At 68.0% G+C, this 115,343-nt stretch carries 85 protein-coding genes and 3 pseudogenes (2 of these 88 running past the window's edge); 52 read left to right on the forward strand and 36 right to left on the reverse strand.

The features are described 5' to 3' along the window. From ACZYVJ_RS01125 to ACZYVJ_RS01140, 4 genes are all read left to right on the forward strand, one after another. On the forward strand, nt 1-21,339 hold the 3' portion of the coding sequence (locus ACZYVJ_RS01125) for a non-ribosomal peptide synthase/polyketide synthase (protein ID WP_463829311.1). The gene continues 9,948 nt to the left of window position 1, outside the view; only the last 21,339 of its 31,287 coding nucleotides appear in the window; its start codon lies off the left edge, out of view; the stop codon is at nt 21,337-21,339. Between the two features lie 156 nt (nt 21,340-21,495). Continuing rightward, nucleotides 21,496-23,301 (forward strand): N-acetylglutaminylglutamine amidotransferase, encoded by a 1,806-nt coding sequence (locus tag ACZYVJ_RS01130; RefSeq protein ID WP_463829312.1) that lies wholly within the window; start codon nt 21,496-21,498, stop codon nt 23,299-23,301. Further along, the gene (ngg, locus tag ACZYVJ_RS01135) at nt 23,298-25,088 is read left to right on the forward strand and encodes an N-acetylglutaminylglutamine synthetase (RefSeq protein ID WP_463829313.1); all 1,791 of its coding nucleotides are present in this window, start codon (nt 23,298-23,300) and stop codon (nt 25,086-25,088) included. The genes ACZYVJ_RS01130 and ngg overlap by 4 nt, the downstream gene beginning before the upstream one ends. 93 nt (nt 25,089-25,181) lie before the next feature. Next, nucleotides 25,182-26,666 (forward strand): MFS transporter, encoded by a 1,485-nt coding sequence (locus tag ACZYVJ_RS01140; protein ID WP_463829314.1) that lies wholly within the window; start codon nt 25,182-25,184, stop codon nt 26,664-26,666. A 10-nt stretch (nt 26,667-26,676) separates the two neighbouring features. Here ACZYVJ_RS01140 and ACZYVJ_RS01145 read toward each other — a convergent pair whose 3' ends face one another. The 6 genes from ACZYVJ_RS01145 to ACZYVJ_RS01170 form a co-directional block, all read right to left on the reverse strand. Then, the gene (locus tag ACZYVJ_RS01145) at nt 26,677-28,176 is read right to left on the reverse strand and encodes a serine/threonine-protein kinase (protein ID WP_463829315.1); all 1,500 of its coding nucleotides are present in this window, start codon (nt 28,174-28,176) and stop codon (nt 26,677-26,679) included. Between the two features lie 93 nt (nt 28,177-28,269). Beyond that, nucleotides 28,270-30,072 (reverse strand): serine/threonine protein kinase PknE, encoded by a 1,803-nt coding sequence (locus ACZYVJ_RS01150; protein ID WP_463829316.1) that lies wholly within the window; start codon nt 30,070-30,072, stop codon nt 28,270-28,272. A gap of 171 nt (nt 30,073-30,243) precedes the next feature. Beyond that, nucleotides 30,244-30,585, reverse strand: a complete 342-nt coding sequence (locus tag ACZYVJ_RS01155; protein ID WP_064880396.1) for a hypothetical protein — start codon at nt 30,583-30,585, stop codon at nt 30,244-30,246. Between the two features lie 166 nt (nt 30,586-30,751). Continuing rightward, nucleotides 30,752-31,468: a pyrimidine reductase family protein gene (locus ACZYVJ_RS01160; RefSeq protein WP_463829317.1), complete on the reverse strand. Its 717-nt coding sequence runs from the start codon at nt 31,466-31,468 to the stop codon at nt 30,752-30,754. Nucleotides 31,469-31,471: 3 nt separating this feature from the next. Next, nucleotides 31,472-31,969 carry a flavin reductase family protein gene (locus ACZYVJ_RS01165; protein ID WP_463829318.1) on the reverse strand — a complete coding sequence of 166 codons (498 nt, stop codon included), beginning with the start codon at nt 31,967-31,969 and terminating at the stop codon, nt 31,472-31,474. 93 nt (nt 31,970-32,062) lie between these two features. Continuing rightward, the gene (locus ACZYVJ_RS01170; protein WP_463832784.1) at nt 32,063-33,343 is read right to left on the reverse strand and encodes an APC family permease; all 1,281 of its coding nucleotides are present in this window, start codon (nt 33,341-33,343) and stop codon (nt 32,063-32,065) included. Nucleotides 33,344-33,452: 109 nt separating this feature from the next. Between ACZYVJ_RS01170 and ACZYVJ_RS01175 the strand changes: the two genes are divergently transcribed. Both ACZYVJ_RS01175 and ACZYVJ_RS01180 read left to right on the forward strand, forming a co-directional pair. Beyond that, nucleotides 33,453-34,199: an arsenate reductase/protein-tyrosine-phosphatase family protein gene (locus ACZYVJ_RS01175; protein WP_463829319.1), complete on the forward strand. Its 747-nt coding sequence runs from the start codon at nt 33,453-33,455 to the stop codon at nt 34,197-34,199. Next, nucleotides 34,199-35,671 (forward strand): annotated as a pseudogene (locus ACZYVJ_RS01180) (multicopper oxidase family protein); the annotation flags it as partial. The gene ACZYVJ_RS01175 and the pseudogene ACZYVJ_RS01180, both read left to right, overlap by 1 nt. Nucleotides 35,672-35,685: 14 nt before the next feature. Here ACZYVJ_RS01180 and ACZYVJ_RS01185 read toward each other — a convergent pair. Next, on the reverse strand, nt 35,686-36,810 hold the full coding sequence (locus ACZYVJ_RS01185) for an FAD-dependent oxidoreductase (RefSeq protein ID WP_463829320.1): 1,125 nt from the start codon (nt 36,808-36,810) through the stop codon (nt 35,686-35,688). A gap of 68 nt (nt 36,811-36,878) precedes the next feature. Here ACZYVJ_RS01185 and ACZYVJ_RS01190 point away from each other — a divergent pair, with 68 nt between their 5' ends. Then, nucleotides 36,879-37,769 (forward strand): hypothetical protein, encoded by an 891-nt coding sequence (locus ACZYVJ_RS01190; RefSeq protein ID WP_463829321.1) that lies wholly within the window; start codon nt 36,879-36,881, stop codon nt 37,767-37,769. Here ACZYVJ_RS01190 and ACZYVJ_RS01195 read toward each other — a convergent pair. Further along, on the reverse strand, nt 37,766-38,683 hold the full coding sequence (locus ACZYVJ_RS01195) for a TIGR03619 family F420-dependent LLM class oxidoreductase (protein WP_463829322.1): 918 nt from the start codon (nt 38,681-38,683) through the stop codon (nt 37,766-37,768). The two genes, ACZYVJ_RS01190 and ACZYVJ_RS01195, sit on opposite strands and share 4 nt — an antisense overlap. A gap of 62 nt (nt 38,684-38,745) precedes the next feature. On the opposite strand from ACZYVJ_RS01195, the gene ACZYVJ_RS01200 reads away from it, so the two are divergent. Both ACZYVJ_RS01200 and ACZYVJ_RS01205 read left to right on the forward strand, forming a co-directional pair. Next, on the forward strand, nt 38,746-39,435 hold the full coding sequence (locus ACZYVJ_RS01200; protein ID WP_463829323.1) for a PadR family transcriptional regulator: 690 nt from the start codon (nt 38,746-38,748) through the stop codon (nt 39,433-39,435). 162 nt (nt 39,436-39,597) lie between these two features. Continuing rightward, the gene (locus tag ACZYVJ_RS01205) at nt 39,598-40,980 is read left to right on the forward strand and encodes an HNH endonuclease signature motif containing protein (protein WP_463829324.1); all 1,383 of its coding nucleotides are present in this window, start codon (nt 39,598-39,600) and stop codon (nt 40,978-40,980) included. Nucleotides 40,981-41,053: 73 nt separating this feature from the next. Here the strand turns inward: ACZYVJ_RS01205 and ACZYVJ_RS01210 are convergent, their stop codons facing one another. Then, nucleotides 41,054-42,793: a 3-ketosteroid-delta-1-dehydrogenase gene (locus tag ACZYVJ_RS01210; protein WP_463829325.1), complete on the reverse strand. Its 1,740-nt coding sequence runs from the start codon at nt 42,791-42,793 to the stop codon at nt 41,054-41,056. Between the two features lie 101 nt (nt 42,794-42,894). Between ACZYVJ_RS01210 and ACZYVJ_RS01215 the strand changes: the two genes are divergently transcribed. After that, entirely contained in the window at nt 42,895-44,019 is a 1,125-nt protein-coding gene (locus ACZYVJ_RS01215) for a Rieske 2Fe-2S domain-containing protein (RefSeq protein ID WP_463829326.1), read from the forward strand. Further along, nucleotides 44,019-44,321 (forward strand): ferredoxin, encoded by a 303-nt coding sequence (locus ACZYVJ_RS01220; protein ID WP_463829327.1) that lies wholly within the window; start codon nt 44,019-44,021, stop codon nt 44,319-44,321. Before ACZYVJ_RS01215 ends, ACZYVJ_RS01220 begins: the two co-directional genes overlap by 1 nt. A 20-nt stretch (nt 44,322-44,341) precedes the next feature. Here the strand turns inward: ACZYVJ_RS01220 and ACZYVJ_RS01225 are convergent, their stop codons facing one another. The 8 genes from ACZYVJ_RS01225 to ACZYVJ_RS01260 form a co-directional block, all read right to left on the reverse strand. Next, nucleotides 44,342-44,665 (reverse strand): DUF732 domain-containing protein, encoded by a 324-nt coding sequence (locus ACZYVJ_RS01225; protein WP_463829328.1) that lies wholly within the window; start codon nt 44,663-44,665, stop codon nt 44,342-44,344. A gap of 315 nt (nt 44,666-44,980) precedes the next feature. Further along, on the reverse strand, nt 44,981-45,586 hold the full coding sequence (locus tag ACZYVJ_RS01230; protein ID WP_463829329.1) for a PaaI family thioesterase: 606 nt from the start codon (nt 45,584-45,586) through the stop codon (nt 44,981-44,983). Between the two features lie 124 nt (nt 45,587-45,710). Continuing rightward, nucleotides 45,711-46,787 (reverse strand): hypothetical protein, encoded by a 1,077-nt coding sequence (locus ACZYVJ_RS01235; protein WP_463829330.1) that lies wholly within the window; start codon nt 46,785-46,787, stop codon nt 45,711-45,713. 116 nt (nt 46,788-46,903) lie between these two features. Further along, complete coding sequence (locus ACZYVJ_RS01240) at nt 46,904-47,341, reverse strand: nuclear transport factor 2 family protein (protein ID WP_463829331.1); 438 nt, start codon at nt 47,339-47,341, stop codon at nt 46,904-46,906. 45 nt (nt 47,342-47,386) lie between these two features. Then, nucleotides 47,387-48,328 (reverse strand): alpha/beta hydrolase, encoded by a 942-nt coding sequence (locus ACZYVJ_RS01245; protein ID WP_463829332.1) that lies wholly within the window; start codon nt 48,326-48,328, stop codon nt 47,387-47,389. Next, nucleotides 48,325-49,197, reverse strand: a complete 873-nt coding sequence (locus ACZYVJ_RS01250; RefSeq protein ID WP_463829333.1) for an SDR family NAD(P)-dependent oxidoreductase — start codon at nt 49,195-49,197, stop codon at nt 48,325-48,327. Before ACZYVJ_RS01250 ends, ACZYVJ_RS01245 begins: the two co-directional genes overlap by 4 nt. 3 nt (nt 49,198-49,200) lie before the next feature. Beyond that, nucleotides 49,201-49,680, reverse strand: coding sequence for a nuclear transport factor 2 family protein (locus tag ACZYVJ_RS01255; protein ID WP_463829334.1), 480 nt, complete (start codon nt 49,678-49,680; stop codon nt 49,201-49,203). 86 nt (nt 49,681-49,766) lie between these two features. Continuing rightward, nucleotides 49,767-51,365, reverse strand: coding sequence for an acyl-CoA synthetase (locus ACZYVJ_RS01260; protein WP_463832785.1), 1,599 nt, complete (start codon nt 51,363-51,365; stop codon nt 49,767-49,769). Between the two features lie 102 nt (nt 51,366-51,467). On the opposite strand from ACZYVJ_RS01260, the gene ACZYVJ_RS01265 reads away from it, so the two are divergent. Both ACZYVJ_RS01265 and ACZYVJ_RS01270 read left to right on the forward strand, forming a co-directional pair. Beyond that, nucleotides 51,468-53,396 carry a flavin-containing monooxygenase gene (locus ACZYVJ_RS01265; RefSeq protein ID WP_463829335.1) on the forward strand — a complete coding sequence of 643 codons (1,929 nt, stop codon included), beginning with the start codon at nt 51,468-51,470 and terminating at the stop codon, nt 53,394-53,396. Beyond that, complete coding sequence (locus ACZYVJ_RS01270; protein ID WP_463829336.1) at nt 53,393-54,280, forward strand: SDR family NAD(P)-dependent oxidoreductase; 888 nt, start codon at nt 53,393-53,395, stop codon at nt 54,278-54,280. The genes ACZYVJ_RS01265 and ACZYVJ_RS01270 overlap by 4 nt, the downstream gene beginning before the upstream one ends. A 6-nt stretch (nt 54,281-54,286) precedes the next feature. Here the strand turns inward: ACZYVJ_RS01270 and ACZYVJ_RS01275 are convergent, their stop codons facing one another. The 7 genes from ACZYVJ_RS01275 to ACZYVJ_RS01305 all read right to left on the reverse strand — a co-directional run bounded on the left by ACZYVJ_RS01275 (nt 54,287) and on the right by ACZYVJ_RS01305 (nt 60,291). Next, entirely contained in the window at nt 54,287-54,910 is a 624-nt protein-coding gene (locus tag ACZYVJ_RS01275; RefSeq protein WP_463829337.1) for a Dabb family protein, read from the reverse strand. Then, nucleotides 54,903-55,250, reverse strand: a complete 348-nt coding sequence (locus ACZYVJ_RS01280) for a hypothetical protein (RefSeq protein ID WP_463829338.1) — start codon at nt 55,248-55,250, stop codon at nt 54,903-54,905. The genes ACZYVJ_RS01275 and ACZYVJ_RS01280 overlap by 8 nt, the downstream gene beginning before the upstream one ends. A gap of 131 nt (nt 55,251-55,381) precedes the next feature. Beyond that, nucleotides 55,382-56,200: an IclR family transcriptional regulator gene (locus ACZYVJ_RS01285; protein ID WP_463829339.1), complete on the reverse strand. Its 819-nt coding sequence runs from the start codon at nt 56,198-56,200 to the stop codon at nt 55,382-55,384. Nucleotides 56,201-56,341: 141 nt separating this feature from the next. Continuing rightward, nucleotides 56,342-57,808, reverse strand: a complete 1,467-nt coding sequence (locus ACZYVJ_RS01290; RefSeq protein ID WP_463829340.1) for an FAD-dependent oxidoreductase — start codon at nt 57,806-57,808, stop codon at nt 56,342-56,344. Continuing rightward, nucleotides 57,805-58,725 (reverse strand): biphenyl-2,3-diol 1,2-dioxygenase, encoded by a 921-nt coding sequence (bphC, locus tag ACZYVJ_RS01295; protein WP_463829341.1) that lies wholly within the window; start codon nt 58,723-58,725, stop codon nt 57,805-57,807. The genes ACZYVJ_RS01290 and bphC overlap by 4 nt, the downstream gene beginning before the upstream one ends. Before the next feature lie 12 nt (nt 58,726-58,737). Next, on the reverse strand, nt 58,738-59,922 hold the full coding sequence (locus ACZYVJ_RS01300) for an acyl-CoA dehydrogenase family protein (RefSeq protein WP_463829342.1): 1,185 nt from the start codon (nt 59,920-59,922) through the stop codon (nt 58,738-58,740). A 90-nt stretch (nt 59,923-60,012) separates the two neighbouring features. After that, nucleotides 60,013-60,291, reverse strand: coding sequence for a 2Fe-2S iron-sulfur cluster-binding protein (locus ACZYVJ_RS01305; RefSeq protein ID WP_463829343.1), 279 nt, complete (start codon nt 60,289-60,291; stop codon nt 60,013-60,015). A gap of 130 nt (nt 60,292-60,421) precedes the next feature. Between ACZYVJ_RS01305 and ACZYVJ_RS01310 the strand changes: the two genes are divergently transcribed. The 4 genes from ACZYVJ_RS01310 to ACZYVJ_RS01325 are packed head-to-tail and all read left to right on the forward strand — an operon-like array spanning nt 60,422 to nt 64,173. After that, nucleotides 60,422-62,032 (forward strand): flavin-containing monooxygenase, encoded by a 1,611-nt coding sequence (locus tag ACZYVJ_RS01310; RefSeq protein ID WP_463829344.1) that lies wholly within the window; start codon nt 60,422-60,424, stop codon nt 62,030-62,032. Continuing rightward, nucleotides 62,029-62,844, forward strand: coding sequence for a mycofactocin-coupled SDR family oxidoreductase (locus tag ACZYVJ_RS01315; RefSeq protein WP_463829345.1), 816 nt, complete (start codon nt 62,029-62,031; stop codon nt 62,842-62,844). The genes ACZYVJ_RS01310 and ACZYVJ_RS01315 overlap by 4 nt, the downstream gene beginning before the upstream one ends. Continuing rightward, the gene (locus ACZYVJ_RS01320; RefSeq protein ID WP_463829346.1) at nt 62,841-63,686 is read left to right on the forward strand and encodes a mycofactocin-coupled SDR family oxidoreductase; all 846 of its coding nucleotides are present in this window, start codon (nt 62,841-62,843) and stop codon (nt 63,684-63,686) included. Before ACZYVJ_RS01315 ends, ACZYVJ_RS01320 begins: the two co-directional genes overlap by 4 nt. A gap of 10 nt (nt 63,687-63,696) precedes the next feature. Then, on the forward strand, nt 63,697-64,173 hold the full coding sequence (locus ACZYVJ_RS01325) for a nuclear transport factor 2 family protein (RefSeq protein ID WP_463829347.1): 477 nt from the start codon (nt 63,697-63,699) through the stop codon (nt 64,171-64,173). 13 nt (nt 64,174-64,186) lie between these two features. Here the strand turns inward: ACZYVJ_RS01325 and ACZYVJ_RS01330 are convergent, their stop codons facing one another. The 3 genes from ACZYVJ_RS01330 to ACZYVJ_RS01340 form a co-directional block, all read right to left on the reverse strand. Continuing rightward, the gene (locus tag ACZYVJ_RS01330; RefSeq protein WP_463829348.1) at nt 64,187-65,068 is read right to left on the reverse strand and encodes an alpha/beta fold hydrolase; all 882 of its coding nucleotides are present in this window, start codon (nt 65,066-65,068) and stop codon (nt 64,187-64,189) included. Between the two features lie 60 nt (nt 65,069-65,128). Continuing rightward, complete coding sequence (locus ACZYVJ_RS01335; protein WP_463829349.1) at nt 65,129-66,520, reverse strand: WS/DGAT/MGAT family O-acyltransferase; 1,392 nt, start codon at nt 66,518-66,520, stop codon at nt 65,129-65,131. Nucleotides 66,521-67,005: 485 nt separating this feature from the next. Further along, entirely contained in the window at nt 67,006-67,458 is a 453-nt protein-coding gene (locus tag ACZYVJ_RS01340; protein WP_463832786.1) for a nuclear transport factor 2 family protein, read from the reverse strand. Nucleotides 67,459-67,757: 299 nt separating this feature from the next. On the opposite strand from ACZYVJ_RS01340, the gene mbp1 reads away from it, so the two are divergent. From mbp1 to ACZYVJ_RS01365, 5 genes are all read left to right on the forward strand, one after another. Further along, entirely contained in the window at nt 67,758-67,991 is a 234-nt protein-coding gene (gene mbp1, locus ACZYVJ_RS01345; protein WP_463829350.1) for a microaggregate-binding protein 1, read from the forward strand. Between the two features lie 95 nt (nt 67,992-68,086). After that, nucleotides 68,087-68,512 (forward strand): TIGR03618 family F420-dependent PPOX class oxidoreductase, encoded by a 426-nt coding sequence (locus ACZYVJ_RS01350; protein WP_463829351.1) that lies wholly within the window; start codon nt 68,087-68,089, stop codon nt 68,510-68,512. A 51-nt stretch (nt 68,513-68,563) separates the two neighbouring features. Then, the gene (locus tag ACZYVJ_RS01355; protein WP_463829352.1) at nt 68,564-70,810 is read left to right on the forward strand and encodes a molybdopterin-dependent oxidoreductase; all 2,247 of its coding nucleotides are present in this window, start codon (nt 68,564-68,566) and stop codon (nt 70,808-70,810) included. Between the two features lie 174 nt (nt 70,811-70,984). Beyond that, nucleotides 70,985-72,088 (forward strand): type III polyketide synthase, encoded by a 1,104-nt coding sequence (locus tag ACZYVJ_RS01360; protein ID WP_463829354.1) that lies wholly within the window; start codon nt 70,985-70,987, stop codon nt 72,086-72,088. A 14-nt stretch (nt 72,089-72,102) separates the two neighbouring features. Next, nucleotides 72,103-72,606: an isoprenylcysteine carboxyl methyltransferase family protein gene (locus ACZYVJ_RS01365; protein ID WP_463832787.1), complete on the forward strand. Its 504-nt coding sequence runs from the start codon at nt 72,103-72,105 to the stop codon at nt 72,604-72,606. Here ACZYVJ_RS01365 and ACZYVJ_RS01370 read toward each other — a convergent pair whose 3' ends face one another. Next, nucleotides 72,607-73,452: an SDR family NAD(P)-dependent oxidoreductase gene (locus tag ACZYVJ_RS01370; RefSeq protein WP_463829355.1), complete on the reverse strand. Its 846-nt coding sequence runs from the start codon at nt 73,450-73,452 to the stop codon at nt 72,607-72,609. 207 nt (nt 73,453-73,659) lie between these two features. Between ACZYVJ_RS01370 and ACZYVJ_RS01375 the strand changes: the two genes are divergently transcribed. Both ACZYVJ_RS01375 and ACZYVJ_RS01380 read left to right on the forward strand, forming a co-directional pair. After that, nucleotides 73,660-74,703, forward strand: coding sequence for an alpha/beta hydrolase (locus ACZYVJ_RS01375; protein ID WP_463829356.1), 1,044 nt, complete (start codon nt 73,660-73,662; stop codon nt 74,701-74,703). A gap of 160 nt (nt 74,704-74,863) precedes the next feature. Next, a complete protein-coding gene (locus tag ACZYVJ_RS01380; protein ID WP_463829357.1) occupies nt 74,864-77,518 on the forward strand; it encodes an FHA domain-containing protein in 2,655 nt (884 codons plus the stop codon). A gap of 11 nt (nt 77,519-77,529) precedes the next feature. Here ACZYVJ_RS01380 and ACZYVJ_RS01385 read toward each other — a convergent pair whose 3' ends face one another. Beyond that, on the reverse strand, nt 77,530-77,694 hold the full coding sequence (locus tag ACZYVJ_RS01385; protein ID WP_167540309.1) for a hypothetical protein: 165 nt from the start codon (nt 77,692-77,694) through the stop codon (nt 77,530-77,532). Between the two features lie 254 nt (nt 77,695-77,948). Here ACZYVJ_RS01385 and ACZYVJ_RS01390 point away from each other — a divergent pair, with 254 nt between their 5' ends. The 9 genes from ACZYVJ_RS01390 to fadD1 are packed head-to-tail and all read left to right on the forward strand — an operon-like array spanning nt 77,949 to nt 87,046. Beyond that, nucleotides 77,949-79,127 (forward strand): acyl-CoA dehydrogenase family protein, encoded by a 1,179-nt coding sequence (locus ACZYVJ_RS01390; protein ID WP_463829358.1) that lies wholly within the window; start codon nt 77,949-77,951, stop codon nt 79,125-79,127. A 23-nt stretch (nt 79,128-79,150) separates the two neighbouring features. After that, nucleotides 79,151-80,269 (forward strand): acyl-CoA dehydrogenase family protein, encoded by a 1,119-nt coding sequence (locus ACZYVJ_RS01395; RefSeq protein ID WP_463829359.1) that lies wholly within the window; start codon nt 79,151-79,153, stop codon nt 80,267-80,269. Continuing rightward, entirely contained in the window at nt 80,266-80,766 is a 501-nt protein-coding gene (locus ACZYVJ_RS01400; RefSeq protein ID WP_463829360.1) for a MaoC family dehydratase, read from the forward strand. Before ACZYVJ_RS01395 ends, ACZYVJ_RS01400 begins: the two co-directional genes overlap by 4 nt. 9 nt (nt 80,767-80,775) lie before the next feature. After that, on the forward strand, nt 80,776-81,222 hold the full coding sequence (locus tag ACZYVJ_RS01405; protein WP_463829362.1) for a MaoC/PaaZ C-terminal domain-containing protein: 447 nt from the start codon (nt 80,776-80,778) through the stop codon (nt 81,220-81,222). Beyond that, nucleotides 81,219-82,421, forward strand: coding sequence for a thiolase family protein (locus ACZYVJ_RS01410; protein ID WP_463829363.1), 1,203 nt, complete (start codon nt 81,219-81,221; stop codon nt 82,419-82,421). Before ACZYVJ_RS01405 ends, ACZYVJ_RS01410 begins: the two co-directional genes overlap by 4 nt. Nucleotides 82,422-82,423: 2 nt before the next feature. After that, entirely contained in the window at nt 82,424-82,825 is a 402-nt protein-coding gene (locus tag ACZYVJ_RS01415) for a Zn-ribbon domain-containing OB-fold protein (RefSeq protein WP_463829364.1), read from the forward strand. After that, complete coding sequence (locus ACZYVJ_RS01420; protein ID WP_463829365.1) at nt 82,822-83,814, forward strand: alpha/beta hydrolase; 993 nt, start codon at nt 82,822-82,824, stop codon at nt 83,812-83,814. The genes ACZYVJ_RS01415 and ACZYVJ_RS01420 overlap by 4 nt, the downstream gene beginning before the upstream one ends. Next, nucleotides 83,811-85,406 (forward strand): flavin-containing monooxygenase, encoded by a 1,596-nt coding sequence (locus ACZYVJ_RS01425; RefSeq protein ID WP_463829366.1) that lies wholly within the window; start codon nt 83,811-83,813, stop codon nt 85,404-85,406. The genes ACZYVJ_RS01420 and ACZYVJ_RS01425 overlap by 4 nt, the downstream gene beginning before the upstream one ends. A 23-nt stretch (nt 85,407-85,429) precedes the next feature. Then, nucleotides 85,430-87,046, forward strand: a complete 1,617-nt coding sequence (fadD1, locus tag ACZYVJ_RS01430; RefSeq protein ID WP_463829367.1) for a fatty-acid--CoA ligase FadD1 — start codon at nt 85,430-85,432, stop codon at nt 87,044-87,046. A 14-nt stretch (nt 87,047-87,060) separates the two neighbouring features. Here fadD1 and ACZYVJ_RS01435 read toward each other — a convergent pair whose 3' ends face one another. Then, entirely contained in the window at nt 87,061-87,924 is an 864-nt protein-coding gene (locus ACZYVJ_RS01435; RefSeq protein ID WP_463832788.1) for a DMT family transporter, read from the reverse strand. 244 nt (nt 87,925-88,168) lie between these two features. On the opposite strand from ACZYVJ_RS01435, the gene ACZYVJ_RS01440 reads away from it, so the two are divergent. From ACZYVJ_RS01440 to ACZYVJ_RS01485, 10 genes are all read left to right on the forward strand, one after another. After that, the gene (locus tag ACZYVJ_RS01440; protein ID WP_463829368.1) at nt 88,169-89,266 is read left to right on the forward strand and encodes a ferredoxin reductase; all 1,098 of its coding nucleotides are present in this window, start codon (nt 88,169-88,171) and stop codon (nt 89,264-89,266) included. 16 nt (nt 89,267-89,282) lie between these two features. After that, nucleotides 89,283-90,689, forward strand: coding sequence for a fatty acid desaturase family protein (locus ACZYVJ_RS01445; protein WP_463829369.1), 1,407 nt, complete (start codon nt 89,283-89,285; stop codon nt 90,687-90,689). A 132-nt stretch (nt 90,690-90,821) separates the two neighbouring features. Further along, nucleotides 90,822-92,186, forward strand: coding sequence for a molybdopterin-dependent oxidoreductase (locus ACZYVJ_RS01450; RefSeq protein WP_463832789.1), 1,365 nt, complete (start codon nt 90,822-90,824; stop codon nt 92,184-92,186). Beyond that, nucleotides 92,179-92,655: a hypothetical protein gene (locus ACZYVJ_RS01455; protein ID WP_463829370.1), complete on the forward strand. Its 477-nt coding sequence runs from the start codon at nt 92,179-92,181 to the stop codon at nt 92,653-92,655. Before ACZYVJ_RS01450 ends, ACZYVJ_RS01455 begins: the two co-directional genes overlap by 8 nt. 245 nt (nt 92,656-92,900) lie before the next feature. Continuing rightward, nucleotides 92,901-93,197: a hypothetical protein gene (locus tag ACZYVJ_RS01460; RefSeq protein ID WP_463829371.1), complete on the forward strand. Its 297-nt coding sequence runs from the start codon at nt 92,901-92,903 to the stop codon at nt 93,195-93,197. 36 nt (nt 93,198-93,233) lie between these two features. Continuing rightward, nucleotides 93,234-94,856, forward strand: a complete 1,623-nt coding sequence (locus ACZYVJ_RS01465) for a class I adenylate-forming enzyme family protein (protein ID WP_463829372.1) — start codon at nt 93,234-93,236, stop codon at nt 94,854-94,856. Next, nucleotides 94,843-95,616 carry a class II aldolase/adducin family protein gene (locus tag ACZYVJ_RS01470; protein ID WP_463829373.1) on the forward strand — a complete coding sequence of 258 codons (774 nt, stop codon included), beginning with the start codon at nt 94,843-94,845 and terminating at the stop codon, nt 95,614-95,616. Before ACZYVJ_RS01465 ends, ACZYVJ_RS01470 begins: the two co-directional genes overlap by 14 nt. A 15-nt stretch (nt 95,617-95,631) precedes the next feature. Beyond that, nucleotides 95,632-96,900, forward strand: a complete 1,269-nt coding sequence (locus tag ACZYVJ_RS01475) for an amidohydrolase family protein (RefSeq protein WP_463829374.1) — start codon at nt 95,632-95,634, stop codon at nt 96,898-96,900. A 128-nt stretch (nt 96,901-97,028) separates the two neighbouring features. After that, nucleotides 97,029-98,210, forward strand: coding sequence for a serine/threonine-protein kinase (locus ACZYVJ_RS01480; protein WP_463829375.1), 1,182 nt, complete (start codon nt 97,029-97,031; stop codon nt 98,208-98,210). 58 nt (nt 98,211-98,268) lie between these two features. Next, a complete protein-coding gene (locus ACZYVJ_RS01485; protein ID WP_463829376.1) occupies nt 98,269-99,087 on the forward strand; it encodes a class I SAM-dependent methyltransferase in 819 nt (272 codons plus the stop codon). A gap of 8 nt (nt 99,088-99,095) precedes the next feature. On the opposite strand, the gene ACZYVJ_RS01490 is transcribed toward ACZYVJ_RS01485, so the two are convergent. Next, a complete protein-coding gene (locus tag ACZYVJ_RS01490) occupies nt 99,096-100,115 on the reverse strand; it encodes an NAD(P)H-dependent flavin oxidoreductase (protein WP_463829377.1) in 1,020 nt (339 codons plus the stop codon). A gap of 83 nt (nt 100,116-100,198) precedes the next feature. Between ACZYVJ_RS01490 and ACZYVJ_RS01495 the strand changes: the two genes are divergently transcribed. Then, nucleotides 100,199-101,800 (forward strand): arylsulfatase, encoded by a 1,602-nt coding sequence (locus ACZYVJ_RS01495; protein ID WP_463829378.1) that lies wholly within the window; start codon nt 100,199-100,201, stop codon nt 101,798-101,800. A gap of 26 nt (nt 101,801-101,826) precedes the next feature. Here ACZYVJ_RS01495 and ACZYVJ_RS01500 read toward each other — a convergent pair whose 3' ends face one another. Further along, nucleotides 101,827-102,492, reverse strand: a complete 666-nt coding sequence (locus tag ACZYVJ_RS01500) for a class I SAM-dependent methyltransferase (protein ID WP_463829379.1) — start codon at nt 102,490-102,492, stop codon at nt 101,827-101,829. A 157-nt stretch (nt 102,493-102,649) separates the two neighbouring features. On the opposite strand from ACZYVJ_RS01500, the pseudogene ACZYVJ_RS01505 reads away from it, so the two are divergent. Next, a pseudogene (locus tag ACZYVJ_RS01505) lies at nt 102,650-103,649 on the forward strand (Gfo/Idh/MocA family protein). Here the strand turns inward: ACZYVJ_RS01505 and ACZYVJ_RS01510 are convergent. Beyond that, a pseudogene (locus ACZYVJ_RS01510) lies at nt 103,637-104,477 on the reverse strand (sugar phosphate isomerase/epimerase family protein). The pseudogenes ACZYVJ_RS01505 and ACZYVJ_RS01510 overlap by 13 nt on opposite strands. Then, nucleotides 104,474-105,094, reverse strand: coding sequence for a SecDF P1 head subdomain-containing protein (locus ACZYVJ_RS01515; protein WP_463829380.1), 621 nt, complete (start codon nt 105,092-105,094; stop codon nt 104,474-104,476). The pseudogene ACZYVJ_RS01510 and the gene ACZYVJ_RS01515 overlap by 4 nt, the downstream one beginning before the upstream one ends. A 219-nt stretch (nt 105,095-105,313) precedes the next feature. On the opposite strand from ACZYVJ_RS01515, the gene ACZYVJ_RS01520 reads away from it, so the two are divergent. The 7 genes from ACZYVJ_RS01520 to ACZYVJ_RS01550 all read left to right on the forward strand — a co-directional run bounded on the left by ACZYVJ_RS01520 (nt 105,314) and on the right by ACZYVJ_RS01550 (nt 113,707). Next, entirely contained in the window at nt 105,314-105,997 is a 684-nt protein-coding gene (locus tag ACZYVJ_RS01520) for a TetR/AcrR family transcriptional regulator (protein WP_463829381.1), read from the forward strand. 250 nt (nt 105,998-106,247) lie between these two features. Further along, nucleotides 106,248-107,450 (forward strand): cytochrome P450, encoded by a 1,203-nt coding sequence (locus ACZYVJ_RS01525; RefSeq protein WP_463829382.1) that lies wholly within the window; start codon nt 106,248-106,250, stop codon nt 107,448-107,450. Next, a complete protein-coding gene (locus tag ACZYVJ_RS01530; protein WP_463829383.1) occupies nt 107,450-108,286 on the forward strand; it encodes a mycofactocin-coupled SDR family oxidoreductase in 837 nt (278 codons plus the stop codon). Before ACZYVJ_RS01525 ends, ACZYVJ_RS01530 begins: the two co-directional genes overlap by 1 nt. Nucleotides 108,287-108,315: 29 nt before the next feature. Beyond that, on the forward strand, nt 108,316-109,284 hold the full coding sequence (locus tag ACZYVJ_RS01535; RefSeq protein ID WP_463829384.1) for an enoyl-CoA hydratase/isomerase family protein: 969 nt from the start codon (nt 108,316-108,318) through the stop codon (nt 109,282-109,284). A gap of 19 nt (nt 109,285-109,303) precedes the next feature. Next, entirely contained in the window at nt 109,304-111,652 is a 2,349-nt protein-coding gene (locus ACZYVJ_RS01540; RefSeq protein ID WP_463829385.1) for a CaiB/BaiF CoA transferase family protein, read from the forward strand. Beyond that, complete coding sequence (locus tag ACZYVJ_RS01545; protein ID WP_463829386.1) at nt 111,649-112,410, forward strand: SDR family NAD(P)-dependent oxidoreductase; 762 nt, start codon at nt 111,649-111,651, stop codon at nt 112,408-112,410. Before ACZYVJ_RS01540 ends, ACZYVJ_RS01545 begins: the two co-directional genes overlap by 4 nt. A 19-nt stretch (nt 112,411-112,429) precedes the next feature. Beyond that, nucleotides 112,430-113,707 (forward strand): hypothetical protein, encoded by a 1,278-nt coding sequence (locus ACZYVJ_RS01550; RefSeq protein ID WP_463832790.1) that lies wholly within the window; start codon nt 112,430-112,432, stop codon nt 113,705-113,707. On the opposite strand, the gene ACZYVJ_RS01555 is transcribed toward ACZYVJ_RS01550, so the two are convergent. Both ACZYVJ_RS01555 and ACZYVJ_RS01560 read right to left on the reverse strand, forming a co-directional pair. Then, entirely contained in the window at nt 113,704-115,065 is a 1,362-nt protein-coding gene (locus ACZYVJ_RS01555; protein WP_463829387.1) for an HNH endonuclease signature motif containing protein, read from the reverse strand. The two genes, ACZYVJ_RS01550 and ACZYVJ_RS01555, sit on opposite strands and share 4 nt — an antisense overlap. Before the next feature lie 75 nt (nt 115,066-115,140). Further along, a protein-coding gene (locus ACZYVJ_RS01560) for a M24 family metallopeptidase (protein ID WP_463829388.1) crosses the window boundary here: on the reverse strand, nt 115,141-115,343 show its end. It continues 919 nt past the right edge of the window; 203 of the gene's 1,122 nt are visible here — the last part of the coding sequence; its start codon lies beyond the right edge, outside the window; it ends in the stop codon at nt 115,141-115,143.

A 115,343-nucleotide genomic window follows, 5' to 3' on the forward strand; every position in this document is an offset into this window, starting at 1 on the left:
CCGATGCCGGTGCACACCAACACCGCTCGCATGGACCTGACATTCTCGCTGGCCGAACGATTCACCGAATCCGGCCAGCGCGCCGGCATCGCCGTCACGGCCGAATACCGCACCGACGTGTTCAACGCGGACACCGTCCAGGCGATGATCGAACGGCTACAGCGGCTCTTGACCGCGGTCACGGCCGAGCCCGAGCGGCGGTTGTCCTCGGTGGATCTGCTGGATACGAGCGAGCACGCCCGGCTGGCGAAGTGGGGCAACGAGGCCATCCTGGCCGAGCCGATGGAACCGGTGACGATCGCGGGGTTGTTCGCCGCGCAGGTGTCCCGCACCCCGGATGCGGTGGCGCTGACGTTCGAGGACCGGTCGATGACGTACCGCGAGCTCGACGAGGCCGCCAGCCGATTGGCGCACTTGCTCGCCGCGCGCGGAGCCGGCCCGGGAGGGTTTGTCGCCCTGCTGTTTTCGCGTTCGGCCGAGGCGATCGTGTCGATCCTGGCGGTGCTCAAGTCCGGGGCGGCGTACCTGCCGATCGACCCCGCCCTGCCGACCGCGCGCGTCGAGTTCATGCTCACCGATGCCGCGCCGATGGCCGCGATCACCACCGCGGATCTGGCCGGCAGGTTCGACGGCTTCGACCTGATCGTCATCGATGTGGCCGACCCGGCGGTCGCGGCCCAACCCAGCACCGCGCCGCCCGTCCCGGCTCCCACCGACCTGGCGCACATCATCTACACCTCCGGCACCACCGGTGTCCCCAAAGGCGTTGCGGTGACCCAACACAACGTCGCCCAGCTGTTCGACGACCTGCGCCTGGGTTTCGCCCTGTCGGCCGAGCAGGTGTGGACGCAGTTTCACTCCTATGCCTTTGACTTCTCGGTGTGGGAGATCTGGGGGGCGCTGCTGCACGGCGGGCGGCTCGTCGTGGTGCCCGATGCGGTGTCGCGTTCGCCCGAAGAGTTCCACACCCTGCTGGTCCGCGAGGGCGTCACGGTGCTGACGCAAACGCCCTCGGCCGTGGGACTGCTGCCCACCGACGGTCTGGACGCGACGTCGTTGGTGATCGGCGCGGAGCCCTGCCCGCCCGAGCTGGTCGACCGCTGGGCGCCGGGCCGGGTGATGGTCAACGTCTACGGACCGACTGAGACCACCATGTGGGCCTGCAAGAGCACGCCGCTGACCGCCGGGCGGGGCACACCGCCGATCGGCGCGCCGGTGACGCGGGCGGCGTTCTTCGTCCTGGACGAGTGGCTGCGCCCGGTGCCCGCCGGCGTGGTGGGCGAGCTGTATCTGGCCGGTCAAGGTGTCGGTGTGGGGTACTGGCGCCGCCCCGGGCTGACCGCGTCGCGGTTCATGGCCTGCCCGTTCGGCGCACCCGGCACCCGGATGTACCGCACCGGCGACCTGGTGTGCTGGGACCCCGACGGACAGCTTCGCTACTTCGGTCGCGCCGACGAGCAGGTCAAGGTCCGCGGCTATCGCATCGAGCTCGGTGAAATTCAGGCCGCGCTGTCCGCGCTCGACGGCGTCGAGCAGGCCGTCGTGGTCGCCCGTGAGGACCGGCCCGGCGACAAGCGCCTGGTGGGTTATGTCACCGGGTCGGCGGACCCGGGCACTGCGCGCGCGGCGCTGGCCGAGCGGCTGCCGGCCTACATGGTCCCGGCCGCGGTGGTGGTGCTCGACGCGCTGCCCGTGACGGTCAACGGCAAGCTCGACGCCCGCGCCCTGCCGGTGCCCGATTATCGAGCGGTCGACCACTACCGCGCGCCGAGCACCGCCGTCGAGGAAATCCTGGCCGGCATCTACGCCCAGGTCCTCAATCTCGAACGCGTCGGCGTCGACGACTCGTTCTTCGACCTGGGTGGCGATTCGCTGTCCACCATGCGCCTGGTCACCGCGATCAATGCCGCGCTACAAAGCGACCTTCCGGTGCGCGTCGTCTTCGAGGCGCCCACCGTCGCGCAGCTGGCACCGCGCGTCGCGGAGAGTGCGGGCGGCCTGGAGCCGCTGGTGGCCGGTGAGCGGCCGGCGGTGGTCCCGTTGTCGTTCGCACAGAACCGGTTGTGGTTCATCGACCAATTCCAGGGCCCCTCACCGCTGTACAACATGGCGGCGGCGTTGCGGCTGCGCGGGCGGCTCGACACCGACGCCCTGGGCGCGGCCCTGGCCGACGTGGTGGGCCGCCACGAAAGCCTGCGCACCCTGTTCCCGGCGCACGAGGGAACTCCCCAGCAGGTGGTGGTGCCCGTCGAGCGCGCCGAATTCGGCTGGGACGTCGTCGACGCCACCGCATGGCCGGCCGGCCGGCTGGACGACGCGATCAAGGCGGCGACCCGCTACACATTCGACCTGGCGGCCGAAATCCCCATCCGGGCGCAACTTTTCGCCATTGCCGAAAACGAACATGTGCTGGTGATCGTGGTGCACCACATCGCCGCGGACGGTTTGTCGCTCACGCCGCTGGGCGCCGACCTGAGCGTGGCCTACACCAGCCGATGCGCCGGACAGGCCCCCGGCTGGGCCGAATTATCGGTGCAGTACATCGATTACACGCTGTGGCAGCGGAGCCAATTCGGTGACCTCGACGACAGCACCAGCCGCATCGGCACCCAGCTGGCCTACTGGGAGCAGGCGCTGGCCGGAATACCCGAACGGCTGCAGTTGCCCACTGATCGGCCCTACCCGCCGGTGGCCGATCAGCGCGGCGACAGTGTGGTCGTGGACTGGCCGGCGGAGTTGCAGGAGCAGGTGCGCCGACTGGCCCGCGAGCACAACGCGACCAGCTTCATGGTGGTGCAGGCCGCCCTGGCGGTGCTGTTGTCCAAGATCGGCGCGAGTTCCGATGTGGCGGTGGGCTTCCCGATCGGCGGGCGACGTGACCCCGCCCTCGACCAGCTGGTCGGGTTCTTCGTCAACACGCTGGTGCTGCGGGTCGACCTGGCCGGCGACCCCAGCTTCGCCGAACTGCTGGAGCGCGTACAGGCGCGCAGCCTGGCGGCGTTCGAGCACCAGGACGTGCCGTTCGAGGTGCTGGTGGAGCGGGTCAACCCGACGCGGAGCCTGACGCACCACCCGCTGGTTCAGGTGATGCTGGCCTGGCAGAACTTCGCCGGGCACGACGACCCGGCCGCCGGCCTGGCGCTGGGCGACCTCGAGGTCACGTCCGTGCCGGTGGAGGATCAGTCGGCCCGCATGGATCTGGTGTTCTCACTCTCCGAGCGCTGGAACGCCGCCGGCGAGGCTGCCGGCATCGGTGGCCGGGTCGAATTCCGTACCGACGTGTTCGATGCGGTCACCATCGAGACGCTGATCGCGCGGTTGCAGCGGGTGTTGACGGCGATGACCGCCGATCCCACCCACCTGCTGTCGTCGGTGGACCTGCTCGACGAGGCCGAGCACGCCCGCCTGAAAGAGCTTGGCAACACCGGCGTTCTGGCCGGCCCGGGAAGCGCACCCGCGTCGGTGCCCGAACTGTTCGCCGGCCACGTCGCCGCCGCGCCGGACGCCGTCGCGCTGGTATGCAAGGGCCTGTCGGTGACCTACCGCGAGCTCGACGAGGCGTCGAACCGGTTGGCGCATTGCCTCGCGGAGCACGGCGCCGGTCCGGGACGGACTGTGGCGCTGCTGTTTTCGCGGTCGGCGGAGGCGATCGCGTCGATCCTGGCGGTGCTCAAGACCGGGGCGGCCTACCTGCCGATCGATCCCTCCTCGCCGGACACTCGGATCAACTTCATGCTCAGTGACGCCAAGCCCGTCGTCGCGGTCACCACCGCCGACCTGGCCGGGCGGTTCGACGGATACGGCCTGACCGTCATCGACGTCGACGATCGACGCATCGACACCCGGCCCGAAACGGGGCTGCCGCTGCCGCCGTCGGACGGTGTCGCCTACCTGATCTACACCTCGGGCACCACCGGTGTCCCCAAAGGCGTTGCCATCACTCACCGCAACGTGACCCAGCTGCTGGGATCGCTGGACGCCGGCCTGCCGGCCGCGGGGGTGTGGTCGCAAAGCCACTCGCTGGCGTTCGACGTCTCCGTGTGGGAGATCTTCGGCGCGTTGCTGCGCGGCGGCCGACTGGTCGTGGTGCCCGAATCCGTCGCGCGTTCACCGCAAGACCTGCACGACGTCCTGGTCGCCGAGGAAGTCAGCGTGCTGACCCAGACCCCGTCGGCGGTGGCGATGCTCTCGCCCGAGGGTCTGGAGTCGGTGTCGCTGGTGATGGCCGGTGAGGCCTGCCCCGCCGAGGTGGTGGACCGGTGGGCACCCGGACGGGTGATGGTCAACGCCTACGGGCCGACCGAGACCACCATGTGTGTGGCCATCAGCGCGCCCCTGGCGCCGGGCTCGGCCGCCAACGGGCCGGTGCCGATCGGGTCCCCGGTGCCGGGGGCGGCGCTGTTCGTGCTCGACGAGTCGTTGCGGCCGGTGCCTCCCGGCGTCGTCGGGGAGCTGTACGTCGCCGGATCCGGTGTGGCCGCGGGCTATGTCGGCCGGCCCGGCCTGACCGCCTCGCGGTTCGTGGCCTGCCCGTTCGGCGGAGCCGGCATCCGCATGTACCGCACCGGCGACCTGGTGCGCTGGAACGCCGACGGCCAACTGCAGTACTTCGGGCGCGCCGACGAGCAGGTCAAGGTTCGCGGCTACCGCATCGAACTCGGTGAAATCCAGTCCGCGCTGGCCGGACTCGACGGCGTCGACCAGGCCGTCGTCATCGCCCGCGAAGACCGCCCCGGTGACAAGCGCCTGGTCGGCTACATCACCGGCAGCGCCGACGCGGCCGTCGCGCGCACCGCGCTGTCCGAACGGCTACCCGCCTACATGGTCCCGGCCGCGATGATGGCGCTCGATGCACTTCCGTTGACCGCCAACGGCAAACTCGACACCCGCGCCCTGCCGGCACCCGAATACACCGCCGGTGAATACCGCGCGCCAGAAACCCCGACCGAAGAGATCCTGGCCGGCATCTACGCCGAGATCCTCGACGTCGAACGGGTCGGCGTCGACGACTCCTTCTTCGACCTCGGCGGCGACAGTATTTCCGCCATGCGCTTGATCGCCGCGATCAACGCGAGCCTGGACGCCGGCCTCGCGGTGCGCGTCGTGTTCGAGGCGCCCACGGTGGCCCAGCTGGCGCCCCGGATCGGTGAGGGCGGAACCGGACTGGACCCGCTGACGGCCGGTGAGCGGCCCGCGGTCGTCCCGCTGTCGTTCGCGCAGAACCGGTTGTGGTTCCTCGATCAATTGCAAGGCCCCTCACCGGTTTACAACATGGCGGCAGCGCTGCGCCTGGACGGTCAACTCGATGCCGACGCGCTCGGTGCGGCGCTGCGCGACGTGGTGGCCCGCCACGAGAGCCTGCGCACCCTGTTCGCGGCCCCCGAGGGGACCCCGCAGCAGGTGGTAATCCCCGCGGACAAGGCCGATTTCGGCTGGGAGGTCGTCGATGCCGGCGGCTGGTCGGCAGACCATCTGGAAGAGGCCATCGGTGACACGGCCCGCTACACCTTCGACCTGTCGGCCCAAATCCCGTTGCGGGCAGAGCTTTTCCGGCTCCGCGGCGACCAGCATGTGCTGGTGGCCGTGGTACATCACATCGCCGCCGACGGCATGTCCATCACCCCGCTGGTGCGCGACCTGGGGGTGGCGTATGCCAGCCGGGCCGCCGGGCGCGGCCCCGACTGGGCGCCGCTGCCGGTGCAGTACGTCGACTACACGCTGTGGCAACGCGCGCAATTCGGCGATCTGGACGACGGCAACAGCCGCATCGCGGCCCAGCTGGCCTACTGGGAAGACGCCCTGACCGGGATGCCCGAGCGGGTGCAGGTGCCTACCGACCGGCCCTACCCGCTGGTGGCGGACCAGCGCGGCGCCACCGTCGAAATCGACTGGCCGACCGAGCTGCAGCGGCGCGTCGGCGAAGTGGCGCGACAGCACAACGCCACCAGTTTCATGGTCGTCCAGACCGCGCTGACGGTGCTGCTGTCCAAGCTGGGCGCCAACCCCGATGTGGCCGTCGGCTTCCCGATCGCAGGCCGGCGCGATCCCGCGCTCGACGAGCTGGTGGGCTTCTTCGTCAACACCCTGGTGTTGCGCGTCGACGTCGCCGGCGACCCGACCTTCGCCGAGGTGCTGTCGCAGGTGCGCCAGCGGAGCCTGTCCGCCTACGAGCACCAGGACGTGCCGTTCGAGTTGCTGGTGGAACGGCTCAACCCGACCCGCAGCCTGACGCATCACCCGCTGGTGCAGGTGATGCTGGCCTGGCAGAACTTCGCCGGGCACGACAGCGGTCCCGCCGCCGGGCTGTCCCTGGGCGACGTCGACGTCACGCCGATCCCGGTGGAAACCCAGACCGCCCGCATGGACCTGACCTTCTCGCTGGGCGAGCGCTGGACCGACGGCGGCGAGCCCGACGGCATCGGCGGCACTGTCGAATTCCGCACCGACGTCTTCGACGCGGCCAGCATCAAGGCGCTGATCGACCGGTTGCAGCGCGTGCTGCTCGCGATGATTACCGATCCCGGACAGGCGGTGTCGTCGGTCGACCTGCTCGACGACGCCGAACACTCCCGGCTCGACCAGATCGGCAACCGAGCCGCGCTGACCGGATCGGCGTCCCAAACCGATTCCGTCCCAGCGCTGTTCGCCGCCCAGGCGGCCCGCACCCCGGATGCCGTCGCACTGGTCTGCGGGGGCCGTTCGCTGACCTACCGCGAGCTGGACGAGGCGTCGAACCGGCTGGCGCACAGCCTGACGGCGCTCGGCGCCGGTCCGGGACAGATTGTGGCGGTGCTGTTTTCGCGGTCGACCGAGGCGATCGTGTCGATCCTGGCGGTGCTCAAGTCCGGGGCGGCCTACCTGCCGATCGACCCGTCGCTACCCGAGTCCCGGATCGGATTCGTGCTCGGCGACGCCGCCCCGATCGCCGCGATCACCACCGCGGAGCGACGTGACCGGTTCGACGGCCACGACGTCGACGTCATCGACGTCAACGACCCCGCCATCGACAGCCAGCCCACGACCGCGTTGCCTGCGCCGAGGCCGGAGAACCTCGCCTACCTGATCTACACCTCCGGCACCACCGGTGTCCCCAAAGGCGTTGCCGTCACGCATCGCAACGTCACCCAGCTGCTGACGTCCGGAGACTCGGGACTGCCGCGCACCGGCGTGTGGTCGCAATGGCATTCGCTGGCCTTCGACGTCTCGGTGTGGGAGATCTTCGGCGGCCTGCTGCACGGCGGCCGACTGGTCGTGGTGCCCGAATCGGTCGCACGCTCACCCGAAGACCTGCACGCGCTGCTGGTGGCCGAACAGGTCAGCGTGCTCAGCCAGACCCCGTCCGCGGCCGGAGCGCTCTCGCCCACGGGGCTGGAGTCGGTCACGCTGGTGGTGGCCGGCGAGGCCTGCCCGTCCGAACTGGTGGACCGGTGGGCGCCGGGCCGGGCGATGATCAACGCCTACGGCCCCACCGAGGCCACGGTCTACGCCGCCATCAGCGCGCCGCTGGAGGCGGGATCACCGGGCGTGGTGCCGATCGGTTCCCCGGTGCCGGGCGCGGCGTCGTTCGTTCTCGACGAATGGCTACGGCCGGTGCCTCCCGGCGTGGTCGGCGAGCTGTACGTGGCAGGCGCCGGCGTGGCCAGCGGCTACTGGCGACGGGCCGGCCTGACCGCGTCGCGTTTCGTGGCCTGCCCGTTCGGCGAGGCCGGCGCGCGCATGTACCGCACCGGCGACCTGGTGCGCTGGCGCGCGGACGGGCAGCTGGACTACCTGGGCCGCGCCGACGAGCAGGTCAAGATCCGCGGCTACCGCATCGAACTCGGTGAGGTGCGGGCGGCGCTGGCGTGGGTGGACGGCGTCGAGCAGGCGGTCGTGGTGGCCCGCGAGGACCGCCCCGGTGATAAGCGCCTCGTCGGGTATGTGACCGGCACCGCCGACCCGGCCGCGGTGCGTGCCGCGCTGGCCGAGCGGCTGCCGGGCTACATGATCCCGACGGCCGTGGTGGTGATGCAGGCCCTGCCGCTCACCCCAAACGGCAAGCTCGACACCCGCGCGCTGCCCGCGCCGGACTATCAGGACGCCGACCGGTATCGCGCCCCCGACAACGCGATCGAAGAAATCCTGGCTGGAATCTACGCGCAGGTGCTCGGCCTCGAGCGCGTCGGCGCCGACGACTCCTTCTTCGACCTTGGTGGCGACAGCATTTCGTCGATGCAGGTGGTCACGCGGGCCCGCGCCGCCGGCCTGGTGTGCAAGACGCGCGACATCTTCGTCGAGCAGACGGTGGCCCGGCTGGCCCGGGTGGCCGAAGTCCTCGACGCCGAATCCGCCGTCGCCGACGACGGGCTCGGGCCGGTGCAGGCCACCCCGATCATCCGATGGCTGCAGGACGTGGAAAGCGTTGGCGGCCACATCGATCAGTTCAACCAGGCCATGCTGGTGCAGGCGCCCGCCACGGTCACCGAGGCCGACGTCGTCACGGTGCTGCAGGCCCTGCTGGATCGCCACGCGATGCTGCGGCTGCACGTCGACAAGGACGTCGCCACCGGCTGGTCGCTGACGGTGCCCGAGCACGGCTCGGTGGACGCGCGCGCGTGCCTGCACGCGGTGGACGAACTGTCCGACGGGGCGGTCATCGAGGCGCGGTCGCGGCTGAACCCGGCCGCCGGCGTGATGCTCAGCGCGGTGTGGGCGCGCGCCACCCGCCAATTGGTGGTGATCGTTCACCACCTGGCCGTCGACGGCGTGTCCTGGCGAATCCTGTTGCAGGACTTGAATATCGCCTGGGCTCAGCATCACAGCGGGCAGCCCGTGACGCTGCCCATGGCGGGCACCTCGTTCGCCCGGTGGTCGTCGCAGCTGGCCGAACGCGCGCACCACCCGGAGGTGGTGGCTCAGGCCGACACCTGGAAGCGGGTGGCTGCAACGCCCGCGGCGTTGCCCGCGGTGCGTCCAGACGTGGACACGTTCGCCACGGCCGGACACCTCTCCATGGAGCTCGACGCCGAGACCACCGGCGCGCTGCTCGGTGACGTGCCGGCGGCGTTCCACGCCGGCGTGCAAGACATTCTGCTGATCGCGTTCGGGCTGGCGTGCACCGAATTCGCCGGCGATTCCGGCGCGCCGATCGGCATCGACGTCGAAGGCCACGGGCGGCACGAGGAGCTGGGCCGCGACGTCGACCTGTCCCACACCGTGGGCTGGTTCACCACCAAATATCCGGTTTCCCTTGCGGTGCACGGTGTTTCGTGGTCTCAGATCGCTTCCGGCGGCGCCGCGCTGGGCGCCGTCCTCAAAGACGCCAAGGAACAGCTGCGCGCCCTGCCGGATCCGCTGAGCTACGGATTGCTGCGCTACCTGAACACCGACATCGACCTGGACGCCCCGGAGCCGCCGATCGGCTTCAACTACCTGGGACGCCAGGGTGGCTTAGGGACCGGAAGAGCCGGGCTCACCGACATGTGGCGGCCGGACCCGGACGGCTGGTCGGTCACCCGCGCGGCGACCGCGATCCCGATGCCGCTGATGCACACCGTCGAGCTGAACGCGGTCACCGTCGACGCCGAGGGCGGCCCGCGGCTGCACGCCAACTGGACCTGGGCGCCGTCGGCGCTGAACGACGAGCAGGTGACCCGCTTGGGCCGGTTGTGGTTCGAGGCCCTGGCCGGCATCTGCGCCCACGTGCGTTCCGGTGGCGGCGGCCTGACGCCGTCGGACATCGCGCCGGCCCGCCTGAGCCAACAGCAGATCGATCAGCTTGCGCGGCAACACCACATCGCCGACGTGCTGGCGCTGACCCCGGTCCAGCAGGGACTGCTCTTCCACGCCAACATCGCGCAGGCGACCGAGGACCTCTACGCGGGACAGCTGGACATCAGCATCACCGGCCCGCTCGACCCAGACCGGCTGCGCGACGCGGTGCAGACGATGATCGGCCGCCATCCCAACCTGGTGGCCCGGTTCTGCGACCAGTACGACGAGCCCGTCCAGATCATCCCGGCCGACCCGGCAGCGTCCTGGCAGTACCTGGAGCTGGACGACGCCGCCGACGCCGACGGCCGGGTCCAGCGCCTGTGCGCCGCCGAGCGCGCCGCGGTCTGCGGCGATCTCGCCGACCAGCCCACTTTCCGGGTGACGCTGGTCCGCACCGCACCGGACCGCTACCGGCTGGTGCTGACCAATCACCACATCGTGCTCGACGGCTGGTCGATGCCGATCCTGCTGGGGGAGATCTTCGCCGGCTACTACGGCCAGCGCCTTCCGGCGGCTGCGCCCTATCGCGGCTTCGTCGACTGGCTGGCCGAGCGTGACGTCGACGCGGCCCGCGCGGCGTGGGCCGAGGTGTTCGCCGGCTTCGACGCCCCGACGCTGGTCGGTCCGCAGGACCGCACGGAGCTCGGACAGCAAAGCGTCGAGTCGTTCTCGTTGCCGGCCGAGCTGAGCCAGGCCATCACCGACCTGGCCCGCTCCTGCCACACCACCGTGAACACCGTGCTGCAGGCCGCCTTTGCGCAGTTGCTGTGCGGTCTGACCGGCCAGGGCGACGTCGTTTTCGGCACCACCGTGTCGGGCCGTCCCGCCGAGGTCGTCGGTGCGGACACCATGGTGGGCCTGCTCATCAACACCGTGCCGGTGCGGGCGAACATCACCGCGACCACCACCACCGCCGAGCTGCTCGACCAACTGCAGGGCGCCTACAACCACACGCTGGACCATCAGCACTTGGCGCTCAACGAGATTCACCGCATCACCGGCCAGGACCGGCTGTTCGACACCCTGTTCGCCTACGAGAACTATCCGATCGACGCCAGCGCCTTGTCGGCCGACCAGGAGCTGGCCGTCACCGACATCACCAGCCGGGAATCCACCCACTACCCGCTGACGGTGCAGGCCCAGCCCGGCAAGGAACTGCGCCTGCAGGTCGAATACGACACCGACGTCTTCGACGCGGCGCGAATCGCAACGCTGATCGGGCGGCTGCGACGGCTGCTGGTCGTCATGACCACCGACCCGGCGCGGCGCTTGTCCTCGATCGACGTGCTCGACGACGCCGAACACGACCGGCTGGACGCCTGGGGCGACCGGGCCGTACTGGCACAGCCCGGCACGGCGGTGTCCATCCCGGCGTTGTTCGCCGCGCAGGCGGCGCGCAGCCCGCGGGCCGCGGCGGTGACCTTCGAAGGCCGGTCCATGCCGTACCGGGAGCTCGACGAGAAGTCGAACCGGTTGGCACACTTGCTGATCGAGCGTGGGGTGGGCCCTGGCGAGGTCGTGGCCCTGCTGTTCGGAAAGTCGGCCGACGCCATCGTGGCGATCCTGGCGGTGCTGAAAACCGGGGCGGCCTACCTGCCGATCGACCCGGCGCTGCCGGCGGCCCGCATCGACTTCATGCTCACCGACATCGCGCCGATGGCCGCAATCACCGTCGCCGCGCTGGCGGACAGGCTGGACGCCCACGACCTGATCGTCGTCGACGTCAACGACCGCGCCGTGGCCCGCCGGCCCCGCACGGCCCTGCCGGCGCCGGCACCCGAAAACGTCGCCCACATCATCTACACGTCGGGCACCACCGGTGTGCCCAAGGGAGTGGCGGTCAGCCACCACAACGTGACCCGGCTGTTCGAGGCGCGGGCCGTCGGCGTCGAGCTGTCGGCGGATCAGGTCTGGACCCAGTTCCACTCGTACGCCTTCGACTTCTCGGTGTGGGAGATCTGGGGTGCGCTGCTGCACGGCGGGCGGCTCGTCGTGGTGCCCGATTCGGTGGCTCGCTCGCCCATGGAGTTCCACGCGCTGCTGGTCGCGGAGAAGGTCACCGTCTTGAGTCAGACCCCGTCGGCGGTGCGCATGCTGTCGCCGCAGGGCCTGGAGTCGGTGGCGCTGGTGATCGGCGCCGAGCCCTGCCCGCCCGAGCTCGTGGACCGCTGGGCGCCCGGGCGAACGATGCTCAACGTCTACGGCCCGACCGAGGCCACCATCTTCTCGTCGATGAGCACGCCTCTGGCAGCGGGCTCAGGGGCGCCGCCGATCGGCTCCTCGGTTCCCGGGGCGGCGTTGTTCGTCCTGGACGAGTGGCTGCGACCGGCGGCGGCCGGCGTGGTCGGCGAGCTGTATGTCGCCGGTCGCGGCGTCGGGTACGGCTATGTGCGCCGGCCCGGGCTGACCGCGACGCGGTTCGTGCCCTGCCCGTTCGGCGAACCCGGATCGCGCATGTATCGCACCGGGGACCTGGTGTGCTGGGGCCTCGACGGGCAGCTGCAATACCTGGGCCGCGCCGACGAGCAGGTCAAGATCCGCGGTTACCGCATCGAGGTCGGCGAGGTGCGTTCGGCCCTGGCCGCGCTCGACGGTGTGGACCAGGCGGTCGTCATCGCGCGCGAGGACCGGCCCGGTGACAAGCGCTTGGTCGGCTACATCACCGGCGGCGCCGATCCCGTCGAGGCCCGCGCGCAGCTGGCCGAGCGGCTGCCCGGCTACATGGTCCCGGTGGCGGTGGTGGTGCTCGACGCGCTGCCGATGACCCTCAACGGCAAGCTCGACGTCCGCGCCCTGCCGGCACCCGAATACTCCGCGGCCGGGTATCGCTCGCCGACCACCCCCACCGAGGAGATCCTGGCCGGCATCTACGCCCACGTGCTGGGTGTCGAGCCGCCTCAATTTGTCGGCGTCGACGACTCCTTCTTCGACCTCGGCGGGGACAGCATCTCCGCGATGCGGGTGATCGCGGCCGTCAACAGCGCCATGGACGTCGGCGTGCCGGTGCGCGTCATCTTCGAGTCGCCCACGATCGCCCAGCTGGCACCGCGCATCGGCGAGGACACCGGCCGGCTGGACCCGCTGGTGGCGGGGGAGCGTCCGGCGGTGGTCCCGCTGTCGTTCGCGCAGAGCCGGCTGTGGTTCCTCGACCAGCTGCAGGGACCGTCCCCGGTGTACAACATGGCGGCGGCGCTGCGGATGCACGGACGCCTGGACGTCGCGGCGCTGGGAGCGGCGCTCGCCGACGTGGTGGCCCGGCACGAGAGCCTGCGCACGGTGTTCGCCGCGACCGACGACACGCCGCAGCAGGTGGTGATCCCGGTCGAGCAAGCCGATCTGAGCTGGCGGACAGTGAACGCCCGCGGCTGGTCGGCGAGCCGGCTGCGCGAGGCCATCGATGCCGCAGCCCGCGAGACCTTCGACCTGGCCACCCAGATCCCGTTGCGCGCCTCGCTGTTCCGCGTCGACGACGACGAGCATGTGCTGGTCGCGGTGGTCCACCACATCGCGGCGGACGGCTGGTCGCTGCGGCCGCTGGTGCGCGACCTGGGCATGGCGTACGCCCGCCGGTGCGCCGGGCGCGCCCCCGACTGGGAGCCGCTGGCCGTGCAGTACGTCGACTACACGCTGTGGCAGCGCGCCCAGTTCGGCGAGCTCGCCGACAGCGGCAGCCGCATCGCCGGGCAGCTGGCCTACTGGCAGGACGCGCTGGCCGGTATGCCGGAGCGGTTGGCGCTGCCCACCGACCGGCCCTACCCACCGATCGCCGACCAGCGCGGTGCGGCCGTCGAGGTGGACTGGCCGGCGGACCTGCAGCAGCAGGTTGCGGGGTTGGCCCGCGAGTACAACTCCACCAGCTTCATGGTGGTGCAGGCCGCCCTGGCGGTGCTGCTGGCCAAGATCAGCGCCAGCACCGACGTCGCGGTCGGCTTCCCGATCGCAGGCCGGCGCGACCCCGCGCTCGAGGACCTGGTCGGCTTCTTCGTCAACACCCTGGTGCTGCGGGTCGACCTGACCGGCGATCCGAGCTTCACCGAGCTGTTGACCCGGGTGCGCGCGCGCAGCCTGGAGGCCTTCGAGCACCAGGACGTGCCGTTCGAGGTGCTGGTCGAGCGGGTCAACCCGACCCGGAGCCTGACGCATCACCCGCTGGTGCAGGTGATGCTGGCCTGGCAGAACTTCGCCGGGCAGGACAGCGAACCGGGCGCCGGGCTGGCACTGGGCGACGTGCAGGTCACGTCGATACCGCTGGACACCCAGGTCGCCCGCATGGATCTGGTGTTCTCGCTGGCCGAGCGCTGGGCCGAGGACAACGAGCCCGCCGGAATCGGCGGGCGGGTGGAGTTCCGCACCGACGTGTTCGACGCGGAGACCATCCGGACGCTGATCGGGCGCCTGCAACGCGTCCTGGAGGCGATGACGGCCGATCCCACCCGCGCGCTGTCGACGGTCGATCTGCTCGACCGGCGTGAGCACGCCCGCCTGGACGCCCTCGGCAACCGGGCGGCGCTGACCGCGCCCCCCGCTGTGGACGCGTCGATTCCGGCGTTGTTCGCCGAGCAGGTGGCGCGCACCCCGGACGCGGTGGCGCTGCGCTGCGACGGCCGCTCGTGGACCTATCGCGAACTCGACGAGGCCGCCAACCGGCTGGCCCGCCGCCTGGCCGGGCTGGGCGTCGGCCGCGGCGAGCGGGTCGCGCTGCTGTTCGGGCGTTCGGCCGAGGCGATCGTGGCGATCCTCGCCGTGCTCAAGGCCGGGGCCGCCTACCTGCCGATCGACCCGGGGCTGCCGGACGAGCGGATCGGGTTCATGCTCGACGACGCCGCGCCGATGGTCGCGATCAGCACCGCCGAGCTGGCCGGGCGGCTATACGGCCACCATGTCGTCGTCATCGACGTGAACGACCCGGCCGTCGACGCCCAGCCGTCGACCCCGTTGCCGGCGCCGAGCGCCGACGACATCGCCTACCTGATCTACACCTCCGGCACCACCGGTGTCCCCAAAGGCGTTGCCGTCGCGCACCGCAACGTCGCGCAGCTGCTGGCGTCGGGGGAGTCCGGCCTGCCGCGCGAGGGCGTCTGGTCGCAATGGCACTCGCTGGCCTTCGACGTCTCGGTCTGGGAGATCTTCGGCGCGCTGCTGCAGGGCGGGCGCCTGGTGGTCATCCCCGACTCCGTGGTCCGGTCACCGGACGACTTCCACGCGTTGCTGGTCGCCGAAGAGGTCACCGTGATCAGCCAGACCCCGTCCGCGGCCGATGTGCTGTCGCCTGAGGGGCTCGAGTCCGCCGCACTGGTGGTCGCCGGTGAGGCCTGCCCCACCGAGCTGGTCGACCGGTGGGCCCCCGGCCGCGTGATGATCAACGCCTACGGCCCCACCGAGGCGACGGTGTACGCCGCGGTCAGCGCGCCGCTGCAAGCCGGATCGCCCACTAACGCGCCAGTGCCCATCGGCTCGCCGGTGCCCGGGGCGGCCGTGTTCGTCCTGGACGAATCCCTGCGGCCGGTGCCGCACGGCGTGGTCGGCGAGCTGTATGTGGCCGGCGGCGGCGTCGCGGTCGGTTACTGGCGCCGCGCCGAGCTGACCGCGTCGCGCTTCGTGGCGTGCCCGTTCGGGGCGCCCGGGTCGCGCATGTACCGCACCGGCGACCTGGTGCGCTGGGGCGCCGACGGCCAGCTGCAGTATCTGGGCCGCGCCGACGAGCAGGTCAAGATTCGCGGCTACCGCATCGAACTCGGCGAGGTGCGCTCGGCACTGTCCGCGCTGGACGGCGTGGAGCAGGGCGTGGTCATCGCCCGCGAGGACCGGCCCGGCGATAAGCGCCTGGTCGGCTACGTCACGGGGGGAGCGGACCCGGTCGAGATCCGCACCCGGCTGGCCGATCATCTGCCGGGCTATATGGTTCCGGCCGCGATCGTGACGCTCGACGCGCTGCCGCTGACGGCCAACGGCAAGCTCGACGTGCGGGCCCTGCCGGCGCCCGAGTACCGCGACGTCGACCGGTATCGCGCACCAGGCACCCCCGTCGAGGAGACCCTGGCGGGCATCTACGCCCAGGTGCTGGGCGTAGAGCGGGTCGGCATCGACGACTCCTTCTTCGACCTGGGTGGCGACAGCATCTCGTCCATGCAGGTGGTGACCCGCGCGCGGGTAGCCGGTCTAGCGCTGCGCACGCGCGACATCTTCACCGAGCAGACGGTGGCCCGGCTGGCGCGGGTGGCCGGCGCGACCGACGGTGAGTACGGCGCGGCCGACGAGGGCGTCGGCGACATCGCCGCCACTCCGATCATTCACTGGCTGCGCAGCGTCGACGGCCCGGTCGATCAGTTCAACCAGACGATGGTGCTGGCCGCACCCGCCGGCGTCACCGAGGCCGACGTGGTGACGGTGTTGCAGGCCCTGCTGGACCGGCACGCCATGCTGCGGTTGCGCGTCGACGAGGACGCCGGCGCATGGTCCCTGCAGGTGCCCGAGCCGGGATCGGTCGACGCGGCCCAGCGCGTGCACGCCGTCGACGAGATGTCCGACGCGGCGATCATCGAGGCGCGGTCACGGTTGAATCCCGCCGCCGGGGTGATGCTCAGCGCACTGTGGGTGTCCTCCACTCGCGAGCTGGTGCTGATCGTTCATCACCTGGCCGTGGACGGTGTGTCCTGGCGCGTGCTGCTGGAAGACCTCAACGTCGCCTGGGGTCAGCACCACCACGGGCAACCGATCGCGCTGCCGGCCGGCGGAACGTCGTTCGCCCGCTGGGCCACGCTGCTCGCCGAGCACGCGTCGTCGCCGGCGGTGGTCGCGCAGGCCGACGCCTGGCGGCAGGTCGCCGCGACGCCGCCCGCCCTGCCGGCGGTGCGGCCCGAGGTCGACACCTACAAGACCGCCGAGAACATGTCGGTCACGCTGGACGCGAAGACCACCCGCACGCTGCTCGGCGAGGCGCCGGCCGCATTCCACGCCGGCATCAACGACATTTTGCTCGTCGGGTTCGCGCTGGCCTGGGGCGAGTTCCTGGGCCCCCACCTTGCTGTCGGCTCGCCGATCGGCATCGACGTCGAGGGCCACGGCCGCCACGAAGAGCTGGCCGCTGGGGTGGACCTGTCCCGCACCGTGGGCTGGTTCACCACCAAATACCCGGTGGCACTGAACGTCGGCGGGCTGTCCTGGTCGCAGGTGACGGCCGGCGCGCCGATCCTGGGTGCCGTGGTCAAGGACGCCAAGGAACAACTGCGCGCGCTACCGGATCCGTTGAGCTACGGACTGCTGCGCTACCTGAACGCCGACGTGGACCTGGACGGCCCCGACCCGACCATCGGGTTCAACTATCTGGGCAGGTTGGGCGGCGCGGCCGCCGAGCTCTCCGACGAGCTGTGGCGGATCAGCCCGGACGGCTCGGCGGCCACCGCCACCAGCACCGCGGTGCCGATGCCGCTGATGCACACCGTGGACCTCAACGCCGGCACCATGGACACCGCGGACGGCCCCCAGCTGCACGCCAACTGGACGTGGGCGGCCACGGCGCTGGACCGCGAGCAGGTCGCCCGGCTGAGCCGGTTGTGGTTCGAGGCCCTGGGCGGCATCTGCGCGCACGTGCGCCACGGCGGCGGCGGCCTGACCCCGTCGGACATCGTCCCGGCCCGGCTGGACCAGCAGCAGATCGACGAGCTCGAGCGGCGGCGGCGGATCGCCGACGTGCTGCCGCTGACCCCGCTGCAGGAGGGGCTGCTCTTCCACGCGAACACCACGCGGGGCAACGACGACCACCTGTACGTCGTGCAGCTGGATCTCACCCTGACCGGCCCGCTGGACGGGGACCGGCTGCGCGACGCGATGCACACCGTGGTCGGCCGGCACCCGCACCTGGTGGCCCGATTCTGCGACCAGTTCGACGAGCCAATCCAGATCATCCCGGCGAATCCCGCGATGGCGTGGCGGTACCTCGAGTTCCAGCCCAACGGCAGCGAGCCCGAAGGGAAGATCCAGCGGCTGTGCGCCTCCGAGCGCGCCGCGGTCTACGACCTGGCCGACCAGCCGGCCGTCCGCGCGGCGCTGGTTCGCACGGGCGACGACCGGCACCGGCTGATCCTCACCATCCACCACATCGTGCTCGACGGTTGGTCGGTGCCGATCCTGCTGAACGAGACGTTCGCCTGCTACACGGGGCAGCGGCTGCCGGCGCCCGCGCCGTATCGCAGGTTCATCTCCTGGCTGGCCGACCGCGACCTCGACGCCGCGCGCGCGGCGTGGGCTGAGGTGCTGGCCGGCTTCGACACCCCGACGCTGGTCGGGCCGCCGCAGCAGCTGGAGTTCGGCGCCCGCGGCGTGCGATCGTTCGCGCTGTCCGAGGACACCACCCGGGCGCTCGGCGAGCTGGCCCGCTCCAGCCACACCACGATCAGCACCGTGCTGCAGGCCGCGTGGGCGCAGCTGCTGGCCTGGCTGACCGGCCAGCACGACGTCGCCTTCGGTACCACGGTGTCGGGCCGGCCGGCCGAGGTCGTCGGCGCCGAATCGATGGTAGGTCTGATGATCAACACCGTCCCGGTGCGCGCCGACATGACGGCGGCGACCACCACGACCGAGCTGCTCGGCCAGCTGCAGCGCGGTCACGCCGAGACGCTCGACCATCAGCACCTGTCGCTGAGCGAGATGCACCGGATCACCGGTCACGAGAGGCTCTTCGACACCCTGTTCGCCTACGAGAACTATCCGCTGGACACCTCGGCGATGGCGGTCGACCACGAACTGGCGATCGCCGGCGTCAACATGTTCGAGCGCAACCACTATCCGCTGACGATGCAGGCCGCGCTGTCCGGCCAGGAACTGGGCCTGCGGGTGGAATACGACACCGGCGTCTTCGACACGCCGACCGTCGAGGCGCTCGGCGACCGGCTGGAGCGGGTGCTGCTGGCGATGACCGCCGATCCGGACCGGCCGCTGTCGGCGGTGGACCTGCTCGACGCGCCGGAGCACGCCCGCCTGGACGAGATCGGTAACCGCGCGGTGCTGGCCCGGCCGCTGCCCGCGCTGCCGTCGATTCCCGCGCTGTTCGAGGCCCAGGTCGCGGACCGGCCCGACGCGGTGGCGATCAACTGGGGTGGCACGTCGATGACCTACCGCGAGGTCGACGAGGCCGCCAACCGGCTGGCACACCTGCTCGCCGACCAGGGCGCGGGCCCGGGAGAGTCTGTGGCGCTGCTGTTTTCGCGGTCGGCGCGGGCGATCGTGGCGATCCTGGCGGTGCTCAAGACCGGGGCCGCCTACCTGCCGATCGACCCGGCGGCGCCCGGCACCCGGATCCGCTTCATGCTCGACGACGCCGCACCGATCGCCGCCCTCACCACGGCGGGCCTGCGGTCGCGGCTGAACGCGTCGCACCTGGCGGTCATCGACATCGAGGACCCCCGGATCGAGGACCAGGCAGGCACGCCGCTGCCGGCACCCCCGGCTGACGGCATCGCCTACGTCATCTACACCTCGGGCACCACCGGTGTTCCCAAGGGTGTCGCCATCACCCACCGCAACGTGACCCAGCTGCTGGAGTCCCTGGACGCGGGCCTGCCGCGGGTCGGCGTGTGGACGCAGAGCCACTCGTACGCCTTCGACGTCTCGGTCTGGGAGATCTTCGGCGCGCTGCTGCGCGGCGGGCGGCTGGTCGTGGTGCCCGAGTCGGTGGCGCGCTCGCCGAAGGACTTCCACGCGCTGCTGGTCGACGCGGGGGTCACCGTGCTGACCCAGACCCCGTCGGCGGTGGCGATGCTGTCGCCGGAGGGGCTGGATTCGATGTCGCTGGCAGTGGTCGGCGAGGCCTGCCCGGCCGAGGTGGTGGACCGGTGGGCGCCGGGGCGCGGGATGATCAACGCCTACGGCCCGACCGAGACGACCATGTGCGTGGCGATCAGCGCCCCGCTGACGCGCGGATCCGGGACGCCGCCGATCGGGTCGCCGGTGGACGGCGCGGCCCTGTTCGTGCTCGACCCGTGGCTGCGGCCGGTGCCCGCGGGTGTGGTCGGCGAGTTGTATGTGGCCGGCGACGGCGTGGCCGCCGGCTATGTCGGGCGGGCCGGGCTGACCGCGTCGCGGTTCGTGGCGTGCCCGTTCGGGGCGCCGGGAACGCGCATGTATCGCACCGGGGACCTGGTCTGCTGGGGCGCCGACGGGCAGCTGCAGTACTCCGGGCGCGCCGACGAGCAGGTCAAGATCCGCGGCTACCGCATCGAACTCGGCGAGGTCCAGGCCGCGCTGGCCGCACTCGGCGACGTCGAGCGGGCCGTGGTGATCGCCCGCGAGGACCAGCCCGGCGTCAAGCGACTGGTCGGCTACATCACCGGAACCGCCGACCCGGGCGAGGCGCGCACCGCGCTGGCTGGGCGGCTGCCGGTCTACATGGTTCCGGCCGCGGTGGTAGCGCTCGACAGTCTCCCGTTGACGCCCAACGGCAAACTCGACACCCGAGCGCTACCGGCGGCGCAGTACAGCGGCAGCGGGTACCGGGCCCCGTCCACGGCCACCGAGCAGGCCCTGGCGGACATCTACGCCCGCGTGCTCGGTGCCGACCTGGTGGGGGTCGACGACTCCTTCTTCGAGCTGGGCGGCGACAGCATCTCGGCGATGCGCGTGGTCGCCGCGATCAATGCCGGCCTGGGCGTTGACCTGGCGGTACGCACCTTGTTCGACGCGCCCACCGTCAAGGCGTTGAGCCAGCGGCTACAGGCCGAGGCGACGGGCGCCGACGAGGTGGTTCCCGTGCAGGTCCTGAAGCACGGGTCCGGCGTGCCGCTGTTCTGCATCCACCCGGCGGGCGGGGTGAGCTGGCCGTACCACGTTCTCGGGAAGTATGTGGACGGCGCAATCCTCGGCATCCAGCAAATCCCGCAGGCCGACCAGGCCGCTCCGCGGTCCATCCGCGAACTGGCCGAGATGCACGCCGACCGGATCCAGGAGGTCCATCCCGACGGGCCGTACAACATCCTGGGCTGGTCGTTCGGCGGTGTCGTCGCCCACGAGATCGCCATCGAGCTGCAGCGCCGCCGCTGCGTGATCGGGCGCCTGATCCTGCTCGACGCACAACCCAGCATCGACGACGGCATCGCCCTGCCCGAGCACGCGCTGAGCGAGCGGCAGGTGCTCGACGACGTCCTGCGGGCCTACAACATCAGCACCGATGCGCACACCGGCCCGCCCAGCGATGAGCAGTTGGCGGAGCTGCTGCGCGAGTCGGGGGTCGCCGACCTCTCCCGGCACCAACAGCTCGTCGATTTGCTGGCCGGGAATCTCAACGACAACATCGAGCTGTACCGGCTGCATGAACCGAGGCTGTTCGATGGTGACCTCAGCGTCTTCTCCGCGGTGCGGGATCAAAACGATCGTGGTTCGCGGCTGGCCCGATCCTGGGAGCCGTATGCCTCGGGTGACGTCCTGACGTTCGCGGTGGACTGCACCCACAACGAGATGCTGACCGCCGACTCGGTCGAGTTGTACGGCGAACAGCTGCGGCGTCTGGTCCGCGCGGAGCGGCGTCGCGAACTGGCCCCGCATGAACGGTTCACCGCGGCATCCGGCGACGACGAGCCGCCCACCACGACATGAACGTTCTCGCCGACTGGCGGCGACCGTGCGATCCAGTTCACACAACCGTCGATCACGGTGATCACAGCGCGTTGATCGCCGCCGTACGTGGCCCGTTGCAGCGGTTTTGGTGGATCTCACGCGCGCTTCGAATCGGACAACGGTAGGGTCGAAGGCGTGTGCGGAGTCACCGGGGAGGTACGACTCGATGGGCAGGCGCCCGATGTAGCGGCCGTCTCAGCGATGGCCGCGGTGCTGACACCACGGGGTCCGGATGCGGGCGGCGCCTGGTCACAGGGCCGCGTCGCGCTTGGCCATCGTCGCCTCAAAATCATTGACCTCACCGAAGCCGGCGCCCAGCCGATGGTCGACTCGGAGCTGGGTCTGTCGCTGGCGTGGAACGGCTGCATCTACAACTACAAGGAGTTGCGGCAGGAGCTCAGCGGGTACGGCTACCGCTTCTTCTCGCACAGCGACACCGAGGTTCTGATCAAGGCCTACCACCGGTGGGGTGACGACTTCGTCAGCCATCTGTTCGGCATGTTCGCCTTCGCCATCGTCGAACGCGACAGCGGGCGGGTGCTGCTCGGCCGGGACCGGCTCGGCATCAAGCCGCTGTATCTGACCGAGGACAACCACCGCGTCCGGTTCGCCTCGACGTTGCCGGCCCTGCTGGCCGGCGGCGGCGTGGACACCCGGATCGACCCGGTCGCGCTGCACCATTACATGAGCTTCCACTCGGTGGTGCCCGCGCCGCACACCATCCTTCGGGGGGTCCGCAAGGTGCCGCCCGCGTCGCTGGTGGCCATCGAGCCCGATGGCAGGCGCACCGTCACCACCTACTGGGCGCCCGACTTCTCCCGCCACTCGGACCGCGCCGACTGGTCGGAGCGCGACTGGGAAGACGCCGTGCTGTCCACGCTGCGGCTGGCGGTCAAGCGCCGCCTGGTCGCCGACGTGCCGGTCGGTTGCCTGCTGTCCGGGGGCGTGGATTCCAGCCTGATCGTGGGCCTGCTCGCCGAGGCCGGTCAGCACGGGCTGTCGACCTTCTCCATCGGCTTCGAGTCGGCCGGCGGCGTCAAGGGCGACGAGTTCCAGTACTCCGACATCGTGGCCGAGCGCTTCGAGACCGACCATCACCAGATTCGCATCGAGTCCGACCGGATGCTGCCCGCGCTGGACGGTGCCATCGGCGCGATGAGCGAGCCGATGGTCAGCCACGACTGCGTCGCCTTCTACCTGCTCAGCCAGGAAGTGGCGCGGCACGTGAAGGTCGTGCAGTCTGGCCAGGGCGCCGACGAGGTGTTCGCCGGCTACCACTGGTACCCGCCGATGGGAGAGGCGGCCGCGGCGACCCTGGACGGTGCCGTTGCCCAATACCGCGGCGCGTTCTTCGACCGCGACGACGCCGGGGTCGGCGCGCTGGTCGGATCGGGCATCGTCGCGGCCGGCGATCCCAGCCTTCGATTCGTCACCGAGCACTTCGCGCAGGCCGGCGCCGAAACCGGAATCGACCGTGCGCTGCGCCTCGACACGACCGTGATGCTGATCGACGACCCGGTGAAGCGGGTCGACAACATGACGATGGCGTGGGGTCTGGAGGGCCGAGTGCCGTTCCTCGACCACGAGCTGGTCGAGCTGGCGGCCACCTGCCCGCCGGAACTCAAGATCGCGCACGAAGGCAAGGGCGTCCTGAAACAGGCTGCGCGACGGGTGATTCCGTCGGAGGTCATCGACCGCCCCAAGGGCTACTTCCCGGTCCCGGCGCTGACCCACCTCGAGGGCCAGTACCTCGACATGGTCCGCGACGCTCTCTACGCGCCCACCGCCAAGGAGCGCGGCCTGTTCAACACCGACGCGGTCGACGCGCTGCTGGCCAACCCGAACGGCAAACTGACCCCGCTGCGGGGTAACGAGCTCTGGCAGATCGCCCTGCTCGAGCTCTGGTTGCAGCGTCACGGTGTAACGGGCCCGGTTGCATGACCATGGTCGATCAGTCGGGCGACCACACCGAGGCGATCACGCTCGGTCTGCATGACGCCTCGCCGCAAGAGCTGGTCGACGCGATGGCCAAGGACGTCGAGCTCGAATTGGGTTGGGGCCGGCTGATTTTCGGGCAGACCTTCGCCAATTCCCAGGAACTGGTCGAGGCGCTGCGCCGCGAGGGGCCCGGGCGTCGCGACATCTGCATCTACGCCCGCGAGTCTCACGTGGTGGTCGCCGAGGCGCCCACCGAGCTGTTCATCGACCCCAGCCACACCTACCGGCTGCGTTTCACCCCCAAGACGACGAACCTGGCGCCGTCGCCGCTGGGCGTGACGGTGCGCACGCTGAACGACCCGATCGATGCCGACGCAATGAACCGCGTCTACGTGCGCTGCGGCATGGTCCCGGCCGGCGTCGACGTGATCTGGGACAACCATCAGCACGTGCCGGCGGTGAAGTATCTGCTCGCGGTGCGCGACGAGGACGGGGCCGTGGTCGGCACCGTCACCGGCGTCGACCACGAGTTGCTGTTCAACGACCCGGAAGAGGGGTCGAGCCTGTGGACGCTGGCCGTCGATCCGGCCGCCGGGCTGCCCGGCGTCGGCGGCGCCCTGACCAAGGCGCTGGCCGAGCACTTCCGCAGCGCGGGCCGCGCCTACATGGACCTGTCGGTGGCGCACGACAACGCGGCCGCCATCGGCCTCTACGAGAAGCTGGGTTTCCGTCGCGTCCCGGTGCTGGCGATCAAGCGCAAGAACGCGATCAACGAGCCGCTGTTCACCCCGCCGCCCGAGACGATCGACGACCTCAACCCCTACGCCCGGATCATCGCCGACGAAGCGCTGCGCCGCGGGATCTGGGTCGAGGTGCTCGACGCCGAGACGGGCGAGATGCGCCTGACCCACGGCGGCCGAAGCGTCGTCACTCGGGAATCGCTGTCCGAGTACACCTCCGCGGTGGCCATGTGCCGCTGCGACGACAAGCGGCTGACGCGTCGCCTGGTCTCCGAGGCGGGCATCACCGTGCCCCGCGCCCGGCTGGCCACGTTCGACGAGGGTGACTTCGCCTTTCTCAAGGAGGTCGGAGAGGTCGTCGTCAAACCGACGCGTGGCGAGCAGGGCAAGGGCATCACCGTCGGGGTCCTCCCGGACAACGGACCCGACGACCTCAGCTCCGCGCTGGCGCGGGCCCGGCAGCAATACCAGGACGTGCTGATCGAGCAGCGGGTGACGGGCGACGATCTGCGGCTGGTGGTGATCGACGGCCGCGTCGTCGCCGCCGCGGTGCGGATGCCCCCTGAGGTCATCGGCACGGGGGAGCACAGCGTGCGGGATCTGATCGCGGCCGAGAGCCGCAGGCGTTCGGCGGCCACCGGCGGCGAATCCCGCATCCCGCTCGACGACCTCACCGAGTCGACGATCGCCGAGGCCGGCTGGAAGCTGGATGACGTGCTGCCGCAGGGGACTCGGCTGCGGGTGCGGCGCACCGCCAACCTGCATCAGGGCGGCACCATCCATGACGTCACCGCGCAGGTGAACAGCGAACTGTGCCGCGTCGCGGTGACGGCGGCCGAAGCGATCGGCATCCCGGTGACCGGCATCGACCTGCTGGTGCCCGATGTCACCGGCGCGGAGTACGCCTTCATCGAGGCCAACGAGCGCCCGGGGCTGGCCAACCACGAGCCCCAGCCCACGGCGGCGGCCTTCATCGACTTCCTCTTTCCCGGCCACCCCGGCCAGCCGCAGGCCTGGACTCCCGAAGAGTCCCGGTCCGATCGTGACTGACGCCGACGGGCGCCGCACCGGTTCGATGCCCCGCTGAGGGCTAGCGACGGGTGCTGAGTGGGTAAATCTCTGTCAAACCCGAACGGAGACCGCATGAGTGCGAGCGCGCAAACCAAGACCATCTCGACGCATGTTCCGGCGCGGCTGGACCGGCTGCCATGGTCGCGGTTTCACTGGCGCGTCGTCGTCGGCCTGGGTGGGGTGTGGGTGCTCGACGGGCTCGAGGTCACCATGGTGGGCAACGTCTCGGCCCGGCTGATGGAGCACAACAGCGGCATCTCGCTCAACGCGGCCCAGATCGGCATGGCGGCCGCGATTTACATCGCGGGAGCGTGTTCGGGGGCGCTGTTCTTCGGCCACCTGACCGACCGTTTCGGCCGGCGCAACCTGTTCATCATCACGCTGGCGATCTATCTGGTGGCCACCGTCGCCACCGCGTTCGCGTTCGCCCCGTGGTATTTCTTCCTGACCCGTTTCTTCACCGGCTCCGGCATCGGCGGCGAATACGCCGCCATCAATTCGGCGATCGACGAGTTGATCCCGGCGCGGGTACGCGGTCGCGTCGACCTGGTGATCAACGGAACCTATTGGCTGGGTTCGGCCGCCGGGGCGGGCGGCGCGCTGGTCCTGTTGAACACGTCGAACTTCCCGCCCAACGTCGGCTGGCGCCTCGCCTTCGGAATCGGCGCCATCCTCGGCATTTTCGTGCTGCTGGTGCGGCGTAACGTCCCGGAGAGCCCGCGCTGGCTGTTCATCCACGGCCGCGACGAGGAGGCGGAGCAGATCGTCGGCGATATCGAAGAGGCGGTCCAGCAGGAGACCGGCCAACCGCTGCCCGAACCGCAGGGCAAGCCGCTGCGGATCCGCCAGCGCACGGCGATTTCCTTCCGGGAGATCGCCGCGGTCGCGTTCAAGCTCTATCCCCGTCGCGCGGTCCTCGGGCTGGCGCTGTTCATCGGTCAGGCGTTTCTCTACAACGGCGTCACGTTCAACCTCGGCACGCTGCTCAGCCAGTTCTACGCCGTGCCGTCGGGCATGGTGCCGGTGTTCTTCGTACTGTGGGCGCTCAGTAATTTCGCCGGCCCGCTGCTGCTCGGGCACCTGTTCGACACCGTCGGCCGCAAGCCGATGATCACGCTGACCTATATCGGTTCCGGTGTCGCGGTGGTGGTGCTGGCGATCGTGTTCCTCACCCAGGCCGGCGGCGTCTGGGCCTTCATCGGCGTGCTCATCGTCGCTTTCTTCCTGGCGTCCGCGGGCGCCAGCGCGGCGTACCTGACCGTCAGCGAGATCTTCCCGATGGAGACCAGGGCGCTGGCGATCGCGTTCTTCTACGCGATGGGCACGGCGATCGGCGGCATCACCGGGCCGCTGCTGTTCGGTCAGCTGATCAACTCCGGCATGCGCACCGAGGTCGTCTGGTCATTCCTCATCGGGGCGGTCGTGATGGCCGCGGCCGGCCTGGTCGAGCTGTGGCTCGGGATCGCCGCCGAACAGCGCCCGCTCGAAGAGCTGGCATTGCCCTTGACCGTGGAAGACGCCGAACGCCAAGAGGATTCCGAGCCGGTAACGGACTAGGCCGGACGGGTCAGCCGTACGCGTCCCACCAGGTGTGCAGGTCTTCGACGGTGGCCGGGTCGCCGGTGACATCGCTGAGCATGAGCCTCGAATCGTTGGACCAGATCACGTTCGGGTGGTTGTTGTAGCTGCCGCACGCGATCAGGCCGGCCATGTCGTTGGGGGTCTCGTCGTAGTGCCAGCTGACGGGTGAGCGTCCCTCGCCGGGGCAGTTCACCAGGCTGACGTTGCCGACGTCGTCGTCGAAGGCCTTCTTCAGCCGGTCGGACGTCGGAAACAGCCCGTAGGTGGCCCGGGCCGGGCCGCCTGGCTGGGTGTTCTGTCCGCAGGTCACCATGGCCACCGCGTGCACCCAGATGCTGCCCGACTCGGGAGTGGCCGGCGTGCAGGTGCCCGGCAGGTAGCCCGGCGGGAGCAGACTGATCAGTCGCTCCTGGTCGCCGCTGGGCGCGGCGGTGGACGGCGGTGCGGTCTTGCCCGAACTTGTCCGGTGCTGCGGCTGGCTGGTCGGTTTGAGCACCAGCCAGACGCCGACGGTGCAGATCGCGGCGGCGACGACGGCCGCGGCGGCCACCACCGGCCAGCGGGTGCGCCGGCGCCGCGGCGGCCCGGGTGGGCTGATCGGGACCTCGGTGTTGCTGCGCTCCAGGATCGTCGCGGCGCGTTCGCGTTCCGGGCTGGTCAGTGCCTTGTGCGCGGCGTCGGCCAGGGCACCGGCGGTGGGGTAGCGCTCGCTCGGGTCTTTGGCCATCCCCGCAGCGATCACCGCGTCGAATGCGTGGCTCACGCCGGCGCCGTGCGCGCTGGGTTTGGGGATGGGGTGCATCATGTGCGCGGTGACCAGGACGGCCGTGCTGTCGGCGGCATACGGCGGCGCCCCGGTCAGGCATTCGTAGAGCACGCATGCCAGCGCGTACACGTCGGCGCGGGAAGTCACCTCGTCACTCGAAAAGCGTTCGGGTGCCATGTATTTCAAGGTTCCGACCGCGGTGCCCAGTTGGGTGAGTTTCTCGTCGGTCTTGGCGCTGGCGATACCGAAGTCGACCAGGTACGCGAAGTCGTCGCCGGTGATCAGGATGTTCTGCGGTTTGACGTCACGATGTGTCACCCCGGCGGCGTGGGCCGCGTCCAGGGCCGACGCGACCTGGTGGATGATGGCCACCGCGCGCGGCGCGGGCAGCGGCCCCTCCCGTTCGAGCAAGCTGTCCAGGTCGACGCCTTCGATGAGGCGCATCTCCACAAACAGCTGGCCGTCGATCTCGCCGTAGTCGTGGATCGGCACCACATGCGGCTCCAGCAGCCGGCCGGTGATGCGGGCTTCGCGCTCCATTCGCTTGCGGAACACGGGATCCTGGCTGAATGTGTGCGACATCAGCTTCAGCGCGACGGTCCACTGCTTGACGGTGTGCTCGGCCTCGTAGACCTCGCCCATTCCGCCGCGGCCGAGCAGCCGGCCGAGACGGTACGGGCCGAACATCGTCCCCGACCGCGACCCCTGCGCGTCGCTCATCGCTGACTCCAATCAACTCGCCGCAGGAAACGTACAACATCGCGGTGTGCGGCGATCGCGGCTCGCCCGCCCGGCGGCCCGGTGGGCCGCTTGCTATCCGGCGAGTTTCGTCAGCCAGGCCGGATTCTGGTAGTTCACCGCGGTCGTGCCGTCCCACACGAAGGGGGTGGAATTGGCGTTGTCCGCCGACAGGGTCGAGTAGCCGTTCGCCGCTTTCGCCTTGGCTGTGCCGATGTCGTCGCCGGACTTGATACAGGCGACGACGGCGGCGTCGGCCCCGACCGTCTTGGCCAATTGCGCGAGCTCGCCATCGGTGCGGTCTTCGGCGGCGCCCTCTTGCGGCTGAAAGTTGCTGGCAAACAAGCCGGAATAGAAGTCGACGTAGGCCTTGGGGTCGTTCTGCGCGGCGACGCAGTAGGTGGCCGCCACCGCGCGCGTCGAGTAGTCCTGGCTGTGCGACTTGTCGTCGAGAAAGTTGAGCAGGTGATAGCGCACGGCGAGTTTCTTGTTGTTCACGGCGCTGTCGATGTCGGCGGCGTTCGACCTGATGAAGCTGCCACACGGCGGGCAGATGGGTTCGTTGAAGACGTCGATCGTGGTCTGGGCCGCCGAACTGCCCACGAACACACCGTCATCGATGACCCGCAACGCGACGGCATCCGGCGGTGGCGGAGGCGGGGTCGGGGCGGACCGAGTCTTCGATTCCCAGGGGCGGACGACGCCGAGGATCACCCCGATGAGCGCCATCGTGAGGGTGGCGGCGACACCGACCCACAGCCAGGGCTTGCGGCTGCCCCGCGGCGGTTGCCCCCAGGGCGGCGTCGCACCGGCGTTCGTCCAGACCGGCGGGCCGCCCCACGCGGTGGGCTGCAGCCCCGGTGCGCCGGCAGTCAGGGGTTGCCCGGCGGCCGACCGCGCGGGCCAGGCGCCGACGGGCGGTGGTGCCGGCGCGGCGACGGGCGTCCCGGCCGCGAACCCGGCGGCCGGCTGGCCGGCGAATGCGGCCGGTGGCGTTGCCATTTGGCTGCGTTCCAAGATGTCGGTGGCCCGATCCTGATCGGGTGCGGCCAGCGCGCCGTAGGCGGCCGCCGACAGGTCACCACAGGTGAGGAAGCGGTCCGCCGGGTCCTTGGCCATGCCGCTGGCGATGACCCCGTCGAAGGCGGCCGGGATGCTGGGCCGGGTCGCGCTCGGTCGCGGGATCGGCTGGTGCACGTGCGCGCCCATCACGCTGAGCTGGTCGCCGGTGTAGGGCGGCGAACCGGTCAGGCATTCGTACAGCACGCAGGCCAGCGCGTAGATGTCGGCCTTCGCGGTTATCTCGGAATCGCCGAACCGCTCCGGGGCCATGTATTTGGCGGTGCCCACGGTGGTTCCGAATTGCGTGAGTTTTTCGTCGGAGGTGGCGCTGGCGATGCCGAAGTCGACAAGGTAGGCGAAGTCGTCGGCGCTCACCAGAATGTTTTCCGGCTTCACGTCGCGGTGCAGGATCCCGGCGGCGTGCGCGGCGTCGAGTGCCGAACCGATCTGGCGGACAACCGCGATCGCCCGCGGCGGGGAGATCGGCCCGTAACGCTTCAGCATGCTGGCCAGGTCTTTGCCGTCGATCAGCCGCATGTCCACGTACAGCTGGCCGTCGATCTCGCCGAAGTCGTGGATGGGCACGACGTGCGGTTCGTGCAGCCGTCCGGCGGTGCGGGCCTCACGCTGCATCCGCGACCGGAAGACCGGGTCGTTGGACAGGGTGCGCGACATCAGCTTCAGGGCCACGATGCGCTCGCGGACCGTGTCCTCGGCCTCGTACACGTCGCCCATGCCGCCGCGACCGACCAACCGCCGCAGCCGATACGGCCCGAATTGCGTACCCTCCCGCGAATCCGCCGTCGCATCACCCATCGAACACTCCTCACCCGCCAGCCGTGCGCCGCAAACCGGCTGCCGGCGCAGGCACCGGGCCGGCGACTGCGCCGAATCCGCGTATGCGGTGGCATGCAGGCATAAGGCTAAGGTTTTCACGACCGCGGGGCACGGCGAACAGCGAAAGCCAGCTAATTCGAGGGTGCGGATTTAACGGTTGTCGTCGTCACCGGTGGCGCGTTCGGTGAGCCCCTCTCGGGACAGCGCCCGGACGAATCCGTAGGCCTGCATCCCGGCCGGTCCGGGATTGTCGAAGATCCATTCGTTGATTTTTTCCAGCGCGTTGGCCAGGTCGTCGCGCTTGACCCGCACCAGATAGGTCTTTCGGTCGTCGTCCGGATCCTCGATTGAGTCGGCGACCGCGACGGGATTCTTGAACGCGTAGGCGATCCCGTGCACCGCATCGTGGTTCAGCGCCCATTGAATTTCACTGGGGCGCAGTCGGTTCACCGCCAGATTACGGTAGTCATGGTCGTGGTCTGAACTGCTCACCGGGCCGGTGATCCTATTCTGTGTGCATCGAGGAAGTGGACAATTCGATGTCGCGAGAAGCGATTCGATCGGGTTTCACGCCGCGCATTTTCATCATAGGAAGACGCGCCGTCGGCTGCATGTTGAGCGCTTTTGCGCACCCGGATTCCGGCGAGCCCCGCGCGGCTCAGCGGCGATATTTCAAAAATAGATAGCCGTCGCAGACCAACGCGTGCTCGAGTTGCATGGTGACCGGGGCTTGTAGCCGCGCCGGGTGTGTCCGGTAGCCCACCGGCTGGCTCGCGGCCAGCTTCGGGGCGAGGGTCACGCAGATCTCGGTGACGGCATCGGCTTCCACCAGCTCGTCGAGCAGCGTCGGTCCGCCCTCGCACAGGATGCGGTGCATGCCCAGCTCACGCAGCATGGCGACCGCGCGGGAGACGTCCACCGAGTCCTCCCCGGCGACCATGACGTGTTGGCGATCGTCGTCGGGGTCGTGTCGTGCCGCGGTTCGCGCGCAGGTGAGCAGGATCGGCGGCTGGTTCGGATTGCTGAACAGCCGGGACGGTAGTTCACCGCTGCTGCTCACCACGGCGACCGGGGGTGGTTCGGCCCGCCCTTCGTGGTGCCGTCTGGCGCGCGCCGCGTCGCTCAGCTTTACCGGGCCATAGTTTTCCGCACGGGCCGTGCCGGCGCCGACCAGCACGACGTCGGCGAGGCCGCGCAGAATGTTCAACAGCCGCTGATCGGTGGGGCATGACAGCGGACCGGCGCGACCATTGAACGCGGCGGCGCCGTCGGCGCTGAAGATCATGTTGGCGCGCACGCCATCCGGGGGATCGGCGTAGAACGGAGCGAGTTCGATGATGCTGGGGACGGCACTGATCCGGGGCGACTCGCTCACGCGCTAGGCCTCATGGCCGGGTTCCAGCTCGCGCACGTCGCCGAAGGACACCCAGGTTTCCAGTTCCCGTGGCGGGCTGCCGTCCACCGGTGCCAGCAGGTGCCCGACGTGGTCGCCCAGCGAGAAGCGTTCCAGGATCTCCCCGACGAACCAGGCGGCGGCGTCGTCGAGGATGGGCAGCTGTTCGGGACCGGGGTGCCAGGAACATCGGTCGAACTTGTCGACCTTGTCGCTGGTCTGGCTGCCGAAGAGTTCGACCACGTCCAGGTGGTCATGGTCGAACACGTGCACGGCCAGGTGGGAGGCGTCGTGGGCGATGCGGAAGGTGTGGTTGCGCCGGGACAGACCGACCAGGAACCGGGGCGGATGGATGCTGGTCTGACTGGCAAAACCCACCAGGCAGCCGGCCGGGGTGCCGTCGGCCTGCGTGGTGACGACGAACATCGGATAGTTCAGCAGCGCCACCAGCTTGTCGAATGCTTCGGTTTCCGGGTCGGACATCCGGTCAGTCTTCCCCGTCCGGCCCGTGGGGAATCGCGTTGCCGCGGATTGGCCGGTGGCGGGCCGCGACCGATCCCGGTGAATTCGCCGACATCAGGTGCGATTCCGGTTGCGTCGCAACCTCATCGAGACAGCGAAGCGCCGAACCAGGTAGGCGGCGACGCCGATGCCCAGCACCAACACACCGGAAAGTACGGACCACGACGGCATCGCGAGAGCCAGCACCACGCAGCCCAGCAGCCCGATCACTGGAATGGCGCGGTGTGGGCGTCCCGCGTCGGGGCCGAGGGTGAACGCGGAGGCGTTGGCGACGGCGTAGTAGATCAGCACGGCAAAGGAGGAAAACCCGATCGCGTCGCGAAGGTCGGTGGTGGCGGCCAGTATCGCGACGACGACGCCGATCAGCAGCTCCGCGCGGTGGGGCACCCGGAACCGTGGGTGCACGGCGGCCAGGGTATGGGGGAGATGGCCGTCGCGTGCCATGGCCAACGTGGTGCGCGAGACGCCGAGGATCAGCGTGAGCAGGGAGCCGACCGCCGCCACCACCGCGCCCACCCGCACGACGGGGACCAGCCAGCCGGCCCCCGCGGCGCGAGCCGTCTCGACGAGCGGGGCTGCAGTCTGGGCGAGGCCGCCCGGCCCCAGCACCGACAGCGCGGCCACCGCCACCAGCGCGTAGACGGCCAGGGTGATGGTGAGCGCCAGCGGTATCGCCCGTGGAATGGTGCGCGACGGGTCGCGTACCTCCTCGCCCAGCGTCGCGATGCGCGCGTAGCCCGCGAAGGCGAAGAACAGCAGACCCGCGGCCTGGATGACACCGCCGGCGGTTGCGCCGGTCGGGCGGAAATGATCGGTGCCTGCCGCCGCGGAGGTGAACGCGGCGACGACGACCGCGGCGAGCACCGCCAGCACCGCGGCGACGATGATGCGGGTCAGCCAGGCCGACTTCTGCACGCCGCCGTAGTTCACCGCGGTGAGCGCGACAACCGCGGCGACGGCCACCGCATGCCCATGCGCCGGCCATGCATAGACGCCGACGGTCAAGGCCATCGCCGCGCACGACGCGGTCTTGCCGACGACAAAGCCCCACCCGGCCAGGTATCCCCAGAAGTCTCCCAACCGTTCTCGGCCGTAGACGTAGGTGCCGCCCGAGGCGGGGTAGCGCGCTGCCAGCCGCGCGGAAGAGGTTGCGTTGCAGTAGGCCACCACCGCGGCCAACGCCAGGCCCAGTAGCAGTCCCGAGCCTGCGGCACGCGCGGCGGCCCCCAGCGCCGCGAAGATACCGGCGCCGATCATCGACCCCAGCCCGATCACCACCGCATCGAAAACGCCGAGGCTCCGGCGCAATTCACCGTCGGCGGGCGGGGTGCTGATCGGGGTGCTTCCGAACACTCGGTCTCCTCGAAGTCGGAGAAATGGTCACGCCTGTGCACCTCGGGCAACGTCTAACCTATCAAATTGATTTGATGTATTGTGCGGAAGCATGGCGGCGGCCGATCGAGCGGACGTTCCAGCGCTGATGCAACTGGCGTCGCACCCACTGCGGTGGGCGCTGCTGACCGAACTGGCATCCGGGGACCGCCGGGTGCGGGAATTGGCTGCCGCCGTCGGCGAGCCGCAGAACCTGGTCTCGTATCACTTGCGGCTGCTGCGTTCGGCCGGACTCGTCGATGCGCGACGCAGTAGCTTTGATGGGCGCGACACCTATTACTGGTTGAACCTGACGAAGTGCGCCAAGGCATTTCGTGAGGCCGCAGGCGCTCTGCATCCGGCGTTGGCACCCGGGCCCTCGACCAAGGCCGCGCCGCGGGCGGTGTTGTTTTTGTGCACCGGCAACAGCGCGCGATCACCCATGGCCGCGGCGCTGCTCGAGAAACGCGGCCGGGGCCGCATTCGGACGGCAAGCGCGGGCAGCCATCCGAAGTCCGAGCTCCATGTCAACGCCATCCGGGTGATGCGCGACGAATACGGCATCGACCTCAGCGGCACCCGGCCCCAATCCCTGGCCGCGGTTTCCCGACGCCGCTTCGACTGCGTGATCACGCTGTGTGACAAAGTGCGCGAATACGCGCGCGAACACGATTTGGCGACCACGATGCACTGGAGCCTGCCCGATCCGTCGGCCACGGGCGCCGGCTACCCGCAATTTCGGCGCGTGGCAGGCGAATTGAGCCGGCGCGTCGACTTCTTCGTCCCCGATCCGAGCGCCCCGACCGGCGGGCGCTGGTGATGGCGCTCAACCGGCGCCAATTCGGCAAGTGGGCGGGCGTCGCGCTGACCGCCGCGGCGGGAAGCGGCGGTGCCGGGGTCGCGTGTACGCACCCCTCGCCCCAGGGCCCACCAGGCGGCAAGGCCGACTACACGCTGCGGATCGGCACGGGCAAGGTCGAGCTGGCCCCGGACCGGGTCGTGTCGACCCTGACGTACAACGGTCAATTTCCCGGCCCGCTGCTGCGGTTCACGGAGGGTCGGCGCGCCTGGGTCGATGTCTTCAACGACACCAATTCACCGGAGCAATTGCATTGGCACGGCCAGCATGTCGGCGTCGACGTCGACGGCGCCGCCGAAGAGGGCACCCCCGACATACCCGCACACGGCATGCGCAGGATTTCCTTCGTCCCCGGCCCGGCGGGCCTTCGCTTCTACCACACCCACGTCGTCCCGCGCGCCGATCTGTCGCGCGGCCAGTACAGCGGCTTGGTGGGCCCGGTCTACATCGAGCCCGCGCACGACGCCGGTGCATACGATCAGGAAATCTTCCTGACGCTCAAGGAGTTTGAGCCCGCCTTCAGTCGCGGGGGCGACATGGCCAGTGACTTTCTGGCCGGTGAGCAGGATCAAGACCTCAGGGACAGAGGCGAGTCCGCGATGGCCGCCTCGTTGGGCCGCGGCGAGTCACCCGGCAACGAGGTCGGCTACGGGGCGTTCGCGATCAACGGGCGCATGCTGGGTCACGGCGATCCCATCCGCGTGCAGGCCGGTCAGCGGGTATTGCTCCACGTTCTCAACGGCAGCGCCACCGAGACACGCAGTTTGGCCCTGCCCGGACACACCTTCACCATCATCGCGCTGGACGGCAACCCGGTGCCCACGCGGGCCGCCGTGCCGGTGTTGTGGCTCGGCGCGGGCGAACGAATCTCGGCCATTGTCGGCATGACCAATCCTGGCGTCTGGGTGCTGGGCGATCTGTCTGACGACGACCGCGGCCACGGAATGGGCGTCGTCGTCGAATATTCCGGGCGCGGTGGGGATCCGCAATGGGCAGCGCCCCCGCCCTTCACGTGGGATTACCGGCTGTTCGGCACACCCCGGCGGACCGACGTTTCACCGCCCGACCGCACCATCGACATGTTGATCGAGAAACGCAACGCCGCCGACAACGGTTTCAATGTCTGGACCATCAATGGCGCGCCTTTTGCGATGGACACCAACAAGCCCGTGCTGCGAATCGAGCGTGGCAAGCGTTATCGGTTGCGGTTCCGCAACGCCAGCGACGACCTGCACCCCATGCACCTGCACCGGCACACGTTCGAGATCACCCGGTTCGCCGGGACACCGACCGCCGGAGTACGCAAGGACGTCGCCATGCTCGGCGGCTACCAGAGCATGGAGGTCGATTTCGTAGCCGACCAACCCGGCCTTTCGCTGCTGCACTGCCATCAACAGATCCACATGGATTACGGGCTCATGCTGCTGCTCGACTGCAGTTGGGCCCCTCACCCCAGCGGATCGTTCTGGCGCACCCCCCGATACATGCCCCAACGCACGATCCATGGCATCACCACGCGCTCGACCGACCAGGACGGGAAGCGGAAGGCATGGCCGGTGGGCAGGAAGACCTCCAGCCCGTTGGGCTGTATACCCACCAGCGAGCCCCACCGCCGCGTCGGCGCCCGGTAGGTGCGCAGCGGCCGGCCGCCGAAGTCGGCGAGGACGTTGCGCGCCACCAGGGCGTCGCCACGGTTACGGGCGGAGCTGCGCAACGGGTCGGTCGCCGCGACGTCGCCGACCGCGAACACGCCCCGGTGGCCGGGCACCCGCAGCTCCGGCGTGACGCGCACGAACCCGCGCTCGTCGAGCAGTTCCGGGGGCAGCCATTCGGTGTTGGGCCGCACCCGACCGATCGCCCACAACACGGCATCGGCGTCGGCCGGGGGTTGTCCGGTGCTCCAGTGGACCGGTCCGCTGGTCAGTTCGTCGCCCGCGAACCCGTCGGTCACCACCGCGCGGTGTCCGGGGTGCAGTCCGACGCCCAGCCGGGTCAGCCGGCCGCGGATCCGCTGCCAGATCCGTGGATGGTGTCCCTCGAGGGCGGAGTCGCCGGGGAAGTACAGGTCGATCCGCTTGGCCGGCCACGTGGTTGCCATGTTGAGCGCGCTGCTCACCGCCGCGGCCCCGCCGCCCACCACGACCACCGACGCGGCGGCGGCCAGCCGGTCGTGCGCGGCGTGCAGGCCCGCGCCGATCTCGGCGGCCGACTGCAAGGTCGGCTGGCGCCAAAAGCCGTTGCTGACCCCGGTCGAGATAACCAGCGCGTCATACGGTTCGGTGACGGCCGCGCCGTCTTCGCTTCTGCCGAAGAGGGTCTGGGCAGCCAGGTCCACCCCGGTCAGCGTCGCCTGGACGATGCGAACGCCGTCGAGGCGACGGAAGCGGTCGAACGGAATCCAGTAATCGCGTGCCCAATCGTGCGGACGTGAGAGCCGGACGCCGAGTTCCTGGCCGCTCACCAGCGCCGGTTTGGCCGAGATCCCGACGACATCGGCATGCCGGGTCAGCCGGATCGCCGCGAGGACGCCCGCGTCCCCGAGCCCGGCGACGATGACACGCTTATGGTTCATGGCGCTATCCTGCCCTGCGTACATTGCGAGCGAGCCGTTGACCGATCCGAGAGCGAGGGGGCCGTCAGTTGATCGTCTCGCGCAGAGTCGCCAGCCCGGAGCGGCTGGAGGAGTCCGATGCGTCGACGCATCCGCGGGTGAGCGCTGCGCTGCGCACCGCGGTGCGCGCGTCGGCCCCTCGTCCCGCCGCTGCCCGGCGCGCCGCCAGGGACTTCGATAAGCCCCTGATTCCGGCGGTCATCGCCGAGATCCGGTGGTCGTTCACCCGGCCGCGCACCTGGCTGATGGGCGTGGTGGCCAACGTGATCTTCGCCGCCGGCTGGTTGCTGGTGCAGCCGCTGACTCCGGTGGGCCGTCACCCCGATTGGGTGATCCTGGTCGGCACCTACTTCTCCTCGTGGGTCCTCGCCGACGTCACCACCACCAACTCCCTGGGCGCCGACCATTACCGCATCCTGCGAGGGTTATCGGACGGGGTGCCATTCTGGCGAATCCTGTTGATCAAGAACCTCGCCCTGCTCGCGATCGTCGGGCTGCCCACCCTGGCCGCCGCGGTCGCGTTGACGCTGTGGCTGGAAACGCCGGCGCGGCTTGGCATTACGATCCCCACCGTCGCGGTGCCCATCGTGTCCTGGCTGGGTGTCGGCAACTTCATCTCGGTGCTGCACCCGGTCAGTGTCGAGCCACTGGTCCGGCGCTGGCGTCAGCGCGGCGACCTGCGCCGCACCCGCAGCTGGGTGCTGGCCCTGACATTGCCCTATGCGCTGTACTACGTGGCCGACCCGATGAACGGTGTGGAGCACCGCGTGTTGTGGCAGCAGGCGCCGGCAATGATCTGGCCGGTGTTCGGGCGCGACACCAAGAGTTTCGTCCACCTCGCCATCGCCATGAGCGTATGGGTCGCGGGCAGCATCGCCGCGGTGTATTGGGTGCGTCGGCGCGGATTGCAGATCCGCTAGGACACCTGGGGTTTGATCTCCTCGATGACCCATTGCGCGTAATCGAGGTATTCGTCCACGCCGGCCACGGCGGGGACGGGAACCGCGGTCACAGTCACGCCCTGCTCGGCGAGCCAGTTCAACCGGTCGACGATCTGCGCGGCGGCCATCCCCGGCCGGTCGCTCGCGCGGCGGGCGACGTGTCCTTCGCCGACCCGATTGGTGCCCAGCCCGTGCATCACCTCGAATTCCCGGCCGTCGTAGGCGGGCTGGGACTTGATGTAGTCGAGTTTCTCGGCGATCTGTTCTGGTTGTGTGAGGAACGGCCACCACCCGGACCCGAAGGTGGCCGCCCTGCGCAGGGCGGCGTCGGCGTCCCCGCCGATCCAGATCGGAAGATGGGGCTTTTGCACGGGTTTCGGCTCGAAGGCGATGTCGGCGAACGACACGTAGCGGCCTTCGAATCGGGGCGTGTCACTGGTCCACAATTCGACGATGGCGGCCAGATACTCGTCGGCGATGCGGCCCCGCTCGTTAAAAGGAACCCCGAGCAGCTCGAACTCGCGGGCCAGCCACCCCACTCCGAACGTCACCATCATCCGGCCGCCGCTCATCCAGTCCGCGGTGGCCAGCGCTTTGGCCACCACGATGGGGTGCTGCAGCGGCAGGATGGTGACACAGGAGTTGATGACCACCCGCTCGGTGGCCCCGGCGATGAAGGCCTGCGCGGTCGTCGAGTGCAGATAGTGCGACCCGGACAACTCGACGTGGTCGGTGGGGATGACGAGATGCTCGGGCACCGCGATCATGTCGTAGCCCCACCGGTCGGCGCATTGCATCATGCGTCGCTGTTCGGGCCCGGTGACGGCCGCCTCCCAGGGCTGCGTAATCGCCTTGAGGCGCAGCAGGTGCGGAACGGGGAAGGCGAATTTCATGGGCGTCCCAGCCAGCGGTCCATGTCCTTCAATCTAGGGGTCGGTGTTGTTAACCTGGCGACATGGACTCCGAAACGGACCCTGCCAGCCAAAAGCTGACCAACGCGGCGCTCGCCGCCACCAGCTGGGCGCTGCTGGGCATGATGTCCTACGAAGAGGAAGTCTCGGGCTACGACCTCAAGAAATGGATCGACTGGAGCGTCGAGCTCTACTACTGGAGCCCGTCCTACAGCCAGATCTACACCGAGCTGAAGAAGCTGGAATCGCTGGGACTGGTGACCTCGCGCGTCGAGCGCGACGAGGGTACCCGCAGCCGCCGGCTGTACAAGATCACCCCGGCCGGGATGGACGCCGTCACCGAGTGGACCAACCACGCGCCCGTGGACCCGCCCGTGCTCAAGCACAGTGTGCTGCTGCGCGTTACGTTCGGGCACCTCAGTAACCCGAGTCGGCTCAAGGAATTGCTGCAGGAGCATGTGGCGTCTTCGGAGGCCAAGCACCGCAAGGCCGTCGAGGACGCCGAGGGAGCCGAGGCAGAACCCGCGTGGGCGTACTCGGTGCTCGCGCTGCGTTGGGCGGCCAAGTATTACGCCGCCGAGCGCGAATTCGCGCTGGAGATGATCAAGGAGATCGACGAGGCCGACGCCATCCTGCAGAGCGCCGCGAAGGGTGGCTTCGGCAAGCCTCGGCCCACGCCCGGTTACTGGCGTGAGGTCGAGAAGCAGGTTCAGGCCAAGCGGGACGCCGACTAGTTCTGCCGGTGGCGACGGGTCTCGCCTGTGCCTGGGGCCGGCCGGCCCTACCCGGACGGGATTACAGATACCGAAAACGGATACCGAAATCCCGTGTGTCACTTGTGTTTCAGGTGTCCCTGGCGGGCGTTTTTTGTCGGTGGGCGCGGCTAGGTTGGCGGTGTGGGTGCAGCTGATGAGCAGGATGTCGATGCAGTGTTCGACGCGCTCGATGCCGCCTGGGATCGCGTGTGCGCGCTCAACGTCGACGCTTTGAATCCGCGCCAACAGCTGGCGGTGCTGCAGCGCTGTGAAAAGCAGCGCCGGCGCATCCCCGCCGTCGAGCATCCGGCGATCAATTCCCTTGCCCGCCAGGCACCGTCGCTCGAACTCGGCGGCACAGTGGTCCATGCGCTCGCCGAGGCCACGCTGATCAGCCGCTCGGAAGCGTCCCGGCGCATCAAGGAGGCGCGGGACCTCGGTGCGCGGCACGGCCTGACCGGCGAACCCGTCGCGCCAGTCCTGGCCGCCACCGCAGCCAGACAGCGGGCGGGAGAGCTCGGGGCCGGCCAGGTGTCGGTGATCCGGAAGTTCTGCCACCAGTTGCCCGGCTGGATCGACGCGCCCACCCGCGAGCAGGCCGAGGCCAAACTCGCCACGGAGGGAACCCGGTATCGGCCCGAGCAACTCGGCAAGCTGGCCGACGTTCTGGCCGACTGTCTTAACCCCGATGGCACCTTCACCGACGAGGACCGGGCGCGTCAGCGTGGCCTGACGCTGGGCAACCAGCAGGCCGACGGGATGTCGGCGTTGCGCGGCTGGCTGACACACGAAGCGCGCGCCACCCTCGAAGCCGTGTTGGCCAAACTCGCCGCGCCGGGCATGTGCAACCCCCTCGACGACACCCCATGCCTCGAGGGCACACCCACCCAAGAGGCCATCGAACACGACCCTCGCTCAGCCGGCCAACGTAACCACGACGGGCTCAACGCCGCACTGCGCGCGATATTGGCCTCCGGAGAGCTGGGTCAGCACAACGGGTTACCGGCCTCCATCATCGTCACCACCACCCTGCAAGAACTGGAGTCGGCCGCCGGGCGCGCCCTTACCGGCGGGGGGACCATTCTGCCGATGAGCGACGTGATCCGCTTGGCCCGCCACGCCCATCACTACCTGGCGATCTTCGACAAGGGTAAGGCCCTGGCCCTCTATCACACCAAACGCCTCGCCTCCCCGGGCCAGCGAATCGTGTTGTACGCCAAGGACCGCGGCTGCTCACACCCCGGATGCACCGTGCCGGGCTACTACTGCGAAGTCCACCACGTCACCGACTACGCCACGTGCCACACCACCGACGGCAACGACCTCACCTTCGTCTGCGGCCCGCATCACCGACTGCTGCGACCCGGCGGCTGGATGACCCGCAAAAACGCCCGCGGCGACACCGAATGGAAACCACCGCCCGAACTCGAACGCAGTCAGCCCCGCACCAACACCTTCCACCACCCCGAGAAGCTGCTGCGCGATGGAGACGACGACGAAGACCACAGTCCGGGGGCGGCATGACCAGTCGTAGATCGCCGCTAGTTCTGGTGGTGGCGACCCGCTTCGCCCGGCTGCGCTGCGTTCGCGATCGCCGCTAGTTCTGGTGGTGGCGACCCGCTTCGCCCGGCTGCGCTGCGCTCGCGATCGCCTCCCGCGCCGCGATGTAGCCGTACACCAGCCCCTGCGCGATCGTCGCCCCTGCGCCCGGATACGTCGTCCCGAACGCATTGGCGGCGGTATTGCCGATCGCGTACAGCCCGGCGATCGCCCCACCGTCTTCGCGCAGCACCCGCGCCCGTTCGTCGGTCTTCAGCCCACCGCAGGTGCCCAGGTCGGACAGCACCATCTTCACCGCGTAGAAAGGGCCGCTGACCAACGCGCGCAGGTTCGGGTTCGGCTTGATGGTCGGATCTCCGTAGTAGCGATCGTAGGCGCTGCTACCGCGGCCGAAGTCGGGATCCTCACCGGCGGCGGCGTTTTGGTTGAAGCGGGTCATCGTCGCGAAGAACTCCGAAACCGGAACGCCGATTCCCGCGCCCAGATCGGTGAGGTTATCGGCCCGCACCGCGATCCCGGCGTCGTACCACGCCTGTGGGATCCGCATCCGCGGAAACAGTTCGGCGCCAAAGACATAACTGTTGCGGTACTGCTGATCGAAGATGATCCACATCGCCTCGACCGGGCTGCCCGAGCGCTCCAGCTCGAGCACCCGCTGCCCGAACGACATGTAATCCGCGGCTTCGTTGGCGAACCGGCGCCCGTGCTGGTCCACGATCAGGCAGCCCGGCAGCGAGCGCTCGGCCAGCATCACCGCAGGCGCCTTGCCGGGCAGCGGCGCGATGGCGGGGAACCACCACGCCTGATCCATCAGATCGATGTCGGCGCCGATATCCTGGCCCGCGCGGATTCCGTCGCCGGTGTTGGCGGCGGCGCCCAGACTCAGGTTGGCGCCCAACGATTCCGACTGGAATTTCCAGCGCATGTCCATGCGGTGATCGAAACCACCGGTGGCCAGCACCACGCCGCGCCGCGCGCTGATCGTCACCTCGCGCCCGCCGTGCTCGACGACGGCGCCCGTCACCCGGTCTCCATCGCCGGCGAGTCGCACCAGTGTGGTGCCGGTCCAGATCGGGATGCCGGCGCGTAGCACCCCGGTGAACAGCCCGGCCATCAGGCCCTGACCGCCCGCGGCGTAGCGCCGGCCCATCATGCGGCCGCCCACACCCTGCGCCAGGCGCTTGCCGTAGACGGGAATTCCCTTGCGCGGCATCCGGGCCACCAGATTCATCCACCGGTAGTCGGCGCCCGTCGTCGGCATCGGGACCGTCACCTCCATCAGGCCGGGCTCCAACCGGGTGCGGTACTCGCCGAGCAGCGCGGTGTCGAAGGGGCGGCACTCACAGGTGCGCCCGGCCGCGCTGCCGCCCGGCTCCTCAGGGTGGTAGTCGGAATAGTCGCGGGCCCAGAACAGCCGCAGCGGCGTCGTCCGGCGCAGCATCTCCACCGTCGCGGACACGTGCGTCACGAACGCCTCCGACCGCTGCGCGGGCGCCGACCCCGCGACCACCGCATCCAGGTAGGTACCCGCGCGCTGCGGGCTGTCACCGGCATTCGCCTCCGTCAGCACCGGGCTGGCCGGGAGCCACAACGCGCCGCCGGACCGCGCGGTCGAGCCGCCCACGTACGTCGATTTCTCCACGATCAGCACCGACAGCCCCAGTTCGTGGGCCGCCAGCGCCGCGGCCATGCCGGTACCGGAGCCGACGACGAGCAGGTCAACGGCGGTGTCGGCCACGGGAAGCCCGGCGGGAATCGTCGCGCTGTGCGTCGTCACGCCCAAAACGGTAGGCCGCGGCACCGCGACACAGGAAGAGCCGTCCTGATGAGTGGAACAACGGGCCCCGCGGACCGGTCCGGGGGAGTTGAATCAGGCCCATGACGTCGCACACCGAGGCCGACCACATTCGGTTCATTGAAGCCCAGGCTGCGCCGACGCGGTTCGCTCGCGGCTGGCATTGCCTGGGCCTGACCCGGGATTTCGGTGACGGCAAGCCCCACGCGATCAACGCCTTCGGGCAGAGGCTCGTCGTCTTCCGCAGCGGTGACGGGAACATCAACGTGCTCGACGGCTACTGCCGGCACATGGGCGGCGACCTGTCCCAGGGCGAGGTCAAGGGCAACGAGATCGCCTGCCCGTTCCACGACTGGCGCTGGGGCGGCGACGGTCGCTGCAAGCAGGTCCCCTACAGCCGGCGAGCCCCCAAACTGGCCCGCACGCAAGCATGGACGACGCTGGAGCAGGACGGCATGTTGTTCGTGTGGAACGACCCGGAGCGCAAGCCGCCGCCACCGGAGATGACGATCCCGCGCATCGAGGGCGCCACCAGCGACCAGTGGACCGACTGGCATTGGTACACCACCGTCGTACAGAGCAACTGCCGCGAAATCATCGACAACGTGGTGGATATGGCGCACTTCTACTACATCCATGGCGCATTGCCTACCTACTTCAAGAACATCTTCGAGGGCCACGTCGCGACGCAGTACATGAACGGCGAGGGCCGCCCCGACATGGGCGGCACCGAAGGCGCGCAGATGCTGGGCACCACCTCGGTGGCGTCCTATTACGGCCCGTCCTTCATGATCGACGACCTGACGTATCACTACGAGTACGGCGACGCCAAGACGATTCTCATCAATTGCCACTATCCGATCGATGCGAATTCCTTTGTGCTGCAGTACGGCATCATCGTGAGGAAGTCGGATGCGATGCCCGGTGACGAGGCGATGCGGACCGCGATCAACCTGGGCGACTACGTCAAGCTCGGTTTCGAGCAGGACGTCGAGATCTGGCGGCACAAGGCGCGCATCGACAACCCGCTGCTGGTCGAAGAGGACGGGCCGGTCTACCAGTTGCGGCGCTGGTATCAGCAGTTCTACGTCGATGCCGCCGATGTGGAACCCGACATGGTGGACCGCTTCGAATTCGAGCTCGACACCACCCGGCCCTATGAGGCATGGATGAAAGAGGTCGAGGCCAACATGGCGGCCCAGGCCTGATGACGCTGGAATCGTCGATGCGTGAGGACAATCGGCTCGACGAGATGCCCATGGTGCCGGTCGTGTGCCGGAACTGCGGCGCGCGCGTGCTGGCCCGCAAGAGCAGCTGGAATCAGACCAGTGTGCAGTGGAACGCCGAGGCGACGGCCCAATGCGCCGAGCGCGCCCACGCGCAGAAGATCGTCACACCCGGGAGTCGGGGTGTCTTCCTGGTGTGTTCGGCGCTGAGCGAGTCGATCCTGGACGCGGTGCGCCATGGAGATTTGTCCGTCGTCGACGAAATAGAGTGCGCACCGGGGTAATTCCGAGGCCGGCCGCCGGGCTATGCCCTTGGGATTTCGTCCTTGTGTCGCGGGCAGTACGAGTAGATGCTCTGGGCCACGAAGAAGCCGGTGTGAAACTCGGGCAAACCGCTGCTGATCAGTACCTCCTGCATCACCGCCAGGGGCGTATCGCCGGCGTCGAGCCTCGCGCAGACGTAGTGTGCGGCCTCGATCGCGTGTCCGGCCGAGGATTGGTCGATGATGCCCTGCTCCTCGAGGGCTGCCAGGAATTTCTGGTCGGTCGTGTCGGCATGGGCGGTCGGCGCCGCCGTCAGCAGGGCGACCGATGCGGTCCCCAAGGTGACGAGCAGGCGGGCAACCATGTCTGACGGGCTCCTTGACGCGGGTGGTCGTGCCGAAACTGAGCCCAGTGGACTGGACCGGAGCTTCGGCTGTTGTGTCCCGAGTCTGCCGCATATCGTGATGGCGTTTCCATGTATCGGGTATTTGTCCAGGTCCGTCCGACCCGTCGGCAAACCGCGCGGTGTCTCGCGGGCGGGTGGTGTCCCTCAGAGGCGGGCACAACGCCTAACGCACTGACGAGAGGTCATCGGTACCGGCACTTCACCCGGAGCGACGAATACCATTGCGCGGCAAGCACATTCTTCCACTGCGCCGTGGCCGGGCCTGCGACTATGTCACGACTTGTGTCCAGGATGTGGCTCGCCCAGCCCGGGGCTTTCCCGCGGCGTGATGAATACGCCCTCGGCCTCCACCGTGACACCGTCACCGTTACGCAGATGGCCGACCGCGTACGTCTTGGTGCCATCGATCCGCTCGATCCGCGCCTCGGCTCGCAATGCGCCCAACGGTGTGGGGCGCAGATAGCGCACGGTGATGGTGCCGGTGTAGGCCGGTCTACCCGGCCGATGTGCCGTCGCACCCAGGACATGGTCCAGGACGAGGGCGCACATCCCGCCGTGCACGTGACCGGGTGGTCCCTCGTAGCCCGCACCAAGGTGCACGTCGGTGTGCACGCCGCCCGCCTCGTCGTGCCGGATGACAAGGGGCGGGGCGATCGGGTTACGCAGCCCGACGGCCACATTGCCCCAGACAACGTTCTCGCCCGCCGAATTGGTGCGCACACCAAACGAACCCGGCATGAGTCGCGTGCTCAATACCTCGACAGTTTGGTCGACGAGAGCCAACGCTTTCGCGACAGCTCGTTCGTCGGCCTGGCTGCGAATGGTGACGTCGATAAGACGTCGTACGGATTCCGTCAGTCGTTCGTGGGTGTCAGTCATGTGCAATGGCCGCCGCGTTGACCAACACCTCGGGGCCGCCGAGCTCGGCCAAGGCCGCGCTGACCGGCACCGATGACGATGACGCGGCGATCCGCGAAACGCTGTAGTGGGCATGCCTTTTCGGTCATGCCAGCTCGAAGGCGCTGATCGGCGCCCCTTCAGGGTAAACGGCGGGCCCCCCCAGGTCGTAAGCGGCGTTGAGCGCGCCGATGAACGCCGCATCGTGCAGCGGCTCACTGGGAATGTCGAGCCTGATCCCTCTGGAGTTGAGGTCGTCCACCATGATGTCGATGGCCCGTTCGATGGTCAGGTCGTCCGAACCCTCCATGTTCTTCTTCAGCTCGTCGAGATCGCAGAACACTTCGGCCGACCAGTGCACCAGGAACCGCAGCTCGTCGGTGTGGTGGCGCGCGATTACATTGGCGCCGTTCTTCAATAGCCAGTGGTCGCGGTCGTCAGGATCGCCGGTGAAGACGGTGTGGAACGCCAATCCCGACGGAATCTGTTGCTCCAGAGGACCATTCGCCTCGCCGCGATGCACCATCATCTCGTTCTGCACAACCACGCCGCGGTTGTTGATCGGCGGCAGGACTCGCTTGGGCGCCTTGAGTGGCCCATTGGGCCAGTAGGTGAATCCACTGCCGCCATCGAGCGAAAACCAGGTGATTACCTGTGCCATCTTGATCAGGTAATCCTTGAAAAGCCCTGACTTGCCCATGACACTGGTGAGCCAGGTCGGCGCGTTTTCGTGCCGCACGCCGCGGAAGCTCGGCGAATCCAGGTGCCCCGGATCGCGATTGGCGCACGGCCCGTTGATGTTGAACAGCATCAGCTGTGGTTTGGCGTACTGGGCGTTCCAGTAGCTTTTGGCCATCTCCAGGAATCGTGCGTTGTAGAAGCAATCATGCAGTTGCGGGTACAGTGCCGCGCCGTACTTGGCCAGGTAGCCCCGGAACGTCGGGGTGAGGAAGAGGTCGAGCGACGGCGTGAACCCCTCGGGGAAGGCACCACTCATGGTGGCGATCAGTTCGTCGGCGGATGCGAAGTGTTGCGCGATGATCAGCTTCCACGGGCCCTCGGTCCGCACGACGTCGAGGAGTCTTTCCCGCTGATCATCGGTATAGACATCCCTGATTTCCCGGGGCGGCGCGGCGGGGCGCAGGATCTCGGACAGCTCCATCCGCCGCTCGTCAGTCAGCATCGAGATCTCCTTTTATATGGCACGCGATCATGTTGTTGCAAACGATCATGGCCGCGTCGGGGTAGCAACGAGCTACTCATGTCCGGTGATCGGGAGGAAGATTCCCGGCTCGAGCGTCAGGAGTCGAACACGTCCAGCGAGCCGACCGTGGCGCGGTTGCGCTTGATCCGTTCGACCAGCCGCCACGCACCATCGCGCCGCTCCCAGCGATCGTGGTAGTCCCCGAGCGTATGGAATGTGGTGCGCGGCTCGCGTGCCGATAGGTGCAGATCATGGACGTAGGCCACGCTGACTGCCTTGTCACCGGTGACATCGACGAGGACGTTGCCCAGCAGGTGCTGGCTCGGCCCACAGTGGTCAAGGTAGCCGCGGATGACGTCGATGATCGCCGCACCGCCCTCCAGATGCCCGGTCCCCAGGTCGCCGACGGCGTCATCGGCGAGGATGCGTGCGAGAGTCGCCCAGTCGCGATCGTCCATGGCGCGGGCGAGCCGGACCATTGCACGTTCAATGGCTCGCTGTTCGGCGAGCAAACGCAGGTCGTCAGTTGTCATTTCGTTTACCCCTCATTTCGGGTCAGCGATAACGCATGCCGGTCCTCAAAACGGGAGTGGATGCGCGAACTTCGCCCTGAGCAGTGCGCCGATCTCGGCGAGCGCGAGGCCGGCACGCGCCACCGATTCTGAACGCATCAGAAAACCGTGATACACACCGGGATAACGAGTGACGGTGGTCTGCACCCCGGCATCCCGCAACCGCTCCGCGTACCGTTCTCCCCAGTCGCGGATCGGATCGACTGCGGCGGTCGCCACGATGGCCTGCGGGAGGTGGGACAGGTTGGTGGCATAGGCCGGCACAAGATACGGATGATCGGGGGGGCCGGTACCCGCATCGGCCAGTTCGTGCATGTATTCGATGTCGTCCGCGCTCAGCATGGGTGCCGATCGCAGCGTCGCGAGCGACGGCACGGTCATGTCGCGATCCACAGCCGGGTACAGCAACACCTGGCAGAACAACGCCGGGCCGCCTCGGTCGCGGGCAGCCAGGGCGACACCCGCGGCGAGCGTGCCACCCGCGCTGTCGCCGATCACCCCTAGTCGGGTCGGATCCAGTTGCAACTCGGCTGCCTTCGCGGCGACCCATTCGGTCGCGGTGTACGCATCGTCGAACTGCGCCGGGGGTGGGGCTTCTGGTGCCAGGCGGTATTCGACGGCGACGATGGTTGCGCCGGACGTGTGTGCGAGGTTGCGGGCCAGCGGCTCGAAGGAATGGTTTGAGCCCAGCACCATGCCGCCGCCGTGGAAATAGACCAATACCGGCGCATCGACTTCCCGGGTCGGTCGGTAGATGCACAGCGGAAGCTCGCCGCCAGGGCCGGATACGACGTGATCGGTGACTTGCGCCATGTCGGGCATCGGTGGGAGCGGCATTGACTCGAGGGAATCGCGCACTACCGCAAGGCCTCGTTGGCGCATCGGCGCGACGCGGCCTAACGACGCCACCCTGGCCGCGGCATCGGGGTCAAGCGGCGGCACGCTCATTGTTGGGTGGGATCGAAGCGGCGCGCGCTGCGTAGCATCGGTGGTTGTTGTGCTGCAAGCACTTTAGCTCGTTCGAGCATCGCATTCCCCACGTACTCTGGTTGGGTAAGAAGATAGAACCGCCCTTCGGCGGACTGCTCGAACACCGCTTCGGCGGCGGTGAGCGGGTCCATGGCGTCCGCTTTGATGTCCAGCATCGCCGATCGCTGAGCCTCTGCCGCCCCATAATCGCTCGCGTCGCCGGTCTCGACGCCACCGGCCGACTCGAAAATGTTGGACGCCACCGCACCCGGCAGCACGGCCTGGACGTGAATGTGATGGTCGTGCCCGGCCGACTGAACGTCGAGATGTAGACATTCGGTCAATGCCAGTACAGCGTGCTTACTCACGATGTACGGCGCTTGCAACGGAATCGACACCACCCCGCCGACCGACGACAGATTCCACACCCACGCCTGCTCGTCGGTGGCCATCATTTTGGGCAGGAACGCGCGCACACCGTGGAAGACGCCGCTGATGTTTATGTCAAGCACGCGCTGCCAATTGACGACGGGTGTATCCCACAGATAGCCGAACTGTTCGACCCCAGCGTTGTTCACCAGTAGCCGCACGGCACCCACGTCGCGGTAGGTCATTTCTGCCAGCGCCCGCATGGCGTCGTAATCGCGAACGTCGCACACCACGTTCAGCGCCGAGCCCCCCGCATCGCACAGCTCATCGCGCAGTGCGGCGATCGCGTCGATGTCGACGTCTACCAGAACCACCGTCATGCCCAGTCGGCTCGCATATCGCGCCAGGCCGGCACCGATCCCGGCGCCGGCGCCGGTAATGACCGCTACGCCGCCGCAAAATATTTCGTGGGCGTTCACCGGTTACGACACGGCAGCGCTGTCGGCGGAGTGTTCCGACAGCAAGACCGAGTTGGTGGTGTCGAGAACGATGTCCATCTCGGTGAACTCCAGCCCCTCGGCACCGCGGCGTACGCCGACATTTGCCACGCCGCTGGAAACCGCGAACGGTACGAAGTTCGCCGTCTGATTGACGAAGATATAGAACCGCACGTGGGTGATGTCACCTTGGGTACCCGTGCGGTGCACGTTGGTGGCGTGGTGGCGCAGCGGGTACGGACTTTGTTGGCGGTGTTCCGACATCCATGTCATCACGGCGGCGCGGCCGTGCAATTCGGGCGACATCAGTTCCTCGAATGGGCTTGTGCCCGAATCGCTTCGGGTCACGTATCGCACGTTCTCGGCGTAGCGCGCTGCCAGCTCGTCGTAGTGCGCCTCGTCGTAGTGGTACCAAAACCCGGCGATAAACTCCTGCAAGTCGGACAGCGTGATGTCGTTGCTCATGGGGCTAGTCAACTCCCGGTGTGGCCATGCCAACACCGGGTTGCCCGGTCAGTGGAACACGGCCATCGATTCGGGCGCTGCCCGCTTCAACGACCGGCAGGTTCGAGACCGAACCGGTCCCGAAGCTCTCGCTTGAGCAGCTTGCCGCTGGGATTTTTCGGCAGCGCATCGACGAAGAAAACGCGCTTGGGTGTCTTGAAGCCGGACAGATGCTTGCGGCAATGGTTCAGGATGTCATTTTCGGTGAGACTGATGCCATCGCGCGGTACTACCGCCGCCACCACGGCTTCCACCCAAACCGGGTGAGGCACACCGAAGACCGCGACTTCCTTGACACCGCTATGCCGGTAGACGATCTCTTCGACCTCGCGGCTGGCCACGTTTTCTCCGCCGGTTTTGATCATGTCCTTCTTGCGGTCGACGACGTGCAACAGGCCATTCTCGTCGTAGTAACCGAGGTCGCCCGAGTGGAACCAGCCGCCGCGGAAGGCCTCGGCGGTGCGGTCGGGATCGTCGAAATAGCCCAGCATCAAGTGGGGGCTGCGATGCGCTATCTCGCCCACGGCACCAGTGCCCAGGGGGAGGCCGTTGTCATCGAGGATCGTCGTCTCCACGTTGACGACTGGGCGCCCTGCCGCGCCGGCGTGGGCATCCTGCTCATCGGGTCCCAATGCCGACGCCAATGGCGCCATCTCGGTCTGGCCGTAGAAGTTCCACAACCTCAGACGCGGTAGCCGCTGGCGGATCTCCTGCAGGATCTCGATCGGCATCGCCGAGGCGCCGTAGTACCCCTTGCGCAAACTGCTCAGATCCACCTTCTGGAAGGTCGGGCAGCGCAGTAGGCTGATCCACACCGTCGGTGGTGCAAAGTAATTCGTCACCTGATAGTGCTCGATGGTGCGCAGCACCGCGTCCGGTTCGGGTCGCGGCAGAATGATGCTGGTGGCGCCCAGATAGATGTCGGTGGCCAGGAAATTGTCCAGCTGTGCGCAGTGATAAAGCGGTAGCGAATGAAGCTCGACGTCGTCTCCCGACATCGAGCCGGCCTCGATCGTGCTCGCGTATTGCCACATCAGGCTGCGACTGGAATGCATTACGGCCTTGGGTCGCGACTCGGTCCCGCTGGTATACATCAACCGCACCAGTTGGTCGTCGTCGATGTTGAGGTCCGGCGCGGCGGTAGTGTTCGCCGCCAACCACGCTGCGAAGTCATTCCAACCGGGGGGGAGGGTGCGCCCCGCCCGCATCAGCGCGACCTTGGTGGTGACAACACCGCCGAGCTGCATCGCGCGCTCGGCGGTGGCCGTCAAATCGTCTTCGACGACGAATCCACTGACTCGGCTGTGGCCGAGGATGTAGGAGATTTCCTCGGCGGTGAGCATGAAATTAATCGGCACCAAAACCACACCGGCGCGCGCCGTGGCGAACACCATGACCGCATACTGCCAACAGTTGTGTGCCAGCAGGGCGACGCGGTCGCCGGGAGCAAAGCCGTTGTCGTGCAACGCGGCGGCGGTCCTGTCCACCAGGGCGTCGAACTCAGCGAACGTGAGAACAACGTCTCCGTCGATGATCGCGGGCTTGCCCGGTTGCTTTCGGGCCGACCGGCGCGGAATATCGCTGAGCGTGTGACTGCGTGCCTTTGCGATCGCAGTGTCGAGTTCACAGGGATGCACGGGTTGCATACGCCGGAGGGTAGGCCGCGATGTCCGAGACGGGGCTTCCCACCTCCCGCTGAGTAGACAGAGCAGTGTCCAAGCCGCTGACACGCTCCGATACTCAGTGCCATGACGTCCGCCCCCGAATCGACATCGCCTCCCAGCTCGGCCTCGCTCGATCTCGAGGAACTGCGGGCGAACGTCGGTCAGGCCGATCCCGGCGTGCTGGTCGCAGTCCTGGCTCAGCTGACCGGCGACCCGTCTGTGATCGAGAAATTCGGGCCCAAGATCTCCCACGTCCCCGATCCCCCCGAGCGAGCCGGCGTGACCGATGACGACACCGCGGAGGAATTGGTGAGCGCCCTGGTTGCCGCCCTGGTCGAGAACCGGCAAGCGAGTGTTCCACCCGTCGATGACCCCGAGCTGTTCAGGCGCTTGCTTCCGCTGGCGCTGGGGTCGGAGGTGGACGACGAATTCGTTCCGTTGCTGCTCGAGCAGGGCGGCTTTCAACTCCCACGGCCGACGCTGCCGCGAACGGTGCCGATGCCGGAAACGACGAATGTGGTCATCGTCGGTGCGGGCATCGCCGGTATCATCGCCGCGCTCGCGGCGGCCGAAGCCGGAGTCGGCTACGAAGTTTTCGATCGCAACGACGAAGTCGGTGGGACGTGGTTGACCACAACCTACCCCGGCATCGGAGTCGACACGCCCTCGGCGTACTACTCGTTGTCGCGCGAGGTGAATCCCGAATGGACGAGCTACTATCCGCAGGGCGCTGAATATCAGGCCTATCTGGTTGCATTGGCGGACAAGTACGGACTGCGTGAGCACATACGGTTCGGCACCGAGGTAACGGCACTGTGGTGGGATGAGGACCGTGCTCAGTGGCAGGTCCATTCGGTTGACCGCGACGGTAAGCGTGACATCACTCATTCACGCGTGGTGATTACCGCCGCAGGCTACCTCAACCGGCCGCGTTGGCCCGAGCTGTCGGGCCGGGAGACATTCGCAGGCACCAGCATTCACTCCGCACAGTGGGATACATCTCTAGATCTCGCGGGCAAGCGAGTGGCCATCATCGGTGCTGGTTGCACGGCTGTGCAAATCGTCGACGCCTGTGTGGACGAAGTCGAGCACCTCACGGTGTTTCAGCGCCAGCCGCACTGGGTGGCGCCGCGTAAGCGGCTGACCGACGACGTTCCCGAGTACCGCCGTTACCTCGGCCGTCACGTCCCGCACTACGCCAAATGGAACAGGCTGAAGTCCTACTGGGGCACGGCGGACAACAACTACCCCGTCATCCTGCGGGACCCGGAGTGGGCGGAAACGCACCTGTCGATCTCGCCCGCCAACGACGTGCTCTTGCGGATGTGTATGGACTACATCAACACAACCTTTGGTTCGGGAACTGAACTGGCGAAGAAGGTAACGCCGGATTTTGCGCCCTACGGCAAGCGGATCATCCGTGATCCAGGTGGTTACTACCGGGCTCTGACCCGTGAGCACGTCGATGTGGAAGCCAGTGAGCCGGCCGAGGTCAACCCCAAAGGTGTTGTCACGCAGGACGGTCGGCAGATAGATCTCGACGTGATCATCTATGCCACCGGCTATCACCTTGATTTCTTGTCCACCATCGATATTCGCGGCCGAGGCGGGCGCAAGCTCACCGACGAGTGGGGTGACAGCCCCCGTGCCTACCGCGGCGGCACCGTGCCGGGCTTTCCCAACCTGTTCATCAACTCAGCCCCGAACTACAGCCCCGGTCACGGCGCCGGCGCCAATTTCTCGATGGAGGTGCTGTCGCACTACATCATCGAATGCCTGCAACTGATGGCGCTGCGCGGCGCGACGACGATGGAGGTCACACAACAGGCTTACGACGACTACGTGGCCGCGATCGACGAGGCCATGGCCGACACGGTGTGGTGTCACACCCCGAACGCGCACACTTACTACCGCTCCGGTTCGGGGCGGGTCGTGGTGGCCACTCCGTACCGGCTGGTGGACCTCTGGCATGAACACCGAGCGCCGATCGAAGAGCACTTTGAGTTGCGATGACCCAATTACTCTCCGGTAGAACGGCTTTGGTCACCGGCAGCAGCCGCGGGATTGGCCGGGCGATCGCGCAGCGATTGGCTGCCGAGGGCGCCACGGTGGCGGTGACGGCACGAAACCACACACCCACGCAGTCCACCCGGGCGGGGCTGGCTGAGGTGCTGCCGGGAACGATTGACGAGACGATTGCCCTGATCGAGAACGCGGGGGGATCGGCGTTCGGGCTGGCCGTCGACCTCGAAGACAACGGTGCCCGTGCTGGTCTGGTCGACGAGGTGCTCGGCCGCACCGGCCGCATCGACATCCTGGTCAACAATGCGGGCTTCGCAGACTACTCCGCGATCGAGGAGATGAGTCTGGAGACGTTCGACCGTACTGTGGAGCACTACCTGCGCACGCCATTTGCCCTGACGAAAGCCGCAGTGCCCCATATGCGCAAGCAAGGCGCGGGCTGGATTGTGAACATCGGGTCGGTGACCGGGCTGGCGCCGGTGAGGCCGTACCGGGACTACAACAAGACTTCGGGCGACGTGATCTACGGGTCCGTGAAGGCCGCGCTGCACCGCTTCACCCAGGGTGTCGCGGCGGAATTGCTAGACGCCAACATTGCGGTCAATTGCGTGGGACCATCGACGGCGGTTCGGACTCCCGGCGCTGCCCAGTTGATCCCCGACTCGTTTCCAACCGAATCGGTGGAATACCTGGCCGAAACGGTGCTGGCAATGTGTCACCTTCCCGCGGCCGACCGCACCGGCCTGGTCGCATTCAGCCTGCACTATCCGTGGTCCCAGCAGTTGCGAGTCCACACACTGGACGGCGAAGGCGTGCTCCCTGCGCTGGAGCCACCGGCGACGGCCAACCCGAACATCCTGCCGGCGGGGTTCTAGCAGGATTCAGCTCAGCACCGAATGGGTGATCGCGCAGAAGCTGTGGCACACCGGATTTCGGATGATGACTTCGGGACACTCGGGATCGAACCAGCGGTCCACAACGGCCCAGTGGATCGGGTGCATCAAGTACGCGCCCGTCAGCCCTTCGACGTCGGTGAATTCCTGCTCGAACACGTGGGTCCACTCCTGCTTCCCGACGGCTTGCTCGACACTGCTCAGCTGCCAGGCAGTGATCGTCTTGATATACCGCGGCATCAAACGCAGCTCATCTTCGAAGCGAGCGATGGTGTCGCCGTCGGTGCCGGGAAGCACACACAGCAACAGCGCGCGATAGACGCTGCCCGCTGCGCCGGTACAGGAAGCCGCGCCCGAATAGCAGGCGCCATTGATGGCGGTGATCGCGGGATCATCGAGCAGGGCCGCGAAATCGGGCTCGGCGGAACGCCATTGGCTTTCCGCGTCGAAGCGCAGGTGCACCAGGACATCGCCGCCGTTGCGCGCACCCGGTAGCGTCGGCTCGACGAGTCGGCGCTGCGCCCCGGTGGTTGCGGCGATGGCGCGCACAGCGGTCAGCACCCGCTCGCGATCCGGCTCGACGATGTCGAGCAGCCGGGTCACGCTATACATCGCAGAGCGAATCGACGTCGTTGGCCGCGGCGGCCACACTGCGCCCGCGCGTCTCGACGAGATCGCCGATGCCTTCCCACCATGGCCCGAGGTTGGGGTCCGGCCGACCCTGCCACGTCATCTCCCACCACGCCTGCAGGCTGGGTAGTGACCAGGTGACGGTCACGGTGTTGCATTGATCGTCGAACCAGATCGGCGGGCTGACCAGAATGTTGCGCAGCGTCATACCTCGGTCGCGCGCGGCGGGCGCGTACTCGTTGAGGTAGGTGTCCACAAATTCCCTGGCACAACCGGGGCGCGTGATGACACGGTCGATGACAAATATCTCACCGTTGGCCATATGCAAAGGGTAAAGCGGTGTCCCGCGTACGCAATCAGTAAGTCCCGTCCACTGGGAGGCGCGTTCACCGGCTCAAAGTCGGTCGACAGCACAGCGGCTGCCAGCGTCTCGATCAGGAGGGGTAACGATGCTCACGCGTACTGCAACACTGGCCGCGGCGCGGGCCGCAGCGGCCGCAACGGCTGCAGGGTCGGGGCGACTCGGTGTGGGCCGTCCTCGGCGTGCCGCCAGATGCCCATCGCGGTCATCCGGACCGGGGCGATCAATCGCTGGTCGAACATCATTCGATTCATCGGCCCACACACCGACACCGCCGCGACAGCCTCGCCCGGTCCGCCGATAGGTGCTGCCACACAACCGAATCCGAGCAGCGATTCCTCGCGTTCGAAGGCGACGCCGTGCGCGCGCACCCGGGACAACTCGACGGCCAGCTGCGAGCCGGTGGCGATCGAGTACCTGGTCTTGCGGACCCGCAGGTCCACCGGCACGTCCTCGTCGCGGTAGGCGAGGATCGCCTTCCCGACGGCGGTGCAGTGCGCGGGCTGACGGCTGCCCACCCGGGTGGGCATCGGCGCCAGCGGCGAGTCGCCGACCTTGTCGAGGTAGACCACATCGGGGCCGTCCAGCACCGCCAGGTGCACGACCAGCCCTGTGGCACGGTGCAATTCACCGAGCAGGGGCCCGGCGGCGCGCACCAGGCGGTCCTGGTGCACGGCGAGCGAGCCCAGCTCCACCAGGCGCATGCCCAGCTCGTAGTCGCGGCCGCTGCGGCGCAGCCAGCGCAGCTGCACCAGGCGCTCGAGCATGCGGTGCGCCGACGAGCGCGGCAGGCCGGTGCGCCGGACGATCTGGGCCAGCGTCAGCCGGCCGGGGCCGTCGAATGCGTCCAGCACGAGCGAGATGCGGTCGATAACCGCCGTGGGCGTGGCTGTTTCCGCCGTGCCTGACATCGGCCCTCCTGGCTAAACCTATCTGGCTGTCATATTCCTATTAGGAATATCTGTTTCTACCACACCGGTGTGGTCGCTGTCACATGACACGCGGAAAAGCCGCCGGACACGAGAAGCCCGGCGGTCGACGGAGCCGTGGTTTCAGCCCTTGGCTGCGGAGCGGCCGGCTCGGCGGCCGTAGAAGCTGCCGTCACCCAGCGAGACGCCGCTGGCGTACCCCCACGCGGCCAGGCCGGCGGTGCAGCGCCCGGCGGCGAAGAGCCCCGGGATGGGTGCGCCGCTGACGTGCAGCACCTCGGCGTCCAGCGTGGTGGCCAGCCCGCCCAGCGTGAACCCGCCGGTGTTTTCCCGCAGGTCGACGGCGCCGACGGGGGAGCCGATCGGCTTGATCCACTCCGGCTTCTTGTGCAGCAGCGGGTCCTCGCCGCGCGCGGCGCCCTCGTTGTAGGCGGCCACCGTCGCCTGCAGCGAGCCGGGCGGCAGCCCCATGTCGCGTTCCAAATCGGCGACGGTGTCGGCCACCCAGGTCGCCGGGCGCAGCATGAACTTCGGCGACCACGACGCCATCGCGTCCTCCTGCGCGTCGCCGTCGATGATCAGATAGGCGACGTTGTCCTGCTGGTAGAGGGTGAGCTGGCCGATCCGGCCCGGGTAGGTGTCCTCGGCGACGTAGCGCTGCCCGCGGCCGTTGACCAAAATGCCGCGCACCAACTGCTGCGGATCGATGAAGATCGCGACCTCGGTGGCGTCCATGTGCGCCAGGTCGGCGCCCAGCGCCTGCGCCATCCGGATCGCCTGCCCGTCGTGCTGCTCGATGGAGGCGGCGGGCCGCCCGGCGATCCGCGGCGCATACCGCTGGACCATCGCGTCGTTGTAGGCGAAGCTGCCCGTCGCCAGCACGACCCCGGCCCGCGCCCGGATGTTCATCTCGGTGCCGTACTTTCGGGCGCGGATGCCGGCCACCCGGCCGTCGGATTCGACGATCAGCCGTGACACCCGCACGTCGTACAGGGCGCGGGCGCCGGCCGCGGTCGCGGTCTCCACCAGCGGCTTCATCAGCATGTATCCGGCGCTGGCCTCGCCCTGCTTCTTGTTCTGCATCTGCGGGACGTGCCCGCGCGGCGCGGGGGAGGCAATGGTGTTGAACGGGAAGGAGTTTTCGCCGCCGCTGTACATCAGCCCCTGGTCGCCCATCGGCTCCCAGCCGGGCTCGGAGAAGAACTCGGCCTTGAACGGGACGCCGCACCCCACCAGCCAGTCGAAGTGCGCGAGGCTGCCGGCGCAGTAGTCGGCGATCCTGTTCTCGTCGGCGCCGGGGCCCATCGCGACGTTGAGGAAGGCTGCCATGTTGTCGACGGAATCGGTGAAACCGCAGGCTGTTTGGATGGGGGTGCCCCCGCCGAGATAGATGAAGCCACCGGCCATCGACGCCGCGCCGCCCCAGGATCCGGTGCGCTCCAGCACCAGGACGTCGGCGCCGGACCGGGCCGCCTCCACCGCCGCGGCCGCGCCGGCGACACCGTAACCGGCGATGACGACGTCGGCCTCGTCATCCCACGAGGCGATCGAGGACGCCGCGATCGGCGTCACGTCCGATTCGGGCGTCACAGCCGCATGGCCGCGGGCATTTCGCCGACCCACTGGTGGCCCCAGTAGCTGTCGGCGGTGATTTCCTCTGCGGTGTAATAGGTTTCGTCGACCCGCATCCCGTCGGTGCCGAATTCGATGTCCCAGTCACCGGGTGCGCGGACATAGAACGAGACCATCTTGTCGTTGGTGTGCCGCCCCAGGGTGGACGACAGCTGGAAGCCCTCGGCGTTCACCCGGTCCAGGGCCTGTCCGACGGCGTCCAGGGTGTCGACCTCCACCATGATGTGGACCAGGCGCGGGTCGCGCTGGTGCGCGGCCGGCACGATCGCCAGGCTGTGATGCCGCTCGTTGATCCCCAGGAACCGAACCCGCACCGGGCCAAACTCTTTCGGCAGCGGCACCCGGAACGCGCCGCGGGAGCGGAAGCCCAGTACCTCTGTGTAGAAGTCGAAGAGCCCGTTGGGATCGGTGGCCGGCACCACCACGTGGCCCAGGCCCTGGTCACCGGTGACGAATTTCGCGCCGAACGGCGTGACCACCGGGCTGTGGTCCAGCACCGCGCCGTGGAACACCTCCAGCGTGGTGCCGGCGGGATCCTCGAACGTGATCACCTCTTCGACGCGCCGCGCCTCGGCCTCGTCGGGGGACAGCTGTTTGTACGCCACGCCGGCGCCGTCCAGCGTGGCCTGCACGTGCTGCAATGCCGGGTGATCGCGCACCTCCCAGCCCACGGTCAGCACCCGGTCGGTCTCACCGGGCACCACGATCAACCGGGCCGCCCGCTCGTCCATCCGCAGGTACAGCGCCGACGGATCGGGGCCTTGTGGACTAGGCGAGCCCTCGGCGAAACCCAGCACGCCGAAGGCGAACTGGCGCCACCGGTCGATGTCGTTGGTCGAAATGGTGATGTAGCCCAGGCTTTTCAGGTCGCTCACGGATGCGCCTCCTCAGATCAGGGCCCGCAGCGGGCCCTCGGGCGGGTCGATGCCGATCGAACTCAGCGCCGACGCGTGATAGGTGGTGCCGGGGACGTGGATGGCATGCATCTGTCCGACGTGCACGTCGCGCCAATATCGTTGCAGCGGCTTGTCCATCCGCGCCGCGTTGCCGCCCGAGCGGGCGAAAATCTCGTCGACCGCCGACACCGCGCGCCACACCGCGCGAACCTGGGTGCGCCGCCCTGCCGCGCGGTCGGCGAACGACACCTCCTTGCCGGCGGCGACCATGTCGTAGATCCGGTCGGCGTTGGCCAGCAGCTCCTGCCGGGCGGCGTTGATGTCGGCGGCGGCCTCGCCGATCGCGTGCATGACGTAGGGGTCATCCTTGATCGCGGTTCCGGTGGCGCCGACGCGCTCGCGCTGATAATCCAGGTGCGCGGCCAGCGCCCCCTCGGCAATGCCGATGGTCGCCGCCGAGATGCCCAGCGGGAACATCGTCGACCACGGCATCAGGTACAGCGGCTCGGTCATGCCGGCCTCGCGCTGGGCGGTGCCGTCCATCACCTTGGTGGCGTCCATGGTCCGGTAGCTCGGCACGAACGCGTCCTTGACGATGACGTCTTTGGAGCCGGTTCCCCGCAGCCCCACCACATTCCACGAGTCGTCGACGATCTCGTAGTCCTTGCGCGGCAGGATCATGTGCAGCATCTGCGGCGGCATCAGCGGGATGCCCTTCTCGTCGCCGAGCATGGCGCCCAGGATGATCCAGTCGCAATGGTCGGTGCCCGAGCTGAACTGCCAGCGGCCGTTGAACAGGTAGCCGCCGTCGACGGGCTTGGCCACGCCCTGGGGGGCGTACGGCGAGGCCATCCAGGTGTCGACGTCGTCGGCCCAGATCTCGGCGGCGACCTTCGGGTCCGCGTAGGCCAACTGGTAGGGGTGCACACCCACCACGCCGACGATCCAGCCCGCCGCCGGGTCCAGCGCCGCGGTGGCCATCGTCGTCTCGGCGAACTCGCGGGGGTGGACCTCGAAGCCCTGGTATTGCTTGGTCTGCAGCAGCCGGATCAGACCGGCGCCCTTCATCAGCTTGACGGTGTCGTCGGTGAGCCGCCCGATCTGTTCGGCTTCGGCGGCTTGGTCGCGCAACTGGTCGGCCATGGCCACCACCCGGTCGAGTACCCGGTCGCTCATATCGTTGTCCTTACGTGTGTGGGCTTAGTAATGGTCTACCGCAGTCCCGGCCCGTCCCAAAGGAAATCCCGATGAGCGGACACAACACGGTCAAAATTCGACATGAACATCGGCGCCGGCCGGCCTCGCCTGACAGGCCAGGATCAGGCCGTCGTCCAGGTCCGCGGCGTCCAACACGTCGCACGATGCCATGTCGACCCGACCGGCGATCACGGTCGCCACGCACGAACCGCAGCGGCCCTCCCGGCACGAGTGCGGCACGGCGATCCCCGCTGCCAGCAGTGTCTCGACCAAGGTTTGTCCGCGTGGCCAGCGCAGACGATGCCGCTGGCCGTCCAGCTCGACGTTGACATGTGCGACTTCCGGCATCGGTCGATGGTCTGCGATGAGCGCCGGGCGGCCGGCGCACCCGCTCGGTGGCCGGGAAAACTCACCCGAACCGTCCGGTGACCGGGAGGGGCGGCGGTCCGCGAGACGCAAGGCCCTACGGTGACTGCTTGTGAACGATGCCGGCCGACAACCCGTGGATGTCGTCGTGGTCGGCGCGGGGTTCGCCGGCCTGTATGCCTTGCACAAGCTGCGCAGCGAGGGCCTGACGGTGCGGGTGCTGGAAGCCGCCCCCGAGCTGGGCGGCACCTGGTACCACAACCGGTATCCGGGTGCCCGCTGCGACGTCGAGAGCGTCGACTACTGCTACTCGTTCTCCGACGAGCTCCAGCGGGAGTGGGACTGGACCGAACGGTATGCCACCCAGGCCGAGATCCTGGCGTATCTGAACTGGGTGGCAGACAAGCTCGACCTGCGTCGCGACATCGCGCTGCGCACCCGCGTCGTTTCGGCGACACTCGATGAGGCGACGTTGCGCTGGACCGTCACCACTGATACGGGACAACGGCTTTCGGCCCGTTTCTGTCTGATGGCGACCGGCCCGTTGTCGGCCGCACTGACCCCGGACCTCACCGGCCTGGATACCTTCGCCGGCGAGATCTACCACACCGCCCACTGGCCGCACGAACCCGTCGACTTCACCGGCAAACGGGTGGCGGTCATCGGCACGGGATCCTCAGGCATTCAGTCGATTCCGGTCATCGCCGAGCGCGCCGCCCAGCTCTACGTCTTCCAGCGCACCGCGAATTACAGTGTCCCGGCCGGCAACAGGCCGTTATCCGCCGAGGAACTCGACGAGATCAAGGCGAATTACCCGCAGCGGCGTGCGCTGTCGTGGCGCAGCGGCGGCGGCTCCCCGCATATCACCGCCACGAAGCCTACGATGCAGTTCACCGCCGAGGAGCGTCGGGCGGCGTTCGAAAAGCGTTGGCAGCTCGGCGGCGTGTTGTTCTCCAAGACGTTCCCGGACCAGATGACCGACCTGGAGGCCAACGAGGAGGCCCGCAGGTTCTACGAGGAGAAGGTGCGCGCCGTCATCGACGACCCGGCGGTGGCCGAATTGTTGATTCCCACCGACCACCCCATCGGCACCAAGCGAATCTGCACCGACAGCAACTACTTTCAGACCTTCAACCGCTCCAACGTGGAATTGATCAGTGTCCGCGCCACCCCGATCGAATCCGTCGACACTACCGGGATCAACACCACCGACGCCCGTTACGACGTCGACATGATTGTGCTGGCAACGGGTTTCGACGCGATGACCGGCGCGCTGGGCAAGATCGATATCGTCGGGCGGCGCGGCGCGGTCCTGCGGGAGGACTGGGCGCACGGGCCCCGCACGTATCTTGGCCTGTGCACAGACGGCTTCCCCAACCTGTTCTTGATCTCGGGCCCGGGAGCGCCCGCCGTGCTGGCCAACATGGTGCTGCACGCCGAGGCTCAGGTGAACTGGATCGCCGACGCCATCGCTTTTCTCGACCAACACGGATACGCCGCGCTGGAAGCCACCGTGGACAGCGTGGACGGCTGGGGCGCCGAATGCGCACGCCGGGCCGAGACCACGCTGTTCACCAAGGCGAACTCCTGGTACATGGGCGCCAACGTGCCGGGCAAGCCGCGCGGCTTCATGCTGTTCACCGGCGGCTTCGCCGCGTACAACGACATCTGCGCCGAGGTGGCCGACGCCGGCTACCGGGGCTTCGATCTAATCGAACGATGACGGGATTGCTGGACAAGGTCGTCGTGGTCACCGGCGCCGCCAAAGGCACCGGCCGGATACACTGCGCGCGCTTCGCCGACGAGGGCGCCGACGTGATCGCGCTCGACGCCGACACCGCGGCCGACGAGTTGCGGGACACCGCAAGGGGAGTCGAGGACCGCGGCCGGCGATGCGTGACCGGCCTGGCCGACGTCAGCGACCTCGAGGCGATGACGGCCGCCATCGACGCCGGTGTCGCCGCGCTGGGCCGGCTCGACGTCGTGGTGGCCAACGCCGGGGTTCACCTGCCCGGTGCGCCGTCCTGGGAACTCGACCCCCGGTTGTGGCAGCGCACGCTCGACATCAACCTCACCGGCGTCTGGCACACGGTCCGGGCGAGCGTGCCGCACATGTTCGAGCGGGAAGGTGACCACGGTGGTTCCGTCGTCATCATCAGCTCCACCAGCGGGCTTCGCGGCCTGCCCAACACCGCGCACTACACCGCCAGCAAGCACGCGGTGGTGGGACTGGCGCGCACCCTGGCCAACGAGCTCGGCCCGCGCGGCATCCGGGTCAACACCGTGCATCCCGGCCCGGTGGCCACCCCGATGGTGCTGAACGAGGCCACCTTTCGGCGGCTACGCCCGGACCTGGACAACCCGACCGTGGACGATGCGGCCGAGGTGCTGCGTGCGCGCAATCTGCTCCCGGTGCCGTGGGTCGAGCCCGTCGACATCGCCAACGCCGTCCTGTTCCTGGCCTCCGACGCGGCCCGCTACATCACCGGCACCCAACTCGTCGTAGACGCCGGCCTGACGCAGAAGACGACATGACCGCACGGCTACACGGGCGTCTGACAGGGAAGGTCGCCCTGATCACCGGCGCCGCGCGGGGGATCGGCCGCGCGCAAGCAGTGCGCTTCGCGCAGGAGGGCGCCGACATCGTCGCGCTCGACGTGTGCGGCCCGGTCGACACGGTGAGCATCCCGCACAGCACCCCGGCCGACCTCGAACAGACGGCGGCATTGGTCGCCGAGACCGGTGCGCGGGTGCACACCGAAATCGTCGACGTGCGCGACCTCGCCGGCATGCGGGACGCCAACGATCGCGGTGTTCAGCGGTTCGGCGGTATGGACGTGGTCTGCGCGACCGCGGGCATCACCTCGCGCGGCATGGCGGTCGAGCTGGAGGAAAACGCCTGGCGCACCATGCTCGACGTCAACCTCACCGGGGTGTGGCACACCTGCCGCGCGACCGCGCCGCACCTGATCGCGCGTGGGTCGGGGTCGATGATCCTGACGAGCTCCATCGCGGGCCTGCGCGGGCTGGTCGGCGTCGCGCACTACACCGCCGCCAAGCACGGCGTGATCGGCATGATGCGCAGCATGGCCAATGAGCTTGCGCCACATAATGTTCGGGTCAACTGCGTCAGCCCGACCAACGTCGACACGCCGATGATTCACAACGACGTGGTCAGCACCGCGTTCCGGCCCGACTTGGACCGACCGCCCACGCGCGCGGAATTCGCCGAGGCGGCCCGTTCGATGAACATGCTCGCGGTGCCGTGGGTGGACGCGGTCGACGTGGCCAATGCCGCGCTGTTCCTGGCCTCCGAGGAGGCGCGCTACATCACCGCGATCGTCCTGCCCGTCGACGCCGGGTCCAGCCAGCGATGAGGAGAACACCATGACCGCCATCGACGAGGTGCTGGCCCGCGTGCGCCGGCTCGAGGACGAGCGTGACATCGCCCGGTTGATCGCCTCCTACGGCCCTGCCGTAGATGCCGGCGATGCCGACGCCGCCGCGGACCTGTGGGCGACCGACGGTGTGTACGACGTCGACGGCTGGCGCATGGAGAGCCGCGCCGACGTTCACGCGATGATCAGCTCGCAGGCCCACCAGAAGTTGGTGGCCAGGGGCTGCTCACACTTCCTCGGGCCGTGTGTCGTCACGGTCGACGGCGACCAGGCGGTGGCGGTATGCGAATCCCTGGTGCTGGTCCGCGACGGTGACGGCTATCGCGTGTGGCGGGCCACCGCACACCATTTCGCGCTGCGCCGCATCGACGACCGGTGGCAGATCGCCACCCGCACCAGCCGAGTGCTCGACGGCAACCCCGACGCGCTCGCCCTATTGATGAAAGGCCTTGCGGGAACGCCTTAATCGAGGCGGCAAGCTAGCTGCGCGACAGGAACGCCAGCACGGTGCTTTCGAACGCGTCCTTGGCCTCGATCATCGCCCAGTGCCCCGAGTTGGGGAAGATGTGCAGCTCCGCGTTGGGGATGGTGCGCATCGGGATCAGCGCCATGTCCGGCGGGCTCACCCTGTCGTCGCGGCCCCACGTCAGCAGGGTGGGCGCGGTGAGCTTGTGCATGGTGGCCCATGGCAGCGGCCGGTCGGAGGCGTTCAGCGCGGCGTTCATCCCGGCGAACGCCGCCTTGCCGTACATGCGTCGCGCCGCGGCCAGGGTGTCCGCGTCGGTGGCCAGCTGCCAGCGCTCCTCGATCAGCTGTTCGGTGACCAGTGCCTGGTCGTAGACCATCGACTTGAGCCAGTCGACCAGCCGTTGTCGGGTGGGGTCCTCGACGAATTCCTGCAGCAGCCGAATGCCTTCGCTCGGACTGGGGCTGAAGATGTTGGTGCCGATGCCGCCGATGGTCACCAGCCGGTCGACGCGGTCCGGATTGTGGGTTGCGAAGTTGATGCCGACACCGCCGCCCATCGAGTTCCCGACGATGTGCACCTTGCCGACGCCCAGCGCGTCCAGGAATGGCGACACCGTGCCGAACGCGGTGACCATCGGATGGCCGCCGAAGTCGTCGCTGACCCCGAACCCGGGGAATTCCAGGATCAGGCACCGGAAGTGCGCGGCGAAGGCGGGCAGCACGCCACGGAAGTTTCGCCACCCGGTGACGCCCGGGCCTGACCCGTGCAGGAACAGCAGCACCGGACCCGACTCAGGGCCGCCGGTGTCGTAGTAGCGCAAAGCGCCCTTTTCAAGGCTGATTTCACGCAGGTCTTCGGATGCGATGGTCGTCGGTTCAGAAGTGTCTGCCACGGATGTCACCCTGCCACGGCGTGGTGGCGCGGCCGGACGGGGTTCCGCTGACCGGGCCGATCAGGTCGGGCGATCGTCCGGTTCGCCGCAAACCAGTTCTTTGAGCGCGGCGGGGAATGCGTCGGCGAGGTCCCAGAGGTCCGGAACCAGGTCGGGGCAGGAGATGATGCCGACGCCGAGCCGGCCGTTGAGCGACATCACGGTGATGTTCAGCGCGGCGCCGGCGATGATCGGACCGAGTGGGTACATCGCATCGACCCGGCACCCCAGGAAGTAGAGCTGTTCCTGCGGGCCGGCGACGTTCGACAACACCAGGTTGTGCGGCGGGTTTTCGGGCAGCGGTATGCGCGGCAGCAGTCTCCTGACCGCGCCGAACACGGTCTGCCCGACCACCTGCGTCCAGTCGTGTAGCAGGGTCGGACCCAGCGCCGCGGAGTGGTCCTTTGCCGCGGCGTTTCCGGTGGCGATGCTGGCCAGCCGTTCCACCGGGTCGTCGATGTGGGTTTCGAGCCGGCAGAGCATCCAGCTCATCTGGTTGCGGCCCGTCCGGGTCGACTTGCCCCACACGGAAACCGGCACGCTCGCGACCAGGGGGACGTCGGACAGCGCGCCGCGGTCCTGGAAGTACTGCCGTAACGCCCCGGCGCACAGCGCCGTCACGACATCGTTGACGGTCACCCCGAAGCGGTGTCTGACGGATTTGACGTCCTCGAGGTCCACGCTGGTCAGGGCGACGTTGCGGCGCCGGGTGAACGAGCCGTTGAACGCCGTTGGCGGTGCCGCGAACGGGGCCGCCATCGTCTGCCCGCCACCGCGGGCGCGCAACACCGTCTCCGCCACGGTCAGTGCCGTGGACGGCAGGACCTTGGCCAGGCGCCACGGCCGCAACGCCGCGCCGATCAGCCCGCTCGCGGCGATCTGCAGTGGATTCGCCGTGGCGGCGCGCTGGGCCGGTTCCGGTGGCGCGGCGTCCGGCACGGCACTGCAGAACTGCGCGAGCAGGCGGGCTCCGCCGACGCCGTCGACCACCGCATGGTGGACCTTGAGGACGACGGACAGCGCGTCGGTGCCGTGCAGACCTTCGATCACCCACATTTCCCACAGCGGAAGATCGCGGTCGAGCGCCAGGCCGGCGATGTGGCCGCAGAGGTCCGCTAATTCTTTGGGCCCTCCCGGCGCGGGCAGGGCCACGCGGTGCACGTGGCGAGCCAGATCGAACCGATCGTCGTCGACCCACACCGGATGGTCGAAATTCAGTTCGTTGTCGGCCAGCTTGAGGCGGAATTCGGGGATGGCGTCGACCCGCCCCGACAGCGCCTCGCAGAAGCGATCGAAGCTGTAGCCCCCCGGCATCGTCGCGGGATCCAACTCCAGAACGCAGCAAACATTCAAAGGCTGTGTCGGCGATTCCAGATGCAAGAAGAACGCGTCTAACCCACTGAGTCGTTGCATACCTGCTCGTCTCGGTTGCGCGGTCATGACCGCTGGTCACATGACCCGCGGTCATCCCGGAGCTCCTGAGGGGACGCACGATCGGGGGACCGCAATGTTTTGGTGTGACACTTATCTGTAGCCCATCGGGGGCTTTTGGCAAACATCCGCCGACAGATTTAACGAAATCGCTACTCTGCGGACGCGCGGGGCGGCGCGCGGGTGCCGGGTTATGTACCGGTGGGCCGGTGGCCGGTGCACAGACGGTCCACCGGGTAGCGGTTATGCCGGCGGGGCAGCGCGCCCGCCAGTAACAGCGCCCCGGTGATCCGCTCCGCGAAGGGCAGCGCGTAACCGCACAGCTGGCCCCGATGGTCAGCCGAACCAGCAGGTACGCCAGCGCGCGGTCGGTGTCGGACGCTGTCATGATCGGTCCTTTCCCCGGTTATTCCGGTGTGGCATGGAAGGCTCACGTCGACAACCGGTTTGGTGTGTCGCGCGGGCGGTCACTGCGTTCCGGAGGGTTCGCGGGCCATCGCCGATTCGGGCGCCGCCCAGTCGGTCGAGACCTTGCGGTGCTTGATCAGCCAGGCGTCACCCTCGGGCACCAGGAGGTCGCGGTAGCGGCCGCAGTGGTCGAGCCCGATGTGGGTGACCACGGTGAAGTAGGAGTCGACCCGCGCCTGGCCGGGCGCCACCTCGGTGAACAACACGTTCGCGACGTTATGGCGCACAATCGGTTTGACGCCGGCCTCTACCGCGATCTTCCCGGTGACCCCGCCCAGGAAGGCGGCGATCTCCGAACGCCCGCGCAGCGGCGCAAAACCCCGGATCTCGAGGATGCCGTCGACGCAGAACGTCGCCGCAAGTCCGTCGAGCCGGCCGGCGTCGCCGGACCAGTTGTAGCGCGCCAAGGTATCCCGGATTCGCTCGCGGGCGACCAGTTCCCACATTTGCACCGTCACGACTCCTCGCACCGCCGTCGACACACCTCGGCCCACCAGCGTAGGCGCGTCGGGTCACGGTGCGGAAATGGGGCGGCGCAGCGGCCGGCAGAGCCCTTGGAGCGTGCTCAGTGGTGTTGTCCGGCAGGGCTATTCGGCCATACCCGCGGTGTCGTTCTCGGTGACGACGAACCGCCCGGTCACGGCTGTGGCGAAGGCTGCTCGCTGCCCAGGTTTCGAGAACGCGCCGGTTGGGCAATAACGGGGGCGAGCGCACGACACGGGCGTTCGTGCGCCACACGGAGGGAGAATCCATGTCGGACAAGAGCGGTCCCGAAGAAGCCATCGAGGGCATCGTCGAGGGTGTCAAGGGCAAGGTCAAGGAAGTCGCCGGCGCGGTTGCCGGGCGTGACGACCTGATGCGCGAGGGCAAGGCTCAGCAGGACAAGGCCGACGCGCAACGAGAGGCGGCCCATAAAGAGGCCGAGGCCGAAAGCGCCCGCAAGGCCGCCGAAATCAACGAAGCTCGCCAGAAGGCCGAACAGTAGCGGTAGTCAGCGGTGGCCCGGTCACAGGCGTGGCCGGCCACCGTTTTGTCGTGGCCCGTGGGAATGAAAAGCCGCGCGCGGGTGTAGGACAACGCATGGAACTCAACGACGCGGCCCGCGGCCTCATCGGCAAGGGTGCGGACGCCACCCTGGTCACCGTCAATCCCGACGGCAGCCCCCAGGTGAGCGTGGTGTGGGTGGCGTTGCGGTCGACGCCGGACGGAGACGAACTCGTCAGCGCCCACCTTTCTGAACACAAGAAGGTCCGTAACGTCCGCAACGATCCCCGCGTCGCCGTGACCATCGTGTCGCTCGACGCGGCGGGGCGGGGGATGCGACCCTACCTCTCGCTCGCCGGGACCGCCCGGATCACCGAGGGCGGCGCCCCCGAACTGCTGGCGGAGCTCAATCCGGTCCTTGGCGACCCGAACACGAAATTCCCGCCCGACAACGCCCCGCCGGGTTACCTCACCCACATCCACATCGACAAGGTCGGCGGCATCGGGCCCTGGGCGGGCTGACCCCGAATCTTGGCACTTCCGCTACCCGCGGTAGCGGAATACAGTGAATGGATGAAACCGGGCGAAGACGGTACGCACCTGCGCACGTGTCCGTTATGTGAAGCCATGTGCGGCTTGGAAATTCACGTCGAGGGCGGCCCCGAAAACGGAAAAGTCACCGGCATCCGCGGCAACCGTGACGACGTGTGGAGCCGCGGACATCTATGCCCCAAAGGCACCTCGCTCGCGGCCCTGCACGACGATCCGGACCGCATCCGCCAGCCGATGATCAAGGTCGACGGCCAATGGCGGGAGGTCAGCTGGGACGCGGCGTTTCGCCGTTGCACCGAACTGCTGACCCCGGTGATCGACAAGTACGGCATCGGCGCGGTCACCGCCTACACCGGCAACCCACTGGCGCATTCGTTCTCACTGGCCCGCTATGCGGGCGTGCTGATGGGCATGTCCGGCATGCCGGTCACGTATTCGCCGGGCACGGTCGACCAATGGCCGAAAAACCTGTCGTCGCACCTGATGTACGGCCTGTGGTGGAACTTCCCGGTGCCCGACATCGAACGCACCGACCTGTTGGTGATCATGGGCGCCAACCCGGCGGCGTCGCAGGGTTCGCTGTTGGCCGCGCCCAACGTGATGAGCCTGATCGACGGGATTCGCAAACGCGGCAAGGTGATCGTGATCGACCCGGTGCGAACCCTGACCGCCGCACGTGCCGACGAGTGGCTTCCCATCGTGCCGGGAACCGACGCGGCGCTGTTGCTGGCCGTCGCGCACACCCTCTTCGACGAAGACCTCATAAAACCTGGCCCGCACGTCGACGGTGTCGACGCCATGCGGCGCGCCGCCGCGGACTGGCCACCCGAGCAGGTCAGCGCAGTCACGGGCATCGACGAAGACCGCATTCGCCGGCTGGCCCGCGAGCTCGCCGGCACCGAAAAATCGGTAGTATACGGTCGAATCGGCCTGTGTAATCAGGAGTTTGGCAGCCTTGCCAGCTGGCTGGTCGACGTCATCAACATCCTTACCGGCCATTTCGACACGCCCGGCGGCGCGATGTTCCCCAAGCCGGCGGCCTGGTCGATCACCACGCAGCCACTACCCGGGCTGGAGGACGGCGCACCGGAATTCGGTCGTTGGCACACCCGGGTGCGCGGCGCCAAGGAGGTGCTCGGGCAGGCGCCGGTGTCGTGCATGGCCGAGGAGATCGCCACCCCGGGCGACGGGCAGCTCAAGGCGCTGATCACGGTCGCGGGCAACCCGGTGCTGTCCACCCCCGCCGGCGACAAACTTGATGAAGTGCTGCCGATGCTGGAAGCGATGATCTCCGTTGACCTTTGGCTCAACGAGACGACGCGGCACGCCGACGTGATCCTGCCCGGCCTGTCCCCGCTCGAGCAGCCGCACCACGACGATCTCATCCTGCTCTTCGCCATCCACAGCATCGCGAATTATTCTGCGCCGGTGTTCGATCCGGGCGATCGGCCGCACGAATGGGAAATCCTGATCCGGTTGACCGGCCTTTGCGCCGGCACACCGGCCGAGGACGTGGACGTCGCGGCCATCGACGACGGCTTCTTCGACTACCTGGCCTTCACGCAGGGTCTTGACGGTGGACAGATCCGCAAGCTCTACGAGCACGGCGGACCCGAGCGAATGCTTGACCTCACCCTGCGCACCGGTCCCTTCGGCGACCAGTACGGCAAGAACCCGGGTGGGCTGACGCTGGACCTGCTCAAGGCCAACCCGAACGGCATCGACTTCGGGCCCATGGTGCCGCAGCTGCCCGACATCCTCGGCACCGCCGACAAGAAGATCCGGCTCGCCCCGCAATACCTGCTCGACGACCTACCGCGGCTTGCCGCGCGCATGGAGCGGCCCGCCGAGTCGCTCGTCCTGGTGAGCCGCCGGCACCTGCGGTCCAACAACACCTGGCTGCACAACGTGCCCGCACTGATGAAGGGAAAGGACCGGTGCACGTTGCTGATCCATCCCGACGACGCGGCCCGGTACGGAGTCGCCGACAACGACATCGTGACGGTGAAGTCGGAGGCCGGCGAGATCAAAGTACCCGTCGAGGTCACCGAAGCCATCAAGCCGGGTGTGGTCTCGATGCCACACGGCTGGGGGCACGGCAAGCCGGGCACCCGCATGTCGGTGGCCAACAGCTCGCCGGGTGCCAACACGAATGTGCTTTCCCCGCCAACGTTTGTCGACGAGCCATCCGGCAACGGTGTGCTCAATGGCATCCCGGTTACGATCATCGACGATCAAGCCCGGTTCCGGCCCGCGCCCACCGCCTGAACGCCTTCCGGGCTTCCCCAGTCCCGCTAAGCCTTCGCGTCGAACAGGTCGTGCCCAACATGTCCCGCCCCGGTGGCCTGTCTGCTGATTAACGATCGCTGTGCCGTTGTGGTTCAACTCACTTCGGCGCTGCTCCGGTGAACCATTTAGGGGGCGGCCGTCGTCGGCAGGGGCATGACTGCAACTACATATTCCAGTTCCCCCCATCGGGCTGCGGACCGAGGATGCGGTGCTCCACGGATCGCCGGCACCGCGGTGGCCTTCACGTCGCACCGATACAACCAGGATGAGGTTGCGCGAGAACTCACCGAGTTCACCGATCCGGGATTTCTGCGCTTCGCGCAGACCGCCGGCGTCGACCAGCGCAGCCTCGCGCTACCGCTGTCGCGTTACCCGAGACTGAGCGGCTTCACGGAAGCGAACAACGCGTATCTCGAGGTGGCCGTCGATCTGGGTGAGCGGGCGATCAATTCGGCGCTGGCGGCCGCCGGCGTGGCACCGCACGAGGTCGACACCATCGTGATGGTCTCCAGCACCGGAATCGCCGTGCCCACCATCGACGCGCGACTGATGACCCGAATCGGGTTGCGCCCCGACGTCAAACGGGTGCCGCTGTTCGGGCTCGGCTGCGTGGCCGGCGCGGCCGGAATGGCGCGCGTCCACGACTACCTGCACGGCTACCCCGAGCACGTCGCCGTGCTGCTGTCGGTCGAACTCTGCTCGCTCACAATGCAGCGCGACGACACCTCGGTTCCCGCGCTCATCGGTGTGTCCCTGTTCGGTGACGGCGCCGCCGCGGTCGTTGCCACCGGTGCAGAACGAATCCCGTTGGCCGACAGCAAAACAGGACCACGCGTGCTGGCGACCCGCAGCCGCGTCATCCCGGAAACAGTCGGCGTGATGGGCTGGAACGTCGGCTCGAGCGGATTTCAGCTTGTCATGTCGCGTGACGTCCCCAAGATGGCCGACGACTACCTGCGCGCCGAGGTCGACGCGTTCCTGGCCGATCACGGGCTGGCTATCGCCGACATCGCGGCCTGGGTGTGTCATCCCGGCGGTCCAAAAGTCCTCGAGTCGATCGAGAATGCGATCGGGTTGCCCGCCGAAGCCCTGGCGCACAGCCGAGACTCCATGCGGGAGAACGGAAACGTGTCCTCGGTGTCCGTGCTGGACGTGCTGCGCCGCACGATCGCGGCGCCGCCGGGAGGCGGCGACTTCGGGGTGATGCTCGCGATGGGGCCCGGTTTCAGCTTCGAGCTGCTATTGCTGCAGTGGTGACGGGGGACGACGCCATGTACTACTACCTGTTCATTCTCGCCGTCGGGGCCGAACGCCTCGTCGAGTTGGCGGTCGCCCAGCGAAACGCCAGATGGTCGATGGCGCACGGGGGCAAGGAATTCGGGCGCGATCACTACCCGGCGATGGTCAGCATGCACGCCCTGCTGCTGGTTTCGTGCATCGTCGAGACCTGGAGCCTGGGGCGGCCGTTCATCGGGTGGCTGGGCTGGCCGATGCTGGCCGTGGTGGCGCTCAGCACGGTCGTCCGCTGGCGCTGCGCCAGCGTGCTCGGCAAACATTGGAACCCGAGGCTGATCGTGATCCCGGACGCGCCGTTGGTTCAGGGCGGGCCGTATCGCTGGCTGCGCCACCCCAACTACACCGCCGTGGCGGCCGAGGTGGCCGCGCTGCCGCTGGTGCACTCCGCGTGGCTCACCGCGATCGTGTTCAGCGTGGCCAATGCGATGGTGCTCTCCGTGCGCATCCGCGCGGAGAACGCGGCGCTGGGTTACACGTGATCAGGGGGCGATGGGCCGATTGGTCCACTGGCGATCGGGCCGGCGCGTCGAGCGGAACCATCCGCCCGCCGCGCCGGTGCCGCCGTCGGTCGGGATTACGTGGCCGGTGACGAACCCCGAGAGGTCTGAGGCCAGGAACAGGATGACCCGGGCCTGATCCTCGGGTAGGCCCATCCGCCCGACCGGAACCCACCGCGGCCACTGCGCCTGTTCCTCGGCCGAAAGCCATTGCGAATAGGGCACTTGCAGCGATTCGGTGACGTCGGGCGCGATCGCGTTCACCCGCACCCCGTCGTTGCCCGCCTGGACCGCGAGGCTGCGGGTGAACGCGTTGACGGCGGCTTTGAAGGCGGCGTACACCGGATCCTCCGGATATCCGCGCAGCCCCTCGACCGACGAGACGTTCACGATCGCACCGGCGTGCCGCTCGACCATGGCCGGCAGGAACGCGTGGGTCACCAGGAACACGTGGTGCAGGTTGATCCGGTAGAGCTGGTCCCATAGCTGCGGGTCGGTGCCGGCGAAGCTTCCGGGGTGCTGCAGCCAGTGGCCCACGTTGTTGACCAGCACGTCGACCCGGCCAAACCGGTCGAGGACCGTGGCGGCCAGGCGGGAGACCTGGTCGGGGTCGCGGACGTCGGTGGGGATCGCCAGTGCCGACCCGCCTGCTGCGGTGATCGAGGCAACCGTCGCGTCGGCGAGGTCGGCGTCGATATCGGCGATGATCACGTCCGCGCCGTGTTCGGCGAACAGCCGCGCGGTGGCGGCGCCGATTCCTCCAGCGCCGCCGGTAACGACCGCCACCCGGCCGGTCAGTAGCGCATCAGGATGCGTAGCGTGTGTCACCGCTCATATCATCGGGCATTCAGGGGGTTGAGCAACAGCCGGTGGAGCCTGATTACGCCCGCACGACAACCGCAAAAGAGATATCCGAGTGATACCCATCTCCGCGGCCAGCAAACGTGATGTACGCGACATTTCTCATGCGTTAATTTCCAGTTAGCCCTCTGCGGCGGCGGGGTATTCGCCCTCCACTTAGGAGGTTGAAGCCCAATGGTGAGTACAGCCGAACCGACGCATATCTTGCCGAGCGTGGCGACGACGCGACGCGTCCATCATCGCCATAGCCCGCAGTCTGTTGCGGTGGGAGTCGCCAGCCGCCTGATCGTGAAGAACGCCGTCCGGGCGTGGGCCTTGACGCCGAATTTGCATTGGCCACTCGAATACGTCGACGGCGTGGCGGGATTGTTGCCGCGTGTCGGATCCGGGGCGAAAATCCAATCGGTGCGGTTGGACAACTGTGCCGCTGAATTGGTCCGCGCGCCCGGCGTATCGGGGGAGCGGGCAATCCTGTATTTGCACGGCGGCGCATTTCTCACCTGTGGCCTCAACACGCACCGCTCCATGGTGACCCGCTTGTCGAAGGCGGCCGATGCCGCCATCCTCGCCGTCGCATACCGGAAATTGCCCGCACACCAGATCACCGACGCCATCGACGACGGGATCAGTGGCCTGCGCTGGCTACGCGATCACGGCTACGACGGCGACCGCGTTGTCGTGGCCGGCGACTCCGCCGGCGGATATCTGGCGTTCATGACCACACTCCTGGCCATCCAGGACGGCATCATGGACCCGGCCGGGGTTGCGGCCGTCTCGCCGTTCACCGACGCGGATCCGGTGCGAAAGCTCAAGCACCGCAACGCCCGCAAGTGTTCGATGTTCACCCGCCTGGCATACTCGCGGTTCGCCCAATTCCTCAGCAACGCGCAGGTCGTGGAGGGCCAGGGCGACAGCACGGTCGCGTCCCCGGTGGACGCTGATCTGTCCTCGTTGCCGCCGGTCACCATTCACGCCAGCTCGGACGAGTTGCTGCTGGCCGATGCCGAACTGATGGCGAAGCGCTTGGAAGCCAGCGGGATCCACTGCGATCTGCATCTGTGGGACGGACAGATTCACGACTTCCCTTTGGCCGCAGACGTTTTGCCCGAGGGTAGGCGCGCCATCAAATACCTTGGGGACTTCGTCAAAGACGTCACCGCTGTTCGCGCCAAGGTGCCGAGTGTACGCAGCCTGCGCAATGCCGCGGTGGCCGGTTGAAGGCGACGAAACTAACCGCGCCGCAACCTGATTCGCTGTCCAGCTGCTTCGGCAACTCCACGTCGTTTTGCCCCGCCCGCTGTCGCCGGCGGTGGCGCGAGACCTGCCCGGCGAAGAACCCAGCGCATAAGTTGCGCCGCTGCCGTTACAGTTGGTCCTGATGACCCCACCAGCCCCGCCTGCGCTGACCGTGCGTTACGAGGGAGCCGAGCGCACCTTCGCGCCGGGCAACGACGTAGTGATCGGGCGTGACCTGCGTGCCGACATGCGAGTCGCCCACCCGCTGATCTCCCGCAACCACCTGATCGTGCGGTATGACCAGGGCCGATGGATAGCCGTAGACAACGGCAGCATGAACGGCCTGTATGTGCACAATCGCCGCGTCCCGGTCGCCGACATCCAGGATGGCCTGCGGATCAACATGGGCAATCCCGACGGCCCGGCGCTCACCTTCGAGGTCGGCCGCCACCAGGGCTCGGCCGGTCGGCCCCCGCTGACGACGTCGATACCGATCGTCAGCAACCCCAGCGAACCGCTGGCGCGGGCACCGCAGAGCCAGTCGTTCGGCATGCAGTGGCCCGGCCAGCCCCAGCAGCCGGCGTCGGTCTCCTTCCGGCATCCCGTCCATCCGCCCACCGCCGCGCAGCCGAGCCGGCCGGCCGGCGGACCCACGCCGGGCTATCCGTCCGGGCCGCAGCCCCAGCACCCGACCAGTGGTCTACCCAGCGGCTCCCAGCCGGCCCCGCAGATCTATCGGTCACCGTCGATGCAGGCGGCACCGCCGACGACCGCCGAGCCGGCGGCGCCCCAGACGGGCCGCGTCGGCGGCGACTCGTCCGTCATCGCGACGTCGATGATGAAGATCCTGCGGCCGGGCAAGACCGGGCTGGACGTGCCCGGCGCGATCAAGATCGGCCGCGCCAACGACAACGACATCGTCATCCCCGAGGTGCTGGCATCGCGCCACCACGCCACCCTGGTCCCGACGCCCACCGGCACCGAGATCCACGACAACCGCAGCATCAACGGCACCTTCGTCAACGGCGCCCGGGTCGATTCGGCCGTGCTGCACGACGGCGACGTCGTCACGATCGGCAACATCGACCTGGTCTTCCACGGCGGCAACCTGGCCCGCCGCGACCAGACCGCGACCGCCACGCGCAGCGGCGGGCTCGACGTGCGCGGGGTGACCTGGACGATCGAGAACAACAAAACGCTGCTGGACAACATCTCGCTGACCGCGCTGCCCGGCACGCTGACCGCGATCATCGGGCCCTCCGGCGCCGGCAAGTCGACCTTCGCCCGGTTGGTCGCCGGCTACACCCACCCCACGACGGGAACCGTGTCGTTCGAGGGCCACAACGTGCACGCCGAATACGCCTCGCTGCGCAGCAGGATCGGCATGGTGCCCCAGGACGACGTCGTGCACGGGCAGCTGACCGTGCAGCAGGCGCTGATGTACGCCGCGGAACTGCGGCTGCCGCCGGACACCACGAAGGACGACCGCGCCCAGGTGGTGGCCCGGGTGCTCGAAGAACTCGAGATGACCCGGCACCTGCACACCCGGGTCGACAAGCTGTCCGGCGGTCAGCGCAAGCGCGCGTCGGTGGCGCTTGAGCTGCTCACCGGGCCGTCGCTGCTGATCCTCGACGAGCCGACCTCCGGCCTGGACCCGGCGCTGGACCGGCAGGTGATGACCATGTTGCGGCAGCTGGCGGACGCCGGCCGGGTGGTGCTGGTGGTCACCCACTCGCTGACCTACCTGGACGTCTGCGACCAGGTACTGCTGCTGGCGCCGGGCGGCATGACGGCGTTCTGCGGGCCGCCCAGCCAGATCGGTTCGGCCATGGGCACCACCAACTGGGCCGACATCTTCAGCACCGTCGCCAACGACCCGGACGGGTCCCGCGAGCGCTACCTGGCCCGCACCGGCCCGCCACCGGCCCCGCCACCCGCCGAGAGACCCGCCGAACTGGGCGATCCTTCGCATACCAGCCTGTTCCGGCAATTCTCCACGATCGCCCGGCGCCAGATGCGACTGATCGTCTCCGACCGCGGCTACTTCGTGTTCCTCGCGCTGCTGCCGTTCATCATGGGTTCGCTGTCGATGTCGGTGCCCGGCGATGTCGGCTTCGGCATTCCGAACCCGATGGGTGCCGCGCCCAACGAGCCGGGGCAGATCCTGGTGCTGCTGAACGTCGGCGCGGTGTTCATGGGCACCGCCCTGACCATCCGCGACCTCATCGGTGAACGCGCCATCTTCCTGCGCGAACAGGCGGTCGGGTTGTCCACGTCGGCGTACCTGCTGGCCAAGGTCTGCGTGTACACGGTCTTCGCGATCGTCCAGTCGGCGATCGTCAGCATCATCGCGGTGCTCGGTAAGGGCGGCCCGACCCAGGGTGCGGTGGCGCTTGGCAAGCCGGGCCTGGAGCTGTTCGCCGACGTCGCGCTGACGTGCGTCGCGTCGGCCATGCTTGGGCTGGCGCTGTCGGCCGTCGCCAAGTCCAACGAGCAGATCATGCCGCTGTTGGTGGTGGCGGTCATGTCGCAGCTGGTGTTCTCCGGCGGGATGATCCCGGTCACCGCGCGCATGGGGCTGGATCAGATGTCGTGGGCGACGCCGGCGCGGTGGGGGTTCGCGGCGTCGGCCTCCACCGCCGATCTGACCAAGCTGGTGCCCGGCCCGCTCACGCCGAAGGATTCGCACTGGCGGCACACCCCGGCGACGTGGTGGTTCGACGTCGGCATGCTGTTCGTCATCAGCGCCGTCTACCTGGGCTTCGTGCGCTGGAAGATCCGCCTCAAAGGCGGCTGAGCACTCGGTTGTCAGGCGCCCTTGCGGACCAGCTGCTCGGCCGCGGCGCGCATGCGGTCGGACAGCTGCAGCAGATCGTGCTCGCCCACGCCCAGCGGCAGCGTGTAAGCCAGTTGCCGCAGTTCGACGGCGTAGTTGCGTAAATCTTCGCGGAGGCGCATCTCAACAGTGGGCATGACTTCTCCCTTAGGAGGGGCAGAATGCCTGGTCCGCGTCGACCAGCTGATCTGAAAATCCTCGCAGCCCGTCCGCATAACCGCGAGGGCATCGACGCGAATTAACGGGAGTTTGACAGCGTCTTTACAGTCGGAGCGCCGGCGATGTCGGCGCTCGCGCGTGCCGCAATACCGAAATTCCCGGGCGCAACCTCGTCGTGGCGTTACGCTGGCGCTGCTTGGTGTAAGGCCGGCAGAAAGGCACAGGCGCCGGAATGGATTTCGAGCTCGACGCTGGGCAGCGCGCCTGGCTCACCGAGGTTCGTGAATTTCTGCAGCAGAACGTCACCCCGGAATTGCGCGCCGAACTCGCCGAGCACGACCTGGAATTTCGCGCCGGCGAGGTCGACCGGTTTCGCCGCAAGATCGGGGCCAAGGGCTGGTTCGGGCTGAACTGGCCGCGCGAATATGGCGGACTGGGGCTCGGCGCCATTCACCTGCATCTGCTGATGAGCGAATTCGAATATTGGGGCGTGCCCGGCCCCGACCTGACGGTGACCTCGGTGGCGCCGATGATCATGCGGCACGGCACCGAGCGCAACAAAACCGAATGGCTGCCCCCGATCGCCCGGGGCGAAATGATCTGCGCGGTCGGCTATTCCGAGCCGGAGGCGGGAACCGACCTGGCCGGCCTGCGGACCAGCGCCACGCTCGACGGTCAGGAATGGGTGATCAACGGCACCAAGATCTGGAACAGCGGCGCCCAGCGCGCGACGCACGAATGGCTCTGTGTCCGTACCGATCCCAGCGCTGCCCGGCACCGGGGCATTTCGGTCATCATCGTCCCGATCGACAGCCCGGGCGTCGACATCCGCCCGCTGTACGCGTGGTCGGGCTATCGGACCAACGAGGTGCACTTCCGTGACGTGCAGGTCCCGCTCACCAACCTGGTCGGCGAGGTCAACCGCGGCTGGACCTACATCACCGGTGCGCTCGATCTCGAACGCGGTGCGCTGACCAACGCCGGAGACCTGCGCCGCGCCGTCGAGGAACTGCACGAGCTGGCGCGACGGCCGCGGCGCGACGGGTCGGTGCCCGCGGACGACCCGTCGCTTCGTCGCCGGCTGGTGCAGGCCGAGGCCGACGTCGCGGTGGCCGTCCTGATGGGCTACGAGGCGGCGTCCATCCTCGACAGCGGCGTCATCCCCAGCGTCGAGGTCAGCGTCGAGAAGGTGTTCACCAGCGAGCTGCGCCAGCGCATCGCCGGCCTGGCACTCGACATCCTCGGCCCCGACGGCCTATTGGCGCACCGCAGCGACCAGGCCCCGCTGGCAGGCAAGTTCGAGCGGCTTTACCGGGCCGCCCCGCTGATGCGCTTCGGCGGGGGCGCCAACGAGGTGCTGCGCGACATCATCGCCCAGCGCGGGCACGCGATGCCCTCCTACGGACGCTGACTCCGAGAGCCCGCACACCGCCGATGAAGACGATCCCCACCGCCGAACAGCGCGAGTTCGCCTCGGCGTTGCGCGCGCTGCTGGCCGCCGAGAACCCGATCGCCCTGGTGCGCGCCCTCGCCGAACCCGGCGCGGACCGCGGCACGCCGGCGCTGTGGAAGGCGCTGGCCGAGGCGGGCGTCTTCGGCCTGGCCATCACCGAGGAGTACGGCGGCGCCGGTGGCGCGCTCGACGACCTCGCGGTCTTCTACACCGAGGCCGGCCGCGCGCTGTGCCCGACGACGGTGCACAGCAGCGTGCATGCCGCGCTGGCCATCGACCAGCTCGGCTCCCCGGACGCCAAGGCCCGCTGGCTGCCTGCGCTCGCGTCCGGGAGCGTCCGGGCCACCACCGCACTGTGGAACGCCCGCGACGCCGCCGTCGTCGCCCCTGGGCTGCACGCCGACCCCGCCGGAAAACTGTGGCGGCTCAACGGAACCGCGGACTATGTCCTCGATGCCGACGTCGCCGAATTCATCGTGGTGTCGGCCGCGGCGGCCGGGCGCACCCTGCTCTTCGTCGTCGACGTCCGCGGTGTCAGCGTGGAACCGCTCGACATGGCCGGTGGGTTCCGGGCATTCACGGTGCGCTTCGACGACGTCACCGCCGACGCAGCGCTCGACGGGGTCGCCGCACCGGCGCTGCGCCGGCTGGCCAACACCGCCGTGGCGCTCGGATCGCTCGACCTGGTCGGCGTCGGCCAGGCGGTGCTGGAGCGCACCGTCGACTACACCAAGCTGCGGCATCAATTCGGTAGGCCCATCGCGTCCTTCCAAGCCGCCCAGCATCTGGTCGCCAACATGCACATCGCGCTCGCGGCGGCACGATTGGCCGCCCACGCGGCGGTGTTCTGGCTGGGGCGCGGCCGCGTCGCGACCAGGGAGACGGCCGTCGCGCGCATGCACGCGGCCGCCGCCGCGCGGCTGATCACGCTGGACGCCCACCAATTACACGGCGGCATGGGCTATGTCACCGAGACCGACCTGCACCTGTGGAGCGAGCGCGCACGGCTCGGCTCGACATTCGGCGGCGGAGCCGACGTCGCCGCCTCCTGGCTTGAGCAGAGCATGCACGACGAGGCCGACGAAGGGGAGCGCCGTTGAGCGAGGACAGTTTGATCGATGCGGAATCCGCATCGCGCGTGGGCACGGTCGCCGCGTCGGCGACCGGTGAGGTGAACCGGCGCGATTGGCAACGCTGGGCCGCGGCGGTGGGTGACCACAACCCCCTGTATTTCGACCCGGATTACGCCAGGGCCAACGGATATCGCGACATCGTCTGCCCTCCCTTGTACCTGCAGTACGCGATCCTGGGCGTCTCGCCGCTGAAGTCGTTGCGCCCCGACGGATCGTCCGGCGCGGTCTCCGGCAGCCTGGCCTTCCCCCGAGCCCCCAAGCGGATGGCCGGCGGCGAGAGCTTCACGTTTCACCTGCCGGCCTATCACCGCGACGAGATCGAGATGGTCCGCACCATCGAGTCGATCGCCGAAAAGCAGGGCCGCTCAGGGAGATTCGTTCTCGTCACCTGGCACACGATGTATCGCAACCAGCATCGCGACCTGGTCGCCGAAGCGTCGACATCGATGATCGCCCGTCCCTAGGAGCGCGCCATGACCGATTCCCAGGTGTTCTACGACGACGTCGCGGTGGGCGAGCACATTCCCACACTGACCGTCACCGTCGACGAAACCCAGATGTTCTTCTTCAGCGCGGCCACCTACAACGGCCACCGCATTCACTACGACAAAGAGTGGGCCCGCGGCACCGAAGGCTACGACAACGTCCTGGTGCACGGTCCGCTCCAGGCGGCGCTGCTGGCCCGCGCCCTGGGTGACTGGATCGGCGGGCGCGGGCGACTGGTGTCTTTCTCGGTGCAGAATCGGGCCGTCGCCTATCCGGGCGAGTCGCTGCGCTTCGGTGGTGAGGTCACCGGTAAACGGCTGAGCGACACGGGAGCCGGGCTGGTCGATCTCGTCATCGCGGGGCGCCGCGACGACACGATACTGATGCCGGGCATGGCGACGGTCGAGCTGCCGGTGCGGGGAGCCCAGCCGTGACCGGGCTGCGCGGCGAGGCGGCCATCGTCGGGATCGCGGAGTTGCCCGCCGAACGGCGCCCCACCCGCCCGCCGCTGTTCACCCTCGACCAGTACGCGGTGCTGGCGAAGATGGCGATCGCGGACGCCGGGGTCGATCCCGGTTGTGTCAACGGCCTGCTGACCCACGGCATCGCCGAGTCGGCCATGTTCGCGCCGGCCACCCTGTGCGAATACCTGGGATTGGCCCTGGATTTCGGTGAGCGCGTGGATCTCGGCGGGGCCACCGCCGCCGGAATGATCTGGCGGGCCGCGGCGGCCGTCGAACTCGGCATCTGCGAAGCGGCGCTCGCCGTCGTCCCCGGATCGGCGTCATTGCCACAATCCGAGCGGCGACCCACGCCCGACCCGAATTGGTATGGGGCGTCGTCGAACAACTACGGCTCGCCGCAAGCCGAATTCGAGATACCCTACGGCAACGTGGGCCAGAACGCGCCTTACGCACAGATCGCCCAGCGTTACGCGGCGGAATTCGGTTACGACCCGGCCGCGGTCGCCAAGATCGCCGTCGACCAGCGCACCAACGCGTGTTCGCACCCGGGCGCGGTGTTTCACGACACCCCGATCACGGTGAACGACGTGCTGGAAAGCCCGATGATCGCCGACCCGATCCACATGCTGGAAACCGTGATGCGCGTGCACGGGGGAGTGGGCGTGCTGATAGCCAACGCCGACATCGCGCGCCGCGGCCGCCACCGACCGGTGTGGGTCAAGGGTTTCGGCGAGCACATCGCCTTCAAGACCCCGACCTATGCCGAGGACCTGCTGTCCACCCCGATCGCACGCGCGGCCGACCGGACCTTCGCGATGGCCGGGCTGAACCGGTCCGACGTGGACGTCGCGTCGATCTATGACTGCTACACCGTCACGGTGCTGATGAGCCTGGAGGACGCCGGATTCTGCGCGAAAGGCAAGGGCATGTCCTGGATTACCGAGCACGACCTGACCTTTCGCGGTGACTTCCCAATCAACACCGCAGGCGGCCAACTGTCCTTCGGCCAGGCCGGCATGGCCGGCGGCATGCACCACGTGGCCGATGGCGCACGCCAGATCATGGGCCGCGCCGGCGACGCGCAGGTGGCCGACTGCCACACCGCGTTCGTGACCGGCAACGGCGGCATCATGAGCGAACAGGTCGCGCTGCTCCTGCGGGGGGACTAGTTATGGCCCGCCCCATCCCCGAGCCCACACCCGTCTCACGGCCGTTCTGGGACGCTCTGGCGCAGCGCCGGATCCTGGTGCAGTATTCGCCGTCGGCGCGGCGCTATGTGTTCTATCCGCGCACGCTGGCCCCCGGCACCCTGGCCGACGACCTGGAATGGCGCGAAATCGACGGCGCTGCAACGCTGTACACCTTCACGATCGCGCGCCGGCCCACCGGCCCGCCGTGGGCCGACGCACTGCCTCAGCTGCTCGCGGTGGTGCGGTGGGACGCCGGGCCGAAATTCAGCACCGAGCTGGTCGACGTCGATCCGGGCGACATCCGGATCGGGATGCGGGTGCAGCCGGTGTTCTACGATCTGGCTGAAGAGGGCATCACCCTCCTGAAATATCGGCCCGCATGACCTCAGCGACGAGGTCGGAGGTGCACATGGACGACCCGCTCAACGGCATAGTGCAGGCGATGCTCGACCAGTTGAACGCCGGATTCCCGCGCGTCGAGCACCTGACCGGCCCGCAGGCGCGCGCCGCGGTGGCGCAGCGACGCATGCCGGTCGACAACCTCGACGACGTCCGCAGCGCCACCGACCGCACGATCCCGGGGCCCGGCGGCGCGGTTCCGGTGCGCATCTACGAGCCGCACGGCGAGCCGTCGGCGGAGCGCGCCGCGATCGTGTTCTACCACGGGGGCGGATTCGTCTTCTGCGACATCGAATCTCACGATGGATTCTGCCGGGCCCTGGCCCGCGGCAGCCAAGCCGTCGTGATCTCGGTCGACTACCGCCTGGCCCCCGAGCATCCCGCCCCGGCGGCGGCGCACGACGCGTTCGCGGTGTTCGGTTGGGCGCTGGCCAACGCCGTCGAGCTGGGCATCGACCCGGCACGCACCGCGGTCGCCGGTGACAGCGCCGGCGGCAACCTGGCCGCGGTCACCGCCATCCTCTGCCGCGACCGGGGCACCACCTCACCCGCCGCGCAGCTGCTGATCTACCCGGCGATCGATCCGAGCTTCGACACCGACAGCTATCACCGCTACGCCACGGGTTACTTCAACACCCGCGCCGCGATGCAGTGGTATTGGAATCAATACCTCGGCGCGCAAACGGTTTTCGATCCGCCGTATCTGGTGGCCCCGGCCCGCGCCGACACTCATGCGGGCCTGCCACCCGCAGTGATCGTCACGGCCGGCCACGATCCACTGCACAGCGAGGGCTGCGACTACGCCCGCCGGTTGCGCAGCGCGGGAGTGCCCGTCGTGCACCGGGACTTACCCGGGCTTTTCCACGGCTTCATGACGATGCAGGCGTTTCCACCGGCGGTTTCGGCGCAGCACCTGGTCTGCGCCGATCTGCGCGAGCTGCTGCATCCGGCCGACCGGAGCGCCGCGTCGTGACCGAAGTCAGCGACGTCATCGTCATCGGCGCCGGGTTCGCCGGGCTGTACGCGGTGCACCGCGCCGCCTCGTCGGGCCTCGCGGTGACCGCCCTCGAGGCCGCACCCGACGTGGGCGGCACCTGGTACTGGAACCGCTACCCGGGCGCGCGCTGCGACGTCGAAAGTGTGGATTACTCCTACTCTTTCGACGAGGAGCTGCAGCGGAGCTGGCAGTGGACCGAACGCTTCGCCGCCCAACCCGAAATCCTGGCCTACCTGCGGCACGTCGCCGACCGTTTCGATCTGCGCCGCCACTACCGATTCGGTGTCGACGCGATCGGCGCCACCTTCGAGCGGGGACGCTGGCACGTCGACACCGCGGCCGGGGACACCTATGCCGCACAGTTCCTGCTGTGCGCGACCGGCTGCCTGTCTGCGGTGCACCGGCCCAATATCAAGGGCGCCGAAACCTTCTCGGGCGAAGTATATTTCACGGCCGCGTGGCCGCGTGAAGATCCGGAGCTGCGCGGCAAGCGGGTGGGCCTGATCGGCACGGGATCGTCCGGCATCCAGGTGGCGCCGATCATCGCCGCCAACGCCGAAAGCCTGGTGGTATTCCAGCGATCCGCGAACTACACCATCCCGATGCCCAACCGGCCGTGGTCGGCCGACGAGCAGCGAGAGATCCAGGAGCGGTATCCCGAGCGTCGCCGTGTCTCCGCGTACGCGGCGGCGGGCACCCCGCACGGCACCTACCCGAAGAACGCCCTCGACACCGACGCCCACGAGCGGTCGGAAGCGCTGTGGAAGCGCTGGCGCGAAGGCGGCGTCCTATTCGCCAAGACCTTTCCCGACCAGACCAGCGACCTGTCCGCCAACGACGTCGCCAGGACCTTCGCCGAGGAGCGGATCCGGGAGATCGTCGCCGATCCCGTCGTCGCAACGGATCTCATCCCGGTCGATCACCCGATCGGAACCAAACGCATCTGCACCGACGACGGCTACTACGCTACCTTCAACCGCGACAACGTCCGGCTGGTGAATCTGCGCCGCGAACCGATCGAAGCGATCACCGCCGACGGCGTACGAACCGGCGAAGCGACATATCCCTGCGATGTGCTGGTCTTCGCGACCGGTTTCGACGCCATGACCGGGGCGCTGACCCGAATCGACCCGAAAGGACCTGGGGGACAACGACTCCGCGATGTCTGGGCCGACGGCCCAGTCACCTTCCTCGGCCTGATGGTGTCGGGGCTGCCGAACCTGTTCACCATCAGCGGGCCGGGCAGCCCCTCGGTGCTGTCGAACATGGTGCTGCACGCCGAGGTTCAGGTCGACTGGGTCATCGATCTGGTACGGGCCGCGCGACGCCTCGGCGTGGACGAGGTCGAGCCGCGCCGCGACGCGGCGCTCGCCTGGACCGAGCACGTCGCCCACGCGGCCGAGCGGACGCTGTTCCCGAAGGCGGCATCCTCCTGGTACCTGGGCGCCAACATCGAGGGCAAGAAGCGGGTCTTCATGCCCTACATCGGCGGCTTCGGCACCTACCGCCGCCATTGCGACCAGGTGGCCCGCAACGACTACGCGGGGCTGGTGCTGACCACCCGATGACGACGCGAAGGGGAAGTGAACCAGTGCCAGAGACGGTTCAGCAGCTGCTGCGGCAGCGTCGCGACGACGATACCCCGGCGCTCGCCCACGGCGAAAAGACGTGGACCTGGCGCGAGCACCTCGCCGAGGCGGAGGCGGAGGCCGCGGCGCTCATCGCGCTCGCGGACCCGGCACGGCCGCTGCATGTCGGTGCGGTACTGGGCAATTCGCCGGCCATGTTGCGGGCCATGGCCGCGGCCGCGCTCGGCGGCTACGTGTTGTGCGGCATCAACACCACGCGGCGCGGGGCCGGATTGCTGGCCGACATCCGGCGATCCGACTGTCAGATGCTGCTCGTCGACCCCGACCACCGCGGACTGCTGGATGGGTTGGACCTCAACGGTATTCAGGTGCTCGATGTGACCGGCGCACGCTACGCCGAGGCCGTCGCCGCGGCGCCACCGCTGGTCCCCGTTCGCGAGGTGGCGGCCGCCGACACGCTGATGATGATCTTCACCTCCGGCACCAGCGGTGACCCCAAGGTGGTGCGGTTCGCCCACGGCATGGCGATCATGTGCGGTGCCAGCCTGATCTATCAATACGACGTCACCGCGGACGACGTCTGCTACCTGGCGATGCCGCTCTTCCATTCCAACGGTGTCGCCGCCGGGTGGGCCGTCGCGATCGGCTGCGGCGCCACCATGGTGCCGGCCCGGTTTTCGCCGTCGCGCTTCCTCGACGATGTCCGCCGCTACCGGGTGACGTACCTGAACTACGTCGGCAAGCCGCTGGCATTGATCCTGTCCACCCCCGAACGTCCCGACGACGCCGAGAACACCCTGCGGGTGGCGTTCGGCAACGAGGCCACCGATCGCGATATCGCGGAATTCGCAAGGCGTTTCGGGTGCCGGGTCGTCGACAGCTTCGGCTCCAGTGAATTCGCGGTCATCGTGGTGCGCGAAGACGGCACGCCGCCCGGCTCCATCGGCAAGCCGTACCCGGGTGTGAGCATCTACAACTCGACGACGCTGCGGGAGTGCGAGACAGCGCGGTTCGACGCGCAAGGGGCGCTGACCAATTTCGATGACGCCGTCGGTGAACTCGTCAACACCCAGGGGGCCGGCCCGTTCGCCGGCTACTACAACGACCCGGGCGCCACCGCCGAGCGGATGCGGCACGGGATGTACTGGTCGGGCGATCTGGCGTACCGCGACGCGGACGGCTGGATCTACCTCGCCGGGCGGACCGCCGATTGGATGCGGGTGGACGGCGAGAATCTGGCCGCCGGCCCGATCGAGCGGATTCTGGCCCGGCTGCCCGACATCAGCCAGGTCGCCGTCTACGCGGTCCCCGACGACCGGGTGGGCGACCAGGTGATGGCCGCCCTGGTGCTGCGGCCCGGGGCAAGCCTGAACCCGGCCGATTTCGAGAAATTCCTTGCCGCCCAAGCCGACCTGTCCCCGAAGGCGTGGCCGCGCCACGTGCGCATCAACGATCAGTTGCCCGCGACCGCGACGAACAAGATCCTCAAGCGAGCGCTGGTCGCCGCGGGTGTTACGGCGCAGGACGGTGTGCTGTGGACGCGGCCCGCGCGCGGCACCGGCTATGCGCCGGTGGGCGACACCGCCGACGGCCGCGCGGCGTCGGCCCTCGGCTCATGAACTAGCGGGCGTCCTCAGCCCGCTTCCTCGGGGACGGGCGCTTCGCCGAAGCGCGCCAGCACCAGGGTCCCGGACACGGCGACGGCAAACCCCACGATCACCAGCCAGCCGAGCCCGTCGCGCGCGGTGTCACCCAGCCACACCACCCCGACGAACGCGGGCGCCAGCGTTTCCCCCACCACCATTCCCGCGACGGCCGTGGTCACCGATCCGCGATGCAACGCGGAGGTGAGCAACAGAAACCCCGCGGCGCCGCCGGCGGCGGCCGCGTACAGGGCGGGGTTGGTGTAGAAGGAGCGTTGGGTGGGATCGAGCGCGTCGATCAGGCGCACGCCCACCTCGACGACGCCGAAGCCGCTTCCGGCGCCCAGCCCCAGTGCGAGCGCACGGGCGCGGTCGGGAAGACGCCCCGCGGCGGCGCCGCCGACGAAGATCGCGGCCACCACACCCAGCAGGGCCCAGCCGAGCCCGGCCGGGGCGTGCCGAAAGTGTCCCGGCCCGGCGGCGAGCGCCAGGAGGACCAGGCTGACGCAGACGACGCCGACGGCCGTCCACTCGGCCGACGACAAGCGCGCCGACAACACCCATGCCGCGACCACGCCGGTGACCGCGATCGAGGCGGCCAGTGCCGCCGCCACCACATAGATCGGGACCAGGCGCAGCGCGGCGACCTGCAGAGCAAACCCGACGACGTCCAGGCCGACACCGACCAGATAGCGCCACTGGCGCACGGCGCGCAACAGCAATACCGCGTCCACACCCGAGCCGCTGCCCGCTTCCACCGAGCGTGTCCCCGCCGCTTGCAGCACGGTCGCCGTCCCGTAGCAAAGCGAGCAGCCCAGCGCGAGGAGGAAGCCGATCAGCACACCCACCGACATTAGGCGCCGCGACTGCAGGCCCGCACCGCGGATGGTCCTGCGAAACACCTGAACAAACGTTTGGGTGCCCCTTGCCCTGGGCACCTCACAGGTATCAATCGCCACAGCCCAAGATCGAGCGCGTACCGGCCAGTGAACGGAGTAGATTTCGTCGTGTGCCCGTTTAACATGTGTCTAAGCTTGTGCGCCAATAAGATTCAAAACGACGTTTAGAGTCGGTGTACAACTGTGTACTCTAACGCTTATGGCTGAACGCGGCGCCCAGCCCAACGTCCCCCGCGGGCGTCGGTTGTTCCTGCGGGCGGTGCGGCGGTTATTCAGTCCGTTGCAGCCCGACGATTACCTGGAAATGATCAACCCGCTGTGGACCACCAAGGAGCTGCGGGGAAAGGTCGAACGAGTCGAGCCGCAGGGCTCGGAAGCGGCGAGCGTGCTGATCCGGCCCGGGTATGAATGGCCGGGTCACAAGCCAGGTCAGTACGTGCGGCTGGGCGTGGTTGTCGACGGCGTCTACCACTGGCGAGCGTATTCGTTGACGTCGGACCCGGCCCCCGAGGACGGGCTGATCAGCGTGACGCCCAAGCGGGTGGACGGCGGCGTCGTATCGCCATACCTGGTGCAGAAGATTCAGCCCGGCGACCTGGTACGGCTCGGTGAGATCGAGGGCGTATTCACGCTGCCCGAGCCGTTGCCGGCCAAGATGCTGTTCATCAGCGCGGGCAGCGGCATCACACCGATCATCAGCATGTTGCGCAGCATCGATCACGGCGGTGAGTTCGGCGACGTCGTGGTCATCCACTCCGCTCGCACCCGCGAGCAGGTCATGTTCTTGCCGGTCCTCGAAGAGTTCGATCGCCGTCACGACGGGATGCGGCTGGATTTGCGCCTCACCGCCGAACGCGGTCGGCTGGAACCAAGCGGGCTGGACGAAGCGTGCCCGGACTGGCGCGAACGCGAAGCTTTCTGCTCGGGTCCCGGCGACATGCTCGACGCGCTGATCGAGCACTGGGAAAACAACGGAGACCGCGACCGTCTGCACCTCGAGCGTTTCCAGCCCAAGATCGGCGGCGACGCCAACGCCGGGGAGGGCGGCACGGTGCAATTCCTCGATAGTGAGAAGGAAGTCGAATGTGACGGCGGCACATCGATTTTGGAGGCAGGCGAGAAGGCAGGTCTAAACCTGGCCTACGGCTGTCGAATCGGAATCTGTCATACCTGCGTCGGGACGCTGAAGTCGGGCAAGCTGCGTGACCTGCGCTCAGGTGAAGTGATCGAACCCACCGAACAAGACGTACGGATCTGCATCAACACCGCCGAAGGCGATGTTGAGCTCGAACTGTGATCGAAAGGAGCGGCCCGTGACAACTGCCGCGAAAACCACTGGGGGCGAGTTGCTCGCCCGCCTGGGTGAACAAGAACGCGAAAAGCTCGCGAAGGAACTCGACGCGATACATGACGACGTCTTCGCCGATCTCGGCGAACGGGACCGGCACTACATCAAGACGGTCATCTCCGTCCAGCGCCAGATCGTCGTGGCCGGCCGGGTGCTGTTGCTCGGATCGCGCTCGAAAACCGCATGGGTCCTGGGCACGGCCTGTCTGGGAATGGCCAAGATCCTGGAGAATATGGAGATCGGCCACAACGTCATGCACGGCCAGTGGGATTGGATGAACGATCCCGATATTCATTCATCGGTGTGGGACTGGGATACCGCGTCAACCGCCGAGGCCTGGAAGCACTCACACAACTACATCCACCACACCTACACCAACATCCTGGGCAAGGACAAAGACCTCGGGTATGAGCTCTTGCGGATCGACCCGAATCAAAGTTGGCACCCACGGTTCCTCTTTCAGCCGCTGTACAACGTCTTGCTCATGCTGCTGTTCGAGTGGGGCGTGGCGATTCATGACATGGACATCGACGCCATCCGCACGCGCCAGAAGCCGTGGTCGGAGGTGCGCGAGGATTTGAGAGGTATCGGGGGAAAGGCGCGCGCACAGATTTTCAAGGACTACCTCGGTTGGCCGCTGATCAGCGCGGGTGCCTTCGGCCTCGTCCAGTTGGCCACACGCGGCAGAATCGACCAGCCGGCACAGTCGCGCCTCGGCAGGACGCTTCGCAGGGTGTCTAACAAGGGACGGCTGGGCGCCACCGCCGGCTTCCTCGACAAGGTGCTGCCGGGAGTCGAAAGCACCTACCTGCGCACCCTGGGCGCAGACCTGGTGGCCAACCTGATCCGAAACGTGTGGTCGAACGCGATCATCTTCTGCGGCCATTTCCCCGACCAGACCTACACCTTCAGCGAGGAGGACGTCGAGGACGAAACGCGCGGCGGGTGGTATCTGCGCCAGTTGGTGGGCGCCGCCAACATCGAGGGCAGCACGCTGTTCCACATCATCAGCGGCAATCTGGGCTATCAAGTGGAACACCACCTGTATCCAGACATGCCGAGCAGCCGATACTCGGAGATCGCGCCCATGATCAAAGACATCTGCGAGCGTTACGAGCTGCCGTACAACTCCGGCCCATTCTCCAAGCAGTGGTTGATGGTGCAGCGCACCATCCTTCGGCTGGCATTCCCCGGTGGAAAACCCCGGCGGAAGGCCGGGCCATACCGGAGCCAAAACGCCCGGCTGGAAGCGCAGCGACCCAGCGAGGGAGCGCGGTTCCGTGACCGTGTTCCCGCCGAACACCCGGTGGCCGGACCCGAACACGAATCCGGCGGTGTCGAAGTGCAGCCGCCGCCGCGCGGCAAGGACTGACACCGCGGTGAACCTCGGCGGGATTCTCGATCGCAGGCATCGGCGATCCCAATAGCTGAAGAAGCACCGAATAACTGAACAAGCACTGAATCTGAACCAATTTCCCGGACCTGTCGTGGATCATCATCGATGATGCGCCCCATCCGCAGCTCCGCTACCGAAGGCACCGAGGCGCCGGGAACTCCCGGCGGCTACGGATTTCCCGCGCGGCTGTGGCGCTGGCTCGGCGAGCACCGGCCCCCGGGCGCCGAGCGGGCACAACGGTGGCGCAGCCCATTGCGCGGGCCTTGGCTGACCTCGGTCTTCGGTTCGGTGCTGCTGGTGACGCTGCCGATCGTCATCCTTACCGGCTTGCTGTCATACATCGCCTATGCGCCCCGGTTCGGGCAGGCCATCCCCGGCGACGTCGGGTGGCTGAAGCTGCCGACATTCGATTGGCCCACCCGTCCGTCATGGCTTTATCGGCTGACCCAAGGGCTCCACGTCGGGCTCGGCCTGATCTTGATCCCGGTGGTGCTGGCCAAACTGTGGTCGGTGATACCCCGGCTGTTCGTGTGGCCGCCCGCCCGGTCCATAGCCCAACTGCTGGAACGGGTTTCGCTACTGATGCTGGTCGGTGGCGTCCTGTTCGAAATCGTCACCGGCGTGCTGAACATCCAGTACGACTACATCTTCGGGTTCAGCTTCTACACCGCGCACTACTTCGGGGCGTGGGTGTTCATCACCGGATTCCTCGTGCATATCGCGATCAAGTTCCCGAAAATGTGGTCCGGCCTGCGCTCGATCTCACCCCGGGAGGTCTTGCGTACCGGGCGTGCCGGCACCAGAGCCCAGGCCTGGGAGCCGGACGGGCTGGTCGCCCCGGCACCGCGCCCCGCGACGATGAGCCGCCGCGGCGCCCTCGCGCTGGTGGGCGGTGGTGCGCTGTTCATGACGGTCATCACGGCGGGCCAGACGCTGGGGGGCTATGCCCGGCCGGCCGCGCTGTTGCTGCCGCGGGGTCGCACCCGTGGGGCCGGACCCAACGATTTCGAGATCAACCGGACCGCGGTGGCGGCCGGGATCTCCGCCGAAAGCACCGGAGAACGCTGGCGGCTGAGCCTGAGCGGCGGGCCGCGCCCCGTGGCATTGGACCGCGCCGCACTGCTGGCCATGCCGCAGCACACCTCGGTGCTGCCGATCGCCTGCGTTGAGGGTTGGTCGACCACACAACGCTGGACCGGCGTGCGGTTGGCGGATCTGGCCCGATTGGCCGGAGTACCCGCGCCGGAATCGGCGCACGTGTCGTCGTTGGAGCGCTCGGGCGCGTTCGGTCGGGCGACCCTGCAGGCAAGCCAGGTGCTGCACCCCGACGCGCTGCTGGCTCTACGTGTCAACGGCACCGACTTGTCACCGGACCACGGCTTCCCGGCGCGCATCATCGTGCCGGCGCTGCCCGGGGTGCACAACACCAAGTGGGTGGAGTCCATCGCATTTCAGGGCGCCGCGAATGCCTGACTTCCGAGCGGGTTTCGCCAAGGCCTACGGGTCCCATCCGTTGCATCTGCTGATCCTGCTCGCCGGGTTCGCACTCATGGGCTATGTGGTGGCCACCGTCGATCCGGTCACGCTATGGAACCCGCGGGCGTGGTGGCAGTCGATCATAGTGTGGTTCGCCGCGGCCATCGTCGTCCACGACCTGGTGCTGTTCCCGGTCTATGCGCTTCTCGACGGGCTGCTGTCGCGGACCGTCGTCCGGCCGGAACCGCCACGCGTGCCGCTGGTCAATTACATCCGGGTGCCCGCGCTGGGAGCGGGTTTGACGTTGTTGGTGTTCCTTCCCGGAATCATCAAGCAGGGCGCCGCCACCTATTCGGCAGCGACGGGCCAGACCCAGGACCCCTACCTTGGGCGCTGGTTGCTGTTGACCGGGGCGATGTTCGGGGTCAGCGCCGCGATCTACGCGGTCCGCGTCGTCAGGCGATGAACCGCCCGGCGATTTCCGCGGGATGGGACCTTGCCCTCCATTCGCGGAGATCCTCCGTGTCGTTCGCTGCGCTGACAGCTTTGTTCGGGTTGCTGAGGCAACTGCAAACCTCCTGCGTCGCTACCGATCCCAACTTGTGGGCGACGTGGCCCTGCGGCTGACGCCTTGAAGAATCCTTGGAGTGTGCTCGCAGTTCTCCTTGCGTGGCCTGCGCGTCTACCGACCAGCCAGTACTGTTGTGCCTCATGGGGACGCCGCACACCAAGGCACGTGCTGCGTTGTTCGCGTGCTTGACCGCGGTGGTCCTGGCCGCCGGCCTCTCCTCCGGCGGCGCACCGACGGCCACGGCCACGCCGTCGGTCGCCACGCCCGTACCGCCGGCCCCGGGCGGTGTTGTGCCGGTGCAACCCGTCGGGGGCGGCGGTTGCATCATCGGCCTCAATTGCGGGTGCATTCGCAACGTCACCTGCCCGTCGCCGCACCCGCGCCGCCCGAGCGTCGACAACAACCAGCACGCAGCGCCCGCCCCGCCGAATCCCTAGCGCCGAAACCGCGGGCGGCTTTCCTATCATTTGGTGATGAGCGCCGGTGGGCTGGAAACTGTGGGCTCGCCGGCGTTCACCGACGAGGACCCGGCCCGCTTTCGTGCCGCCGGCTGGTGGTGCGATACGACGCTGTCGGACGCTGTGCGTCGCAACGCCGAACGGACAGCGGACCGTCCCGCCTATCTCGACCACGGCGGAGCTACCTTCACATGGCACGAATTCGACCGTGCCGCAAATGTTCTGGCTGAAACACTGGCCGGGGCCGGCGTCGCCCGCGGTGACCGCGTGGCGGTATGGCACGGCGACTCCGCCGCCATTCACGTGCTGTTCGTGGCGATCGAACGATGCGGGGCGGTGGTCGTCGGCATCGGCGCGCGCGCCGGTACCCGCGAGGCGTCGGCGATCCTGCGCACCGCCCAGCCGAAGATCCTGATCAGTGACCCACCCCGGGCGAGCAACGCCGCGGACGTGGCCGACGAACTGCGGGTGCCCGGCGTGGTGTTGAGTCACGACGGCGGGACGCTTCGGCTCGACGTCGACGCCGAGCCCATGGCGCTGGCGGCCGGCTGCGAACTCGGCCCCGACGACGTCTTCTTGATCAACTCGACGTCCGGCACCACCGGGCTGCCCAAGTGTGTCGTGCACACCCAGAATCGTTGGCATTACTTCCACCAGAAGGCCGTCGCCAACGGGCTGCTGACGAGCGACGAGGTGTTCCTTCCGGTCATCCCCACGCCGTTCGGGTTCGGGCTGTGGACCAGTCACACCACCCCGATCTACCTCGGCGCCACCGCGGTGATTCTGGACCGGTTCACCACCAAGGCCACCTGCGAGGCGATCGCCCGGCATAAGGTCACCGTATTGTGTTGCGTCAGCACCCAATTGACCATGCTGATGGCTGACCCGGCCAGCCGCGGCCACGACCTCAGTTCGCTGCGCGTCGTGTACACCGGCGGGGAGGCGTTGCCCTACCGGCCCGCGGCCGAGTTCGAGGAACTCACCGGTGCCAAAATCCTGCAGTTCTACGGCTCCAACGAGACCGGGATGCTCAGCGCCACTACCGTCGACGACCCGCGCGAACGCCGGTTGCGCACCGGCGGCCGCCTCATCCCCGAAATGGAGGTCCGGCTGTTCGACGGGGACCGCGACGTCACCGCGACGGGGCGCGGCCAACCCGCGTGCCGGGGACCGGCGACCAGCCTTGGTTACCTCGGCGGCACCGACCACGACAAGCTGTTCACCCGCGACGGGTGGATGCGCATGGGCGACATCTGTGAAATCGACGCCGACGGCTACCTGCGCGTCACCGGGCGTACGTCCGATTTCATCGTGCGCGGCGGCAAGAACATCAGCGCCAGCCAGGTCGAAGACGCCGTCATGACCCATCCCGCCATCGCGATCGCGGCGGCGGTCGCCATGCCCGACCCGGTGTTCGGCGAAAAGGTCTGCCTCTACGCCGAACTCACCGACGCCGCCACCGTCGACCTGCCCGGACTCGTCGAACACCTGCTGGCGTTGGGAATCTCCAAAGAGCTGCTGCCCGAGCGGCTCATCGTGGTCGACGAGTTGCCCCGCTCATCCGGCGGAAAGATAGCCAAAGGCCGGCTGCGCGAGGATATTGGAGCCAGAATGGAGGCCGGTCATGAACGCTCCTGACGCACGGCGCGGCGGGTTGGAAGTCTGGGCGCCGTCGGTGGTTCCCCCCATCGGCGTGGACCTGTCGAATCAGCAGGCCTTGGCGATCGCCTTCCGTCACCTGGCCAGCATCGGGTTCGCCGAGAACATGGCCGGGCACATCACCTGGCAGCTCGACGGCCAGACCGACATGTTCGTCAACCCGTGGGGGCTGTGGTGGCAGGAGATCACCGCGTCCGACATCTGCGTGGTGGACGGCGATGCGCGCGTGGTCAGCGGACGCTGGGACGTCACCCCGGCCATCCACATCCACACCGAACTGCACCGGGTGCGCGACGACGCCCGAGTGGTGATCCACAACCACCCGTACTACGTCTGCGTGCTCGCCGCGTTGGGCAGGCTCCCCGAGCTGGTGCACCAGACCGGCTCGCTGTTCCTCGACGACCTGTGCCTGGTCGACACCTACGACGGCGAGATCGACAGCCCCGCGCGCGCCGCGGAACTCACCGCCCGGATCGGCGGTGCCAACCTGACGATCCTGGCCAACCACGGCGTGATCGCGACCGGCCGCAACCTGCCCGAAGCCGTCTACCGCGCGGCATCCATCGAACGCGTCTGCAAGCTGGCCTACGACGTCCTGCTCACCGGCCGGGATCCGGTGCCCATGCACTGGTCGGACATGGCCGGCATGCAACGGTCGCTGCTCGAACGGGCGGCCGACGTGTACTGGGCCGGGGCGGCGCGCATGACCATCAAGGCCGACGCCGATGTGCTCACCTGAGCGGGAGATTGACGAGTGAAATCGATCGACGAGCTGGCCACCGACCTGAACTTCACCACGGCGAAGACCGGCGCGGAACGCTCGGTCACCTTCCTGCCCGATCCGCCCCGGGCCGCGCGCCGCTACACGGTGATCTCGGTGGACGATCACATCGTCGAACCCCCGGACACCTTCACCGGCCGTCTGCCCCGCAGGTACGCCGACCGGGCGCCGAAAGTCGTCGAGACCGACGGCGGCGGCCAGACCTGGGTCTACGACGGCAAGGAACTGCCCAACGTCGGCTTCAACGCGGTGGTCGGCCGGCCGGTGGCGGAGTACGGTTTCGAGCCCGTCCGATTCGACGAAATGCGCAGGGGCGCATGGGATATCCACGCCCGTGTCAAGGACATGGACCTCAACGGCATCTACGCCTCGCTCAACTTCCCGTCGTTCCTGCCGGGGTTCGCCGGGCAACGGCTGCAGCAGGTGACCAGCGACCGTGACCTGGCGCTGGCCTCGGTGCGGGCCTGGAACGACTGGCATTTCGACGTCTGGGCGGGGTCTTATCCCGACCGGATCATTCCCTGCCAGTTGCCGTGGCTGCTCGATCCCGAACTCGGCGCGAAGATGATCCGCGAGAACGCCGAGCGCGGCTTTCACGCGGTCACGTTCAGCGAGAACCCGGCGATGCTGGGGTTGCCCAGCATTCACACCGACCACTGGGATCCGCTGATGACGGCCTGCACCGAGACCGGCACCGTGGTGAACCTGCACATCGGATCGTCGGGGTCGTCGCCGTCCACCACCGCGGACGCGCCACCGGACGTGCAGGGCGTGCTGTTCTTCGCCTACGCCATTTCCGCCGCGGTCGACTGGCTGTACTCCGGGCTGCCCAGCCGGTTTCCCGACCTGAAGATCTGTCTGTCCGAAGGCGGAATCGGTTGGGTGGCCGGGCTGCTCGATCGGCTCGACCACATGCTGAGCTATCACGCGATGTACGGCACCTGGCAGGCGCTCGGTGAAAGTTTGTCTCCGGCGGAGGTTTTCACCCGTAACTTCTGGTTCTGCGCGGTGGAGGACAAGTCGTCGTTCGTCCAGCGTGACCGGATCGGCGTCGACAACATCATGCTGGAAGCCGACTATCCGCACTGCGACTCGACCTGGCCGCACACCCAACAAACCATTCACGAAGAAATCGGTGATCTGCCGCAGGACGCGATCCGCAAGTTCACTTGGGAGAACGCTTCCCGCTTGTACCAGCACCCGGTGCCGGTGGAAGTGCAGCAGAACCCCGACGCATTCTGACCGTTCTCGCAGGCAGGGTCCGATCGACCCGCCTGCGTTTTGCGGCGTCGCTGGTTGGGTAACCCCAGAACGGTGTTTTTGCGCCGAGCGCACGATCGTTTCCGAAGTTGCACAGTGTTGGCAGGTCGATGAATACCCTCGTGTTGCTCGCCGGCCGCTACGAAGTTCGCGGCAGGCTGGGCCGTGGCGGGATGGCCGACGTTCGCGACGGGTGGGACAACCGACTGCGCCGGCCGATTGCCATCAAACTTCTGCACCCTGCGGTTAGTGCACAGAGCGGCGCGCGGAACAGATTCGACGCCGAGGCGCACGCGGCCGCGGCACTCAACCATCCGAACATCGTCGCCGTCCACGACAGTGGCGAGCACGACGGCACACCGTTCATCATCATGGAACGGTTGCCCGGAGAAACCCTGGCTCACCAGATAGCCCGCGGTCCACTGGCGCAGGAGCGGGTGCACGCCATGCTCGACAATGTCCTCTCCGCGCTCACCGCAGCACACCGCGCCGCCATCCTGCACCGCGACATCAAGCCCGGAAACATCCTGCTTGCAGCGGGGGGCGAGGTCATGAAGGTTGCGGACTTCGGGATCGCCAAAACCCCAGACGCCACCAACACGCTCACCGGCCAGATCGTGGGCACGATTGCCTATCTGAGCCCCGAGCGGATCGCCGGTGCGCCCGCCTGCGTGGCTGATGACATCTACGCGGTCGGCGTCGTCGGCTACGAAGCACTTGCCGGGCACCGCCCGTTCCCGCAGGAGAATATGGCCGCACTGGCCGGCGCCATTTTGCACGGACGGCCGCCGCCGCTCACCCGGCTGCGACCCGACGTCGATCCCAACTTGATCGCGGTGATCGAACGCGCGATGGCATACGACCCGCGACAGCGCTTCGGCAGCGCCGAGGAGATGCGCGGTGCACTCTGCGGCGGTAGGACCGTGGCCCCGGCGGCCACGCCGGTTACCCCGCCGCCGCGCCCAGCCACCAAGGTGCTCGAAGTGCCACCCCCGGTTTTCCTCACCAACACGTTTGTTCCTGCGCTGGTTCCACGGATGCCGAGCCGCAGAAGGAAGGTGCTGGGCGCCCTGGCAGTGTTGGCCGTACTGATCGTGATCCCGTTGGCGTTTGCCCTGGATGCGTCGTCCTCGCACGCGCCGACTCAACCTGTGCCAACCAGTACGCCGACGCCGGCCCCCGTCAGTAATCCCGCGCCACCACCGCCCTTGCCGACGCAACAGCCTCCGGCCCCACCATGGCACGGCCCTGGTAAGGGCCACGGCAAAGGCAATGGCGGCAAGGGGGATTAGGCTACCCCGCGGCGGCCAGTGAATGCCCAAGCGTGCGGGCTACGGAACCAGGGGGAATATGACTACGGACAAAGTCGACTTCAGCTCCGTCGCTTGGGGTTCGGTGGAGTGGACCAACCTCGTCACGCTGTACCTGCGCGCGCATGAGAGCCGTACGGAACGGCCGATTCTGGGCGATCGGGCGGCCGCGGAAGCGGTGGACCGGATCGCGTATGACTTCAAGCGAATCCACCGGATGTCCTGGCCGGCGACCAATCAATACCTGGTCGCGCTACGGGCCAGGCAGCTCGACGACTGGTCCCAGGATTTCCTCGCCCGCCATCCCGATGCCGTTGTGCTGCAACTGGGTTGCGGCCTGGACGGCCGCTTCTTCCGGCTCGCACCACCACCGTCGGTGCTCTGGTTCGATGTCGATCAGCCGAGTGTGATCGGGCTCCGGCGCCGGCTCTACGACGACACCGACCGGTACCGGATGATCGGGTCGTCGGTGACCGAACTGCAGTGGCTCGATCAGGTCCCGTCGGGACGCCCGACGCTGATAATCGCCGAGGGCCTGCTGATGTACCTGCATGAGGACGAGGTTCGTCGGCTGCTGCAGCGCCTGACCGACCGATTCACCGGCGGCGAAATGCATTTCGACACGCTCTCCGCGCTGGCACCGCTGCTGTCCAAGCTCTTCACCCGGGGAATCATCAAGTGGGGCATCCGGGACGTGCGCGAGATCGAGACATGGAATGCCCGGTTGCGGTTCCTCGAGCAGACACCCGTGCTGGCTGCTTACGAGCGGATCCCGTCGGCCGCCGTGCGGTTGATCTACCGGTTGACGTGGATGACGGCAGGGCGCCATTACGACGTGCTGAACCGCTTCGAATACTGACCTGCCGGTCAGAGGTCGGACGCCAGCCGGCGCAGAATGTCGGCCGCGGACTCGGCGGTCGCGTGGCGGTAACCGGTGCCCGCCCAGAGGTGGACGTAGTCCGGCCTGCCAGCCGCCGCGGCGGCCCTACGCAGTGGGCTGGTCAGGTAATGGATGGCGGGATAGCCCGCCGGAGCCTCGGCTTCATGGGCGTCGATGAACGCGTTGCGCAGGCCGCGGGCCGGCCGGCCGGTGAAAGCGCGCGTCAGCACCGTCTCGGTGTAGGCGGGATCTACAAGGGCCGCCTGATGAGTGGCCGAGGCGCCGCTCTCGGTGGCGCGCAACAGCACGGTGCCGACGGCGGCCGCGGTCGCGCCCGCGCGGATCACCTCGGCCACTGCGGCGGGGGTGGCCAGCCCGCCGGTGGCCGTCACCGGCAGCGGCACCTTCGCGACGACTTGCTTGACGAGGTCGACGATCGGGACCGGCCTCAACGGGCGCTGCGGCGAGAGGGTGCCGGAATGGCCGCCGGCGTCGGCCGCCTGCACGGCGAGCATGTCGACTCCGGCTTCGTGTGCCTGTACCGCCTCGTCGGCGGTGGTGACCGTCTGGACCACAACGCTGCCGGCCCGTTGCAGCGCGGCGATCACATCGCGCGACGGGATGCCGAAGGTGAACGACACCATCGGAACCGGGTCGTCGATCAACAGCGCGACCTTCTCGTCGAATCTGTCGTTGTCCTCGATGGGCTCGGGCGGCAGCGTCAGGCCGAACTGGTCGGCCTCGGCCTGGACGATCGCGGCGTAGGCGTGGTAACGCTGCGGGTCGACGGGCACCGGATTGGGCGCGAAGACGTTGACGCCGAATGGGATTCCCTCGGCGCGAACGGCTTTGATCTCGGCCTCGACGGCCTCGACGCTCTTGTAACCGGCCGCGAGCAAGCCCAGCGCGCCGGCGCGGGTGGCGGCCGACACCATGGCCGGGGTGGTCGGGCCGCCCGACATCGGTGCCGCCACCAGCGGAACGGACATTCCAAACTGCGCCAACATCCCCATACCCTTTCTCTGTGCCGCCGGGGTAAACGCTGCCCGCATCGACCATATCGGCGCCCGGCCTGGCAGGATGCTTGAGCGTGACGCGCCCCAACTTCCTTGTGATCGTTGCAGACGACCTCGGGTTCTCCGACATCGGCGCGTTCGGCGGCGAGATCGAGACGCCCAACCTCGACCGGCTGGCCCACGCGGGGGTCCGACTGACCGACTTCCACTCGGCACCGGCCTGCTCACCGACCCGGGCGATGCTGCTGACCGGGACCGACCACCACATCGCCGGCATCGGCACCATGCTCGAGGTCGCGTCCCCGGAATTCCGCGGGGCACCCGGGTACGAGGGTTATCTGAACGACCGGGTCGTCGCGCTGCCCGAACTGTTGCGCGACGCCGGGTATCTGACGCTGATGTCGGGCAAATGGCACCTGGGTGCCACGATCGAGACGTCGCCGTGGGCGCGCGGTTTCGAGCGCTCGTTCGCCCTGCTGCCGGCCGGCGCCAGCCACTACGGCGGTTCCGGGGCGCGCGGATTCTCACCCGTGCCAACGCTTTACACCGAGGACGACCGGTTCGTCAGCGTCGGTGACGACTTCTATTCGTCTGACTCCTATACCGACACATTGTTGCGGTATCTGGATGAGCGCGCGCCGGAGGACGATCGGCCCTTCTTCGCCTATCTGCCCTTCCAGGCGCCGCACTGGCCCCTTCAGGCGCCCGACGAATCCATTGCGAAATACCGCGGTCGCTACGACGCCGGGCCGGACGCGCTGCGCGAGGAGCGCCTGGCCGCGCTCAAGCGGCTCGGTCTGTGTCCACCCGACGTGGTCGCACACCCGGTGGTGGCCGACGGCGCACCGGAGTGGGCCGACATGACCGACGAGCAGCGCTCGCGCTCGGCCCGCAGCATGGAGGTCTACGCCGGGATGGTCGACCGGATGGACTACAACGTGGGTCGGGTCATCGACTACCTCTCGGCCAGCGGAGAACTCGACAACACCGTCGTCATCTTCATGTCCGACAACGGCGCCGAGGGCGCGATCGTGGAGGCGATGCCCCTGCGCGGTCCGCAGATCGCCGCGCAGATCGAAAAGCATTGCGACAACAGCCTGGACAACCTCGGCCGGCCCACCTCGTTCATCTGGTATGGCCCCCGCTGGGCGCAGGCGGCCACCGCGCCGTCGCGGCTGCACAAGGCATTCACCACCCAGGGCGGGATCCGCGTGACCGGATTCGTCACCTGGCCCGGCTTCGCCCGGCAACAACAGATCGGCACGGCGTTCAGCACCGTCATGGATATCGCGCCGACCCTGCTGGAACTGGCCGGGACCACGCACCCGGGCACGTCCTACCGCGGCCGCGAGGTGGCCCCCATGCGCGGCCGCTCACTGGTGGACTACCTGACGGGCGCCGCGGAGACCGTGCACGACGCCGGCACCGGCACGGGCTGGGAGCTGTTCGGCCGGCGCGCCATCCGGCAGGGCGACTGGAAGGCGCTGTATCTCCCGCCGCCGTACGGGCCGGGCCGCTGGCAGCTCTACGACCTGTCTTCCGACCTCGGCGAGATCGACGACCTGGCCGCGTCGCGGCCCGACAAGCTGGCTGAGCTGGTGGCGCTATGGGATCGCTACGTCGAGGAAACCGGCGTGATCCTGGATCCCATCTCGGTGTACGACGTTCAGCTCTGAACCCTCTGGCGGCACGTCACGGTGGATCACGCGCTGGGTCGAAGGGCCTCGAACAGCTCGACTGAACCACTGTGCCGTGCAACCAAGACTTCGAGTCCCGCATCCCTGAGCCAGCGCTGCACGTCACCGGTCTGGGGCGTGTTCCCAAAAAAGCCCGCCGCCTGCAACGCGGTCACAAAGCGATCCTGGCGCCGGCCGCGACCACGTACACACGTGCTCCCGCGAAGAATCCCACCCGGCTTGAGCACGCGGGCGAGTTCGACGACCGCCGCTCGCGGGTCGGGAAGACAATGCAGGCCGTTGAACGTCACCGCCAGGTCAAAGGTGTTGTCCTGGAAGGGCAAATCGGTGATATCGGCCTCGGTGAACTCCATCTGGTCGGCCACGCCCAACTGAGTAGCCCGGCTGCGTGCCCGCCTCAGCATGTCCGCGGAAATGTCAGCGGCCACGTAGCGGCAATCCTGTCCAGGCCGCAACCCACGAAAGGCAAAGCCTCCACCGCTCGGTATGTCAAGTACCTGGGCGCCGGGCGGAGCTTCACCGACACGCTGAACCTCTTCCAGGAGGTCGTGTAACGCCAATCCCCACAACGCTTTTGCACCCACCACGGCGACGCTGTCATGCATTGCGGCCGTGTTGTACAACGCCGATGCCACCCGAGCGGCACGCCAGCGGTCCGTTACCTGCCCCATCCGCTGACTCTAACTGGGAACTGAGGCGTGGCAACCCCAGCTGGATTCCACCTGGTCGAACCGCTCGGCGTAACGCGACGAGCCGATCAACAGCGCGCGGCAATTTTGCTGGCGATAAACTCAGCGGCGTGTGCGGAGACTATCCACCGGTGAAACCATGAGGGGCCGGCCCCTCTCGGCGGTACGCATCGGCATCCTGGGGGCGGCCAGCATCGCGCCGATGGCGTTGATCGATCCCGCCAAGGAGAACGCGGAGGTGGTCGTCGCCGCGGTAACGGCCCGCGACGTGCCGCGCGCGGGCGTTCGCCGCAAAGCACGACATCCCCACGGTGCACGGCGATTACGGGGCGTTGATCGCCGATCCCGACATCGACGCCGTCTACAACCCGCTGCCGAACGGCCTACACGGACGCTGGACACGGGCCGCGCTGGCCGCGGGCAAACACGTGCTGTGCGAAAAGCCGTTTACCGCCAACGCGGCCGAGGCGCGCGAAATCGCGGAGCTGGCAGCCGATTCGCATCGGGTGGTGATGGAGGCCTTCCACTACCGCTACCACCCGCTGACGCTGCGCGCCGAGGAGATCATCGCCTCCGGCGAGCTGGGCACGCTGCGGCACGTGGAGGCCGCGTTGTGTTTCCCGCTGCCGAAGTTCTCCGACATCCGCTACGACTACGCGCTTGCCGGCGGGGCGACCATGGACGCGGGCTGCTACGCGGTGCACATGGCCCGCACGTTCGGCGGGCCCTCGCCGGAAGTCGTTTCGGCACACGCCAAGCTGCGTGACCCGCGGGTCGACCGGGCCATGACCGCCCACGTGCGGTTCCCGGCCGGCCACACCGGGCGGGTGCGTTGCTCGATGTGGTCGCCGCGGCTGCTGCAGATCAGCGCTCGGGTGATCGGCGAACACGGGGAGCTGCGCATCCTGAATCCGGTGCTGCCACAGTCTTTTCATCGGCTGTCGGTCCGGTCGCGGCGGGGCAGACGGGCAGAACGGTACGGGCGGCGGGCCTCCTACGCATATCAACTGGACGCTTTCGCCGCGGCGGTACTGCGCGGCGAACCCGTCAAGACCGGCCCGCACGACGCGATCGACAACATGACCGTCATCGACGCGATCTATCGCGCCGCGGGTCTCCCGCTGCGCTACCCGAGCTGAACGTCTGACAGCAACTGCCGTGCGGCCTCGACACACGGGCGCGGGCGGTCGATCGGACTCACCCCCGCCAGCGCCAATGACCGCCTGGGAACTTCGATTTCGACCACGGTGTTCACCGGGCAGCGCGGAAAGCAGGTCGTGCAGCGGAAGTTCGCCCTCGCCGGGCACCATCCGCTCGAACATGGCCTCCTCCATGTAGTTGTCCATGCGCGGCGCCAGCGTGGTGTCGTTGAGCTGGGCGTAGCCGATGTGCTTCGCATCGATGGCGGCCAGCTCGGCGGCCCCGGAGCCAGACCGCACCAGGTGCATGGTGTCGATCAACAGCCGGAATTCGGTTCGGCCAACGTATTCCGTGGCGGCCAGCGCGGCGCTCAGGTCGCCGATGGTCAGGCCAGGTACCGGTTCGACGACCGTGCCGATATGACGCTGCGCGGCGAGCTCGGTCAGTGCGGCGAACTGGTCGAGCGTTCGGCGCAGATCGGGGTCCAGGCTGACCACGTTGATCCGCGGGACACCGAGCTCGGCCAGAACGTCGAGGTCGCCGCCCAGCGCGGCCACGTCCGCGCCGGGTAGCACGAGGAACCCGTCGCCCAGCGAGATCCTCACGCCCCGGTCGCCCATCGCGGCGAGCAGGTTCTTCCGTAGAACGGCGTCGTCCTTCAACGAGAAGGGGGGATAGCCCAGCGGTACCAGCGGCATCCCCTGCACGGCGACCGAGACATGTCGGCACCCCAGTTCCGCGGCGAGATCCACCAATTCGATTGGTGGCAGGCCGAATACGCTGAGCATGCCGATGCCGAGGCGGTCCGGGCGCCCCGGGTCCGTCATGCGGGACGGCCCACCAGTTGGGCCAATTGTGCTGCGCCCTGGGCTGTTTGGGTGGTCAGCACGATCCGCCCGGACGTGGCCGGTTGTTCGATGATCGGTGCTTCCAGGACCATGTTGTCCCGGATGAAGGCCATGTGGTCCTGCAGATGCGCGCCCGTGAATGCGGTCCACGCGGCCGCCGACTGCGGATCCAGCACGAGGGTCAGTTCGTAATAGTCCGCGGTCAACGACTTCGGTGGGTCGACGCGCAGGAGCCCGAGCTGCATGGTCTCGGGGCCCAACGTATAAACGGTGGTCCGCCCGATGTCACAGATGGTCAGGCCGTCCGTCGGCTTCACCGGTGCATTCGGATCCGTGGCCGGGCACTTCACGGCCGGCGTCGTCGGCTGTGACTTCGTCACCGGCCGGACCGGCAACGGCGCGATCTGCACCGCCGGCGGCGGTGGCGGGGGTGGCGGCGCCGTCGTGCTGGGCGGCGCGGTGGACGACGGGTGGGACGGCGCAGGCTTGTGCGTCTGCTGACAGCCACACATCACTGCCACGAGCAGGCCGATGGACCCAAGCCATGCGGCGGCACTACGCAGGCCGGGCTGCGCGCTGAATCGACGGTGAATCATCTTCGATGCACTCTACCTGCAGGGCCATTGATTCCATGTCCGACGGGAACTCCTGCACCGCAATTTCTTTGGTGTCAGGTAGCGCGCCGTGTCGAATGCGGTCATTTCGATGACGGTTGCCGGAGCGGCTTGGCCTGCACGCATGTGGCATTCCGGCGCGCGGAAGCGCGCTCTTTACTGACACTACGAATATAGAGTAAGGTCGCCGTCTAGAAGATTATGGATAAACGCCGAAAGCCCAACCCCGCCGAGCGCCGCCGCGATCTGTGCGACGCCGCCATCCAGTTGTTGGCCGATGACGGGGCCAAGGGGCTGAGCCATCTGAAGGTCGACCGCGCGGCCGCGGTGCCCGACGGCACCACGTCGTTCTATTTCCGCACCCGGTCGGCGCTGTTGCGCGCGGTGGCCGAGCGCTCGGCCGAGCTCGACCTCGCGGAGCTGCAGGCGATCGCGGACAGCTCCGACGGCGACGGTGCGGATCGCGCACCGTCGCGGTTGTCGCAGGTGGTCATCCAGGCCGGCAGCGACCCGCAGCTGTACCGCACCCGGGCCCGCTACGAGCTGACCATGCAGGCCACCCGCGACCCGGCGCTGGCCGCAATTCTGCAGCAGGCCACCGACGAGTTCACCAAGCTGCACCGGGAAATCCTGGTGCAGCTCATGCCGCACGGCGCCGAGCTGGATCCGGCCGTCGTCGAGGATCTGAGCAACGTCACGCTGACGTTCATCAATGGCCTGCTGCAGCGGTTCGCCCACGGCGACCGGATCATCGACAGCGCCGAACAGCTCGACGGCATCCTGTCGGCGATCGCCACCGGCATCTTGAAGAGTTCGGACAAGGGGCGGCTGACCCAGGCCGGCGGCCTGCGGGTGTTGCGCCGCGGGGCGGCCGGGTCGGGGTGAAGACGCCGACGGGACACGGCGCACGGGGCTATGGCTCTTGCCACGGCATCCGCTGTATGGTTCTCTACGAGAATAGAGTAAGCCCACGTTCATGCGCCGTTTTCAGCGGAGCTTGTGCAGAAGTCAGAGCGACGCAATTAAGCGGAGTGTACAAATTGCCCCGGACCGAATCCAGCGCTGCGACGCTGGCAGCGCTAGCCCTGGTGCAGGTCATGCGGGCATCTAAAACTGCAGCGGTAGGAGGGTTTTCGTGACGGCGAGCACCGATAGCGATGTTCGGTTCGATCCATACGATGTCGGGTTGATCGCCGACCCGTATCCCATGTTCGCGCGATTGCGCGAAGAGGCGCCGCTTTATTACAACGCCGAATACGATTTTTACGCGGTGAGCCGTTACGCCGATGTCAGCAAGGCGCTCGTCGACCACGAGACCTACAGCTCCGCGCGCGGCGCGATCCTGGAACTGATCAAGGCAAATCTCGAAATCCCGCCGGGCATGCTGATCTTCGAAGACCCGCCGATTCACGACGTGCATCGCAAACTGCTGTCACGCATGTTCACCCCACGCCGGATCGCCGCGCTGGAACCGATGATTCGCGACTTCTGCGCTCAACTGCTGGATCCGCTGGTGGGCTCGGGGCACTTCGACTTCGTCACCGACCTGGGTGCGCAGATGCCGATGAAGGTCATCAGCATGCTGCTCGGCATCCCCGAGGACGACCAGGAGTACATCCGCGACCGCGGCAACGCCCAGCTGCGCACCGAGGCCGGCAAGCCGATGGACGCCGCCGAGCATGGCCTGTCGGTGGGTGAGCAGTTCGAGGCCTACATCGACTGGCGCGCCGAGCATCCGTCCGACGACATCATGACCGAGCTTCTCAACGTCGAATTCGTCGACGAAACCGGCACCACCCGGCGGCTGTCCCGCGAAGAAATCCTGGTGTACCTCAATGTCGTCGCGGGGGCCGGCAACGAAACGACAACGCGGCTGATCGGTTGGTCCGGAAAGGTTCTCGCCGAACACCCCGATCAGCGCAGGGACCTCGTCGAGAACCCGACGCTCATTCCGCAGGCCATCGAGGAGTTGCTGCGCTACGAACCGCCGGCACCGCACGTGTCGCGCTACGTGACTCGCGATGTCACCGTGCACGACCAGACCGTGCCCGAAGGCAGTGTGATGATGATGCTCATCGGATCGGCGTGCCGCGACGAGGCCCAGTTCGGGCCCGACGCAGGCGATTTCAACATTCATCGCGGCGTCCGCCCACACCTCACCTTCAGCATGGGAACCCACTTCTGTCTGGGATCGGCGCTGGCGCGCCTGGAAGGCCGCGTGGCGCTGGAGGAAATTCTCAAGCGATTCCCCGAGTGGGAAGTCGACCTGACCAACGCAGTCCTCAGCCCGACCTCCACGGTTCGGGGCTGGGAGTGCATGCCGTCCCTGGTGCTGTGATGACCGGCCGGGTCGAGGGCAAGGTCGCTTTCATCAGCGGCGCCGCGCGCGGTCAGGGCCGCAGCCACGCCGTCCGCCTGGCGCAGGAGGGCGCCGACATCATCGCGATCGACGTCTGCGGGCCGATCGACAACCTGGCCTATCCGCACTCGACGCCGGAAGACCTTGCCGAGACGGCGGATCTGGTCAAGGACCTCGACCGGCGCATCGTGACCGCCCAGGTGGACGTCCGCGACTACGACGCGCTGAAGGCCGCGGTGGACAGCGGCGTCGAGCAGCTCGGCCGTCTCGACATCATCGTCGCCAACGCCGGCGTCGGCACCGATGGCAGGAAGCTGCACAAGATCCGCGAGGACGTGTGGCAGGACATGATCGACATCAACCTCAGCGGCGTCTGGCATACCGTCAAAGCGGGCGTGCCGCATGTCCTTTCGGGTGATCGCGGTGGCTCCATCGTGCTCACCAGTTCGGTGGGCGGCCGCAAGGCCTACCCGAACACCGGCCATTACATCGCCGCCAAGCACGGCGTCATCGGCCTGATGCGGGCCTTCGCCGTCGAGTTGGGCCCGCATATGATCAGGGTCAATTCGGTGCTGCCCACCCAGGTCAGCACCACGATGGTGATGAACGACAACACCTATCGGCTGTTTCGCCCGGATCTGGAAAATCCCGGACCGGACGACTTCGCCCCAATCTCGCAAATGATGCACACACTGCCGGTGCCTTGGGTGGAAGCCACCGACATCAGCAATGCTGTCCTGTTCCTCGCCTCTGACGAGTCTCGTTATGTCACCGGCGTTTCGCTTCCCGTCGATGCGGGCAGCTTGCTCAGATAGGCGGTAACCCCAAGTGAAAGAAGAAGCCCATGCCCGAATATGACTACGAAAAGCTGAAGAAAGAAGCCGAGCAGTTCATCAAGTTCGAAAAGGACAAGAAGAACCGGATCGCCTACATCACCTTCGACCGTCCCGACGCGCAGAACGCCACCAGTCTGGGCATGCGGCAGAACTATGCGGACCTGATCCACAAGTGCAATGTGGACGACGACGTCAAGGTGGTCGTGATCCGCGGCGAGGGGCAGGATTTCGGCAGCGGCGGCGACCTGCCCGAGCAGCGCCCCATGCTGGAGAACCCCGGCCTCCCGCTGCATCACGAGCTCGCGATCAACGACGACGACGTCAAGTACCCGCCGGGTGGTTCGTACCGCTACCTGTCCACCGTCACCGACTTCTACGCCAAGGCGCGCGCCGGAAACCGTCCGCTGCAGGAGCTTCGGAAGATCAGCATCATCGAGGCCAAGGGCTACTGCTACGGATGGCACTTCTACCAGGCCGGCGATGCCGACCTGGTGATCTCCTCCGAGGACGCCCTGTTCGGGCACCCCGCCTTCCGGTACGTGGGCTGGGGGCCGCGCCTGTGGTGGTGGGCCGAGACGATGGGCCTGCGCAAGTTCTCCGAGATGCTGTTCACCGGAAGGCCGTTCAGCGCAAAGGAAATGTACGACTGCGGCTTCGTCAACAGCGTGGTGCCTCGTGACCAGCTGGAAGCTGAGACCGAGAAGTACGCCATGGCATGCTCACGGTCCCGCCCGACGGACACGGTCGCGGTGCAGAAGACCTTCCTCGAGTTGTACAAGCAGCACAAGGGCGAGTACTTCGGGAGCCTGCTGACCGGCATGGTCGAGGGCATGCTGCCGATGATTCAGAACGACGCGCAAGAAGTTGACCTCACCGAAGGCACCTTCAACAAGGGCCTCAACAACGTGGTCAAGGACAACGACATGAACTTCCCGCCGGAGTGGCGCCTGAGCCGCTCGGGCCGCGCGAAGCCCTGACCGTTTTGGCGGGGCGTGTATGTCCGCGCTGACGGGTATCAGGGTCATCGAGTTGGCCGAATCCGTCGCGGGGGAGTACTGCGGGAAGCTGCTGGCCGACTTCGGCGCCGAGGTCATCAAGATCGAGGCGCCGAAGCGCGGCAGCGCTACCCGCGCCATGGCGCCCATCCTCGCCGACGGGTGCGATGGCAGCGCGTTGTTCGCCTACCTCAACACCAACAAGCGCTCCGTCGTACTCGATCTCGGGTCGGCGGTAGATGCCGAGCGCCTGCACCGGCTGATCGACACCGCGGACGCGGTCATCGAAGGCCGGCCCACGGACTGGTCCGCGAGCCACCCGTCGGTGGTCTTCTGCTCCATCACTCCGTACGGCCAAGGGGTGGCTGCCGAGTTCGACAATGCCCGGAGCATCAACGTGTTCCACGCCAGCGGGTGGGGGTATCACACCCCGAGCCACCCGGACGTCGGCAAGCCGCCGCTGCAGGGACCGGGCCGCTTCCTGGCCGACTACGAAGCCGGGCTGGAGGCGGCGCTGTGTGTCGCGTCGTCGCTGTGGGGACGGCTGCACACCGGCCGGGGCGAGTGCATCGACATCTCCCAGCAGGCCGTCCTGGTCTCACGCGCCGACTGCATCCTGGGGCGACTCGTGACCGGCGAGGTACCGGCCAACGGTGAGCGGGATGATTTCGATCAGGCCGGGCCGGCCTCGTTCTTCGCCTGTGCCGATGGCTTCGTCTACCTGTACATGACCAGCGGCGCGCACTGGGCCGGGGTGAAAACCTTGATGGGCCATCCGGAATGGCTCGACACATTCGAGGACGACTGGCTGGAGTTCTCCGTAACCGCCGAGAAGGTCGTGTCGTTTCAGCGCGGCTTCGCCGGCTGGGTTGCCGGCCTGCCTAAAGAGGAGGCGTCGGAAAGGGCGCAGCGGCTCGGTGTCCCGCTGGTGCCCGTCAACGGCGCTGCGGACCTGCATCACTCGCCCCAGTACCGGCACCGCGGCTTCTTCCAGCGGGTTCGCCATCCGGTCCTCGGCGAAGCGGCGTATCCGACGGTGCCGTACGCGTTCAGCGCGTCGCCCGCGCGAATCGCCAGTGCCGCACCCGGTCTCGGTGAGCACACCCGGTCGGTGATGGGAAGCGTCGACGCCCCGCGCACCCGGCCGACGGTCAAGTCCGCGCAACTGAAGCCACCCAGGGATGCCCGGGGCGGACCGCTGGAAGGCGTGCGTGTCGTCGAGCTCACCAAGGTGTGGGCCGGTCCGTACGCGGGCAAATTGTTGGCGATGCTGGGCGCCGAAGTGATCAAGATCGAGACGGCCGGCAACCCCGAGGAGATGCGCGCCTACGGCGGCACCGACATCGATCACGCGCCGTATTTCCTGAGCATCAACCCCGAGATCCTCAGCGTGGACGTCGATATCAAGTCGGCCGAAGGGATGGTGCGGCTGCGCGAGCTGATCGCCCGCAGCGACATCGTCATCAACAACCTGCGCCCGGGCGCCATGGAGCGCCAGGGCCTGGGGTACCACCAGCTCACCGAGATCAAGCCCGACATCATCTCGGTGTCGATCAAGATGTGGGGCAACGACGGACCCATGGGTCACCAAACCGGTTATGCCCCATGCTTTGCCGCGCTGGCCGGACCGGCCGCACTGGTCGGCTATCCCGACGGGCCACCGCTCGGTACCAGCATGCGCTACGGCGACTCGACGGTGGGCGCGGCGGCCGCCTATGCCGCCGTGGTGGCGCTGCTGCATCGGGAACTCAGCGGTGCCGGGCAATTCGTCGACGTGTCGGCCGTGGAGACCCTCTCCTCGATGATCGGTGACTGCCTGCTGGAGCAATCGTTGACCGGACGACCACTGGGGCCCAGCGGCAACGCCAACCCGGACATGTGCCCGCACGGTTGCTACCCGTGCGCCGATGGCGCCTGGATCACGGTGGCCGTCGCGAATGACGCCGAATGGCATCGGTTGTGCGAGGCGCTCGGCGCCGCGCCACTGGCCGACGAGCCCCGCTACGCCACGCGCGAGGCGCGACACCGGCACGCCGAAGCGCTCGATGCGGACCTGGCTCTGCTCAGCCGAGGCCAGGACGCGGAGCGTCTCGCCGAGCGCCTGCGGGCGGCCGGGGTGCCGGCCGCCAAGAGCGCCACCGCGCTGGATGTGATTGCCGATCAACGGCTGTGGGACCGCGAGGTGTACCGCTTCGTCACGGATCATCGCGAAGGCCAGCGACCAGTGCTGGGACCGTCCTGGCGAATGGCGCGGCCGGCCCGGATCGTGCGCGGCGCGCCGGACCTGGGCGAGGACACCGACTACGTTCTTCAGCACATACTCGGCAAGCAACCGATGGGCGGAACATGACGACACTGGCGCGGACAGCGGCCCTGGTCACCGGCGCCAGCAGCGGCATCGGCGCGGCGACGGCCCGAGCGCTTGCCGCGCAGGGAGCGGCGGTGGCCCTGCTCGCGCGCCGCGCCGATCGCTTGGCGGAGCTGAAGACCGAGATCGAATCCGCCGGTGGCGCAGCGCTGGTCGTGGCCGCCGACGTCACAGATGCCGAGCAGGTGGCGTCTGCGGTGCGGCGCACCGTCGCGGAGCTGGGACGCCTCGACATCCTGGTGAACAACGCCGGAATGATGCAGTCGGCGCCGGCGACCGAGGCGAAGCTGCAGGATTGGGACCAGATGGTGTCCGTCAACGTGCAGGGTGTCCTCTACGCCACCCGCGCGGCGCTTCCCCACCTGATCGACGCGGCCACCGACTCGCCGCGCGGCGTGGCGGACCTGGTCACCATCAGTTCCACCGCGGGCTGGGTGGCCCGGCCGAACACGGCGGTGTATTCGCTGACCAAGTTCGGCGTGAACGCCTTCAGCGAGGGCCTCCGCCAGGAGGTGCTCGGCAAGCGGGTCCGGGTGGGAGTGGTGGGCCCCGGAACGGTCGACACCGAAATCTTCAGCCACCTGGCCGAAACGTCGCGCGAGGCGTTCGAGCGGCAGACCGCCGGCATGGTCATGCTGCGGTCCGAGGACATCGCGGATGCGGTGCTGTTCATGGTGACGCGCGACCGGCGGGTCGCGGTCAATCACATGTTGGTGCGCTCGGCCGAGCAGACCTGGTAGCGGCGTGGATTCGGATTGGGTGATCGGCGATCATTACGGATTGCCGCTCCCGGCCGACCCCGCGGCGTTGCTGGGTGGGGGAGTGTCGTTCCTGACCAACGCGTTTCGGGCCTCTGGCGTGCTGCGGGAGAACAACGTCGCCCGGATCGGCGAATTCCGGGAGATCGGCGGCGGCAGCACGGGACGCAAGGTGATACTGTCGGTCGAATACGACAGGCCGGCATCAAATCTGCACACCGAGCTGTTCGTTAAGTTCTCCCGCGACCTCGACAATCCGCTGCGCGACCGCGGGAAGACCCAGATGGAGTCCGAGGTCCGGTTCGCCTCGTTGTCGCGGACCGCCGAATTCCCCATCGCGGTCCCCAGCCCGCAGTTCGCCGACTACCACGCGCGGAGCGGTACCGGGATCTTGATCACCGAACGAATCGGTTTCGGCGCCAACGGGATCGAACCCCAATATCACAAGTGCCTCGACTACGAGATGCCCGAGCCGTTGGAGCATTACCGCGCGCTGCTGACCGCCTTGGCGCGGCTTGCCGGCACGCACCGTTCCGGTCGGCTGCCCGCAGAACAGGCCGAGCACTTTCCGCTCGACGTGCGGTCCGCAACGGTGGGAGAGCGGACACCGCTGTCGATGGACAAATTGCAGCGACGGATTCATCAGCTGGGTGAATTCATCGGCACCCACCGCGGCCTGGTGCCGGCTGGCGCGGGCTCCCCGGAATTCCTGGTGCGCTTGGCAGATGAGGCGCCGCGATTGGCCCGGTTTGAGGACGCGGTCGCCGATCACCTGGCCGCTGACGGCGATTACGTCGCGCTGTGCCACTGGAACGCAAATATCGACAACGCCTGGTTCTGGCGGGACGGCGACGGCACTCTGCGCTGCGGCCTGATGGACTGGGGATGCGTCAGCCAGATGAATCTGGGCATGGCCCTGTGGGGGGCTATGTCCGGTGCCGAGAGCAAGATATGGCATACCCATCTCGACGGCCTACTGGACCTGTTCGTCGCGGAATACGAGCGTTGTGGCGGTCCGCATTTGGAGCCCGACAGGTTGCGGCGGCACACGCTGCTGTATGCGGCGGTGATAGGCGTGGCATGGCTGCTGGACGTACCGGCATTGATTCGTAAGCGATTCGACGTCGCGCCGAGCAGCCGGAAGGACCCGCGGATCAGGGACGACGAGGGCGTGCGCGCGCCCCTGCAGATGTTGTCGAACCTGCTGTTGCTGTGGCAGCTGCACCCGCTGGGCGACCTGCTTGACGAGGCCTTGGCCGAGGAAGGACGTGTCGCCTAGGGTGCGTCGTCGTCCCGGTCCTGGAGCAGCTTTTCGGGATGGTGAAACGTGTTGACGCGCGGCCTTCCCCGGTCCAGATGCGGGGGCGGAAGCCATTCGGTGTCACCCTTGGCGTTTTTGCGGGTGGTCCAGCCGCCCGGTTTCAGGAGGCGGTGTTGGGGTCCGCAGGCGAAGGTCAGGTCGTTGACGTCGGTGGTGTGGCAGGTGGCGTAGTCGGTGACGTGGTGGACCTCGCAGTAGTAGCCGGGCACGGTGCAGCCCGGGGCCGAACAGCCGCGATCCTTGGCGTACAACACGATTCGTTGGCCCGGGGAGGCCAGGCGCTTGGTGTGATAGAGCGCCAGGGCCTTGCCGTGGTCGAAGATCGCCAAGTAGTGATGCGCGTGGCGCGCCAGGCGGATCACGTCGGTCATCGGCAAGATGGTGCCGCCCCCGGTCAGCCCACGTCCGGCGGCGGACTCCAGCTCTTGGAGCGTTGTTGCGACGATGATCGAAGCCGGTAAGCCGTTGTGCTGACCCAGGTCTCCGGAGGCCAACATGGCGCGCAGGGCGGCCAGCAGTCCATCGTGGTTGCGCTGGGTCGCCGATCGCGGATCGTGCTCGATGGCGTCCTGACTGGGCGCGCCGTCCACGCATGGTGTGTCGTCCAAGGGATTGCACATGCCCGGTGCGGCGAGTTTCGCCAGGACGGCTTCGAACGTGGCGCGTGCCTCGGGGGTGAGCCAGCCACGCAGCGGCGACATCCCGTCGGCCTGCTGGTTGCCCAGCGTCAGCCCGCGCTGACGCGCCCGGTCCTCGTCGGTGAAGGAGCCGTCGGGGTTCAGGCAATCGGCCAGAACGTCGGCCAGCTTGCCGAGTTGCTCGGGCCGATACCGGGTTCCCTCGATGGCCAGTTTGGCCTCGGCCTGCTCGCGGGTGGGCGCGTCGATCCAGCCGGGCAACTGGTGGCAGAACTTGCGGATCACCGACACCTGACCGGATCCCAGCGTGCCGTCGCGTTGGGCAGCCGCGGTGGCGGCCATGGCCGGCGCGACGGGTTCGCCGGTCAGGCCGTGCCGCGCGCCGAGGTCCCGCGCCTCCTTGATGCGCCGGGACGCTTCCGAGCGGCTAATCAGCGTCGTCTCCGCGATCGCATGCGACAGTGTGCCGCCGAGCTCCTCGGACGGGGCCTGGCGGGCAAGGGAATTGATCAGCGGGTGCTCGATGGCCGGCAACCGGCGACGCACCTTCTCGCAGCGCTCCAGCACCGCCAATTGCTCGCGGGTGGCCAACGCCTCGCAGTCATACCCGATTAGGTCGTCGAGGGCAGTGTCGATGGCATCGAACGCCGCCGACAGGGCCTCCCGATCCACACTCACACCCCGAAGCTATCGGAGCCCACCGACAAGAAAGGCCACCTTGTGACCACTGAAACCACAGTGGCACAAGTTATTTCAGTGTCCCCATGTCGGGCTTGTGGTCAGCACCTCGACGCCACTCTCGGTGATGTGCACGGTGTCTCGTCGGAACACCGCGCCGACGCCCCGCTGCCAGACATACCCGGTGATGGCCAGCACCATCCCGGCCTCGAGCACGTCGTGTTCGCCTGCGGCCACGAGCGTTTCGGACACCACGGGCGGGTCGAAGCCCAGCCCCA

The organism is Mycobacterium sp. IDUB_3, from assembly GCF_055419585.1.

Coding starts and splice junctions, on each gene's coding strand:
- ngg (WP_463829313.1), top strand. CDS start 23,298: ATGACCATGGTCGATCAGTCGGGCGACCACACCGAGGCGATCACGCTC.
- ACZYVJ_RS01140 (WP_463829314.1), top strand. CDS start 25,182: ATGAGTGCGAGCGCGCAAACCAAGACCATCTCGACGCATGTTCCGGCG.
- ACZYVJ_RS01145 (WP_463829315.1), bottom strand. CDS start 28,176: ATGAGCGACGCGCAGGGGTCGCGGTCGGGGACGATGTTCGGCCCGTAC.
- ACZYVJ_RS01150 (WP_463829316.1), bottom strand. CDS start 30,072: ATGGGTGATGCGACGGCGGATTCGCGGGAGGGTACGCAATTCGGGCCG.
- ACZYVJ_RS01165 (WP_463829318.1), bottom strand. CDS start 31,969: ATGTCCGACCCGGAAACCGAAGCATTCGACAAGCTGGTGGCGCTGCTG.
- ACZYVJ_RS01175 (WP_463829319.1), top strand. CDS start 33,453: ATGGCGGCGGCCGATCGAGCGGACGTTCCAGCGCTGATGCAACTGGCG.
- ACZYVJ_RS01185 (WP_463829320.1), bottom strand. CDS start 36,810: ATGAACCATAAGCGTGTCATCGTCGCCGGGCTCGGGGACGCGGGCGTC.
- ACZYVJ_RS01195 (WP_463829322.1), bottom strand. CDS start 38,683: ATGAAATTCGCCTTCCCCGTTCCGCACCTGCTGCGCCTCAAGGCGATT.
- ACZYVJ_RS01200 (WP_463829323.1), top strand. CDS start 38,746: ATGGACTCCGAAACGGACCCTGCCAGCCAAAAGCTGACCAACGCGGCG.
- ACZYVJ_RS01215 (WP_463829326.1), top strand. CDS start 42,895: ATGACGTCGCACACCGAGGCCGACCACATTCGGTTCATTGAAGCCCAG.
- ACZYVJ_RS01220 (WP_463829327.1), top strand. CDS start 44,019: ATGACGCTGGAATCGTCGATGCGTGAGGACAATCGGCTCGACGAGATG.
- ACZYVJ_RS01225 (WP_463829328.1), bottom strand. CDS start 44,665: ATGGTTGCCCGCCTGCTCGTCACCTTGGGGACCGCATCGGTCGCCCTG.
- ACZYVJ_RS01230 (WP_463829329.1), bottom strand. CDS start 45,586: ATGACTGACACCCACGAACGACTGACGGAATCCGTACGACGTCTTATC.
- ACZYVJ_RS01235 (WP_463829330.1), bottom strand. CDS start 46,787: ATGCTGACTGACGAGCGGCGGATGGAGCTGTCCGAGATCCTGCGCCCC.
- ACZYVJ_RS01240 (WP_463829331.1), bottom strand. CDS start 47,341: ATGACAACTGACGACCTGCGTTTGCTCGCCGAACAGCGAGCCATTGAA.
- ACZYVJ_RS01245 (WP_463829332.1), bottom strand. CDS start 48,328: ATGAGCGTGCCGCCGCTTGACCCCGATGCCGCGGCCAGGGTGGCGTCG.
- ACZYVJ_RS01255 (WP_463829334.1), bottom strand. CDS start 49,680: ATGAGCAACGACATCACGCTGTCCGACTTGCAGGAGTTTATCGCCGGG.
- ACZYVJ_RS01260 (WP_463832785.1), bottom strand. CDS start 51,365: ATGCAACCCGTGCATCCCTGTGAACTCGACACTGCGATCGCAAAGGCA.
- ACZYVJ_RS01265 (WP_463829335.1), top strand. CDS start 51,468: ATGACGTCCGCCCCCGAATCGACATCGCCTCCCAGCTCGGCCTCGCTC.
- ACZYVJ_RS01270 (WP_463829336.1), top strand. CDS start 53,393: ATGACCCAATTACTCTCCGGTAGAACGGCTTTGGTCACCGGCAGCAGC.
- ACZYVJ_RS01275 (WP_463829337.1), bottom strand. CDS start 54,910: ATGTATAGCGTGACCCGGCTGCTCGACATCGTCGAGCCGGATCGCGAG.
- ACZYVJ_RS01280 (WP_463829338.1), bottom strand. CDS start 55,250: ATGGCCAACGGTGAGATATTTGTCATCGACCGTGTCATCACGCGCCCC.
- ACZYVJ_RS01285 (WP_463829339.1), bottom strand. CDS start 56,200: ATGTCAGGCACGGCGGAAACAGCCACGCCCACGGCGGTTATCGACCGC.
- ACZYVJ_RS01300 (WP_463829342.1), bottom strand. CDS start 59,922: ATGAGCGACCGGGTACTCGACCGGGTGGTGGCCATGGCCGACCAGTTG.
- ACZYVJ_RS01305 (WP_463829343.1), bottom strand. CDS start 60,291: ATGCCGGAAGTCGCACATGTCAACGTCGAGCTGGACGGCCAGCGGCAT.
- ACZYVJ_RS01315 (WP_463829345.1), top strand. CDS start 62,029: ATGACGGGATTGCTGGACAAGGTCGTCGTGGTCACCGGCGCCGCCAAA.
- ACZYVJ_RS01320 (WP_463829346.1), top strand. CDS start 62,841: ATGACCGCACGGCTACACGGGCGTCTGACAGGGAAGGTCGCCCTGATC.
- ACZYVJ_RS01325 (WP_463829347.1), top strand. CDS start 63,697: ATGACCGCCATCGACGAGGTGCTGGCCCGCGTGCGCCGGCTCGAGGAC.
- ACZYVJ_RS01335 (WP_463829349.1), bottom strand. CDS start 66,520: ATGCAACGACTCAGTGGGTTAGACGCGTTCTTCTTGCATCTGGAATCG.
- mbp1 (WP_463829350.1), top strand. CDS start 67,758: ATGTCGGACAAGAGCGGTCCCGAAGAAGCCATCGAGGGCATCGTCGAG.
- ACZYVJ_RS01350 (WP_463829351.1), top strand. CDS start 68,087: ATGGAACTCAACGACGCGGCCCGCGGCCTCATCGGCAAGGGTGCGGAC.
- ACZYVJ_RS01355 (WP_463829352.1), top strand. CDS start 68,564: ATGAAACCGGGCGAAGACGGTACGCACCTGCGCACGTGTCCGTTATGT.
- ACZYVJ_RS01360 (WP_463829354.1), top strand. CDS start 70,985: ATGACTGCAACTACATATTCCAGTTCCCCCCATCGGGCTGCGGACCGA.
- ACZYVJ_RS01365 (WP_463832787.1), top strand. CDS start 72,103: ATGTACTACTACCTGTTCATTCTCGCCGTCGGGGCCGAACGCCTCGTC.
- ACZYVJ_RS01375 (WP_463829356.1), top strand. CDS start 73,660: ATGGTGAGTACAGCCGAACCGACGCATATCTTGCCGAGCGTGGCGACG.
- ACZYVJ_RS01380 (WP_463829357.1), top strand. CDS start 74,864: ATGACCCCACCAGCCCCGCCTGCGCTGACCGTGCGTTACGAGGGAGCC.
- ACZYVJ_RS01385 (WP_167540309.1), bottom strand. CDS start 77,694: ATGCCCACTGTTGAGATGCGCCTCCGCGAAGATTTACGCAACTACGCC.
- ACZYVJ_RS01390 (WP_463829358.1), top strand. CDS start 77,949: ATGGATTTCGAGCTCGACGCTGGGCAGCGCGCCTGGCTCACCGAGGTT.
- ACZYVJ_RS01395 (WP_463829359.1), top strand. CDS start 79,151: ATGAAGACGATCCCCACCGCCGAACAGCGCGAGTTCGCCTCGGCGTTG.
- ACZYVJ_RS01405 (WP_463829362.1), top strand. CDS start 80,776: ATGACCGATTCCCAGGTGTTCTACGACGACGTCGCGGTGGGCGAGCAC.
- ACZYVJ_RS01415 (WP_463829364.1), top strand. CDS start 82,424: ATGGCCCGCCCCATCCCCGAGCCCACACCCGTCTCACGGCCGTTCTGG.
- ACZYVJ_RS01420 (WP_463829365.1), top strand. CDS start 82,822: ATGACCTCAGCGACGAGGTCGGAGGTGCACATGGACGACCCGCTCAAC.
- ACZYVJ_RS01435 (WP_463832788.1), bottom strand. CDS start 87,924: ATGTCGGTGGGTGTGCTGATCGGCTTCCTCCTCGCGCTGGGCTGCTCG.
- ACZYVJ_RS01440 (WP_463829368.1), top strand. CDS start 88,169: ATGGCTGAACGCGGCGCCCAGCCCAACGTCCCCCGCGGGCGTCGGTTG.
- ACZYVJ_RS01450 (WP_463832789.1), top strand. CDS start 90,822: ATGCGCCCCATCCGCAGCTCCGCTACCGAAGGCACCGAGGCGCCGGGA.
- ACZYVJ_RS01455 (WP_463829370.1), top strand. CDS start 92,179: ATGCCTGACTTCCGAGCGGGTTTCGCCAAGGCCTACGGGTCCCATCCG.
- ACZYVJ_RS01460 (WP_463829371.1), top strand. CDS start 92,901: ATGGGGACGCCGCACACCAAGGCACGTGCTGCGTTGTTCGCGTGCTTG.
- ACZYVJ_RS01465 (WP_463829372.1), top strand. CDS start 93,234: ATGAGCGCCGGTGGGCTGGAAACTGTGGGCTCGCCGGCGTTCACCGAC.
- ACZYVJ_RS01470 (WP_463829373.1), top strand. CDS start 94,843: ATGAACGCTCCTGACGCACGGCGCGGCGGGTTGGAAGTCTGGGCGCCG.
- ACZYVJ_RS01480 (WP_463829375.1), top strand. CDS start 97,029: ATGAATACCCTCGTGTTGCTCGCCGGCCGCTACGAAGTTCGCGGCAGG.
- ACZYVJ_RS01485 (WP_463829376.1), top strand. CDS start 98,269: ATGACTACGGACAAAGTCGACTTCAGCTCCGTCGCTTGGGGTTCGGTG.
- ACZYVJ_RS01490 (WP_463829377.1), bottom strand. CDS start 100,115: ATGTTGGCGCAGTTTGGAATGTCCGTTCCGCTGGTGGCGGCACCGATG.
- ACZYVJ_RS01500 (WP_463829379.1), bottom strand. CDS start 102,492: ATGGGGCAGGTAACGGACCGCTGGCGTGCCGCTCGGGTGGCATCGGCG.
- ACZYVJ_RS01515 (WP_463829380.1), bottom strand. CDS start 105,094: ATGATTCACCGTCGATTCAGCGCGCAGCCCGGCCTGCGTAGTGCCGCC.
- ACZYVJ_RS01520 (WP_463829381.1), top strand. CDS start 105,314: ATGGATAAACGCCGAAAGCCCAACCCCGCCGAGCGCCGCCGCGATCTG.
- ACZYVJ_RS01530 (WP_463829383.1), top strand. CDS start 107,450: ATGACCGGCCGGGTCGAGGGCAAGGTCGCTTTCATCAGCGGCGCCGCG.
- ACZYVJ_RS01535 (WP_463829384.1), top strand. CDS start 108,316: ATGCCCGAATATGACTACGAAAAGCTGAAGAAAGAAGCCGAGCAGTTC.
- ACZYVJ_RS01540 (WP_463829385.1), top strand. CDS start 109,304: ATGTCCGCGCTGACGGGTATCAGGGTCATCGAGTTGGCCGAATCCGTC.
- ACZYVJ_RS01545 (WP_463829386.1), top strand. CDS start 111,649: ATGACGACACTGGCGCGGACAGCGGCCCTGGTCACCGGCGCCAGCAGC.